Below are 115,343 nucleotides of genomic sequence, written 5' to 3' on the forward strand. Positions count from 1 at the left end.
TAATGAGGCTCTCAGTTTATTAAGCCATATTCGAAATTTCTGATTAACACTTCGTGCCTTATTTTAAGAAAAGACCACTTCTTTGTTCCGAATATCCACTACTCCTGACGGAGTGATCCTAATATAGGGCAGGCCGGTAAAAGCTAAAAAACCCAAGCCAAACAGAGGGTCATCGAACGGGCATCCCTTTTCCTGCAGGTAATTGTTAAGCTTCATCCAGCCTGCGGCTGTCTCGCGCACACTTGAATTGGAAAGAATGCCACCCGTGGTCATGGGTATTTCGCCAATCACCTGTCCAGCTTCCACAAGCACAATGCCGCCGCCGATTTTCAGCATCCGGTTAGCAGCCAGGGCCATATCCTCCTCCTTGCTGCCCACAACCATCGGCATGTGCGTTTCGTGAGCAATACTACTGGCATAGCCCCCCATACGAGCCCCAAAACCACTTAAGAACCCTGTAACCCAACTCTTGGCTTGCGGCGACCAAAGACTTATTTTCATAAGATCCGGAGGAAGGTCGATCAAACCGTTCGTAACTGACAAAGTGCGCATCAGAGTCTTGGTAATCGTTTTATTGGCCATGTGCATACATGGAACCTCTATACTTTCCACCATCTCTCTCTTAATCTGAAAATTTGCTGCTTGAACCGGGGACTGGGAACACGGCCCGTTCTCCAGGCAGCCAAATCGGTAGCCGGGAATCTGGGGATATCTATCAGTAGCTTTCCATCCTCGGCTACAGCCTTGCCTCCGACCCACACTCGCACTGGATCAGGCCGGGAAAGATCCTTCACGAGCATAAAATCTGCATGCCGACCTGGGGCAATTCCTCCAATTTCGCGGTCAAGCCCCAAATAAGTTGCGGGGTTGATCGTTACCATTTGGATTGCTTTCACCGCCGGAATCCCAAGTTCCACAGCATAGGAAACTAAGTAGTTGAGGTAGCCGTACTTTAAAACATCCATAGGGCTGAACCAATCCGGGCTCAGCATGATCCTGGAAGTATCCAATCCGGGATTCTCTGTGATTAAGCGGGAAAGGGGCTCAAGGTCAGCCCGAATAGAGCCGTGGCGCAAGATTACATACAACCCGAGACGCAGGCGGTTTAACGCTTCTTCGGCAGTTATACTCTCATGGCAGGAGGTAAAGCCGCAGGCAGTAAGCGCATTTAACTTCTCATATGAACACCCGGCCATATGCCCTTCAATGCGCACGCCTTGTTCGGCTGCTGAGACAATCTTCGCCAGGAAATCCCGTTCGGGCACTATCAGCCTTCCCCAAGCTGTCACTTCACCGACAGCTAAGACCCTAGGCTTTGTCAAACTCGTTTCTACTATTTCCTGGGTAAAAACCTCGTCTCCTTCAAATTCCGGCAGCGGTGGATTAGCAGCAGGAACTGACACATAATATCGAAATGGGATATTATCAGTGTACTTTAAAAATAACTCTAAGCCATTTGCTCCTAAAGCCATACAAATATCATGTGTTTCAGTAAGAATGGCAGTTGTCCCGGTCAACATGATTTCTCCAGCCAGTGCCAATGGGTTCGTAATAAAGTCTGCATGCCCGTGCACATCGATAAAGCCAGGCACTAAGTACATCCCTTGACCGTCAATAACCTTAGTGCCCTCCCCAGGGCGGCCTTCCGGGCCTACATAGGCAATGAGCCCCCGCCATACGGCAACCTCCTGCCCGTCCAAGATTTCACCGGAATAAACATTCACCAGACGGATATTGCGAATCACTGTATCAGGAGACTTTCGCCCTAAAGCTACCTCAATTAGACCAGCCCTTGTTTCGAGCATTTGAATTTACCCGCTTCCTTTTACCACGAATGTGCTTATTTATTTTCTACTCCAACTTCGCTCCGCAGACGCCGCAGAATTTGAAGTCATCCGGGATTCCTTTGGCACCGCAGCTGGGGCAGGTGTGGGTGTATGGCCCGTAGAGGAATTCACTGGAGCCGCCTGCGGCTGCTTTCTGTCTTAAGCCGATGTAGTCTTTGGGCCGCTTTTCGACGAAGGCTTTCATGCCTTCATAGGGTTCGACACTGGCGAAGTGCAAAGCCAGCCATTCGCGGGCATGCCCGACGGTGGAACTCCAGGCGAGGTCTTTCCAGAAGTTGGTTTGCTGTTTGGTGTAGCGCAAGCACTCCGGGAATTTGTTGATGAGTTTTTCAGCCATGGTGGCTACGGCTTGGTCAAGCTGGTCGCGCGGGACGACTTGGTTTACGAGTCCCCAGTCGAGCGCTTTTTCGGCAGAGATGGGTTCGCTTAAGAAGAGCATTTCTCTGGCCCTTCTGTCCCCGACGATGATGGGGAGCCACTGGGTGGCACCGCCGGCGGCAACGGAGCCGACCATGGTGCCTACTTGCTGGATGCTGGCCCCTTCGACCATGATGGCGAGGTCGCAGCCCATGTTAAATTCGTTGCCCCCTCCGGCGACGATGCCGTTGATGCGGGCGATGGTGGGTTTGCCAATGTTTCTAAGGATGTCATGGCATTCGGTGAATACCCCCATCCACTTCCAGTAGTCGCGCGGCCGTTTGGTGTAATCGTCGGCATATTCTTTGACATCGCCGCCGGTGCAGAAGGCTTTTTCCCCGGCCCCGGTGAGTACGACGACGGCGACGGAGTCATCCCAGGATGCGTCCCGGAAGGCAACGGTCAGTTCCTGCAGGGTTAAGGTGCTGTATGAGTTGTGGACCCGAGGGCGGTTGATGGTGACAGTGGCGACCCAGTCTTTCTTTTCGTACATGATTTCTTTGAAGTCGAATTCCTCGGTTGGTTTCCCGGTAAAACGTGGACTCATATGCTTAAACCCCTCCCTTATTTCATCGTTATTTTCTTCATGCACTCCCCATGGAGTTGTAATTGCCAGCCTATTGGGGAAATACATAGGTAATAGCGCCTTAATAAATCCCTTCAATAATCGTAGCCATGCCCTGGCCCCCGCCGATACAGAGAGTGACCATGCCATAGCGGGCCTTGCGCCTGCGCAGTTCATACAGCAGAGTGGTCATCAGACGGGCTCCGGTAGCGCCGATCGGATGCCCCAAAGCGATGGCCCCGCCATTGACGTTAACTTTCTCAATATCCAGGCCCAGTTCCCGAATCACCGCGAGCGATTGGGAAGCAAAAGCCTCGTTCAATTCCACCAGTTCAATGTCCGCCACGGTTAAATTTGCTTGTTTAAGCGCCTTGCGTACCGCCGGGACCGGCCCAATTCCCATAATTTGGGGTGGAACTCCGACTGCTGCATCTGTCACAATGCGGGCAAGCGGCTTTAGACCGAGCTCCCTGGCTTTGTCTGCTGCCATTAAAACCACAGCCGCTGCCGCGTCATTGCGCCCGCAGGAGTTGCCGGCCGTGACTGAGCCGCCCTTGCGGAAAGCCGGCTTGAGTGCACCCAGCTTCTCAAACGTGGTCTCGCGTGGGTGCTCATCCGTGTCAAAAATAATCGACCCTTTACGCGTGGTAACTTCAACGGGGATAATTTCATCCTTAAACAAGCCTGCCGCCAAGGCCTTCTTATAACGCTGCTGACTCTGCAGCGCAAAAGCATCCTGATCTTCCCTGGACACCTTAAACTGCTCCGCCACATTTTCAGCCGTGTCACCCATGGACACCGAACCGTATATGGAAACAGGCTGGCCTCCGGGACCCGCTTCAACGAGAGAGTCTACCAGGACACCATCCCCTGCGCCGTAGCCGTAACGGGCGTTTTTCAAATAATAGGGAGCGCGGCTCAGGCTTTCAGTACCCCCAGCCACCACCACTTCAGCCCTTCCGGTTTGAATTTCCTGAGTTCCATTGCTAATCGCCTGCAGCCCGGAGGCACACTGGCGGTGAACGGTAAAGGCGGCTGCTCCTTCCGGTATCCCTGAAAGCAGGGAGCAAACACGGGCAATGTTCGATGCTTCCGTGGTTTGACGCGACCAGCCCATGATCACTTCTTCCACCAGTTCGGCACTGATACCGGCTCTGGCAATAGCCTCCTTAATCGCAATTGCGCCCAGTTCCTGAGGGGGTATGTCTTTAAGCGTTCCGCCGATCGTTCCGATGGGAGTTCGGACGGCACTGACTATGACGACTTCTTTCATTAAGTTAAGACCTCCCTTATTGCTTGTTTTTTGCTTTAGCGCATGATCATTCCGCCATCAATGCAGAGAATTTGCCCGGTGATGTACCCTGCCTCCGGGGAAGCTAGGAAGACAAAGCCCGGTGCCATTTCCTCCGGTTGGCCAAAGCGGCCCATGGGCACCCGCTCCAGATATTTGTCTCTTAGCTTGGGGTCAGTGGCGATTTTTTTCGTCATTTTCGTTTCCGCAAAGGGAGAAATAGCATTGACAGTGATGCCGTATTTAGCCAGTTCCCGCGCGGCGGATTTGGTAAAAGCGTTGATTCCGCCCTTGGCCGCCGTGTAGTTTACCTGCCCGATCGTTCCTTGCAGCCCGGCCGAAGAAGTGACGTTTATAATCCGGCCAAAACCCCGTTCTTTCATGTCCATTGCCACCGCCTGAGTACAGAGGAAGGTCCCTTTAAGATGGACATTAATCACTTCGTCCCATTGCTCCTCAGTCATCTTTAAGAGCATGGCCGGGATAGAAAGGCCCGCATTGTTGACGAGAATATCTACCGGTCCCAGCTCAGCTTTAATCTGCGCTACCATGGCCTGAACGGAATCCCGCTTAGAAACATCCGCTTGCAGGACACACGCCTTTCTCCCTCTCTTCTCTACTTCCTGCACCACATCATCCTCGCGGGTGATGGAGCGGCTGGCTAAGGCCACGTCCGCACCCTCATCGGCGAAAGCCAGAGCAATGGCCTTGCCGATCCCGTCTTTAGCACCCGTTACCAGAGCCACTTTTCCTTGAAGTTTCATCTTTTAACCCTCCTCAGCGGAACTTGCCGTCTCTTGAAGCACATCTTGTCCCTTATTCAGTTCCCTTAATTTATACCTCAGCATTTTACCGGAGGCTGTTTTCGGCAATTCCGGAGTGAATTCCACCCAGCGCGGGAATTTGTAAGGAGCGATTTTGCTTTTAACGAATTGCTGGATATTCGTGGCCAATTCCTCCGAAGGTTGAATCCCATCCTTCAGTACGATATAGGCTTTGGGTTTCTCCAGATTATCGCCGTCAACTACCCCGATCACCGCACATTCCAAGACTGCTGAATGTTCCATGATCGTGTTTTCAACTTCGATCGGGGAAACCCAGATCCCGCCCGGCTTGATCATGTCATCTGTGCGGCCGACATACCAAAAATAGCCGTCTTCATCTTGCAAGTATTTATCCCCGGTATTGATCCAGGCTCCGTGAAAAGTTTCTTTGTTTTTTTCATGCTTATTCCAATAAAATGCGGCTATGCTGTCCCCCTTGACCATAAGCGTGCCAATTTCTCCTGCAGGCACGGGGTAGCCATCAGTGTCCACTATTTTTGCTTCATATCCTTCCACCGGCTTGCCGGTAGCCCCTGGCCGGACATCCCCCACCCGATTGGTGATGAAAATATGAGCACACTCCGTCGAGCCGATTCCATCCAGAATTACCAGGTTGAATTTCTTATGCCAGGCGTCATACACTGCTTTCGGCAGGGCTTCACCCGCTGAAGTGCAGAGCCGGACTGAACTCATGTCAACACCCGGCATGCTTTCAGCGGCCTGGAGCAGAGAAGCATAAGAGGTAGGTACTCCATAAAAAAGAGTCGGCCGATACTTGCGCACAGTCTCAAAAACCGTATCGGGTTTAGGCTGATCAGGTACCAAGACCGTGGAACCCCCCACACGGAAGGGGAAATAAAGAGCGTTACCCAAACCATAGGCAAAAAAGAGTTTAGCCACTGAGTAACAGATGTCATTTTCATTAATGTTCAAAATTTGTTTCGCGTACAAATCAGCACTAATAATCATGTCATGGTGAAGGTGAACCGCCCCCTTGGGAAAACCGGTGCTTCCCGAACTGTAAAGCCAGAAAGCAGGCTCATCTTTATGCGTGTCGGCCGCAGGCAATTCATCCGAAGCTGAACTAACCAGTTCCATATAGGACAACTGTCCCGGACCGGCTGTGCCCACCACTACCAAATGCTTAAGGAAACGCAATTCTTCCCGGATTTCTTCGATCAACCCCACCAGAGCCTCACTGACCACAGCCACCTTGGCCCGGCTGTCATTGAGCAAGTAAAGGTAGTCTTTCGACTTTAAGATGGTGTTCGTAGGAATAGGGACTGCGCCCATTTTAATGGCCCCGAAAAAGCTGGCCACAAACTCAGGAGAATCGAGCAACAGCAAAAGGATTCTGTTTTCGCGCTCTACTCCTAGGCTCTTAAAAGCATTTCCGGCCTTATTCACAGCTTTATAAATATCTTCATACGTAAATTTCTGATCTTTGTAATAAACAGCTATCTTATTTCCTCTGCCCTCTTCCAGGTTCTTGTCGACTAATTCCACTGCCACGTTGAACTGATCAGGAATATTTAGACAAGCCCCACTCATGTAGACCCCTCCCTTATCTTTTTTAGGTTCACTAATAGAGGATTGTGCAGTGCATCTTTTAGAGTAAGTTACGCGCTACTCCGGTGGGATCAATTTGGCGCAGAACTCTTAGTTCGGTTGCTGTGGGTTCAGTGGTAGTGGGAACGTGCTCAGGAATAATAAGCTTAAACCCGGTGTTCTCTACAACCTGTTCGACTGTTACCCCGGGATGAACTGATTTCAGGCGCATGACTTTGCTGTTTTCATCAAAATCCAGGGCACAGAGCGGAGTGACGACCAGAGCCGGGCCGTTCCCAGGCAACTCTTTGCTCGCCCAGGATTCCGGACCATCTAGGAAGCCGGGTCCGCTGTTAAAATCCACTTTCTCTACGAGTGTGCGGACATTGTGGGATGTTGTGTAAATTACCACTCTTCCCGCCCGCGGCAAAAACGGAAGTCCAACAGTCCCTGGTCCGCGCAAGGCCGGTTTATCCCAATTTCCGATGCAGACTAAGTTGCAATTACCGTACTTATCTATTTGCAGACCCCCGCCGAAAAAGATATCAAAGCGTTTGCCATGTCCTTCTAAGAGGATGACATCAGGCAGGGCCAAAGCCGCATCAGCACGGAGGTTTTCCTCATCACAGGAGGAAAAAACCAAAGGCTCTAAGTGAGGATTGACGGCCCCGCTGCCGCCCGCAATGTAGTACAGATTGGGAGCATGAGTTTCTTGGGCCATGCGGCAGGCAGCCATCGGAATCATGCTTACCGCGCCCATCACCGCAACTTCTCCGTCTTGCATATGCCGGGACATCACACATGCCATAAGCTCCCCTGTGGTATATGCCGTTGCGCTCACTTGGACTCCCCTCCTTTGCTCAGGCTGTGCAAGCGTTCAGTTCCAATCTTACCCGCATACTCCTCCTCAGAAATACCGGTGACGTATTGTAGAAGGTAAACAGCAAAAGAGTCCGGGTCCTTACAAGCCTTCATATATTCTTTTAGGTGGGTTTCATCAAAAGTGTAGTAGGTGTGTGAAGATGTTGGATGACAGCCATAATGAGCTTCGACCACCGCTGAGACCAAAAAGCCCGGCACATTAACCTTGGTCGAGCCGTATTTCTGCGCGAGATTGGGGACAATTTCCTCTGCTTGAATAATCACAGTATCAGCAGCAAAGATCATTTGCCTGTCCGTAAATTCGCTCCCCTTGAATATTGCGTTCCCGTACGGGTCAGCCTCCTGGCAGTGGACAAAAGCCACCGAAGGCTTAATGGGGGCGGCTGTCATCACTTGTTCCCCCGAATATGGGTTAGTCGTGAAGCGGTACATTTCCGGATTGATTTTGTGAAGGTCGTTTAACTCCAAACCCTTCGGATACGGAATAAAGGGCAAGCCTCCCGCCCCAGCTTGCAGGCCGTAAACCAGGAAGGGTTCATCACATTCCAAAAGCTTTATGGTTTTCTTTTCGACCGCCCGCCGAAAATTAGGAGCAAGCCCTAAATGTTCAAAACCAACATAGGCGGTGAGAATCTCCTCAACTAAACCGCAACCGATGAGCAAATCAGCATTAATATCAGCCGATGGGCTAGTAATAAGGCGTTTTATTTTCTTACCCTGGCGGATTACTTCCCGGACCAGGGCCATCGGGTTATTATGCATGTGCATTCCGCCCACTGCCAGAGACTCGCACTCGTCCGCAACAAAGCGGCTAATCGCTTCGCGGATAGGTATTACTTTACTGGTGCGCCCCATCCTTTCACTCCTTTCGTAGTTTTTGTTAAATTAACTAAAACAGATCGTCCAGTTCGTCATTCCCCTCCGGCAACTTGCCGGCCTTGGGCAATCGCCTCGATCACGGAAGCGGGACCGAGGACAACATCTCCACCGGCGAAAACGATAACAGCTACGCGGCGGTCGAGCTCATAATCTTCACGCAGAGCAACCCCTCTTAAGTAGGTTACCCCTTCCAAAACTCCCGGATCCATGGTTGGCTATCATGCTTTCACCCGCTTTCGCCTAAGATATAGGAAACTCCCTCTGATTAATTCAGAGGGAAATCTCCATTCTATATCATATCTACCCCTTACCCCTTTACTCCCCGGCCATTTTACCCTTCCCGCTTTTTTTCGCCAACGCTTTGGCAAAGAGGGCTCCTCCTAAAGCTCCGGCAATCTGAGTGTCATACTTGGGCTTTAAGGCTTCGATCCCTAAGAGCTTTTCAATCCATTTGACCACGCCGGGGTTTTTGGTGATGCCGCCGGTGATGGCGAAGTCTTTTTCCATGCCGTTACGCTCAAGCAGGCTTACGACCCGGCTGGCCATGGCGGAGCAGTAGGCTGCGAGTACTTTCTCCTTGGACCAGCCTGCCCGCAGCAACCCGGTCGCTTCAGTCTTAGCAAAGACCACGCAGGTGCTGGATACCGGCTCTGGCTCTGTTTCGATCTTAAAGGACATTTCCCCAACTTCTTCGATCGGGACGGCCAGCAGGTTGGCGAACACTTCCATGCCGCGGCCGGTTCCGGCGGCGCATTTGTCGTTCATGAGAAAGGAGGTTACTTTTCCTTTTTCATCGCAGTGGATGGCTTTGCAGTCCTGGCCGCCCATGTCGAGCAAGGTCCGGACGCTGAGGCCATACATGAAGTTCGCTCCCCTGTGAACATGCTCTTTCTCCTCTCATTAAGCTCATTTATTTGCTCTTACTCCAACTTCGCTCCGCAGACGCCGCAGAATTTGAAGTCATCCGGGATTCCTTTGGCACCGCAACTGGGGCAGGTGTGGGTGTATGGCCCGTAGAGGAATTCACTGGAGCCGCCTGCGGCTGCTTTCTGTCTTAAGCCGATGTAGTCTTTGGGCCGCTTTTCGACGAAGGCTTTCATGCCTTCATAGGGTTCGACACTGGCGAAGTGCAAAGCCAGCCATTCGCGGGCATGCCCGACGGTGGAACTCCAGGCGAGGTCTTTCCAGAAGTTGGTTTGCTGTTTGGTGTAGCGCAAGCACTCCGGGAATTTGTTGATGAGTTTTTCAGCCATGGTGGCTACGGCTTGGTCAAGCTGGTCGCGCGGGACGACTTGGTTTACGAGTCCCCAGTCGAGCGCTTTTTCGGCAGAGATGGGTTCGCTTAAGAAGAGCATTTCTCTGGCCCTTCTGTCCCCGACCATGATGGGGAGCCACTGGGTGGCACCGCCGGCGGCAACGGAGCCGACCATGGTGCCTACTTGCTGGATGCTGGCCCCTTCGACCATGATGGCGAGGTCGCAGCCCATGTTAAATTCGTTGCCCCCTCCGGCGACGATGCCGTTGATGCGGGCGATGGTGGGTTTGCCAATGTTTCTAAGGATGTCATGGCATTCGGTGAATACCCCCATCCACTTCCAGTAGTCGCGCGGCCGTTTGGTGTAATCGTCGGCATATTCTTTGACATCGCCGCCGGTGCAGAAGGCTTTTTCCCCGGCCCCGGTGAGTACGACGACGGCGACGGAGTCATCCCAGGATGCGTCCCGGAAGGCAACGGTCAGTTCCTGCAGGGTTAAGGTGCTGTATGAGTTGTGGACCCGAGGGCGGTTGATGGTGACAGTGGCCACCCAGTCTTTCTTTTCGTACATGATTTCTTTGAAGTCGAATTCCTCGGTTGGTTTCCCGGTAAAACGTGGACTCATATCTCAAATTCCCTCCTTAATTATTTTCTCTAAAATTTTTCATGCTTTTGTCCTCTGTTCTAATGCAAGCCACGTGCCACCAATTTGAATATTCTCAAATTTCAGTCCGATCGGTTGAAAATAGTAAGCCAACTGCAGAAAATTAAGCCCAAACGGAAGAATCCTTCGCGAGTACAGGTTACGCCACATGCCTACGAAGAAAAAGACCACTGCAGTTTTGCAGTGGTCTTTTGTTTTTATCCGGCAAGCTCTTTCTAAATCAAAGGCTAGGGACTAAGTCATTTCTGCATTACTGTCTGCAAAATTGACTTAACGAGATTTATCATTTTAATGATATCACGAAAATAATCGGATCATAATGTTCGCAAGTGTCTAATACATCCCAAAATATTGCATCAGATCCGGATTCTTAGTGAAAAACTACAGAATCCTCGTTGAATCTCTTCTTGTGCTTTGATGAGATCATCGTCACTGGCATTACCTAAGTCGAAGGTATTTCCTGCTTCAAGCTTGGGCAGAGAGACGGCTTTCCCTAACTCATCCGTGCATCAGCTCGTCATTCGTGATTATTCTCTTCGGAAGCTGATTAAGCCCGAATCTCTCTTGAATCTTATCCCTGCCTTTATACTATCTAAAGTTATTGTCCACCATAAGAAGATTCACTCGTGCTTGCGAAAACGCGCCATCCGCCGCACGACCGTAGACTGGTTTACCCCCAAGGCCTCTGCCGCTTTGTAAGTGCTGCCGTACTTTTTCAGGGCTTTCCTCAATCAGTTGCCTCTCCACTTCCATGACAGCCTCTTTCAGCGGCATCAAGGAGTGAAACAGATACTCCCCCAGGCCATTTTTCTCTTTTTCATTATCCATTTTGCCCGTATTACTTACCGCTAACAACCTTTTCAAATACTGGTTATGAGCAAATAAGCGCCGGTAAAAACCAAAACAGCATATGTGAGTGCTGTGAATAACCGTTGGTTTAATTTTTGAAACAGAAGCTGTCCCAAAAATGTCCCCACAGCCAGAACGGGCAGGGATGATAAACTTGCCAACCAAACTGTCTTATTAGTCCCGTAAAGTACGAGTTGCAGGACGAAACTCACGGAATAAACGACAATGGCGAAGGCCAGAATTGTACTCCGCACTCTCTCCTTGGGCATTCCTATGCCGGAAAAATATATAAGCAGAGGAGGACCCGGCATACCAAGACTTGCGCTTAAGAACCCGGAAATTCCTCCTGTTAGCAGGTCTTTCCTTTTACTTTGCCGTATTTTCAGTCTCAGCATCAACAAGAAGGTTAGCAAAAGAATGAGCGTGCTGACCAGAATCTTCAAAAACCGAACATCGAGCATAAGAAAAAAGACCATGCCTATAGGTATCCCGGCGACACTTCCTTTAATAAGTTGCAGTAGAAGAGCCTTATCTGCATCGTGACGAATTTTGAAAACCATGACCAAGGAGATGACAACTGCAAGAATGACATTGATTTGAATGGCATCATGACCCTCATACAACAGGAGTAGAAACGGTGTCGCCATGATGGAAAAGCCAAATCCTGTGCCAACCTGAAGTGTAGTCGCCACCAAAACAATCACAACTAGTAGGAAATAATCCATTTTCTGCTTAGAACCTCCTTGTTCACGCAAATCTGGTGCCTTATTACTTATAGAACTTTTGCACTTGACTCCTAGGCGAGTTTCCAGAAAAAGCAGGAGCTGTCCCAAGCAGATTTTGCAGTTGAGACAACCCCTAGGTCTATGGTAATATCTTCAGCCTAAAACTTAAAGGCACCAACAGTCTCTTTCAACTCCTGAGCTAAGTGTGACAAGGACTCGGCATTCTGGGCCACTCTCTCCATGGCACTGTCCTGTTCCTGAACCGCAGATGCCGTCTCTTCAATCCCGGCTGAAGTCTCCTCCGCTATGGAAGCAACTCCCTGAATCGCACTGCTGATAGCCTTGCTACTCGCAGCAATCTCTTGCAGGTTGTCTGACAGGCTTTGAATCCGGCCCACCATTTGAGCCACCTCAGAATTGATGTCTTGTAAAGCCTGTCCGGTAATCTGGATTTGGTTCATACCCTCTTCAACTTGGGAATAACCCTTCTCCAATGATTCACTCACATTTTTACTTTCGTACTGTACCCCTTCCACAATACCAGTTATTTCTGTGGCAGAATTCCTGGTCTGCTCAGCTAATTTTCTCACTTCCTCGGCAACCACCGCAAATCCTCGGCCTGCTTCTCCCGCCCTGGCCGCCTCAATTGCCGCATTCAAAGCCAGAAGGTTGGTCTGATCGGCAATATCATTAATAACTTGCACAAGTTTAGATATTTTCTGGGCCTTTTGGTCTAGCCCCTGCACTTTTCCAACCGAATCTCTCATAATCTCGTTGATCACTTCCATTTGGGACACGGAGTTTTCCATTTGCACATTGCCATTATTAGCTGTCTCTAACACCAGATTCGAGGAGTTTTTCAGCTCTTCTCCATTCTGGCTCGCTAGGACGAAAAGATGATTGAGGTTTTCCGTTGAATTGGCGATTTCAGCCGACGTTCCGGCCTGTTCCTCAGCTCCTGCCGCCATCTCTTGTACTGTTGCCGCAATTTGCTCCGTACCTTGCTTCACACCATTGGCGATCTCGGCTAACTGTTGACTCTGACCATTAACACTCTCGGAAGCGCCAAATATCCGCCTAGTCATGGTGACAACCGACTCTTGCATGGCGGCCATAGCCTTTGCCAGCGTACCAACCTCGTCTTTTCTCCGTCTGATCTTCTCCGGAACCTGCACTGTAAAATCTCCCTGGGCCAATCTATCCAAATGCCCAGCCACCTCAGTTATGGGCCTGGCCAACGACGCGGCAAACCATAAAGACAAAATAAGGCTCAGCACCAAAATAACCCCCAGGCTGAGAACGGTCGTTCTAAGTACAGAGTCGGCATCTTTGAGCATCTCCGCCGTAGGAATTGTAACTCCCAGGCTCCAGTTAGGCGAACCAGGAATAGGAGTAAAAATCATATACATTTCCATGCCGTCGGGAGTAGTAATTCTCCCCATACCTTGCTGACCTGCAGTCATTTGCTTCCCTAGTTCATCCACACCCTTAAATCCGGCCTCGGATGCTTTTAAAAGATTAAGCTTCATGTTAATTTTTTCATCGGGGTGGGCAATGACCAGCCCTGTGCCGTCCACAATCCACCCGAAGCCGGTTTGCCCGATCTTAATCTGGTTGGCAATCTGGGTAACAGTTCCCAAGTCAATCACTCCGGCAAAAACCCCGGTCAACTCCCCGCTTTTATCTTTGATGGCATGGGGAATCACTACTACAGGTTTACCGGTAACTGCAGACGGCATCGGATTGCTGATAAACACGTCCTTGCCTTGATCTCTGATGGCTGTGTAGTCATATCTGTTCCGAATATTCCCTGTCTTCCCCTTTGTGGTATAGAAATCACCGTCTAAGTCAGCGTACCAACCAAATTCAAACTCTTTGTCGAGCTTCCCGTTGAGGGAGTCAGCATAAGCTTTAGCCTTCGCCCAGTCCCCTATTTCCAGGTTCTCTGCCGAGGACAGGACGGCCACTTCACCCTCTTTGGCCGCCAGCCATCGTCCGACTTCTGCCCCTCGGGCTTTAACAATTTCCTGGGTCGTTGTTTCTGTTGCTGTAACCATCGTCGATTTGGTCTGAAAATAAATAATGACTCCCAGGGATAAAAGAGCGATGGTTACAATTACAACGGACAACAGCATGATTTTGATCCGGATGGATTTCATTAGTCTGATCCCCTCCTAAAATAATCTCTCAACCTATTATGTCAAATCGCCCGGAAGCACGAATTCGCCATACCTCGACAACGGGCATGGCGAATTGATCACACTGTCGGCAGCCTGGCGATCATCACTTGGCGGTGGAAGACCCATAGCTTTGCGTCCTCTGCTTTCGCAGAGTTTGCCTTTTATCCCAGCTATTTGCAGTTACTTCGGCCTCATTCCTTACCATCTTGCCAAATGGCTTGTAATAACATCTTAATACTATATCAAAGTTCAACATTCTCCAAACCAAATTAAGGTAATTTTCGACATATTTTTTTGAGCCTTAAGCATAGCATTTGTAGTTCAAATATTTCTTTTTTTGCTTTATTCTTCTTTAACCAAGTAGAGGCGATTGTCCTCAACACGATAATAAAGGGGAGCAATGAGAGTTTTTTGGTATCTCATCCTAAGCCGTTTCGCTTCGCTTAGAACAAAATCCAATTCGTTGCCGATTTCAAACATAGGCGCGAAATGCATAAAATGTTGTTCAGCCCACTCCCTGTTCCAACCCGCTTGGTCCACCAGCCCTTGAATATACCTTTCTTTTTTCTCGAACAAGTTGACCATCCCACAGTTGTTGTGCGCTATTAAAGCAATAGCCTTAACCCCGCCGATGGCAATGGCATAGGAAACCTTAAATTCACTGTAGCGTAAATTTCCTCCCCCTGAGCGGAGGATATAGGCAAAATTATCCGGAATGTGCAGGTGTTTGCGGTTGTCCATGCACATGCCGATCAAAAGCTCGGCTTTGGCATAGCTTTCAAAAGGCTGCTTCAGATTATGGTACTCTAATAGGCGACCGATAGGAGTATCTTGGTACTCGGGAAAAATATCCTCTCGGGATGAAACAGGGCTGAGACGGTTCATGTCTTTTAACTCCCCCCTAAAATCACACTCAAACCAGTACCCAAATTGCGTCCTTGGCTTTTTCTGTTATTTACCGAAATTAGTTTGTCACTTCTATTCCGGCGGTTTGTGCTAAAGCCAGTCCGGCGGCAACTTCCACGGTTTTAAGTATGCCGGAAAGCCCGGGACAGCTAGGATGTGGGCTGTACTTAGCAAAAGCCTGGTAGACTTGCCCCAGATGCAAAGGTTGAAAGAGTTCCTTAAACGCATCCACTTCCTGCAGTTCTGCGGCGATTTTTTGATAGTTTGGACAGTCACTGCTTATTTTCAGTTTTACGTTTTGTCCATCCTGACAGTCTGCTTCTACCTCAATTTTGTGGCCGCAAATCCCGCCGTTAATCATTCCCCTGGCCATAAAAAACATCCTCCTCAGCTTCAGATTCTAATGTCCGGTACAATTTCCGGGCTGGCTTTGGCATCAGCTCCGTTCCCACCTTTTAGCTAAATCCTTTCTCAATTAGTAGTTAAGGATATTCAGCCAAATTTTCAGAGACGAAAAAGCAATGATTCCTGTCATAATCCAGTGCAGCACCCGGAGCGGAGCCCGGTGCGAGATTCTGGATCCCAGCTGGGCCGCTGGCACCGACCCCAAAACGAGAGCAGCCCCTAAGGCCCAATACATCTGCCCGCTTAAAATCTTTCCCAGCATGCTGGAAAAAGAAGTGAGTAAAACAATACCTAAAGTAGAACCGATGGTAATCCGAAGTGGAATATTTAGGATATAAACGCTAACCGGCACAAAAATAAAAGCTCCCGGTGCCCCGATCATCCCCCCAATGAAGCCTATTATCGCAGCCAAAAAAGCGGCCAAGAAGCGGTTAAACTGAATTTGATCAGCACTTTCTGACCCTGAGGGACTCTCTACTTTCTTTTTATCTTTTTTGGGTAAGAACATTAGTAAAGTAGCAAGCGTAGATATTCCGGCAAAAATGGTTAACAAGAAACGGGCATTGACATACTGGGAAAAGAACGCTCCCACGAAACCGGCCAGAGCGGCAGGGATCCCCATGACAAGCAAGACAGGTATACTAAAAGCTCCCCTTTTACGATGAGCCATAGCACCGGAAGCAGCACTGGCGAAGACTTGTAAAGTACTTATTGCTGCCACGGTTTTCATATCCAGGGTGGGTAGGTGCAATAACGGCGGGACGTAGAGAAGTAAAGGTACCATCAGAATTGCACCGCCTAACCCCAGCAAGCCGGAGAAAAAGCCCCCGGTCATACCTAACACCAGAAGTACCAACAAGAAGTAAGTTGTCACCCTAATTACCCCCAATTGTCTCTTAAAATTTATTTGCTCTCCATGAATTACGGGAACGGCCTCTGCCTTAGCGACAGAAGCTCGTTCCCATGTGATCCATACATTTACTGTAATTTAAGCGAATTATAGTTTTAATTTTGAAGTCTTACGTGCTCGTACCGGCAATGCTAACCTTACCTTCTACACCCTCCCCATTTTCCACTAAGCTTACAAAGTTAATTAAGACTACCCAAGCGGACAATAGTACTAAAAAGAGAAACATACCCAGCAAGCCCTTGGCAAAGAGCCATTGGAAATTTAACCCGATCATTAGAAGAATAACGACTGCTACGACCGCCGACATAAACCCTGCCTTGCGCTTGCCGTCGGAAACATCGGTGCTGAACTTGATTTGCCCGACTCGGCCCAACAAACTTATTACAACAAGACCCAGAATATTAAAGATCATACCTACCCAAACCGGATGCACATTGAGATAGAACTTATCCGCCGACCAGTTGCCCAGTGCGTTCCATACCAATCCGCCGCCAAAGCCAAGGATCATGGCTGAAACCACCCCGAACCGGGTAGCCACCGGCCACAGCAGCGCTGCCAGCACCGGGGCAAAGGTGGCACCATTACGGGCAGTCCAGGCAAAGACGTTCCACCAGGCCGCATTTTCCGAGCGGAGGAAACCGTAAACCACCATAAGTCCTGTTAGGATAACCAGAGAAATTTTTGTCCACTTCACCTGAGTCTCAGGGCTAATTTGCGGGAACAAAGCCTTGCCCACGTCCCTGCCCAAACTGGTTGCGCCTGAGAACTGGCAAGGAGCGCCCCAGCCAAGAGCAGCGGCCCAGATGCCCAAAGTAAAGATGCCAACCAGGGGTGGGGGCAAAGTTTGCATCAGGTAAGTCGGAACTGCCATCAGACCGCGGCTGATGCCGGGCGTTACGGCAGCGGTAGCTAAGCCAACCAACACTGCCATGACAATAAAGATTACATTAAATCCAGCAGCAATATACAGACCTTTACGACCCTCCTCGGGAGTCTTACAAGACAAAGCCATTTGGAAGGCAGCTTGTGCTACCAGGACATTAACCCAAAAAGTGCCGAACCATGCCATAATCACTTGCAAACCCACATTACCGGGGTCAAACATGGCCGGTTTGGTTGCGGCCAAACGGACAATCCCATCTAGTCCAGGATTAATGAAAATGGCAATCGCCGCCACGATGAACATGGCAAAGAAAGCAACCAAATTAGCGGTTTGGGTAAAGGCAATAGACCACATTCCTCCTGCTTGCAAGTAAACCAAAAGGAGTAACGCTGTCATAATAACCGAGGTCATCAGGGAAAGCCCTGTCAGAACATGGAGAGCTGAAGCAAAGGCCAGCGCTGTGGCCACCGACCACATCGGGAAAGTCACCGCTGTAATGAAACCGGCAATTCCCAAAGCAGCGCGGCCGAATTTATCTCCAATTAAGCCGGAGATTGTAACTAGCAGTTTCTCGCGAAAAGAACCGATAAGAACCAAAGCAATAATTAAAATATGAGAAAGTTCAGCGACCCCGTACCAGGCAGCAGAGATCCCCTTGATATAGGTGAGTTCCAAAATGGAAATATAAGTTGAGCCTGCAAATAAACCGGTGATCATAAACGACACTGTCCAGCGGTTAAACTGCCGCCCACCAACAAAATACCCGTCACTTTGTTTGGCTCTCTTTTTGGCAACAACCCCGGCACCAATTAAAATCATGGTGTAAAGGAAGGCTATGCCTAACATCCAATAACCATAGGCATTCATTCAAATTAATCCTCCTTTTTCATTCCTGACTTTCCGGATTAAAGAACATTGCCTCCGTGAATTCTTCCGTAAAATCCATCCGGTCAGAGAGTTCTATATATTTGATTTTTCCGACTATTTCCCGCGCCAAATGCTCCGTGTCAAAACGCAACAGATTAAGTTGGGCTCCTACATGAGCGGAATTCCCGGCATACTGAACTTTTTCCACAGGCACAACAGGGGGAATCAATCCTACCACCCGGGCATTAACCTTATTAAGAACATTGCCAAAGGAGCCTGCCAGATAAATCCTTTGAATATCTTCCATCCCGATACCCATTTCCTTGGTCAGAATCCGGATTCCTGCTAAAATTGCGGCCTTCGCTAGCTGTACCTGCCGAATATCTCCCTGAGTAAGACTTACTTTCGGCTCACCTCCCTCTTCAGCCACGACAAAATGATTCCCATCTGCTTCTTCCCGTAACCGGCTGGCCAAAGCGGACCCCGCAACCTCTTCAGCTTCTTCCCGGATTAACAACCGGCCTGTGCTGTCAATAAGTCCTACCTTTAATAACTCGGCCATAACGTCTATGAGTCCGGAACCGCACAGGCCTGTGGCAACAGTATGCCCGATGACACTGTAATGAATTTCTCCTTCATCGAGCCAGACCCGGTCGATGGCTCCAGTGCCCGCCCGCATGCCGTAGCTGATGTTTGCTCCTTCAAAAGCCGGCCCTGCCGCAGCGGAGCAAGCATATAATGAACCTTGGGCCGCTAACACTATTTCCGCGTTCGTGCCAACGTCAATCAGGAGACTGGGACCCTCCTCCCGGTACAAACAGGTAGCTAAGACCCCAGCCACGATATCCGCGCCCACGTAACCGGCGACGTGGGGAAGCAGAGTTACTTTACCATTAGGATTAATCCTTACGCCTACATCGGCGACAGGAAAAGTCAGCCCGGCGTAAAGAACTCCCACAAACGGTGGCACAGCAATGTGTCTAGGGCTAAGCCCAAGGAACAGGTGCTGCATGGTGGTATTCCCCACCACACTCAGTACATAAATCTTTTCCCGGTCAATATCAGCTTGCACACTGACTTCTTCGATTAAAGAATTGATCTGTTCCACTATAAGGGATTGCAGGTTCTCTAAATTGGCGTCCACGAGTGAAAAGTCAATGCGTGCCAAAACATCCGCTCCGTATGCCCTCTGAGGGTTAAATGCCGTGGCTATCGCCAGCTGACGCCCTGTCCGTAAATCGTGGAGACTGCACACCACGGTCGTGGTGCCGATATCAACCGCACACCCAAAAGCGTACTCTGTCGTATCCCCTGGTTCCAAAGCCATGAGTTCGCCTTGGAAGGTTACGGCAGTAAGATCAGGAGTTTGACGTAGCAGTCCGGGCAGCTGTTTCAGCAAGGACAAATCAACCTTTGTTTGGAAAACGGGCAGCCGATCTTGCACCCGTTCCCAGTCCGCACGTTGGTCAACAAGGGAAGGCTTATCTATTGATAAATGTTCTTTAATCAGCGTCGGTTCTGTTTTCCAGTCAATTTTGGTCCCCGCAAGCATGCCTTTAATGAGGCGGCCCCCAGCCTGATCCGGCACTTCCACCACCATATCCTGATTGATTATGGTCCGGCAGGCTAACCTCCACCCTTCGGCCAGGAGTTCAGGCTTGATTTTTTCTTTTTCAGCCGCCGTTGGCTCTGCGTTCAGACCGTAACAGCGTACCAAGCACTTGCCACACGTCCCGTGTCCCCCACAAGGAGCTTCCATGGTAATCCCTACTGATTCTCCTGCCTGCATGACCGTCGTGCCTGCAAGCACCGTCACTTCCTTATTTTGTGGAATAAATTTTACTGTATACTCCTTCATCTTCTAATCCTCCACCCCTTGTTTCGGCTGCTTCAGGCAACTCTCGATCTCTTGCAGCAGAATTTCCAACGGTGAACATTTTTACTTCCAGCGGCGTACCCGGTTCAACCATGACATTATAAGCGGTTTCCCCGTGGAACAGGCTCTCCAGCCAATCCAAAGAACCCTTTACTTCCCCGTATTCCATGCTGAAAAACTCGCTGATCCGCCGGGTATAAGCTTGATCCTCAGCATGACTGGGCATTCCGGTATCAATCAAGGTGAATTTCCGGTAGTGTTTAATCATCTCTTTGACACACCAATAAGAGGTTTCCTCATCAAAGATATCGAGGCAGCGCCGGTATTCTTTCCAGCCGTCGCTGCCATAAGCAATCCAGCCGGCACTCAGATAATAACTCATCGTCCGGTCGACTGTCTGCCGACCCCCAGCACAACTGAGACCATGCAAAACCGGTATACAGTCCTCACTGTCCGGAATGGCCAATTTGCTCATACGGGAGCACACACCGGCAACACCATTGCCGCACAAGCCATAACCGAGATAAATGCAATCTACTCCGCCTTGCTCATCCAGAAAGTCGATTTGCTTTTGCAGCTCTATCTTTAACAAATCGGGGGTACGGTGGAGACCTTGCGCCAGGAAAATACATTTTTTCGGGGGAAGATGAAGACCGTTCAGAATCTCCTTCTCAAATACTTCACAGGCTATCACTCTATAATCTGCCATCTCACCGCCCCCTTCTCCTGGTCAATCAGTTATTCCCGTAGCAGGAGTGAAAGTTCGCGCTCGCTGTGGCTTCGAATCTAATCTTACGGCCTCATTTATCTGGTATGAAAATAATTATTCCATAACTCTTAGGCCTGCTCCGAATACTGACGGTACTCCGCGAGATAGTTCATTGCCCATTCATCCCGCCCTAGAAGCAAGTCTGCGCTCTTCATTGTCCGGCGCATTCCCTCAGCTGTAGGATCCATGATCACACAGGTCAAACCTGCTCTTAAAGCCATGGCAAGCATGGTCTTGGTAATGCTGTGCCGGTCTGGCAGTCCAAACGAGACGTTGCTGATGCCGAGAATAATGTTTGTGCCCAGTTCTTCCACAACCCGCTCAATCGTCTTCAAGGTAAGCACCGCTGCATTGTGGTCTGAACTCACAGTCATGGTCAGGCAATCAATCACAATGTCCGAGCGTTCAATTCCCGCTTTCTCAGCCCGTTCCACAATCTTGCTGGCGATAGCCAGTCTTTTTTCCGGATCATTGGAAATCCCCTCGTCATCCATCAAGAGACCTACTACTGCCGCTCCATATTCTTTAACGACAGGCAAAACGCTGTCAATTGACTTTTCCTCCCCGGTGACCGAGTTAACCAGGGCTTTGCCCTCATAAACCTTTAAGGCAGCAGCCAGAGCCTGAGGATTGGCTGAGTCAATACAAAGCGGAACATCTACGGTTGCGGCCACGATTTTCACAACTTCGGGCAAGAGGGCAACTTCGTCAACACCCGCAACCCCTACGTTAACGTCCAAAACGTCCGCTCCTTGTTCCACTTGAGCAACAGCTTCCCGCCTTACTGCCTCAAAATCCCGGGCCAACAGAGCCTGCCCGAATTTTTTCTTGCCTGTGGGGTTAATACGCTCCCCTATGATGACCGCCGGCAGGTCGCGGCCGATAGTGACCACCTTACTCTTGCTGCTTATTTCAGTATGATACAATGTTTTCCCCTCCTCCGAACTTGCCTGTACGTCTTTCTTTTCTGCCCTGGTTCAAAAAATCTAGGCAACGCCCAGAAGTTTTCTCGCCTCTTCCACTGCTGTGGTAGCGTCTTTGCCGTAGCCGTCCGCCCCAATCTGCATAGCCCACTCTTCCGTCACAGGAGCCCCGCCCACCATAATTTTTACTTGATCACGCAGTCCTGCAGATTCTATGGCTTTAATCGTATCTTCCACCCAATGGAGAGTAGAGGTGATTAAGCTGGACATTCCAACGATATTAGGCTTATGCTCCTGAATCGCCGCGATGAATTTATCCGGATCAACATTTACACCTAGGTTGACAACTTCAAATCCGGCACCTTCCAGCATCATGGCAACTAAATTTTTCCCAATGTCATGAAGGTCGTCTTTGACCGTACCAACAATTATTTTCCCAATCGCCTCTGTTTTCCGTTCGCTTAGAATTGGTTTTAAAACGTCCAATCCGGCATGCGTTGCTTTCGCGGCGATCAAGACTTCCGGCACATAGATTTCATTTTTCTTAAACCTGGCTCCCACCACACTCATTCCAGCGATTAGGCCTTCACTTAAAATAACCCCCGGATCAATACCCTCAGCCAAAGCCTGTTGGCAATACTCCTTAGCCTTAGCCGGCTTGTACGTGATAATCGAATTCTTTAGCTCCTCAAGAACTGACATCTTTATTCCCCCTATCTTAATAGTTACAAAGACAATTACTATCAAGGCATTCAGAATTCAGTAGTCAGAATTCAGGATACCCCGAGAAGTTTTCACCGGTTCTCTCATTCTGACTCCTGACTCCTGAGTAGTTACCAAAGATACCAACAACGAAACCTTCTTAAAACCCTGCCTTAATCTTTTCCGCACTGTAACTCTTAGCAGTATTAAGCATTACTCGGACGTTTTCATCCGGAGTGCCATAGTCTACGCCCACCGCGTCGATGGAGAGCTTGTCAAGAGGCCCGCCGTTATCAATCAGATACTTGACATCCTGCTCAATTTCCGCCGGGGTGCATTTAAGCATACGCACAGGGTCTATCCTGGCATTGATGAAAACATCCGGCATTAACTCGCGCACGCGGCGCAAATCCGATTTTGGTCCCACTTCAATAAACTGCATATTCTTTACTTTGCTGTACCCGACCACCACATTGTCCACAGAACCACAGTGATGAATACCGAAAGATTGCATGGCTTCAGCCAGTTTCAGTTCGTAGGGCAGGACGAATTCCTCGTAAGCATCATTAGAAATCTGCGCGACCGTACAGTTAGGCAGAATATACATCTCCGGCGGCGCCATGGGAGTAACCGAGGAAGCCAGCGTACCGGTGCGTTTTCTCACATAGTTCGCCAGTTTGATAATGCTCTCCAGACAGATGTTCATCAGTTTATGCGCAAGCTCCGGATTCTCGAAAAAATCCATATAAAGCTGGTCGCCACGAATCTTCAAGGCCAAATTAAGAATACCTGTCGTGTTAATGTTGCCGGTAACCCGCCCGTATTTTTGCTCCAAATAATCCATCTGCCGGATGATTTCTGTCATTGGATGTCTGTTTTCAATATCCGGTACAGTCAATTTCTCAACTTCTTCTTCGGAGATGTTAGCCGGATTGGCCCAGGGCAAGGCATCGTCAAAAAAAGTGATCTCACAGCCGAACATTTCTGGTAGCAATGCCATCCCGTAGTCAATGAAAGGATTGGGTTGCGGGTCTGGATTTCCCATTCCCACATCACCGAAACGCTCATGAAGAATTTTTTGCTGTTTCATTTGGGCCTCGATGCGATAGTCCGGATCATAATAATACTGTTTGTTATAAGATATCCCGTAATTTTTCCACCACCAGTTCGCATACATACCGACACTAACCGGGACGTGCTGCAAATCCTTGGTCATACTCATTCTCCCTTCCTTCGTTAAAATCCGTATTAAATTCGACAAGATTTTCAGGCCTGTGTCATACTAATAAGCAAACTGGATGCCAACTGATGCAAACCGCCTAAAAGTGGGTGTTACAAGGTTGGTTTCTACTTTGTACAACAAAAAAGTGGAACTCAACAGTTCCACTTAGTGTCTTATATTTTCTAACAAGTCATAAAATTCGTTTAGTACCTATTTTAAGGTGGTGGAACACCATAATTCCACCCGGAACGTCCAAGTTCCAGATCGCTATGAGCCTAAGAGAGAATACTGCTTCCCTTTGCGCAAGACTGTCGTATGGGTAATTCCTAACACGTCGGCCGTTTTACGGATACTTTTCCCCTGTTCCAGCGCTTTGCGCAGCAATTCCCTTTCCATCAGTTCCAAGGCCTTATTCCAGGGAATCACTTCCCTGATCTTAATCTCCACCTCTCCTTTAGCACTGCCGATTTGACCAAAATGATCAGGCAAGTGAGAGACGTCGATCAGCTCCCCTTCACTAAGAATTACTGCCCTCTCAATCACATTTTCCAGCTCCCGTACATTGCCGGGCCAGCCATAGCGCTCAAAAATCCTGTATACTTCAGGACGAATGGTCTTAGCCTTGTTGTATTTGGAGCTGTATTTTTGCAAAAAATGCTCTGCCAAAGGAAAAATATCCTCTTGGCGCCAACGCAGAGGAGGTATCTCAATTTGCACCACGTTCAAACGGTAGAAGAGATCTTCCCGGAACGTTTGCTTCTCCACCATTTCTTTGAGATTGCGGTTAGTGGCAGCGATAATCCGGATATCAAGCTCAATCGGCTTGATTCCACCTACCCGGTAGATTATCTTGTCCTGAATAGCTCTTAAGAGTTTAACTTGCAGGTTCAACGGGAGTTCACCAATTTCATCGAGAAAAATCGCCCCCCCGTTGGCAGTTTCCATCAAACCTATTTTTCCCTCTTTGTTGGCTCCCGTAAAAGCCCCTTTTTCATAGCCGAAGAGTTCTGACTCCAGCAAGGCTTCAGGAATAGCCCCGCAGTTCACCGTAATAAAAGGGCTGCTCTCCCTGGTGCTTAAGCTGTGAATTGTCTTGGCTGCAACCTCCTTGCCCACGCCCGATTCGCCGGTAATAAGCACAGTAGATTCCACTTTAGCTACCCGAAACATCAATTCCAGGACAGGTTCCATGGCAGGGCTTTTAGCCACTAGTTTTTCCGTTAGCAGCTTTGATCTTAATTCCTTCAACTCTTCCGAATAGCGGAGCTTTTCTTCCTTAGCCTGAGTAATCTGAAATTTGAGCCGTTGGAGATCAGTCATATCGCGCAGGTTGAAAATCACTTGCACCAATTGCCCATCGAAATCGAAACGGGGATTACCCGTAATCATGATCTCTTGCCCGCCTGCTTTGGAGTAAAGCTTGGTTAAAGGCTCTCCGCTCTCGCTTATTTCAGTAACCATTTCGTTCAGACGGAGAGCAATATCCGATTTCAGCTGGCTCAAGCTGCCATGTTCCCGGAATTCACTGACATTGAAAAAGCGTAAAGCGCTCTTATTAACCCTGAGCACTTCTTTGGCTGTGTTAACAACCAGTATCCCATCGTATGAAGATTCAATAATGTTGTCCAACTCGTCTTTTAGCTCCCGGACCCTGGACAACTCCATGATCAAGTTCTCCATTTCCGACAAGTCCTGGAGTACCACGACAGCCCCGGTAACTTCCCTCCCTGAAATGATAGGAGTAGCATTGGCAACGATGCGCTTTTCATTAACCTCCATTTTGAATCCGATATGGGATTGCCCGTTCAAAACATCAAGCCATTCCCCCGCCGGTAAAATCTGCTCTACGGGCTGCCCGACAGCGGCGGAACTGGTAAGCCCCAGCAACACTTCTGCTCCTTTGTTGAGAAGGTAAACCAGTCCGGCAGAATCAAAAGCTACGATGGCATGGCTCACCGATTGGAGCACCACGTTCAGTTCGTTTCTGGTCTCCTCCCAGGACCTGTAGACCTTTTTAATAAGTTCAACCCTGGATAGTATTCCCGTCAGACGATTGTTATGGTCCAGCACCAGCATGCGCTCCATCATGGGAGTATGGGCAATCTGCTCAAAATCCGTGTTCTCGGTCACTACTCCCGGCGGGTCGTCCATGAATTCCCCTACGTTCGCCTCGGGTGTGGCCCCTGCCAGCAGGCGTTCCAACACTTTGGCCATTGTAATAATACCGACAGTCTCGCCATTGTCCCCCACCACAGGTGCACAATTAACATCAAAATCAAGAAAGATTTTACTGACATCTGCCAGAGTAGAAATGGGACTAACGGTAAATGGATCGCAAAGCATCACTTGCTTGACCTTCATTTTCATCCTCCTTTGCCATCCGTTTATAAGATTTTTAATGCAATTTATATTCCAAAAAAGAGAGTCCTCCTTGCTATTTTTTCGACAATTATGATTATTTTCCTTTTTTCATGTTATTTCGACATTGTAATGCAGACAGAGGTTCTGCCTGCTGGTTCATAATTTTAGCTGCGGAGAACCTCGCTTTTCCTTACTCGCCCTTCCCTTTGCGAAAACGCGCCATCCGCCGCACCACTGTAGATTGGTTTACCCCTAAAGCCTCGGCCGCTTTATACGTGCTCCCGTACTTTTTCAGAGCCTTCTCGATCAGCTGCCGCTCCACTTCCATGACAGCCTCTTTCAGCGGCATCAAAGAGTGGACAGATACTCCCCCTTCTTTGCTCGCATGGCGATGAAAAACCGGCGGGAGTTGGGGCAGAGTTATGAGCTCATTCGGGGCCATTACCATCAGGCGTTCGACCATATTCTCAAGCTCCCTGACGTTACCCGGCCACTCATACTGGACAAAAGCCTCCACCACATCCGGGGAAAACTCGCGGTGCAGCCCGTACTTTTTACTGAACTTTTCCCGAAAATGGTGCAAGAGCGGGACTATGTCACTGCGTCGTTCCCTGAGAGGGGGAATCCAGATCGGGACAACATTTAAACGGAAAAAAAGGTCTTCCCGGAACTCTCCCGCGCGCACCATTCCTTCCAAATCTTTATGGGTCGCAGCCAGAATGCGTACGTTCACCTCACGCGGTTTGGCTCCGCCAACCGGCACAATTTCCCGTTCTTGCAGCACCCGCAGAAGCTTGGCCTGCAAATTAAACGGTAAGTCCCCAATCTCATCGAGCAAAAGCGTCCCGTTATTGGCAAGTTCAAACATCCCGCTTTTCCCTTCACGGCGAGCTCCGGTAAATGCTCCCCCTTCATACCCGAAAAGCTCGGACTCGAGCAATTGCTCCGGAATCGCCCCGCAATTCACCTTAATAAAAGGACCCTCGCTGCGCAGACTCTTCGTGTGCAGGAGTTTAGCCATACCTTCTTTGCCGACCCCGGATTCCCCAAGCAGAAGCACAGTCGAATCCACCTTAGCCACGCGCATGATAAGCTCCAACACTCGTTCCATTTCCGGCCCGGAGGCGATCATGCCCCCAGTGTCCTGGCGTTCGCGGAGTTCTGCCAGTTCTGAATGATACTTTTCACTTAAACGCTTGGATTCAATTAACTCCTGGCGCAGTTGGTTAAGCATGGTCATGTCGCGCAGGTTGATCACAACCCGCAGCAAGCGCCCTTCCTCATCAAAAACAGGACTCCCCGTGACCATGAAGCTGTGATCCTGCTTGCTTTCCATCACGGTCACCGGATGTCGGCGCTGCAGCACAACATCCACCAGGGAATGTGCGTAAATCCCCTCTTCCCCAAGTTCCTGGATTCTGCGCCCATAAAGATCCTGAGACGTGCTTTGGCTTAATTTTTCATAAGCCGAATTTACTCTTAAAATCTGCCCGCTTGCATCCGTTACCACGAAGCCGTCTGAGGACGACTGAATCACCGAATCCAGCTCGCGATTCAGCTCTTTCACCGAGGCCAATTCCTGGGACACGGACTCGATCTCGGAAATATCCTGAAACACCCCAACTGCCCCCGTGATCTTCCCGTCCTGAACCATCGGGTCTCTGTTCATAATATAAGTGCGGCGGCCAACCCGGAATTTCTGGGAGTATTCCGATTGCCCGCTTTGCAAAGTCTCCATTAATCCGAGGGGAACCAACACATCCAGAACATGGCGACCGATCGCTTTATCCCTGGGCAGGCGCGTAAACTTCTCCGCCGCTCTGTTAAATGAAGTAATCAAGCCTTCGCTGTTAATCACTACGATGCCGTTGTGAGCAGAGTTTAACACTGCCTCTAATTCTTTAACCTGGAACTCAGCCATTTGGTATAATGCTACCGCTAAATACGCCCGGCTTAAGACCCCGATAATTTCCCCGTCTTCCCGGCTGACCGCAGCCACATCAAAGCGCTGGCTCCAGGCCGCATCAAGGGGCAGTGTCGCTTTTAAAATTATCGGGTCGGGATCAATGGCTTTCATGCAAGAAAGGGTATCGTTTCCACAAGCATCCCCGCTCAAATATCCTACCAAAGAGTCCATGGTCACGATTCCGGCCAATTCCCCATCTGCGTCCAGAACCGGCCATCCCGGCGCATGATGGCGGCTAATCAAGCCTAAAGCCTCTTCGCAACTATGAGATTCAGTTAACGGAAAAGGGATTGGCGTCATGACATCTTTAACCCAAATCATGATATATCCTCCTAGTGTGATGAACTTTTGGCTGAGTGAAAATATAAAAATATATTTTGCTTACGTTAAAAAATCTAAGCAGAATTTTAAGCTTGTATCAGATCTTCCTCTAATAGTTCCAGGATACCCTCTTGGTAACCGGCCCGGCCTGTATGCTCGATCTCCTGTGCGAGCCTTTGAAATTCCCCACACTTAATTTTTCTTAATTGCTTTAAGCGGGGGTCTGATATCCTCTTATGCGAGAGCGCCAAACGATACGCTTCTACTGTATAGCGCCACAGGCGCACTTTGCCGGGATAACGCAGGAACAAGCGTTCAGCGATAAGCAGCCCCTCCGGGTCAAAGTCCCCGGAATACCATAAGGTAACGCCTTCCGCTACGAGCTTATCAAGCAGCAATAAGGTTGCCAGTTTAGCCTGGCCGTGCATACACACAAACGCGGGATATGGTTCAGCACCGCGCGTCTCATCCCAATAATCAAGGAGTGCGGAAAATACACCGGAATTTTCTACGACATATATCACTTGGTCTGCGCACCTCTCCCCGACAGCAAACCGTTCGACTTTAACGACTTCTCGCAGCGGCAGATTTAGCACAGCCTTCTGTAGGTAAGCTTCCTGCCACAAGCGCACGGGAACCCCCTTGGCGTCAAGGCCAATGATCCCGGCGCACGTGCTAAAGTTAAGAATATCATCGCGCAGTAAACCAAAATGAAGAAATATCTCAGTCAGAACCTCGCTTGAATGCAGACTAACTTCCGCGGTCTGATCAAGACTATCTTCCGCGCTTTGCTGGAGATTAGCTTCCGCGTCTTTCATCGGAGAACTCTGCTCTTGCAGCCACAGTAAAGTCAAGGCATTAATGAGCAGACGTCCTTGTTCAGTGCCTTGGTCAAAGCCATGCGGGTCTTGCGTGACGGAGCGCGCCAAGACCGGCAGACGCTGGAACTTCGTCGAGGCATGGAGGGTTGATAAAGCGTTTAATGCATTCTCCATCCAGTGCGCAAATAAGGACGGATTTTGTTCATAGTAAGCCCAAAGCCAGCGGGTTGACGGATGTTTATCCGCAATTAACCCTAGCCATCTTTGACACCAAGGATCGTTAAAACGCTGCTGCAGGCGTATGATGACTTCCCGGCGCTCGCGCTCCCGCATTAAGGATGATTCAGACCGGGTAAGCAGAGATCCCCCCTTAAACTCTTCTAAAAGTTTAAGCGGAGAAATCGGCGCAAACTTGGTCTGACCTAGAGCCTCATTAAATCTGTCCACGCTAATGCTGACCGAATCCTGCCGCATTAAATCCCGGCGTAAAAATCCCCCTAAAGCTTCCTTCTCCGATGGTTTTAAGTTCGTTAATACAACCGTTCCGCCCAGACGGCCCAAGCTTTGGTATTTCTTGATGATTTTCTCGATGAGGCGTTGAAACCCGGGCTCGGCGCGAAAAAACGCCACCGCTTCACGCACGAGATACTCATCCATCTTGCGTCACTCCAGAAACTGCAAAACTCATCCACACTAAGTTGATCATCTCCCGGCCACAGCCTCCAGTTGATCACCGGGTTCCTCACTCATGACCCGGTCCTCCAGCAGTCTGCGCACTTTGCCGTCCCACAGATAACGGATGACCGTGACCCAGGATGCGTTTTTGGGCCGTACCAGTTCACAGATAGCCAGGTTAGCCACCGTGTCATAATCTCCCCATAAAGCCTGGGAATTAATAATATAGTTAAAGCCCAGCCTTTCCATAAGGTCAAACATATCCCGAATATTGTTTTCATCCACGCCCGCGAACGCTTCATCCAGAGAAATCAGGCGCGGAGCATCCGGCCTGGCATCAGAATAGCGGGAATAGGCAGCTGAGAACAGGGGAATATACATGGCCATAGCCTTTTCCCCGCCGCTAAACGTATAGAAAACATGGTTGGTCAGCTCTTTGCGCCGCTCCCCGCTCTTTTGATAATACAGGGTAAAGGCAAACCATTTACGGTAATCAAGCATCTCTTTAATGATCTGGTGAAAACTTTCCCCATATCCTTTTTCCGCCAGCACGCTCTTGGCCCGCTCGATCTTGGACCGAAAATGACCCACAATGCGCGCCATATCAGACTCTTTGAGCAAGCGGGGATCAGACTTCAACAGCTGCACTAAATCCTCAGTATCCATCTCCTCTTCGTATTCCGCTGTCCGCGGTCGCCAGCGCACAGAGAAATTCAAGCCACTGGAAGTGTCCCTTTGCGCCATCAGGTGATTCATTTCCTCCACCCAATGTTCTGCCCGCTGAATCCGCCCCCGGATAATGCGGCCTACACTGTGCATAATAATTTCTTCATATAGCTCCCGATCTTTCTCATTGAGCAGCTGTTCCTGCAACGCGATGTTCTTTTCCATCTGTGAACTGGCATAGTACGGATTAACCTTTTTCCCATCATACTCTAACACTAAATAAGTGCGTCTGGCTTTGCTCCGCAGTTCCTGCCACCGGCCCCGGTACAGATCATACAGGTCTGCGTGCGCTCCTTCTACTGCTTGCAACGCTTCTGTTTCTTGCTCTATTTCTATTTCTGGAGCAACAAATTCTTCCTCCGACTCGAACAGAGTCTGCAAAGCCGGGCGGTACTCGACCAGGTTCCCTTGCTCCCGGAAAAAAGCATCACTCACGCGCTCCTGCAAACTCTCCCGTTCTCCTGCCCCTCCTTTCCCGCTTGCTGCCAACACGTTCTGAGCTTCTTTGAGATAGAATGCCAATCGTTCGTTGGAGTAAGCCTCCTTGTGGACGTCCTGTCCACCCCATCCTTCCTCACTCACTTCAGACGTTAACCCAAACCCCTGCTGCAGCTTCAGTTCCTCGGCGAAAACCTCCAGCCACTTGCCCTCCAGTTCTTGGCTTAAGCCCTGCTCCTGGTGCATGTGCCCAAGTTCCCTGACGCGCTGTTCTTGATCCTTGCGTCGCGCTTCAGCCTCTTTAACCTTGCCTTCGATTTCTCCGGGCAAGCGGGTCAAACACTCGACCACTTGGCGTACGCGAATGCGGATCTCGTCTGCCCCTAGCTCATTCAGTCTTTCTTCTACTTTCCCAAGCCTGGCTTTAAGGGTGGCTTCCTTGTCAACTAAAACCTCCAGCTCTCCTTTTAAATCGTCAACCTCCTGAGCCAGGTCTTGCAGCCTTGAACGCTGAAGTTCAAGGCGGGAACGAGCTGATTGTATCTTCTGCCACAGAACTTCCAATTGACTAAAGTGCTCACGGTAAGCCTTAAAACGTAAAGTCCCCGTGGCATAAGCTTCCTCTGTGAACGCCAAGGTGCTGGTACGGGTCAGTTCACGCAAGCGCAGCTTAATACCCTGCCACTTCTCGAGTTCACCTTTGAGCTTTACATTTTTCTTCTCTACATCTTGCTCCAACACCTTGATCTGGCGCTTGCTCAAATCCAGCTCTTGGTAAGCTGCTTTGAGTTCGCGCTCGCTCGGATAGCGGCTGGCCTCCTCAGCAATTAACTCCAGTTTCTCTTCGAGTAGTTCATACTGCTGCACAAAATCCCCGCGCTCACCCCTAAGCTCAGCCAACTCCGCTTCCAGACGCGCGATTTCTTTCAAGCGGTACTGTCGCCTGGCCTCTTTCCCAATGTAAATCGATTCCTGTTCCCGCGGTGCCTGGCCTTGAATCAGACCAATCCGATACCCGCCGTCCTCCGCAATCACGGTTTCATTCGCACCGGCGTCAGCACTATCCCCCACCAGCACCGTGCGCAACACATTATCGATGTCTTCGGCAGAAATACTGACCCCTGCCACCGGTGTCGGGTAGAAGTATTCGGCCAGGGTGTGGGTCATAAACTGTGGATTAGGCTTTAAGATACGGTCAGACTCAATCCTGGTTCCGGACCCTCCAATAAGCAGGGCATCCAGGATTCCGGTCTCTTTAAGAGCGGACTCCAAGCACGCCCGTTGCTCCCTGGGAACATGCTCATGAAACTCAACCGCCGCATAAAACGGGAGAAACGGAACTCCAGCGGCAGCTAAAGACCGCCTGGCTTCCTCGGTTTGCGCATGCCTGGGCGGCTCAGGATCTTTCTGGCCGTGCCACTCTTGAAGCTGGGCTTTTGTTTCTTCAATTTTTTGTTCCTGCTTGGTGATTAAATGTTTGAGATCCGCCATCCTGATTAAAACCTGCTGCCGCAGTTTATCCTGAGCAGCGCTTACTGGCTCCCTTAACACGTCCCAACCATAACGATCCGGGCACAAACGCACCCGTTGCGCGAGCATTTGCAAATCCCCCTGCTCAAGCTTTAACTCCTTATTCTCTTGCTGCCAGGCAAAAACTTCTGTGACCCACTTTGACCTCTCTTCATCCAGCACATCTGCCCATTTCTTGCTTTCGAATTGGGCCTGATCCAGAGCCTTGGCTGCCTCTCCCAGATCAAGCTCCGCCAGGCGGTAGCGCTCTTGCGCTTGTCCCTCTTCCCTGAACATGCTCAAAACCTTGTCCAGGTACTCTTCGTGATCTTTAGCCTCTTTCCGCCACAAGTTAAAGGAGAAGTTCTGTTCAAACTCACGCCGAAACTCATCGACCGCCACCTCGTGACTCTGAAAACCGGCTTCCTCAGCCAGAAAATCCATCTCATCCAGACGTTCCTCAACGTCTTTGCGTCCCTGGCGCTCTTTCTCTTCTTCTTGTCCGATATTCGTGCGAATGTCCCGTTCCTGGGTTTGTTTCCCGCCTAAAGCCCGCTCTCTTTTCTCACGCTCGGCCACCAGCACTTCTCGGTCCTGCAGTAGGGCAGACCGCTCCCGTTCCGCCCGGAAGACATCATGGTTCTGCAGTTCATCCTTTTCCTTGTTTAATACCTCTTGCTCCCGTTTTAGCTCCTGCAGTTCCCGCTCACTGGCGCGTTTCTTCTCTTCCCCTGCTGCCAAGGTCTCTTCGGCTTCGGCCACCCGGCGCAGCCCTTGCTGGCACCGCTTATGGGCCTGCACCAAGCCCTCCCCTTTCTCCCAGAGCACGCGCTGATTATAAAGGTCATACACTTTAAGTAGTCTGTGCAAGGCTTGTTCCTCGCGCACGGCCTGATCAAGCTGGCTCTTAATCTGATCCATGTTCTCAATCGTATCGGAAAGAGGCCGCAGCTCTTCGTCCGTAAGCGCGGGCAGGGACTCAGTCAGAATCTCATACACCACCGTCGGACGGAAATCCTTCGACAACTTCGGACTACGCAGTTGAATCAGAAGTTTCATCAGGTCTTCAAAGGTTTCCAGATCCCGAAACCCAAAAACGTATTTGTTCACAAGTCCCATATACTCCTGCTGCGTCCGGACGACTTGCCCGCCCTCCCCTAAACGGTTCTCCAGTTCGCGCCGACTGAGGGGTATCTTTACCGGTTCCCCTTCAGAATCCCGCTCTGTCTTATATAAGAGAAAATCCTGACCAATCCGGCGGTTGTCCAGAAGCACGAATCCCCAAAATTCCAGACTACTCTGGCGTTTAGCCCTCAGACCGATCCCCGTCGTCAGGTACTGCCCCCTGCCCGGCCGCGTGTACTCCAAATAGAGGTAGCCGGTCCGCTCATCCTGCTCAACGACTTCCTTTTCCCCCAGCAAATAATCCTCCATCCGCCGGGCTCTTGAACCAAAGGGATCGAGGCGGTCGGGGCTTTTCTTCCCATCCAGCAACACGGTAATCAGGCTTTGCATGGTTACGGATTTTCCGGAGCCGTTTGATCCACGCAACAAAAGCTTGCCCTCGGCACACGGAAGTTCTTCGTCATCAAAATACCAAAAGTTAAATAACCCGGCCCGATTCAACTGCCAACGCTCTTGCTCCATCATTAAGCCCCCTCTGCCACATCAGGCTCTTTGGCGGTTCCCAGTTCCAGTTCGAAAACGTCCAGCTCCGCTTCGCTTGGCGCGTGCTCCCCCTCCGGCTGCCATCCTTGCCTGCTCTCGGCAAAATCAGGGGGATACTCTCCTCTTAAGCGCGCTAACGCTGGACGCAGGATAATCCGTCCAGTTTCCTCTTCCACTGCGGCCATTTTCCAATCCAGTAGCAACTCCAATAGTTCCCGGCGCACCTGGCGGATTAAACTTTCCCGATACTGTTTGCTCCAACCCCCGCCCAACTCCTGCCTAAGCTTCTCCACCGCCCGGGTGAATTCCACCGGAGTCAAGCGAATTGACCCATCCCCCTCCAGCCTCCATTCCAGGCGCTCCTGTCGTTCCCGCGCTAAGCCTGCAAACTGGAGAGCAATATCACAGATGGCCCGCTGATCCGGAAACAGGGTTAAACTGGCTTTGCGCTCCTGCGCCGTTAAGATGGCTGTCTGCTTATACAGTTCAAGACAGTAACCGGTGTGAAGTTCCAAATCTTCCTGCAGGCGGTTGCGGTAATTGCGCAAATAGAGAAAATCCAGCTCCCCCATTTCCTCCTGATAGCAGACGGGGGTAAGCACCAACTGGCGGTAAACCCGGTAACGCCGGGCGGCCCCAGTCTCCTCTTCCGTTAAGTCCGCAGTCAGAAGTTCCTCCTTGCTCGCAAATTGAGCCAAATCTTTGGGATAGGAACGCATAAAATAGCGTGCCATCACCGTGGCCTCATACAACACCTCGGAGGATTCATTAAAATTAAAGGACGAAGTGTCCCCGTCCACCACGCGCAGCATTTTCATCTCCGTCATAAATTGCAAAACGCGCACCAAAGACTTGCGGTGTTCGTAGCTGCGCCAGTCCAATGGAAGCTCACCCGGGTAAAGAGCCTGGACCTCACTGCAAAGATGGGACAGCAGAAACTGCTCATCCACCGCTTTCTCCTCCAGGAAAGCCAAAAGACAACAGAGAATCGCATAATCACGTTGGTTTTGAAATTGCTCAATCCCCATCCAGGGCTCCGTGCGCGCCGGGATTTTTTCTAATTTTACAAAATGCCTATGCACAATCAGGTGGTAGCCAAACTTGTCCAAGACATAATCGCGCAAGACAGCTTCCCGTTCGCGCACGGTTTGGTATCCTTCCGGATCTTCTTCCCGCACAAGCCAAAAGTTCTCCAACAGAAGCTGCAAACCCTCGCGCGCAGCATCATCAAACCCCCGCTTTTCCGCCATCGAACCCATCCCTTCAGTCCCTTAATCGAACTCGAGGACATAATCAGGCATCTCTAATGTCCCATCCTGCGCAACTAACTTTACCCGTTCCGAGCTGGCTAAACGCAACCGAAAAGTGCGCCCTGTCTCAGTCTTGCCTTTGTGGTCGCGCGTCCCCATACACTTGGCAATCCAGCTGAGCAAGGTTTTGCGAATATAAGAGTTAACCGTTGGCAGCTCTTTAATCACGATCCTGTCCTGCGCAATCAAACTCTCCAACAGTTCCTGTTCCTCCGCCTTTTGCCGCAAGTAACTTTCCCGGGTCTCACTTTTCTCCCGAATCTTACTCACAACCGCATTCGGCCGCACCTTTTCCTTATAGGCACGGATCTTAGGTCGAATAATCAGGGAAGCTGCAGGTTCCTGCCAAATCTCAGCCTCGATTGACTCGGTCTGCTTGGGGACCTCGGCCCACAAATGGCGGGTATGAAAAACGCCGAACACAGAGGACGAGAGTTCATGAGCCTCAGCCAGAGATTCAGCCCGTACAAACCAGTCAGCCAAGTGCAAATAATCATGACGCCGACTGCGCAAATGATGGCGCGCTTCCCCCAACCTCTGGGCAAAACGCGTGAGGCGGCGAATCGTCTCGTTCGTGGCATTTTGCAGATAGATTAAATCACTCTCACGCCCTTCAGTTCCTAAAAACCAATGTCTTAAGACCTGCCATTTTCCCTCATAAGCCTTGATTAACTGCTCGCGCTGGGGGCGTTCATCCAAACGGGGGATGCTCAGCTCATAATCTGCCAGCCTCTCCGCCAGCTTGCACACGAAAGAAGCTGGAATCTCAGCCAGAATTCCCTCCAAGCGAAAGGAAGTGCGTTGTAAACTGGTCATAAAGCTGCGCAGGTATTGCGTAAGGGCTTCCTTATACACAAGAAACGCTTCCGTTAGCATCTTCTCTTCCACTTTCTCGCTCTGCAAATGGGCGAGATAATCAGTGGCGTTCTCCGTAAGCTTACGAAAATCTTCATATAGGTCTTGCCACATTTCAAATACCTTGTCATTAGACAATGAGAATATCGAATACTCTTTAATGTTATCCTGTTCTGTCAAGCGCAAGAGCCCCTGCAGCAACCGATCAAACAGGGTATGTTCGAGCGAACCGCCAAATCCCTCTCCCAGATTCTCCAGCCCAATGACCATGCGCTCAATTTCGATCGTATAGGGAGTAAGCTGATAGCGGAACTTCCTCTTCTTAAACTCCTCGATCGAACTAACCCGGCCGGTATCCTGACGGGGAACGAGGTTTTTCCAGTTAACCAATTGGTTCAAATCCTGCTCCAACATGTCCTCGGAATAATCCTGAAAATGAGGATTATTCCGCAAATAATCAAAGATCTCCTCCAGCACCAGGTAATGCCTGAGCCTCTCATGCTGCTGATAAAAGTAACACAGAATCGTGCGGTAGCGCCAGGCATTGCCTACCGTTAAATATGTAGCTTCACTCACCGGCTTCAAAAGCCGGTCATCCGCAAATTCTTCGACCAACTGTTCTCACGCCTATCCTAATTTCGAGTTAATTCTTCCCATTTCTTTACATTATAGCATATCTCCGCACCCTGGTGCCAGGACAACTTCCCCCAAGACTCTAACCAATGTTTACCACGGTAAAGAAAGAGCAAGTAGCTTTCGTAGCACGAAGGCTGCTTGCTCTTGGGTATTCTGAATTATTCTATCTATGCTACTACTGCATCTCCCGCCGCTCATTATCAGGTTCCCAGACCAGAAGTCCGGCTTTATTCATCGTGTCATAAATCCGACTTATGACCTCACGTTCGAACTTCTCACCTTTTACCTCAAAAACCCTTTTTACTACCAATTCCTTATCTGGACTTTTTCCGTAAAATCTTTTTAGAGCCACGTGGAAGTAATGAATAGTTGCCAAAATCTCCATTTGATTGGGCCGTAGGTCGGAAAACATATTAATGACATCTGCTATTTCCTGTTGATACCTTCTAATATCTTTTTCGTATAAATGAATAACCTCTTCTATCTCCGGCCCCGGAACATAACTTGACCGGGAGGAACTGGCACTTCTGTCAATGATAACGCTGTCAACTAATAAATCATCCATGCGATAATAAAGCTCCTGCGAATAAGGACCATAATGATAAATGTCAAAATCGTAATCCATTGGTACTCCTTTAGCTTTTAAGAAATATGCAATTTTTTGTACTATTGTCCGTCCAATTTCCGTATGGGAGCGCAATAACCACTCTTTTATGGCATAGGCAATTAGGGCGTCCTCCCAGCGTTTACTCAACATAACAGCCACCGGATTCACTCCTTAATATCTTTACTAAGTTCACGCGCTTGAAAACGAATTTCGGCTAATCCCTTGCCTTTGATTGGCACTAGCAAAATTTGTTGTGTCTAAAACCACAGAGTGATTTTTCCTTTCATAAATGCGCCGGGCCCAATGTGTAATATCTCGTTTGTCTTTTTCAGGAGACACGGAATATTTTCGTATGTCCCCCATAATGGTATAGTCATCATATTTCAGAACATCCAAAAAATTCTTAAACCGTTTCCCCCAACTCTGAATGTAATTAGCAAGATAGATATCATAAATTCGCCTGGTTCTATGGCAATACACTTGAGCAAACATATAAAAACGCGCCAAGATCAGCGCCTCAAGAGTCTGAACTCCTCCTCGACTAATTGCTAAATCCAACCCTCCATTTTGGCCCGGCACCGCGATCAATGTTTCCAGAAGCCTGTTAACATCAAATCTGCCGTAATCCACGCCGCAGTGGTGGGAATCCCGCAACAGGTAGTCCATTCGGTCAGCATCTATTTGACCGGATAAAATCTTTTTTAGAATCGTTAGCTCAGGTATGACCTCTTTCGTATCTGATCAAAAGCCCTTGAAGCCAGTTCCATAACACCAAAAGAATGTTCAAATCTAGTATGCATCGCCCCAGGATAGACATAATTGATAAAAGCGAGTTGTTTAATCCTACGCAACCGTTGAAACTCCGGGGTATCGATAAGTTTTCGCTCCCGTTCCGAAAAATGAATGAATCCATGAATTGAGTCCCTCACTCTGTGCTGATACATCTTCCACGTCATCACTCCCTTCAAACACAAGGATTACTTCAAACTATCTCCAAATGCGTTATTATACTATAAAGTAGAACTTTGGGTTATTTTTTCCAATTATACCATGCTCCTGGCTCCAAGGGAACACCTGTTCTCTTTAATTTATCCGCGAATTTCTAGCAATATATTAAAAATATGTATAGAATTATCGGACGTCTCATCATAACGAATCACAACAAATAGCGCCATTCATGCTATATTGATTGATTACTCAAACTGAAAATGTATAATATTGTTAACTATTAATCAGCGGCAAGAAGGTACTGAACCCGTTCCTCTACGCGCTAACGGTACAGTTACTGCCTTACCTTCTATTAGAGTAGATTCGAAAACTAATTTCCATGGGTAATTATGGGAGGTGGATCCGGTCACGAGAGCTGAGTTAGGTGGTTTTTCAATGTGGTCGGTAGCAGTTTGAGATATCACACCCGCAAATAGGCATAGCAAAGCTGACCTACCCTCAGATAGGCCGCTAACAGGATTATACAGTTGCCGATTTTTTTAAGCCACGAGCGGTAGGTGTTGCTCAAGTTTCTCAAGGAAGTTAAATCCGGAAACTTTGAGCCTGGCATCGAGATGAATGTTTATGGAATGGAACGGGCAGGTCCGTCTTTAGGTTAGAATTGTAGACGGACAAGAAATACCCGGTATTATAACCGTAAAACCAAGTCTCGTGGTAACTATCCCAACCCCAGCGCGCCTTAGGATCCGAATAGCGGCGCGGACATTCACAATTGTAAATACCCTTCGAAGCACACGAGCAGGTTTTGACGCCATAAGGACTGGCCCCGGTGTTGATACAGGTGCCATCGCCAGCAAGGGCCAAAGCGCGGGTGTCACCCAGTAGACCTGCCTCCGCGGATGGCTTCACACCAATTTCGGCAAAAATCTGTTGAAGTAGTCATAGAGTTTGGAAAGGACGTCGGCATACTGGGAAACTCTCTTTTTATCCGACAAGTAAATCGGGAGAAGGTTTTCGACCAAAGACTTTTGATACTCCAAATGTGAACGCCATAGAGCTAACAAAACAATCACCCCAAAACCAAGTAGTATGGTAACAAATACCATCCAGATCGATTTTGGAGGTGTTTTCCAAAAGTCAAGGATTATTACAACCATATATGGTAACTAGAGGTAAATAATTTGGAAATATTTTAGGGATTTTTGGTCAATTTTTGGAGGAAACGAAAAACCCCCGATTTTTTAAGTTATGCCAGCGACATATGTTTCACCTTCCCGCTATGCTGATTTTCCGAAAATCTGCTTGCACTTATAATATACCATAAATTCACATCTTAAACCGCTTGTTAGAATTTTTCTCGTATTTCTCTACATACGCATAGCCATAGGGAGAACAAAGAGATAAATATTAACTGCCCCAAGTATTAAACTTAATACTGCAAACGGGATAAAGCTGGAGATCGTTTTCCCTTCAGCTGCAAAATTGTTTTTGGCAATCTTATAAGCTGCAAAGATTGAACCGAAAGTACCGAGAGCAATTAAGGCAAACTGCAGTACTTGAATGGTTGAATTACTGACGATCGCTGCAGATTGTCCATGAGTGTCCATTCCGAATAGCGCCATAAAGGTAAAGATTACGGACTTACCCTCAGCCAAGAGATGGAATAAATTATGGGCGATGTGCCCTGCTAAGTCCAAAGGTATCAGGGCGTAACCAAAACGGGCGAAGTTTTCGATAGTACTTCTCTTGTTTGCCAGCTTTGACGCATAGCTGCTTGCAAATAAAGCCAGGACAGGAATAGCCATTGCGATGAGAAACGTAACGGTAAAGGTTACAAAGTAATTATTCGTTCCAACAAAGTTCTCGAGCGCAGTAAGCACCTTTTCCCATACTTCCAACATCGTAATGTTCTGCACGAACACGATACCCATGATGACAATTGCCAGGAAGGATTCCTCAAATTTAGGCTTTCTGATAAACCACAATCCCTTAGATGGAACACGTGTGCTCAGTTGGATTGAATCATTGGGGCAGGTCTTGATACAATTGGCGCAAAGATTGCATCGAGCCATGCTATCCATCGCGCGGGGAAATTCAAACATTGGACACCCGGCAACTTTGCCGTCCCCTTTATAGCAAGACTGGGTCCTACATTTTGCGCACTTTTCCGGAGTCGTGCGAAGTTCAAGGCTTCCGGATCTAGCATAGTTGCCGGATAGGCCGCCTAGGAAGCATAAATAACGGCACCAGGTACGGCGCTCAAAAAATGCTCCGCTCGCTATCACTCCAGTAGTAATGAGCAGTAAAAGTACTCCTGAACCCCTGGGATTCTCGACAATACCAAAAGTGTGATCTGCCCAGGTAATTAGAATAAAAAAGATATCAATTAACCAAATTCCATATTTCTTTAAGAACTTAGGAACGGGGCGATTGTTACCAACGAATTTTTGGATCCAGTCACTTACTGTCGCAAAGGGGCAAACTGCACACCAGAAACGGCCAAGAAGTACAAAAATTATCGGGATGAGAGGCCACCACAGTACCCACGTACCCGCAGTACCAAAGTTATCATGGGCCGAACTTGGCCCGGCGATTAATTCAAAAACGATTAGTGAGAAAACCAGCAAAACCGGTACTTGTAAGATTCCTGGAAACCACCGGCTTTTCAGGATTGCTTTGATAGTATTATTATTGAGCAAGTTGTTTTTTGGCGGTTCCGGCTTTGGTTGAGGAACAGGATCTATTTTCTTAGCCTTAGCCATTGTAGACTTTCACTCCTTTACACAATTCGGGCCTTATTCTATTGAGTAAGTTTGAGAATACCTGCTACAGCAATAACTATCAGGTTAATTCCTAGAAAACCCCCAACCACCGGCCAGTTGACACCTTCAGATTCTATCGAACTCTCATCGTGTCCGTCACTAGCAGCGCCGTGTCCATCACTAGTAGCGCCGTGTTCTTCAACTTGATTCTCCGCATTTTCCATCCCAGGCATGTTGGGATCCATGCCCGGCATTGCTTCATGTTGATTGTTAGAGCCGGAACTAGAAATGCCACTATCTATTTCCGTATTTGTTCCCGGCATAGATGTTTCCGTCTTAACTGTTATCGGCATATCCATGCTGCCATGGCCACCGGTTTGGCCGGAAGGCTGGGATTGGGAATCTGCAAAAGCCGCACTGGTTAAGGCCAACATTAGAGTAAGACTTATGACCCCCATAGAAAAAAAATTTCTGAGCTGCAAATTTACTCCTCCCACTATAATTTTTCGGACAAAGACAAACATAACCCATTTTAATACCCCTATATGAATTTCTTATAAACAACCTGTGAATTTTTTGTGAATGTCCAATTGGACAAAAAAAACCATGATATTCACAAGATTGCTCTTGCAAACTCATACGCTTTCTACGTTGGTTTTATCATTGCGAGGGCGGGATAATAGATCTATTTGTATCAGATCTTCTCCTAATAGTTCCAGGATACCCTCTTGGTAACCGACACGGCCTGTATGCTCGATCTCCTGTGAAGCTCAGATACGGCTTGTTCTGACAAAAGCAAGGCCCACCTATCTCTCGTGACAAGTGGACTTAATTTTAATATGGCAATTTCTTAAAGGCTCGTTAAAACAAGGAGCCATTAAAATATAATCATATGGTTATTCATCATTTTTAACAGTTTCTTCATTATTTCTTTTGCCGAGTGAGCACGTTTTGTCAGACCCACGTCTTTCTCAACCTGTGCCTCACGTTCACCCTTCTGCCATTCCTCCGTCCAGAACCACTGCTGGTCAGCTGGGATTATCTTTTTAGGTTCCAATACAATCTTCTCGTCTTCGCCTGGGACCATATATTTTACCTTTCTACTCATACTGATTTTTCGAAAATTCATTTTAGAACATAGTGTAATCAACTTTTACCAGAAGAATAATTTTTTAGTCAGAAATATTCATCCCGGTACTTGAGTACCGGACAAATTCAAACTATTATAATAATTAATGCTATTACAACTCTCGGTTGGAATATTTTAGATTCTGGGAGGAATTTGATGGCTAACAAGGAGCAAGACGGAGGATCACTTGCATCCACAGTTGATTCCTTTGTATTGTCGTTGGTGAGCGGAACAAACAGCCAGGATATTGCCGAAAAGTTAGGCATAGCCATTAAAAGGCCAATACTCATCGAAGATAAGTTTTTTCGTATAATTGGCAAGTTTTTATTAACTCCTGATATCTTGTCCTTTCCAAAACCGCAATTGACAGACCCTTATCTGAAAGATTTCGTATCCACAGTGCAAACTCGAAAAATTCCATTGGTTATGCCCCCTTTACCCCAGTACGGCGTCAGTCAAGCCAGAATTGTCTATCCGATAGTAACCGGAGACGTCATACATGGCTATCTTCATATCTTTGATAAAAGAAATCCGCCAGTTATTTCCGATGAAGACCATGAGATCATAATTAAGGTGTTACTGGCCTTGTCCATAAAAACTTTAATCGAGGACGCAGAGATCCAAACCAAAGAGGAATCTTTTGGTAATCTGTATCGAAAACTCATTTTCCTGGAATACCAGAGTGAAAAAGTGATTCAAGAAACCGCCGTAATATTATCTTTGGACTTATCGATCCCTTCATGGTTAATTATCGCACACATCGAAGGAGCAATTTCCAACGTCGAAAAACGCAAAGCACTCAGAAGCTTTCTCGTAGACAGAGATGTGGAAGCCACTGTCATTTGCATTCAAGAAGAGCAGTTTTTGATTTTTATACCAGAACGTGAAAAATCTTTTAAGAAAACCGCAATTACCGCCCTAGCCCATTACCTCATCGAGCTCCTTAACAAGTGTTACCCATTTACAGAATCTTATCTGACTTTTGGGCGCAAATGTTTAATGCCAGGCGATTATCATAAATCATATCACGAAGCGTTAAAAGCTCTTGATTATTTGAAAAAATTAAGTCCAAAGGGTCAAGTTTTGTCTTTTGACTCTTTAGGAATTATCGGTTGGATCACCTTACCGGAAGATGTCGAGCAGATGTTATCCTTTTCCCACTTGACACTACGGTCCCTCCTAGAACATGATAAACAAAACGCTTCCATGAAATTAGTTGAAACCCTTGAATGCTACTTAAAAAATGATTGCTATTTGAAAAAGACCGCTGGTGATCTATATCTTCATGTTAACACATTGCGTTACCGTTTAGAAAAAATCCAAGAAATCGGGCAATTTAATCTGAACGATGCTGAAACGAAGTTCCAGCTATATTTAGCCTTTAAAATAATAAACCTGAGTAAAACATTAGCTGCAAAAGATGAGTAAACTTCATACTCGTTCGATTACATAAAACTAAGACCAGGGATTGCCCCTGGTCTTAGTACTATTGCTTTAATTGTTCCTTAACTTGTCTACGCAAAATCTTTCCAGATGCCGTTTTGGGTAAAGTATCCGTAATCACTATTCTCTTGGGCATTTTATATCCGGCTATCCTTTCCCGGCAATACTTAAAAAGTTCTTCTTCATTAACTAGCATACCTTGCCACAAGGCTACAACCGCAATCACCGCTTCTCCCCATTTTTCATCTGGCAATCCCACCGCTGCAACTTCTTTGACCGCCGGGTGAGCAGCAAGTATAGACTCCACTTCATTCGGGTAAACGTTTTCTCCCCCACTGATAATCATGTCATCCTTGCGATCAATAATATAAAGGTACCCAGCCGCGTCGAGCGTGCCCATATCTCCTGTTAATAGCCATCCGTCTTTAATTTTCCTGCTTGTTAACTCAGGCTGCTTCCAATACCCAGTGGTAGTACTCTCGCTCCTTACTGCAATCTCTCCGACTGTCCCCAACGCCAGGTTTTCCCCTTCTTGACCCACTATATGCACTTCTACATTAAAATGGGGAATTCCCACAGACTCCAATCGTTTCCTTTCAAGGTTCCCGGCATTTTCTTCAGATCCTTTAATATGATCCTCTCTAGACAGGCAACTAACAGACGGACCATTTTCCGTCAATCCATACATCTGGATAAATCGATCATGACCAAATATCGTCATGGCCTTTCTAAGCAGGGAAAGTGATATGGGTGATGCAGCATAAAAAAATCGTTTTTAAGGAACTTAAATCATACTCATCAATATGCGGAACTTCTAAAAGAGCAGCAAGCATCGTCGGAACCAAATGAATAACTGTTACCTTTTCTGTGCTAATGGTTTGTAGAACTTTCTCGGCTTCAAATTTATCCATCATGATATTTGTACCGGCAACATATGAAATGGCCGAAGCCATGGTGTGCCCGCCGGAATGAAAGAGAGGCATTACATTTAAGGAAATATCACTTTTCTTAAGCCCCAACTCTGAAATAAAAGTCTTGGCTGCCTCAAGTTGCATGCGGTGGTTAAACATCACACCTTTGGGCAGCCCCGTGGTGCCGCTTGAATAAATAATATATGCCAGATCGTCATCTAAAATCTCAGGCGGGGAATTGTCAGGTGTAACTGCCTCCAGTGAACTTTCATATCGTTCGACCCACTCAGGTAGTGGCTGTGTCTCATTAGAACCAAACGCCAGTACATATTGAATATTGGAGAGCTTTTCTTTAATAGGCAAAACAACTTTCAACAGTGAACTCTGAATTATTGCCACTTTACTTTCGCTATGATTAAGGATAAAGGCAATGCTGTCAGGGTCCAGCCTCCAATTTAATGGTACGCATACAAAACCGGCCCGCTCACATGCATGCATACACTCAAGATACTCTTGGCAATTGTAAGCCAGTACGGCTATCCTGTCTCCCTTTTCCATACCTCGGCTCCTAAAAACGCTGATTAATCGGTGCACACGCTGATCCAGCTCCTTAAGAGTCAATCTCCGCTCACCGTCTACCACTGCCGGACTATCGGGATAAAAACTTGCGTTTTTAGTTAATATACGCGATGCATGCACCCTTGACTCACTCCTTTAAGCACTCATAGCCCTAAATATTTATGGCACTCTCAGACACTAAAAACCACTTAAGTTTTCCTCAGAGGAAGGAGTACACTTAAGCGTACTCCCTGCCCAGCAAATTTCTGGCAATGATAAGTTTTTGGATCTGACTGGTCCCTTCGACCAAGGTTGCATGCTTGGCATCACGCGCCATGCGCTCCACTTGGTAGTCCCGTATATATCCGTAACCGCCCAAAGCTTGAACAGCCTTATCCGTGATCTTGACACTGGCCTCGCTGGCGAACAACTTGGCGATGGCCGCATACTGGGCAATGGGCTCTATCCCCTGGTCCCAGCGGTTTGCTGCATCGTACACGAGATGGCGCGAGGCTTCCAGGAGTGTCTGCATTTCAGCAAGCAGAAACTGAACCCCCTGAAATTTGCTAATCGGCTGCCCGAACTGAACCCTGGATCTGGCGAACTTAACCGCTTCGTCCAGTGCTCCCTGGGCTATGCCTATGCACTGTGCTCCAACCATAATGTGAGAACGATCCATGACACGCATAACCATTTTGAAACCTTCACCTTCATTGCCGATGAGGTTATCCGCCGGAATCCTGACATCCTCAAAAATCAATTCCGACGTGGGCGACCCATGCAAACCCATTTTCTTCTCAAGAGTACCGTACGAAAAGCCGGGGGTACCCTTTTCTACAATAAATAAGGACAGTGCTTTCTTGCCGGTGCGGGCATCAGTGGTTTTCGCGCCAACCGTGACGATATCCGCAATGTTTCCTTGAGTAATAAAACATTTACGGCCGTTAATGATGTATTCATTGCCATCACGCACGGCGGTAGTCTGGATGCCGTTGATATCAGAACCGGCATTGGGCTCAGTCATGGCAAAGGCCGGTATTAATTCCCCAGTGGCCAGTCTCGGAATATACTTGGCTTTTTGCTCATCACTCCCGAAAAAGCATAAGGCTCCAGTACCCAAAGCCGTGTCCCCATACGTCATCGAGACAGCCGCACTGACCCGGGCAATTTCTTCAATGGTAACGCAGAAACTGAGCCAGCGCCCATCCTGTCCCCCGTATTCTTCCGGAAATGGCAGGGCAAACAATCCTTGTTTGGCCAGTACTTCCCTTATATCCCAGGGATATTCGTCTTTTTCATCAATCTCCTGAGCCCGGGGAGCCAGCTTATCGTTCACTAAGCGGCGTACAGTATCCTTTAGAAACTGAACATCTTCCGGAATTTCCAGATACATAACTATGCCTCCTTGATTGGAGTTTTACTCACTGACTACAGGCGCGCCTACAACGGGCTGAATAATAATTTTTCCGAATGTGCGCCCTTCTCGGGTGAACAAGACGAAATTCAGCACTGTACCTAGCAACGCAGCGATAATCAAGAATAGGAATCCGGCGGTAAAAGACCCTGTTAGAGCGATGATCCAACCCATAATGTAAGGAACAAATCCAGCCGAAATCTGGGCAATTCCTTGCCATAAACCGGTTGCCCTGGCAGTAACACTGGTTGCAACAATCTTTTGCAGAACAACAAATGATGCTCCAAATGCCCAGCATATTCCTCCCATCGCTAAAGACATCCAGAGAGCACTGGCAAGGTTGCTTTTTGATAGTACCGCCATGCTCATACTAATGGCATAGGCGAGACATCCGGTCCACATAAATATGGTACTGCGTCGAATTCTGAACATTAAATACCCGCTTAAGAGGAGCAGCACTGTACCAACTAGGTAAGGCAAGGATGATAAACTTCCCATCTGTGTCCAAGTAAAACCCCGTGCAGTTTTAAGATACGAAGGCAGCCAGGTGAGCAAACCCCAAAACATCCAAGTAATTAACATCCACGATATCGCCGAGAGCCAATAATCGGTATTTGTAAGAACTTTTCTCCATTCAGTTTTTACGTTGACATCGTCTGATCCTTGTAGTTTCGCAGACTGTGAAATTTTTTCTGCCTCAAGCTCTTTTTCGATATAACTCAATTCGGCTTTTGTGATCCAGCGCGACTCTTGAGGGCGGTTGTAGACAAAAAGGAGAACCAATGGAATCACGATCACGATTGGAACTACCCCTAAGATAAAAAAAGATACCCGCCAACCCATTGAGTTAACAATCCAAGCAACCAGGGGCATCGTTATCCCCGACCCTACAAAAAGACCTGTACCCCAAATGGAATTCGCCATTCCCCGTTCCCTGGGAGGTGCCCAGGTTTTCACAACCATTGAGTTAACCGGCAACTGAAGACCCTCGCCTACACCGAGAATTATTCTTGACATGATTAAAGCCACAAAAGACCCAGCTATGCCACCTAAAAACATAGAAGCAGACCAAATCAAAGCCACTATCACCAGACCTCTGCGCGCACCAATCTTATCCAGAACAAAGGAAAGCAGGAGTGCTGCCCCGCCATAAGCCCACAAAAATACCGACATCACCAACCCACGCAAGTCAGGCCTATTGGCAATACCCATATCTTTTAAGAAACCACTGTCTGCAATTAAAACCGAGGCATTGACCCGATCAAGATAAGCAACCAAGAGTGCGATAAACAGAACAAAGACGACTAAATAGCCGGAGCGCCATGAGCCCTTTTGAGGCATATACTTATCCCCCTCTTCTTAAAATTATCCTCAGCACCAAAAGAATCTTATTTCTTCTATGTCAATAACACTCCATCCTATACTTTAGCCACCAACCAAAATAAAAAGTTTGTCGCACCTCCTTTTAACCCATGACAATCTAAATTTTGTTATTCACCATGCTATTGGCTTCATCTAATGCCCGCCGCGTGAGTACTTTAACTAGTTTCTTCTTGTAGTAGGGTGAACCTCCCATCCTGTGTACAGGGCGTGCACTTTGATATGCTAATTCGGACGCTTCCCCCAAAGCTTCATCTACCTTCCGGCCAACCAATACTTGTTCTGCTTCCTCAACCCTGCATGGGGCAGTCCCTATGGCGTTAAGAACAATTCTGGCACGAACGCAAATTCCGTTAGTTTGATCAAAAGTGATCGATACCGCTACTCCTACTACAGGAAAATCCACTGCTTCTCTGAGCCGGTATTTCTCATAGGCATAGCCCGTATATGGTGGACTTTTCGGAATAATCACGGATGTAATGATACTGTCCTTGTCAAGGTTAATCGGCGTCTTACCATTGCCGGTATAAAGAGACTCCAGCGGCTCTTCGCGCGTGCCGTCAGGCCCAACCATCCGCACCCGGGCATCCAGCGCAATTAAGGCCGGAGCTGTATCACCCGAATACACCGCATGGCAGACAGGACTTTTGGCAGCTGCATAACAGCGGCCTCCACCTGTTTTATAGCAAGGCGGGCGCGATTGCCGCCAGCGTGAAGACTGGTTAAAATAATAGCAGCGCGTATCAAGGCAGATATTGCCGCCGAGCGTCCCCATACTTCGGTGCTGCGGCCCGCCGACAAATGAAGCTGCCTTGGCCAGCAAGGGAACTGCATTCAAAACCTCCGGTGCCGATTCAATCGTACTCAGTTTCGTTAAGGCTCCTATTTCAATCTCATCTGCCCGGGAATTGATGCCATAGAGATCCGGGAGCCCTTTTAAATCGACCAGGTAGCGGAAGTTAACAAGCCGCTGTTTAAGCTTGACCACCAGGTCGCTGCCGCCGGCAATTACCCCTGCTTCTGCTCCATACTCAGCAAGCATTGCCACGGCCTCCGCGACAGTCCCGGGCTTCAGATATTCAAATTCAGGCAGGCGCACCTTAGGCACCACCTTTCTCTTGTTTGTTCAGCTTCGGTATTTTCTCTTGCTTCTCTTTTTGCTCTAAAGCTCGCAGGACTTTTTCCGGGGTAATCGGCAGATCGGTGAACATGATCCCGGTCGCATCATAAATCGCGTTTACAATAGCGGGCACCGTGGATACCTGAGTACCTTCCGCAGATTCTTTCGCTCCGAACGGACCCAGCGGATCATTGGTTTCGATGTTAATGGATTCCATTACCCTAGGCATATCCAGAGCCGTTGGCATCTTGTAATCCAAGATCGATGGATTGAGAGTAAACCCGTCTTCATTGAGGCATTCCTCGTACAGAGCCTGACCCATACCACCGTAAATGGAGCCATCATGCTGACCCTCCACAATTAAAGGATTAAACATTTTGCCCAGGTCGTGGGCCACAATCATTTTCTTTAATTTCACCTGACCTGTTTCCTGATCCACCTCTACTTCGGCGACCTGGGTGCCGAATGTATAGGCGTTGGCCACATCCCCTTCACCGGTATCCCAATTGGGTAAAGCCACATCTTGGCCAAAATACCCTTCTCCGATGATGACTTGCCCGGAGCCGTGCTGGTAAGCCAGGCGGCAAAGCTTCCCGAAAGATATTTGCTTAGTCGGGGAGCCAATAACACAGGCCTTACGATCTTTGAATTCAATTTCATCAACCCGCGCTTCTAATAGCTTGGCTGCCACTTCGGCGAGCTGGGCGCGGCATTTTCCGACAGCCATGAGCAGCGCGGGCCCGGCAGTAGATGTAACCCGGCTGCCGTAGCTCCCTGGATCAACCGGGGTCAAGAAAGAATCCACTCTCGAGACATGCACATCTTCCACAGCAATCCCCAATGCCTCCGCAGCCATTGTCGCTAGTACTGTTTCTGCGCCTTGGCCCGAGTCTGTGGCCCCTGGCAAAACTGAAACAGTACCGTCTTCATGAACTTTGACTACAACAGCACAAGCCGTATGCCCGTGCAGCCTGGCTCCGGACATAAAGCCATTACAAGCCAAACCAATTCCCCTTAAATAGCGGCCGCCCTTATCCCTCTCTTGAGCCATTTCTTGTTTAAGTTCCTGCCAATTAACTAATTCAATTGAGCGGGTGATCGTTTCTTTTAAACCGCAGCTGGAAATGTGAATCTGATTTGCTGTCACATGTCCTGGCTCGATGGCATTTTTTAATCTTATTTCAACCGGATCCATTGCCAAGTCCTTGGCAATCAGATCCAACTGGCAGTCCGCCGCGAAGCGGGTCTGAGGAACCCCATGCCCCCGCTGGGCCACAGATACAGGCTTGTTAGTATAAACCCTGATCGCATCGTATTTTAAATTAGGCAATTTATACGGAAGAGTTAGAAATGCCCCGGCAAGGTAAATGGTCATCGGCCCCACTGCCGTATAGGCACCTCCGTCCGCAATCACCCGGCACTCGGTGGCTAACAAGGTTCCGTCCTTTTTGACTCCCGTCTTCATATAAATGATCATCGGGTGCCGGCGCCTGCCGGCCATCAGCACATCCTCCATATCATAGACAAATTTCACCGGATGGCCGGTTTTTTTTGAAAGCATGACCGCGGCATAGTCTAAGGCAAAGGTATCATTTTTCCCGCCGAAACCGCCGCCGACAACCGGCTGGATTACCCGAACATTGCTCAGAGGCACCTTGAAAGCACTGGCCAGATTCCTGTAGGGGAAGTAAGGACTCTGTTTGGAACCCCAAAACGTAATTTTCCCCGGTTCTTCATAACTCGCAATACAGGCATGGGGTTCCAAAAAACCGTGGAGTACGGATTGACTATAAAAGCGGTCCTCCCGGATATGGTCAGCCTGGGCAAACGCTGCTTCCACCTCTCCAAAATTGAAATGCATTTCAGCACTGATATTATGCTGCACATGGTCATGAATGGCCGGAGCACTTTCCAGCATCGCCTCTTCAGGATCAAAAACCGCAGGTAGGGGCTCATATTCCACGCGAATTAATTCAATGGCTTCGTGGACAATATCCGGATCGATCGCCGCCACCGCAGCCACTTCATCCCCGATGAAACGAACTTTGTCCGGGGCCAAGGGGGACTCATCCCGCGTATGAGCCATAAAACCATGACGAAATCCATTGAAGTCCTTGCCGGTTATTACCCCCCGCACCCCCGGCAGCCTTTCAGCGCGGCTGGTATCAATAAACAAGATCCTAGCATGGGGATACGGACTTCTGAGGACTTCGCCATAGAGCATTCCAGCTACGCTAAGATCAGCCGCGTATTGCGCCTTGCCGGTTACCTTGGGAATCCCGTCAACCCGGGGAGTGGGCTTACCTAAAATAGCAAACTCGCTCATCACCTTTTCCTCCGTTCGTCACTGAATGTCTGCCTCGGCAGCAGCGAGAATTGCTTTTACTGGTTTGTCATAACCCGTACAGCGACAGCTATTGCCGGAGATAGCCCGACGCACCTCTTGTTCTGTTGGTTTCGGATTTTTGTCCAAGAGAACCTTGCCTGACATAATCATCCCCGGGGTACAAAACCCGCATTGGACTGCACCATGTTCATGAAAAGCTTTTTGGAGAGGGTGCAATTCTCCCCCTTGAGCCAAGCCTTCGATGGTTGTAATTGCCTTTCCACCCATCTCCACAGCCAAGGTGATGCAGGACAAAGTGGGCTCCCCGTCTACAATCACGGTACACGTACCGCACTCGCCGACATCGCAGCCCTTTTTCGCGCCAGTTAAGCCTAAGCGTTCTCGCAATAGTTCCAATAATGTTTCATTGTCTTTCACATCTAATTGATGCTGGGTACCATTTACAACAAAATTAACGTTAGGCAATCTGCATCTCTTCCTTCGCTAAAGTTTTTTCTAAAGAGTTAGTCGTTACAATTAACTAGAATGTACTATGTCAACCCGAATTTTTCATCATGCGAAAGCTATAATGGTCTAACTATTCTGAATATTTTTTTGTATTTTTACACCAGCCTCGCAACCATCACCTGTAATCGAACTGCTTTTTGTATGTTAAGTACAATCAAACATGAAACTGGCAGTAAAATATCAGCTATAAAACCCAAAAACAAATGTCAAGCGCCAACCCCTTGCTGGAATTGGCGCTATTCTTAAGAAACCAAGCTTTTCATTCTTTGTACGAGCCCGGGAAGCTTTCCGACACTTATATTGTGAGGGATCTCCCGGTCAGTGGTAACCATAACTAAGTTCCGTCGAGCCTCTCCGCTAAGGGCGTCCTTTACGAGAACCTCCTGGCCTAGCTGCCTATCCGGGAAATCTAAGTCAAGAGCGAGAACCCACGGCCTCTGAGCCAGTATACCTTGCGCCTGCATCGCCGGGACACTCTCCTGATGGAAAGCGGGCACAAATCCTGGGCATTCATTTATAGCTTGAGAAATCTCGGTCAGGTGCCCGTTGTTGGCCATCACAATGGGAAGAACTTGGTAGTAACTAATAATATTGCCCAAGCTCTCCATAACATCCTGCCACTGGGGCCAAAATTCGGGTAACCCTGTCGGTAGTTCTTCCTCCCGCACAATAACAAAATCAGGGTCACGCTCACAATAGGTTCTGAGAACATGACTCAAACGGTCTGCCCCGGCATCTAAGACATCGTTCCAACTGGCATTATTCCAGTCACTTGCCCCTTTCCCGCCACCCGCTGTGAAAGGCCCAGGTAACACCATACCAATAATTTGGCTGTCACGAAATCTTGTGCGCAGGCGGTTCAGTGTTTCCAGGCTAACTCTAAACGTAGTGTCAGATAAATCGTTGGAAATAGCCGAAAACATACAGCCTAACTTTAAATGAGCTTGCAGTTTTTCCAGGGCCAGCGGAATTTTCGTTTCATTACCAATGAACTTTTCTAAAGGCAAGTTCTCTATTTGGGCAGCCTGACTGAATACTTGCGGAGCAACGAGCGTTTCCCCCGGTACAATCCCGTCACTGGCCATCTTTTTCATCATTGCCCGGTTAACCTGGGCACACATCACCAACACCTCCTTTAAGCGCGCATGATCATCTGCACGGGTTTCCCCTCGGGCCAGGTGCCGAAGGAGTGTAAAATCTCCTGCGGGGGCATTTTTTGCGACCACTGCGCCTGGAAGTCCTGGTATTTAAGACCTCGCTCCAAACGCTGGTTATATTCTTCTTGCCTTAATTTACCGGTAAACATCGGGTCTATTTTACGACCGGAATAATCCAAGGCAACTTTATAAATATTTTCTGCGCTCCAAAGAGAAATAATATTGTTTTGCAGGTCTTGCAGCACCAGTTCCGGCTCACGTTCGAGCGGATCGCCATAACCGGCTCCACCTGTGGCAAAGGCGATGGTGATTACATCACCATGGGCAAACGGCCGCGCTGAGCGGGCAAAGAATTCAACAATCCATTGGCCCTCAATGGATTGTTCATCTAAGATCTCCGTTAAATCAAGACGTCCGTTAAATTCCCCTGCGAGCATACGTTTTAGTAAGTCAGCCTTACGGATGCTGATTCCCGGCACAGTACAGGGAGCATAACCGCCAAAAATGGGCTGTGGAGTTTGCAGCCTAGTGTTATCTGCGGTGCAGAGGAACCAAACATCCCGCTCATGATAAGCTACCCATAGCTGGGCGGAGCCCACCCCACCCCGGTATTTGCCGTGGCCGCAGGAATCGGTCCAGTGTTGGGAGAAGGGCACGAGCATAGGAAACTCATTCTCCATCGTCTCGACATCAGGAGCCCTGCCAAAAACCGCCCATGGGAAACCAAAAGTATTGACCCCATCCCCGGTGGCTTTGCCCCCTTGTCCCTCTGTGTTTAACGAATATGCCAGCATGTCTGCATAGGGCATATTCCACTGGGACAAGCCGGCCACAACTAAGGCGTTGCCGGCATTGCCGGCCGAAGCCGTAACCTGCTGCCAATCCTGCGTGCAGAACATCATTTTGCCAAAACAATTGTGCACAGCACTCATGACTCCGGTAGCGATCATGACCGAACAACTGGTGGCTGCCCGGACATCCGGACTTAGGCATGTACCTTCTGGGAAGTAAAAATCAATGGGATCAAAAACGCTGTTCGCAACCGGCAGGTCATGAAAAACGTACTCATAAACAAAATTGGAAACGTGACCCACAACTGCTTGAGGGTGAGCGTTATAAGAGGAAAAGTTCTCGGGAGAGGTGCCGGAAAAGTCAAACAAAAGCCTGTCACCTTTTTTCTCAATCATGAGGGAAGTGCGGACAAGCCCTTCAGCCGGGCCAACCCCATCACTAAAATTAACCGACCGGTATTTCCCATCCGGCCATGAACTAATGCGCTCGCGGGCGCTTTGTTCGGCTACAATTAACATTTTGCGAAATAAACCCACAACATACTCTACGCCCTTTTTATCGGCCAATTCCAAAATTCTGGTTCTGGCTCGGTCAGCGGCCGTACTCCTAGCCTTAAGGTCGACTACAACCATTTGCGGAGCCCGAATACCAAAGGCAGCAGCCATCTCTATAAAATCATTATTTAGTATAAAATTTTGTCCAATCTTTAACGGTGGAACGTTAAAGCCTTCCTCGAAACGCGTTTTGGCACTAACAGACATCCCTCCTGGCTCAATAGCCCCTGTCTCCGTGGTATGGAGGGCAGCTCCGGTCCAGCCAATCATTTGTCCATGGTAAAAAGTCGGCATGACCACCACAACGTCAGGATTATGAACCCCTCCGTAGACAGCGTCATTGGTAAACCAAATATCGCCGTCATTTATCCCCGGATTTTCGGAGTAGTATTTCAGGATATATTTTATGACAATGGATTGAATCATCCCGTGTAAAAAAGTACCACTGGCCGCATTCACCAAATCCCCGTTCGCAGTGAACAGACTAACTATGGAATCCCCTGCCACACCCATCGAACTGCGTGAGGAACGCATGAAGACTTCCATAGCTTCATCCAATATATCATTCGTGCGCTGGACCCCGATTTCATAGCTGCCAAGCGAGAGCTTCTCCACACAGGCCAGTTCATACTCTGTAGGGGGCGCGGGTTTCATCCAAGCCAGTTTTTCTTCAAGGGTAGGTATTGGCATTGCTTTGCCCTCCTTTATTTTTTGCTTTCCAAAATCCCCAGACCATGCCGGTCTATGGTTAAAAGCATCGTCTGTGGAATCACAATCGTCGTGTATTCAGCCTCCGCTACCGCCGGTCCCGCAACAACATTGCCTGGTTTCAGAGCATCAAAATCATACACTTCTGAAGGTACAAAACCGAGCCCATCCCAATACATGTCGCGCTTTCCCTTTAGAGCATGAGCTGGATCTGTGCCCTCAAGGTTAAATACCGGCAAGTTTACCTTTTCCGTGGGAATGATTGCTCTGAGTACGAAGTTTTCCACAAACACCCCGCCTTCAGGGTTAACCACTAAGGGACTAAAGGACTCAGCAAATTCCTTTTCAAAATGTTCGTAGATTTTCTGCGCATCCTCTTCCGTTTCAATAAACAGCTTCGGGGATGTTGTGCGCTTGACATGAGCCTGGCCACCGTAAATCATGTCGAGTTCCAAGGAGAAAATCACCCGCTCCGCCTTGAACCCGTCCCCTTCCAACTCCTGCTTGGCTTTTTCCATGAGGCTGCGCACCGCTTCGTTAAAAGCCGTCGGCTCAATCACCACTTTCCGGGTCACCGGCTCCATAAAGACCATGCGCTTTGAGGTTTCGTAAATGTGGATCATATCCATGATCGATGAGCCATAGGCGCAGAACACGGGAGACATGGGGAAAACAACAACCTTGTCAATATCCCCTTTGTAGCCTGCGGCATGTGTCGGTCCACCCCCGCCAAAAGCAAACACAACAAAATCTTCAGGCTGGTACCCTCTTAAGTGAACTTCTTTGCGGATCGCCGAAGCCATACTTTCTTCCACTAACCTTTTAATGGCGAATGCCGCATCCGGGACGGAGATCCCCAAAGGATCAGCGATTTTATTCTTAATAGCGCGGAAAGCTTTGTCTTTATTAAGCTTCATGCGACCACCGTAATAAAAATCAGGATCAACATAGCCTAACACCAGATCCGCGTCCGTCACCGTCGGTTCTGTGCCCCCTTGGTTATAACAAACCGGACCTGGCATGGAACCTGCACTTTGCGGACCGACCTCAAGCCTATTCCCCAATTTTTTGTTAACCCAGGCGATGGAACCGCCTCCAGCCCCAATGGACAGAGTCTGCAGCATGGTAATCCCGACCATCCATCGGTCCACAATCGGCCGGAATTCATAACTGCGAACGCTATCCTCCACCACCAAACCGATGTCAAAGCTGGTTCCGCCAACATCACTGGCCACAACATTTTTATATCCCAATTGCTTGGCCAGATAGTGCGAACCGATCAGCCCGGCCACCGGCCCGCCGTTATAGGTGCGGCTGGCTGTGGTCTTAAATACCTCGGCACATCCGCCGGAATTATGAATAAGCAAGAACGTGCCTTTATACCCTTTAGCCCTGATCTTATCCCAAGTTGAGGATAGCTCGACCTGTAATGACCGCTGGAGATAGGCATCTAAGATTGCGGTCATCGTGCGCTGGTATTCCCCTAACTTCCCTAAGACATCACTGGCCAAAATAACCGGCAAATAGCCAACGTGGTATTCCTTATACTCTTCTCTGATAATCTCCCTGACCCTCTTTTCGTGTTCCGGGTTCACGAACGACCAAAGTAAGGAGACTACGAATCCCCGCACTCCTTTGTCCACCAAATAGTGGATCTTGATACGCAAATCTTCTTCGTCTAGAGGGCGGATCACTTTACCATTGGAATCCACCCGCTCTTTAACCCCGACGATTAAATCGCGGGCAATCAGCGGGTGGGGCTTCTCCTGACGGGCTAAGTTGCGCCGTTCCGCGACCCTGGTCCCATCGACCCACTGGGCACCTCGACCGATCAGCACCATATCTTCATGGCCCTCGGTCGTGATCAGACCCAGTTTCGGCCCGCTGCGCTGAATAAGGCGGTTCATGGCAACCGTGGTCGAATAGCGGATCACTTCAGTTTCAGCCAGCAGCTCATCCAGCGAAATCTTTAACCGTTTGGCTGCTTCTTCGATTACATTGATGAAACAAACGGACAAATCATAATGAGTAGTGGGAGCCTTGGCAATAATTGTCTCTTTACCGTTTCGTAAGACCAAATCGGTAAAGGTCCCTCCGACATCAATATCAATGCTTTTCATAGGCTTTTGTACAACCTCCCTTCTTTGATCGCCAGCTCTTTGCTCTGCACCCGGGCTTTTAAGGCTGCAACATCAATTTCAATATCACGAGTTAAGGGATGACCCGGCGGCAGATACTCTGTTTCCATTTGAGCACCGCAACTGGGACAATAAAATTCGACAATGCGAACCCAATTGGGATCCGGGGAGAAGTTGTACTCTGCTTCAACAATTGGCCGATGCACTTCGTTAGGATTTCTTTCGTGAATCAAGCATGCTTCTTTATAGTTTTTGGTTGCATCATTCAAAACTGCCCCGCACTTGTTGCAACCCCACTTTTCTTGATCTAAGTCTAAATCCAAATACTCTGTTACCCGTAGCTTCAAAGTTATCCCTCCTTCTGGTACAACAGGCCATTATGAAATTGATCGACCTTCAAAATCCATCCTGGCTGCACAAAATAAGTTGTAAGGCTGCCCTCAATGACGGCCGGCCCTTCGACCTCATCCCCATAGGTGAGCTTTTCCCAGTCATAGATACTGGCTGTAATTTCTCTTTGATTCCAGAAGAGCGGGCGCCGGTCCTTCACTGCTTCATGGTCGGCATCCTCTGCCTCCTCAGCCATTTGCGGCTCGTACTTCGCCATAACGTATTGCGTTGTCAGCCGCATAAACCTGATTACCCCCTCGGAGTCAGCCAAATTACTCTGCCACCAGTCTTTTAACTCCTCGAGCTGTTTTGAAGTATCCGTATTTTCCAACGCAACCTCAAAGTTGTATTTGCTGCCGGCTTGTTCAACCTCGACTTCTAACTGATAAGTGCCATCATTTGAGTCGAATCCTTCACCGCGCAAATCACGCTTCCCCTCTTCCAGCATACCCTTGACAGCGGATAACGCATTAGGCTCAAGGCCTTTTTGGATCGGGATAAAGAGGGCATGTTCGTAACGATGGGTTATATCTGAAACAGAAGAGCCTAAGGTACTGAAAACAGGACCTAGATTAAATAACCAAACATTTTTAAGCCCCAGCTTCGCTGCCACTGGATTTGCCAAGAGCGCTCCATTGCCGCCAAACGCAAACATGCCAACCTGCCTGATACCGTCAACACCGGCTTCCCCTAATGTCTCCGAGACTTTAGCTGCAATCTCCCGCGCAGCTACATCGACAATGGCCTCAGCAGCTTCCTTAACCGACACACCCAAGGGAGTGGCAATTTTATCAGCAATCACTTGGTTGGCTCTGTCGACATTAAGGTTTCTTTGCCCTTGCAGGAAGAACTCAGGGTTAACGAGACCTAAGACCACAAAAGCATCTGTGAGCGTAGCCTCCTCACCGCCCATGTCATAACAGGCGGGTCCGGGATATGCTCCCATGCTTTCCGGGCCTAAAGTTAGGCTTCGTCCCTTGCCTACCCGGGCTATACTCCCCCCGCCAATAGAGTTCGAGCGCAGCAAGATGGCAGGGGTCTTAACCGGAATACCAAAAATGTCAGTATTTTCAGTCAATAATGGTCGTCCGTTTCTGATAACTCCCACCTTGCTGGTGGTACCCCCAACATCAAGAGAAACAACATTTTCCAGACCATACTCCCGTGCATAATAAGCACTGGCATGAATTCCGAAAATCGGTCCCGATTCCAAGGTGTCAACTGCCCGGGTCTTGGAAATCCTAGCCACCCCACCCGCTACATTCCCGATTAACAGCGGGCGTTCATACCCGTATTGATCTTTAATCTCATCTTCAGCTTTGAATAAGGTTACAGCTAAAGGGCCATGGATATAGGCATTGATTAAGGCCATATGGGTGCGCGTCTGGTCATCAGGATGTTTTATCAGTTCTGACCCGGTCAGCACCGGGACAGCCCCGACATAATGGTCAAGATATTGATCTTGAATGATTTTCTTGATCCGTTTTTCTCTGGAATCATCAAACAAAGCTCCATTGAGGCTGATGCATATCCGCCGCACGCCATTCTCCAAGAGCTTTTTCACAACGCCCAGGAGTTCTTCGTCTGTAAAGTCATTTTCCAGTCCGGTTACATTTTCCGGATCAATGATTTCCCCTAGGGTGGCACTTGGCCCATGTCCATAAAAGTTCGCTTCCTGTCCTGTAGCCACAAGCAGACCAAGTTTAGGACCCTTCTTTTCCGCCAAAACATTGGTGGTAATGGTTGAGGACCAGCGCAAGACTTCAACCTCGGCCAGAAAATCAGACAGGTTTTCAAACCCTGCTTTTTCCGCGCCCTTGTGCAGGCAATCCATCAAACAGACCGTGAAGTCGTGTGGGGTTGTGTCAACCTTGACCGCCAAAGCATGACTGCCGTCATAGATTAAGCCATCCGTTAAAGTTCCTCCGATATCAATATCCACAGTGTACATCTGGCAAAAATCCCCCTTCCAAGTTTAGGCGTTTTCCAGCCACAGCTTCTTGATTAGCTGTGCTTTCATCTCATACCGTGGCAATGTACCCGGCGGGACAAGTTCTACGTTCGGACTGAAAATAAGTTTGTCCCGCAGCAACCCTTCAACTTGCTTTTTCAACTGTGGCAGTTCGACCTCATGATCTGAACCGTATTCCACCTTAATTCGCAGCGGTGGCTCTACTTTAGGACCAGGCTCAGGCAGCAAGACCTGGATTTCCCCTGTGGTCAGCGGCCGCAAACTACCGATAACGTCTTTGATCGCAGAGGGGAAGACGTTTACACCGAGCACAATCAACATGTCATCCGTACGCCCAATGCAGCGCATCCTAAACCCGGTTCGCCCGCAGGAACAACGGTCGTTCCAAACTTCTACATGATCGCGGGTGCGGAACCGGATTAAGGGCACACATTCCCGGTTGAGCGAGGTATACACTAATTCACCTCTCACCCCATCTTCAAGCGGCAAGACCTCGCCCGTGTCCGGATCGATAATTTCGCAATGCACGAATCCCTGCCCACAGAAATGCATACCCTCTGATTCTCCGCATTCGCCGAAAATGACCGGACCCATATCGGCATTCCCCAATCCCTCAGTTACGGTCGCACCCCAGTCCTCTTCAATGCGCCTGCGGATACTCGGGATCCCGCCTCCCGGCTCCGCCCCGCACATGACTTTCTTAATACCCAGGGTTGCCGGGTCAGTGTCGAATTTTTCTCTGATGTATTCCGCGAGATAAAGCGCATAAGATGGTGTACAAGTTAGAACATCTGCCTTAATATCACGGATTGAATTGTACAACCGGTCCGAAGCCCCGGTTCCGATCGGAATAAAAGTTGCACCAATAGACTCGATCGCATCCTTTAAGGGAAGACCACCGACAAAAAAGCCGAGTCCGAAACCGTGAATAACCTTGCTTTCCGGGCGCACACCCTCGGCGTAATACACCCTGGCTACTGTCCGGGTCCAGTTGCGGTGGTCATTGTTCGTAATACCCACATAGCTGGGCCGGCCGGTAGTTCCGGATGAAGAATGGATCCGGATTATCTTTTCCATGGGGGCTGCCGCGTGCAGACCCAACGGAGGCGCTTCCTCCTGGCTGCGGCGCAATTCTTCTTTGGTCGTAAAAGGAAGCTGGGCCAGATCTTCAATTCTTTTCACTTTTTCCGGGTTTACGCCGGCTTCGGCAAACTTACGTTGATAAAAGGGAGAATTTTGCATGACATAGGCTAATTGCTTCTTGATCAACTCGCTTTCCCATTCATTTAGCTTAGCCGGGGACATGGTTTCAATCTCAGGATCAAAATATTGGTGCATACGGAACATCCTTTCAGTTAATTTTGAATATATTGATTTTTATTATAATTCTAATTATTTGCGCCAGAAAAATCATTGTATCTTTATGCCAATCTACTTGATGTTTTTTTGTCCTTAGGAAACAAAAATCCGTTTAACTTACCCTGGAACAATCAGAGTAGGATGATAACAGCTCCTGAGAATAAATCCCCCAGGAGCTGTTGCGGTTGCTTAAGAGTAGCGGCGCAGTGCGCACTCGGTTCAGGGCGAAGCCACTTTTAGGATACCTCTAGCTTACGGCGTTCTTCACTGCGCAATTCTCGCCGCAAAATTTTACCCACCTTTGATTTAGGCAGCATGTCGCGGAACTCAATATAGGCCGGAACTTCGTACGAGGCCAGACGTTCTTTACACCAGCGAGTAAGTTCATAGGCGCTGACCCCTTTGACATCGTTTTTCAAAACGACAAAAGATTTTATTCTTTCCCCGACAGAGGAGTCAGGAATCCCTACCGTTGATGCCTCAACCACCGCAGGATGTTCCTGAAGCACGGCATCGACTTTGGAGGCGGCAACCCGGTAGCCTTTATGCTTAATGATATCCACCGAGCGATCCATAAAGAAAAGCCAGCCTTCGTCATTGATGCGCACAATGTCACCGGTGACATACCAAAGTTGTCCGTCTAATTCCACGAAGTGAGCCGCAGTTTCCTCCGGCTTGTTCCAATACCCACGTACCATATTAGGAGAGGAAACTAGTAATTCTCCGGGTTCCCCAGGGGCAACTTCTTTCATCGTATCAGGGTTGACCAATTTAACCCGTTGAAAAGATATGATTTTACCGGCAGTTCCCACGGGGATTTCATCATCCGGTCTGGTCAAAGCTACACCACCACAGGTTTCGGTGGCACCATATCCTTGATACAGCGGCATGCCAAAACGCTTCAGCCATCGATTAGCGATCTCTTGCGGCATGACATCCCCCGCACAGAATAGGTACTTAAGGCTCGAGAGATCATAGTGATCAATTCGGTCGTGTTCAAGCATCATGCGATAGACAGTTGGAGTCCCCAAAAATGATTTAACCTGATAGCGCTTAAAGTGATCAAATACCGCGTCCAGGCCCATTTTGGGCAGCAAGACCAAGGTCTCACCCGAAAAAAGGGCACCGAAACCAACGACCTGCCCGAGAATATGATTTAGAGGTGCGCCTTGAAGGACGATATCCTCTCCAATCGGAATTAGGTTGCTGCTGGTGTGGCGCTGCTCCAAACTGCTTTCCAATAACAAAGCGTTAGAAATTGGCACGCCCTTGGGATAGCCGGTGGTGCCGCCGGTATAAAGCATTTCCGCAAACTCCTGGGCGCTAAGGGATGGGGCAGGACAAGTATCTTTACCTTGCAGCAAACTGAGGAAGGTATGGATGTACTCCCGTTTTGTGTCGAATTTTCCGGTGGGTACCCGGTCGAGCACACGCCCGACAGCCTTTTTCCAGACCGGCAATAAATCAACCAAAGTAGTGACGATAATACGCTTTAATTTAGAAACTGCGGCAACTTTATCTACATACCCAAAATTAGTATCCATACAGAATATTGTTTCAGCACCACTGTCATTGGCGATATAGAGCAAATCCTTGGCCCCGTAAAAATGCGTAACCGGTATTGCTACTGCACCCAGGCGCTGAATGGCCAGCCAGGCTACAACCCACTGCGGGCAATGGGGAGCATAGATGATGATGCGTTCTCCCTGTCTCACGCCTAGAATATAAAGGGACCCCGCCACACGGTCTACTAACCTGTCAAGTTTGGCATAAGAATACTTTTCTCCCAGATAAATCAGTGCAGTGTGATCAGGTCGCTTGGCCACAGATTGGCGAAATGCCTGATCGATATACGTCGGTTTCTCGTGCATTCTCTATCCCCCCTCCTCATTAACTACCGAAGTAGGCTGATTTAACCTCGGGGTTTTCCATAAGCTCACGGCTTGTTCCGCCAATTACCATGGTCCCGTTTTCAATGATATAAGCCCGGTCTACCACAGGCATAATCGGTCTGGCGTATTGCTCAGAAATCAATATGGTTACCCCATGCTCACGAATACGCACGGCAGCTCTGACCACTTCTTGTTGCATATGAGGGCTTAAGCCAAGCAAAGGTTCGTCTAACAACAATAGTTTAGGTTTCGCAATCAAGGCCATGCCGATGGCGACCATTTCCTTTTCCCCGCCGCTCAGCATACCAGCCTTTCTTTGCTTCAGCCGCGTAAGCGGAGGGAAGATTTCATAGACAAGCTTCATCCCTTCTTCTATTTCACGTTCCTTCCGCAAATAGCCCCCAAGCTTCAAGTTTTCCTCGACCGTATTGTTGCGAAACACAGGATGCCTCTCGCGGCAGAGGACGATGCCTCTTTCTACCCGCTGACGCGGTTTCAACGAAGAAATATCCTCACCCAGAAACCGAATCTGTCCGTTTAGCGTAATCCTCATACCGCCCTTGCGCTGCTCGCGGGATCTTAAATGGTTGGTTAAGCCCGCGATCGTGTTGAAAATGCTGGTCTTGCCCGCACTGTTCGAGCCAAATACTCCCACAATTTCCCCAGGCTTTACTTCCAAGTCTAAATCATTGACCGCCAAGGCATTTTCATAAAAGAGCATTAAATTCTTTACCTCAAGCACTTGTAACAACCTCGCTTCCCAGGTAGGCTTTCGTAACCTCTTCCAGCTGCATCACCTCAGCGGGCTTGCCCTCAGCGATTTTACATCCAAAATTCAGAACAATTACCTTGTCAATAATCTTAAACAGCTCAGTGAGTCGATGCTCAATCATGATCAGGGTGCAGCCACTTTCCTTAATCTTTTCCAAGAGTGGAATTACGCTGGCGATCTCAGACATACTCATCCCGGAAAAAAGTTCGTCCAAAATAAGGACTTCCGGCTCTAGGGCCAGACACCGGGCTAATTCCAGCCGTTTAAGATATCCGTGGGGCAAGGCTCCTGCTTCTTTGTACGGCACCTGAGAATCTCGTTCGAAACCGACGTCCTCCAATAAGTGTATAGCCATCTCATCACGGTCACCGTACCTGCCGCCGCTGCTGCGGTTAGCACGCGGAGAGGAAAGGGGGATGATCAAATTTTTATATACCGGCAGATTATAAAAAGGCCTGGACATCTGAAAACTACGGGCAATCCCTAAATCAACTGCTTTATGTGGGGCGATTCCCGTAATATTTTTCCCCTTAAAAAATACTTCACCACTTGTTGGTTTAAGGAAGCCCGTAATCAAATTGATGAGGGTACTTTTTCCTGATCCGTTAGGGCCTATAACTCCCAGAGCCTGACCGGGAAGAAGTTCGAAGCTAATACTGTCTGCCGCCTTCTCGCCGCCAAAGCTTTTCGATAACCCAACTACGCGCAAGATAGGTTCAGTTGCCACGTTTGATCTCCTCCCCTGTGAATGAAGTAATCCGTTCAAACTGTTGATATTTGCGCCGCAAGTATGGAAAAATTCCCTCGGGCAAGCCGACTGCAAAAACAAGTAAAAGCAAGGAATAAATTACAACCCGTAAAGAAGCAAATTCCCGCAGGAATTCAGACAGTGGTATCATGAGAAATGCACCCAGCACACTTCCAATGAAACTCCCGGCCCCACCTACAATCGCGCTGGTCAAAGGCAAAATCGAATAATCAAGGGCAAATGATTGCATGCCAACGACCTGAAAATGATGCGTCAGAAACGCTCCCGCAAAAGTTGCCGGCAAAGCGGCTAAGAACACAGCCTGAGCTTTAAGGCGCTGCACGTCGATCCCCGCCGCAATCACAGCCCGGTCATTATCCCGTATAGCCTGTAAGACAAGGCCGTAATTAGACGTCATTAAACGATGGTAAGCGTAGATGGAGATTAAGAGCACCGCAATAAGTATATAGAGTTCCGTTGTCAGACCAGGCAAAGGAGAAATTCTGTTAAGACCTTCCGTCCCTCCTAGGATTTTTGTGACCTCAATGACCCGGGCAAATAGCAACGGTAAAGCAAAGGTGATCAGCCCAAAATAAATCCCTCGCAGGCGCAAAACAGGAAACAGAAAGATGGTTGCGATCAGAGCGCCTCCCAAGGTGGCTAGAGGAATGCTGACCAGCGGAGTTAATTCAAAAGTGCGGCTGAGCCAGCCGGTTAGATACGCTCCTATCCCAAAGAACAACGCCTGACCGAGGGAAACCAGCCCCACGGAAGATAAAAGATCCCAACTGAGGCTAAGCAAAGCAATAATAATCGTCGTCACAAGAACATTTTCCCAATAGGTACCAACCTGATCTTTTAAGAGGGGAAACACAACCAGCAAGACCACAGCGATCCCCTTGGGCAAGGTTGCATACATTAAATCCCGGAGGGAAGCGAGAATAAAAATGTCGTCAGAGCGAACTTTAATTCCCCGATCTATCCTCTCCTTGCGAAAGGCTATATAGCTCACACTCTCTCCTCCAGTTCTTTAGATTTCCCGAACAATCCCGATGGTTTAATTGCCAATACCAGGACGATGGCCGCCAGATAGACTACCTGCCCCCATTGAGGACCAAGGTACGAGCTGGTAAAAACCATGGCATAACCAACCAAGATGCTGCCCACGATCAAACCGATCGTACTTTCCAGCCCCCCTAGCACAGTGACTGAAAGGGCAAGCAATAAAACATCATAGCCCATGTTTATGGAGATGATACCCAAGGGTAAAATGACCATGGCTGCCACTGCAGCCAAGGCCGCACCTAAGCCAAGACTTAACATAGCTGCCCAGTCAGACTCAATACCCAGAGATAAAGCGGTATACTCGTCTTGGGACATCCCGCGTAAAGCCAAACCAATCTTCGTATGATGGGTAAAATACCAAAGGACAACTGCCAGTAATAAGCCGACTCCGACGATTACTAAACGCTGATAATCAATACTTACACCGGCTAAGTCCAAACCACCGTTAACAAGCGGGGGTAAATTAAAATCATACGTAACAAAACCTTTGTACCGGAAAAATTCAATGAACGCCACCCCGAGGGCCATCGTGGCAATGACTTCAGATAAAGGAATCCCCCGCACCGGCATAATAACCAAACGGTAAATCAGAACTCCAATCAAGCCGGTTATTCCAATCGTAAGCAGCATCGCCACAAGCGGGGGGAGTCCCACGTAATTGATTAACATCCAAGCAATGAAACCGGCAGTAAGGTATAACCCTCCGTGCGCAAAATTGGCCACTCCGCTTAGACCAAATGTCAAGCTGAAACCCAGTGCGGAAAGAATAAGCACGACACTATTTACTAGACCAAAGATAAGAAAGTTCATGGCCATGAAGCTGATCCACCTCCAAAATATAATGGGGGTGCTGCAACTGACCCGCAGGCACCCCTCGGCAATTACGTAACGGGAGCATAAACTATCCTGTATTAAACGGTAACCACCCTATGAACCACTATTTTGTTGGGAGTTCGATCTTCCCTTCCGCAATCCCTTCAGGGAATACCGGCACCCTTACTCCGTTCAGCCATTGGAAAACCGCACTGATTGCCGTGGCTTTAGGATCCGTGCCATAAATAACCTGATGGTTTTCATTAAACTTGATATGACCGATTACCCCATCCATATCCGTCTTTTCCAAAGCAGCGACAACTGCATCCGGTTCAACACTTCCAGCCCGTTTAATCGCCTCCGCAATCATATAGACCGAATCATACGCTGGTCCCGGACCGTGACCGGCCATTTTATTGCGAGCCTCTTGCCCGTATTTCTTGCCATAACCATCAAGAAAAGTGACCGTTTTCGGCAGTGCTTTGACAGACAATGGCCCGCTTTCAAATAATAAATTGACTAATCCGTTAACATCAGAGCCAAATGTTTTCCCCGCAGATTCAGGGGCAACCGGGCTAATGAATCCTGCCAGCAAAGCAGGCACTTTCATAGCCTTCGCCTGTTTTAGCAGGTTGCCCGATTCCGGCATATCAAACATGGGCACAATCACTTCAGTACCAGCATTCTTAGCTTTGGCTAGAGATGAAGAGAAATCCGCAGAACCTCCGGGATAGGCATCATGTCCCACCACGGTCCAGCCGTTGTCCTTGGCCATTTTCTCAACCCCGTTTGTCGTTGCATTAGCCCAAGCCACATCTTGAGTTATAAAATAGACTTTATTCATCTTAAACTGCTTACCGATATAATCAAGGCTTTTGTACAAATTGGACACTAAGCTGACTGAACTTGGATTGGCCCGGAACATGTACTTATAGCTGTCCTTTTTGCTCGCAACATTTTTTTCAAATTCTGGGGTTGAAGCAATGGCATCGATATAGGGTATCTTCGCCTTGGCGATTAAATCCATTTCAGCCATTAAAACTTCGGACCGAAACGCCCCGACCACGATAGCCGAGGGCTTTTTCTCGTCTATCAACTTTTGCAGGGCTGATAAGGCATCGTTCATCGGGACGTTAGGTTCAGCTTCGCGGGTGTCAATCGACTCCACTTTAAACATCCTTTTGACTCCTCCAACATTGATCCCTCCCTGGGCATTAATTTCCTCGACAGCCAGTTGTACCGCTTTCAGCGAGTCCGCACCTTCAATGGTCCCTAGAGCAGTGGGCACTCCTAAGACTATCGGCGGATTACTGGTGTCGCTCGTACTTGTGGCTGCCTGTTGACCACACCCTGCCACTGATAATAACAACAATGCAATAAGAGTAAACGCCAATACTTTTTTCTTCACCCTGAATTCCTCCTCATCATTTGGTTACAGATCTAATTCTGTACAAAAGATCCTGAATACTAACCCACATATGCTAGTTGATGTTGAATCAACTCACTTTCCTATTCTTTCAGCTTAACCGGAGACATTGTTTCAATTTCAGGATCAAAATATTGACGCATATCGAAACCTCCTTTCAGTTAATTCAGAAAATACTGATTTTATAGATTATTCTACTTTGTCTTAAAAAGAAAATCATTGTACGTTGATACCAAATCTCTTATCCTCTTTTTGTATTTTGAAAACAACAACTCCTGAGAATGAATCCCTAGAAGTTGTTACTTTTCAAAAGATGAAATGCCGCTTATCCCTTCTTTTACCTATGTTATTAAATTCATCAACCGTATTGCCAGATGCACGTTAGCTCGATCATTAAGGCTAACCAAGTTTAAACCTGTCAAGTGCTCTATCTGGCTAATTCTATAGCGCAAAGTATTAGGATGAATATGAAGGATGGCAGCACTGTTTTTTAAGTTGCATTCATTATCCAAATAAACCTCAATCGTTTTTAGAAGCTCGATTTTCTTGTCTTCTTCTACTGTTAATAAACCTCCCAGTAAATCCTTGATAAATTCTTGGGTAATGTCTAGATCAAGGTTAACCAGTAATTTGTAAATTCCCATATCGCGGTAAAACATTATTTGCCCTTGTTTGGCGGTCTTATTTAAGTAGTTGATACACATCTCCGCCTCCCGAAAAGCCTTGGCAAACTCCATAATATTTTGCGCTGGGGTACTTACGCCAACCGAAACTAGCAGCCGGTATTTTGTCTTTAGCAGTCCGGCTAAATCCGTGGCAAGTTTACGATCTATATATTCCTCGGACGGTTTGGCGCCGGTACCCGGGATAACTACGATCATTTGGCTACCCATATTGATAGCGGCAGTCCCCTGTCGATAGACATCCAGGTAATTCGTAATTTCCCTTAAAAGCCGTCTTTTGAAACGGAAGGTTCTCTGTTCATCATTAGGATGATCACGCTCAGCGCCTGATAAGAAATTGATATCAAAAATGACTATTATATACGGAACTGAAGGGTCTAACCCGAAAGACGCTGCCCTTTGTCCCACCTCGCTCGGGGAACTTATTTCCCCCTTTAGCAAAGAGCTAATGAATTCCACCTTGAGATTTTGTTCCACTTCAAAAGAAATATTGGATTTCATAAGTTCTAAAGCATAGTAGGTTACCGCTTTTTCGACTGCCAGCCAATCCAGTTTGTCTAAAATCCGGCCTTTTTCTAAGATCCCCAGAAAACCCAGAATTTCGCGACCAGACTTGATCGGAGCCAGAATTGCCGGAAGGGATATGCCACCGATCTGTGCGGTTACCCGCACCGGCCCTTTTTGGTTCACGGCCTGCTTATTAGATTTTAAATACTTTTGTACTTCGCCGAGCAAGTCAAACTGATTGGCATAGGAATCATCAAAGGGTACAACAACCCGTTGGTGGCCGGTTTTGGTGCCGAAAATTACCGGCAATCCAAGATATCCGGCTAACTGCTGGGTAATCCCTTCGATGCCTGTTTCATCTGTCAGCACTTTGCTCAAACGCTCGTGCAAAGAAAAAATCCTTTTTAATTCTTTGGCTGTGGCCTTTTCCTTCTCAAATAAACTTCGGTTGTGTAAAGCCATAGCTAAGTGCCCGGCAACCAGGCTTAAAAAGCGGAGCTGGCGAGGATCCAAATTTACCTCCTGCTTGCGCCAAACCCAAATCATACCCCAAAGTTTATCTTCAGATCTAATAGGAATGCTCATACTATATAAATACCCATGACGCCGAGCCCATTGTTCTACGGCAATTAGATTAGCTTTGGGGGAAAGTTCTACTAATTTGGGATGAGTGGCATAACCAGCGCTCACCAGTTTTGACCAAAATTCCGGGTCCTTAATGATTGGCTCGGTTATTTCAGGTTGAGTCTTCCCTATAACTAACCGGGCTCTTCCTTCAACCCCGATAGCAACAGCATCGGCTTCCTTTACCACCTTACACATTTGGATAAGCGCATTATTCAGCAATTCGGCAACGTCACCCAATGTCCAGTTTCTAAGCTGTAGGAGAGCTCTCGACTCCAACTCCTGATTTTTTATCTCATTTAACTGCCAGGCATTGCGCAAAGTTGCCGCAATTTGAGAAACCAGGAGCTTAATCAAACTTACGTCTTCTTCCGTAAACCCTGTAGGCTTATTAATTACATGAAAAACTCCATAGCACTCGTGAACCGTTGAAACCGGAACGGTCACAATATTGCGCAGCTTAAAAGCTTTGGCCAGCCTTTGGATGATAATAGGATCCTCCTGCACATCGTTTGACCAGTATGGGGTTTTTGTTTTAAAAACGTTAACGGCGTTACCCCCATCGTCCATCGATACTTGATACAAACTAATCAGATTCCGGTCTGACACTCCAAAAGCCGGTTCCTGCAACACCAGACTCTTCTTCTCCTGGTCATACAGGACAAGTCCCGCCCCCGTTGCTCCTACCATATTCTTCATCACATCAATTACATACTCAAGGACTGTCTCGAACGAACCCTCCATGTTTATTATGTTACTGATTTCAAGCAGTGTACCAACCGCGACCTGAGTATAATTGACGGTTAAACGTGGATTAATTTCATTCATTATAACCGTAACCCTCCTCGAATCCAGATCACTTTTACATTTGAACTTTTGGTGGCCGAGGTTAATACTGCTTGAGCGAAATTCATTAATATTGATAAAACCCTTCACCGTTCTTGCGTCCGAGCTTATTAGCCCTCACCATTTGTTTAATGATCTGCGGTGCCGCATATTGATTATCCCGGAATTCATCGGCAAAGTATTCCATCACAAAGTAACCAATATCGATGCCCGTGAAATCCATTAATTCAAACGGACCCATTGGATAGTTTAGTCCAAGTTTCACCGCTGTATCAATATCTTCGACACTGGCGACACCTTCCTGTAAGAGACGGGCTGCCTTCTTCAGATCCATTTTCTCAAGTACTACTTCAATCACAAAGTTGGTTGCTGCCATGTCTTCTAAGGTTGTGGTCTTCTTGATCCTGGCTAAAGTGGCCTGGCGTGCCTCTTCCGTCATTATGCCTTTTTCCACGGAACGGGCCATGAATTTGTCCATACTGGCTACAGCGCGCTCAACATAGGACATTTCGATATCACGCAAAATTACGTTATATCCGGACATAGCAGCCATATGGGCAATCCCAGTACCCATGGTTCCTGCACCGACAACTCCGACTGTACCAACACTCATAACTTATTCCACCGTTCTTAGCACGTATATTTTTCACGCAGACATCATTATTGTCTAAACTATTCCTAATTATAACGTCAATTCATATAATTGTGAACCTTTGTTCGCAAAACTTACTCCAGCTTTCACGGAATGCACTATTCAAGTATTCCGTACAACAACTTCTTGCTTCAAATCTAATTTCATTGTTTTTTCCCCTTACACATGAACATTAGGGGCAACGGTTTTGTATTTCCGTTGCCGTTGCTGCTACTACGAATGTAATACTTTTTTATTTTTTCCCTTTATCTTTTAGGGCCTTAAGCACCATTTCCGGAGTAATGGGCAAGTTATAAAATCTTACACCGATGGCATCATAGATAGCGTTAGTGATCGCCGGGAAAGTCGGCTGCACCGCTCCTTCCCCTGTTTCTTTAACACCAAACGGAGCTGTCGGGTCATAACTTTCCACGATGTTGGTATCCATTTCCGGCATTTCCATAGTAGTCGGCGTTTTGTAGTCGTGGAAGTTTGGATTTAAATGTTTACCGTTTTCGTCTAACTTCTGATCTTCGTAAAGGCATGCTCCCAGGTTAAACATGATGGAACCTTCCACCTGACCATCTACACTCATGGGGTTGACGGGTGTACCGCAGTCACCGGCTTCGGTGACCTTCTTCACGTAGATCCGGCCGGTTTCCACATCCACTTCTACTTCGTGGACTTGACAGCTAAAACCATAGGTAGGCGAATGACCGATATTCGCACCTTGAACCCGGTTCCCACTGATAATATCGATCCCTTTGCGCCGCGGCGGCGAGAAGTTGCCCATCCCGACCAAGGACCCATTAATACTGGTATAGGCTTCAACGACTTTTTCCCACGGAATCCGTTTTTTGCTCTCATACATGGAATAGATCTCACGATTCTTAATGACTAATTGATCGGCCCGCACTCCCAGCATCCCGGCAGCCGTTTCTTTCAGCCTTTGATTGATTTCGACGCACGCCATTTTAATGGCGGCCCCGGATGCATAGGTCAGACGGCTGGCGAAACTGCCCAGATCAAAGGCCCCTATTTCCGTATCACCAGACTGGACATGCACATCCTCAAAATGGACTCCCAGTTCCTCGGCTACCATTTGGGCCATGACGGTATTGCTGCCCTGTCCAATATCGGCAGCTGCGCAGAGAAGAGTAACCCCGGCCTCGGTATCTACCCTGATCATCACGCTAGTATGCGGCTTGTAATTCTGATAGAGCGTATAGGCTGTGCCGGAAATATAATAACCGCCGGCCATCCCTATCCCTTTGCCGAAAGGCAGCTTGCCGTGCTTTTCCAGATAACCCGATTTTTCCACGGCGGTCTGCAGGCATTTCTTGTACTCACTATGCGGTACGAACATATTGTTGATGCAGGTATGACCAGATTCGACCGCGTTTTTCATTTTGAGTTCATACGCGCTGATGCCCATCATTTCGGCCAGCTCATCCATCAGGCACTCCATGGCCCATCTGGGCTGAACCCCGCCAAGACCGCGCATCGCCCCGGTGCTGGGTTTGTTGGTATAAACACTTCTACCACGGAACCGGGCATTCGGTACCTTATAAGGCAGGTGCATCATCGACGCGGTGTAGAACAGCACCACAATGCCCCAGCCCGAATATGCGCCCTTATCCATCGTATTGTCAAAATCGATGGCTTGAATATAACCGTCTTTGTCCAGACCCATTTTAACTTTCATGTGGGCCGGGTGACGGCCTTTGTTCGTAAAAAACACTTCATTACGCTCATAAGTCACTCTGACCGGTCGGCCAATTTTTCTGGACAGCAAGCAGGCCACGAACTCTGATGGTGCTGCTTCCCCTTTGCCGCCAAAACCACCGCCAATCGCCGGTAGTGTCACCCGGATTTTGTTCATGGGGATCTCTAACACGATCGACATCTGGCGATGCAGGTAATGGGGAACCTGGGTGCTGGCCCACAAATGCAATTGACCGCTTTGGGGATCATAACTGGCCAGGGCGGTATGGGGCTCTAGAAAACCATGTTGCGGATAGTTGGTATGGAATTCTCTTTCCAACACGTACGTGCACTCGGCAAAAGCCTTGTCCACGTCGCCATAGACCTGTTCCCCTTGATGCATGATATTTCCCGGACTATCTTCATGGATAAGCACTTCGTTGGCGCGTGCCATGGATTCGAACGGATCCAGCAGCACCGACAGGGGCTCATATTCCACTTCGATCAGATCAAGAGCTTCTTCGGCGGTTTCTTCATCAATTGCGGCCACGGCAGCCACGCCTTCACCATAAAAACGCACTTTACCTACGGCCAAGGCAGTTTCGTTGGCTGCCTGAGGAACAATGCCCCATTTGTTGGGAGCCTCATCCCCGGTGATTACTGCCAGAACACCCGGCACCGCCAGAGCTTTACTGCAATCAATCTTTTTAATGAGGGCGTGGGCGTACGTGCTGCGCTTTATTTTCCCATAAACCATTCCAGGCAAGGTCATATCGCCTGTATAAATCGCTTCCCCTCTAACCTTTACCGGGCCATCAACCCGGGGGACGCTCCTGCCCACCTGGGTAAATCTTTTCTCATCCTGGTAGGCGGGTACCCCTTCGAGATTCCAGCCATCGGGTGTCAGATTCCATTTCGACTTGATTTCTTTCTGGTCCATCATTTCACCCCCTCTTTAGACCAGACCTCGGCAGCGGCTTCCACTGCTTCGATGATTTTTTTATAGCCGGTGCAACGACAGATGTTGCCACTTAATTCATGCTTGATTTCATTCTGGGTTGGATGCGGATTCCGATCCAGTAAGGCTTTAGAGGACATAATCATGCCCGGGGTGCAGAAACCACACTGGACTGCGCCATGATCAACAAACGCCTGCTGAATCGGATGGAGCGCGCCGCCTTCCTGGACCAGACCTTCAATGGTGGTGATCTTTTTTCCCTGGCAGGCAATCGCCAGCTTAATACAGGATAACTCCGGTTTGCCGTCGATTAACACGGTGCAGGCTCCGCAGTCACCCTCTCCGCAGCCTTTCTTGGTGCCGGTAAGGCCTACTTTTTTCCTGACGACGTCAATCAGTAAATCCCTGGCGTCTACGGCTACTTCATATACCCGATTATTTATATTTAACTCGATCAATGTTTTCACCGACTACACCCCCCTCGCAGCGGCATTGGTCTCTTTAAGCAACCTGCGGGCCAGAACTTTGACAATTTCCCGCCGATATTCAGCCGAGGCCCGAATATCATCAATCGGCTTAGCTTCGCCTTGCGCTGCTGCGGCGGACTTTTCAATCAGTTCATCGGTCAGCTTGTTTCCGATTAAGAGAGCCGGAACTTCCTTTGATACCAACGGCCTCGGATAAACGGATCCCATCACAAGTTTGACATTTTTAACCGTCTCGCCATCATTATCCAACTCGATCTTGACGGCCATATTCACACAATCGATTTCCATGGCATCCCGGCGCCCCATGTACGCATAGCGGCAGGCAGACTTCTCTGCCGGTTCCGGCAGGATGAATTTGGTCAGCATTTCCCCTTCGGCCAAGTCGAGTTTACGAACGCCTAGAATGAATTCCTCCAGGGGCAGTTCTCTGTCCCCGGACAGGCTGCCAAGCACAACTTTTGCCCCCATCGCCACCAGTGGAGTCGGGGTCTCCGCCGCCGGGGAGGCATTGCAGGAATTACCGCCGAGACTAGCCATGTGCCTTACCTGCGATGAACCCACCTCACCGGCTGCATAAGCCAAAGCCGGATATTTGGCCTTAATGGCCTCAGAAAACTGAATCTCGGCCAACTTCGTGTTTGTTCCGATCACGGCACCTTTTCCCGGCTCGCTAACAATACCTTTAAACTCCTCGACCCCATTAATGTCGATCAAATATTCCGGACTAATTGCTTTGGCTTTCATCACAACCATCAAATCGGTGCCACCGGCGAGTATTTTAGCCTTGCTGCCCAGGCGACCAACCAATTCCAGTGTTTCGGCAGGCGTTGTGGGAGCAAAATATTCAAAATGATTCAAAAACATCTAGCCACCTCCTCTTCAATTATTCTTTAGAAAACAATCATATCTTTGATTAATTGACCCCTAAAGTTAAACATGGTCGCTTGCCCATGCTTTAAGTAAAAGATCTCAAACTCGGGGTTTTCAGGAACTTTATAAATGGAATTTAGTTGGCTGTTTCTTTCAAGCATTTTTCGCTTTATGTTTAGGTCTATCCCAAAAATCACTTCACCACTTACCCTTACAGAGACATTTTCTTTTGAAGTTGAACAGAATTCAATTGCCGGATTGCATTGTAATTGACCAAAAACATCCTTTGTATTTGCTGTACAAAACCACAGTTTGCCATCCTGTTCAAACATAAACTCCCAGGGTCTTACATGGGGTCTGCCATCTTCATCGACTGTTGACAAGCACCCAATCGGGTTTGCGTATAAAAAATCAATGACTTCTTTCATCCTATACCCCCATAGCTATGACATACACTCTATACTATTATTAACTATAATATCACGATAAAGAGGAAAAATTCAATTTATTTTTTTGCAAGACCCAGCCAAAATTGGTTTCAATGTAACGCAGTAGCAGTAGTATCCTAAAGAATTAAGAAACGCGCATCTGTTTGACCCCAGCCCGGATGATCGGGCACGGCCACCGCCATAGCTGCGGTAAATCGCTGTCGTTAGCAATCCCAATCCTCACCCACAACCTCATATTGCGAGCTTCTATTTGCTTCTCAATTTCGTAGGCATAAGAGGGTTTTTCATTAATTAAACTTATTGGCTGCAGAAAAAAGAACAACCCTCAATTGGATTGTTCTTCAACAATTGTCAGCGCCAATCCCTTATTGGGATTGGCGCTATTCTCAAGAAACCAAACTTTTCACCCTTTACGATTCGTGTGATTTATTTAATATTGATAAAATCCCTCACCATTCTTGCGTCCGAGCTTATTGGCCCTGACCATCTGTTTAATGATCTGCGGAGCTGCATATTGATTATCCCGGAATTCGTCAGCAAAGTATTCCATCACGAAATAATGAATATCGATTCCCGTAAAATCCATCAGTTCGAAAGGACCCATCGGATAATTTAAGCCCAATTTGACGGCGGTATCGATATCTTGAATGGAAGCAACACCCTCTTGCAGTAAACGAGCTGCCTCGACCATTTGCGGAATCATGAGCCGGTTAACAATAAATCCCGGAGAGTCCTTTTTCACTTCGACAGTGGTCTTGCCAAAAGCGCGGGCCAGATCAGTCGCCACCGCAACGGTAGCGTCAGAGGTCTGCATTCCCCGGATAATTTCCACGAGGCGCATAACCTGAGCCGGATTGAAGAAGTGCATTCCACAGACTTGGTCCGGACGGCCGGAAGCTGCTGCAATTTCCGTGATTGACATCGAGGAAGTATTCGTGCCAAAGATCACCTCAGGCCTACATACCTTGTTGAGAGTCTGGAAAACCTCTTTCTTGAGCTCCATCTTCTCGATTACGGCCTCAATAATGAAATCAGCTACCCTCATGTCCTCAAGCACGGTGGTCTTGTTAATTCTGGCTAAAGTCGCCTGCCGGGCTTCTTCGGTCATCTTGCCTTTTTCTACGGACTTGGCCATTAATTTGTCCATATTGGCTACGGAACGGTCAACAAAAGCCATGTCAATATCCCGCAGGATGACCTCATAGCCTGCCGTCGCCGCCACATGGGCGATACCGGTACCCATAGCCCCCGCACCTACAACTCCAATTGTTTTAATACTCAACACAAATTCCCCCTTTCCTACTTACCGACATTCTCAATAATCAGCGCTGCGCCCTGACCGCCGCCGATGCAGAGGCTGGCAACGATTAAAACTTAATACCCTAACAGGAAACCTTGAGAACCATGGCTGCACCGGTATCGCCGGCTGCGCATCCTGTGAACAAACCATAACCGCCGCCAAGAATAACCAACTCTTCAATCATTTCAATAATTTCCCGGCCGGCGGTAGGTCCTTGCGGGTGCCCATAAATAAGTGAACAGCCGTAATTATTCATTTTCATGACATCAATACCCATTTCGTTAGCCAAGTAAAGATCATTTGCAGTAAAAGGATTGTGTGTTTTAATAGCTTTTATATCCTTGATATCGATTCCTGCTTTCTCCAGTGCCATTCTTGCTGAAGGCACCACAGCCATGGCCATATGAGCCTTTTCGGCTCGGGCATAACCATAGGATAGTATCTGAATTTCAATATCTTTATCTGTACTTAGTTCGCGAGCCTTATCTCTTGTAGTTACAATAATCCCGCAGTTGCCATCAGCCGGAAAGGTTTGAGCACCATATGAGTGAACCCCACCGGGAATAACCGGTTTTAATTTAGTCAAACCTTCGAGAGTTGTCGGACTTACTCCTTCATCTGTTTCAAGGAATGCTGTTTTCTTTTTGTTCAGTTTATATTCTACAGGGAACATATAACGTTTTTGAAACTCCCGATCATTAGCCAAAGCATCCTGGTACTGCTCGTAACGTCTAACTGTAACCCTATCAACGTCTTCCTTGGTAATCCCACCAGCCTTTGTGACGACATTTTCTGCAGTTTGAATCATGGCAACACCGCCCCAAGGATCATTGGCAAAGTTATCCATCAGCCAACTTTCTGAAATCATTTCTCCACCGGGACCCAGTGGATTAGGCCAGACGGTGAATGGTCCATTGGAACAACGGTCTGTGAGCAAGCAAAATGCAGTTTCATAAAGACCGGTCTCGAGGCCTGTAGCCGCTTGGTTAATACTAGTAGTGGAAGTAGAGCATGCCTGAGGAATATGCACACCAGGAATATCTGGAGCTCCCATGAGAGCCGCTGCCCATGGAGCATCATAGAAAGTATGCAGTTGTCCTATCGTTTTACCGAAAATAAGGTATTCAAATATCTTTGCATCAATTTCCTTTGTTGCCAGCCATCTCTTGGCAGTTGCTGCTGCTAACTCAACGGAATGCTCATTCTGGAGACTTCCCTGCCAGCGGGCAAAGGGGGAGCTGTAATAACCACCGTATGGAATATAAGCTTTTGAATACATCTGAAACAACCTCCTTGTCAGATTTTTTTATGTCATAATTTGAAGCTCACGGCTTGAGTCTGCCCGTGTCTTAAATATTGTCATTTTCACCCCCTGAATTTAAGATACTCAATAATATTACATGATATAATACTTCAACGAATCCACGACTAATTCCTCTTAATTCTTCTAATATTTCTAATTTTCTTTTAAATACTTTTATGCGGTCGGTTTGATTTCCGCCTCCAGCTCTCGCAGAGAGCGTTTCAGGATTTTACCGCTCGCATTTTTAGGGAATTCATTCAAGAACTCCACCACACGCGGTACTTTATAGGCTGCCATGCGCTCCTTGCAGTAAAGAATAATGTCCTCCGCGTTCATTTGCTCCGCTTGTGGCTTCAAAGTGATAAATGCCTTAGGAATCTCGCCTTTGGCCGCATCAGGAATGCCAACGACTGCGGCTTCCAACACAGACGGATGTGTATACAAAACCTCTTCAATTTCCCGCGGATAAATGTTATACCCGCCGCAAATCAGCATATCCTTTTTGCGGTCAACAATGTACAAGTAGCCGTCCTCATCCTCACGTCCCAAATCACCTGTATGAAACCATTCTCCGCTAAACGCAGCTGCCGTAGCTTCGGGCATATCCCAGTATCCTTTGAATACCCCAGGTCCCTTGACTGTGATTTCTCCGATTTCACCGATGGGCGCTTCATTGTTGTCCTCATCCACGATCTTGATCTCCCACATTTCAGCCGGCAGGCCGATTGAACCGGGTTTGCTGTGCCCTAAACGCCCATAGGTGCAAGTAGAACTGGTCTCCGTTGAACCATAACACTCACAATAACCAACATTGAAAGCCTTCTCGATTTGCTTGATATATTCCGCAGGCATGGCGGCACCAGCCGCTTGAGCGAAACGCCAGGAACTAAGGTCATATTTGTTTGGGTCCGCTATATAAGTTTGCAGCATGTAAATGTACATGGTCGGGACTCCGGCAAAATGCGTCACTTGGTATTTCGAAATTAATTCCAGCGCTTTGTCCGGAAAGAAACGCGACATGGTAACGATCGCCGCCCCTTTGAACATCGGTCCGAGGACTGATAAGACGAAGAAAATATGGCAAAACGGCGTCCCTGTAAGAAAACTGTCCTGGTCATTAATGTGCAGAGTATAGCTCCCATTCAATTCCGCATTCCGATAAAAATTTGCATGCGTGAGCATAGCCCCTTTCGGTTGCCCAGTGGTGCCCGAGGTGTAAAGAATGGTCACCACATCGTCTTCAGCACACTCGAACGCATAGAGTTCATCCCCGCCGGCTGCCAAAAGTTGATCATAACCAAGCATGTCTGCAGCTTGATGCTCTCCAACCACAATTAAATGTTCTAATGTGGACAGTTGATCCCAAATCGGCTGCACATGCAACGCCGCCTCATTGGCAGCCGCAACTAAAATCTTGGCTCGGGAATTATTAATGATATAGGTGATTTCACTGCTCTTAAACATAATGTTAAAAGGAACCGCCGTAGCACCCAGTTTAGCGATGGCAAAATAGACGACAAGATATTCCGGTGAATTCGCCAGATAGATGGCAACCCGATCGTCTTTCCCAACTCCTAGCTTTGCTAAGGCATTGGCAAACTTATTAACTTTGAGGTTAAACTCCTGCCACGACCACTTAACATCTTCGGAAATAACCGCAGGACTTTTTGGAATACGTTTAGCATTATTTTCAATAATCCGGCCTAAATTCAATGTTTGCTCCCTCCCCTTCTTTGATTCAGTACCTGGCATAGATAATGATTGCAAAAATCATGCCATTCAGTTTTTTCTTTATTTATCTAAGTTTCTTATTTTTCAGATAAAACCGTTAGTCAAATTTGACCTGTTTAAGCTTCTATCCGTCCCTTGCAGTTTTTATTGCAACGGGCATTTCCGGCATTATTTTGGAGTGTCATCATTGAGCGTCAATTTTGACCCTCTAAGCCGCCTAATCCTCCTTGTCAGGCTTGAGAGGCTGATACCGAGCAGGATTGCCGCTTCTTCCCTGCTTCGGCACTGCTCTATGGTCCGGGCAATAAACCCGTCTTCAAATTCCTCCACGGCCACCTTGAGTGTCTTCGGCTGATAATCATATTCTAAAGGAGTTCGTACATGATATTTCTGAGGAAGGTGCTCGGTTGTGATCACTGCTTCTTGAACAACCACCATCAAGCGTTCAACCAAATTGGCTAATTCCCTGACATTTCCCGGCCACAGATACTTTGTCAGGGTTTCAATTGCATCCTGGCTAAACTTCACGTTCAGGTTATATTTCTTATTAAAAAAGCCGGAGTAGAAATGAATCATAAAAGGGATGTCTTCTGTCCGCTCGCGCAAGGGGGGAATCATGACCGGTACAACATTTAAGCGATAATATAAATCTTCCCGGAACAACCCTCGCCTTACCATTTCCTCCATGTTTTTATTGGTGGCGGCCAGGATGCGCACATCGATTTCTTTAGACTTAACCCCTCCAACCCTGGTTATTTTCTGATCCTGAAGGACATTTAAGAGCTTGACCTGGAGGTTAATGGGCAAGTCCCCGATTTCATCCAGAAATAGAGTTCCTTTATGAGCCAGTTCAAAATACCCAGCTTTTCCTTCCTTACTGGCACCGGTAAAGGCCCCGGTTTCATACCCGAACAACTCGGATTCCAGTAGATTCTCCGGGATGGCCCCACAATTTATTTTCAAAAACGGACCTGATTCGTTACGTGGACTTGCTTTATGAATCATGTGCGCAATCAAATCTTTGCCAACCCCGGATTCTCCTAAGATCAGAACGGTGCTGTCAACTTGTGCGATCCGATAAGCCATATCAATTACTGCGCGCATTCCTTTGCTGTGGGCCACAAAGTCAAGGGAATTTGATTTTTTCAGTTGGTTCAGTTCAGCTAAATATTTCGAAGCAAGTACTTGCGTCTGTACGTATTTTTGCTTTAACATATTAAGATCTGTGATATCCCGGACATTGCAATACACCCGATAGACTTTCCCGTCGCGGTCATAGGCCGGTACCCCTGTGCTGAGCACCATCTTGCCGTTATTCGCATTAACAATCACCGTTTCTTCTTTGCCTGATTCGATGACCTTTAAGCTGGCGCTGGCGCTGGCGTCAGCCAGACCGTCTTCAACAAAATACTTAGTCGACTTTCCGATGGAGTCCGGATACTTAAGCCCCATGACCCGCTCAATCGAGGGATTGATATGTAAGATCGTGCTTTCCCCGTCTGCAATCAACATCCCGTCATAGGAATTTTGAATCATCCCCAAATAGTCACGGTTCAGGTCTTCCAATTCCTTAATCCGCTGCTGGAGCTGCTCAATGATTTCTTGGTTAGCAGCCGTTTGGCTAACAGCTTTTTCTTCAGGTGCCATCTCATCTGACCCCTTTTTTAATATTCTCAAGATTCTTTCAACTCTAGCATGCATCATTCCGGGAGATTTTGCAACCCATTTTTGGCTTTTGAGTCAGGTTTGATCGGCAAAATAAAAGCACCAACCCCTTTTGAAGTCGGTAATTGTCAAGATAGTTGTCGCATTTGACCAAAATTACTTTATTACACGATGTGTTAATTACGACGAAAACAAGCCCGGACGCTCGGGCGCTTGCCAGAAGGAACTTTTGTGATCTGCGGATCAAAAAGTCCATTCGGTCCTTTAGCGTATTTGTTCGCTAGTGTCACTGGGATGCTAGCGCGCATATCCTCAGCCTTCGGCCTCCGGTATCCCGCGTGCACCCTGACACTTAACTCTTTACTTCGATGAAACAGCCCCTATGATGCATCCGTTTTAGACTCAACTCGATCCTCGTCTTGAGACTTCTCTGGATTAAGCCACACTTCATTCGGCAAGGTCCAGTTCCTTGTTTGTCGTGTCCAGCGTTCTGGATGACGGGCTTTCGCAGCCTCATAGAGCTGGTGCCGTTTCTTAAGTATCTCTTCACCCTGGCCACTGTGACGTTGGTGTGGTGTAAGAAATTTGATCCCACTATGGTGATGGTTGTAGTTGTACCAATGGACGAATTCCTTGACCCATGCCCTGGCATCATTAATCGTAGCAAATCCTCCGATTGGATAGCTCGGGCGGTATTTACAGGTCCGGAAAATGGACTCTGAATAAGGATTGTCGTTGCTAACCCTTGGGCGACTTCGAGAAGGCGTAATACCCAATTGATAGAGTGTTTCCAGCATTGATGCTCCTTTCATGGGGCTACCATTATCGGAATGTAAGACCAAAGGTTCTTCTTGTCGGGTTATATTCTGGGCCATGACTGCTCGCCGAATGAGTTGACTGGCATGTTCTGCACTTTCTTCGAGCCAGACTTCCCAACCGACAATGTCTCGACTAAAGATGTCCAGGATAAGGTATAAGTAAAAGTAGAGCCCTTTAGCAGGTCCGGGGAGATACGTAATATCCCACGACCATACACGATTCGGTTCGGTAGCGCAATGCGTGGCTTTAGGCTTGCTGGAGGGGGCCTTACAACGACCACGATGATTCTGTTCACCGGCTTGGCGCATGATTCGATAGAAGGTTGATTCGGAGGCGATATAGGTACCTTGATCCGCAAGAATCGGGACAATCTCACTGGGCGGCAAACTTTTAAATTCAGGTTGATTGACGATTTCTAGAATCTCCTTGCGTTCTGCTTCCGTAAGTTTATTCGCCGGTTCAGGACGCTTGGCCAAGGGTCTCTGATCGGATCCATGTTCCCCGGCTTTACACCAACGTTGAAAGGTTCGTACGGATATACCAACTTCTTCACAAGCAAGCTGTTGGTTTGCTCCGCTTGCTACTGCTTCTTCTACCAGCTTAATAATGATGTCGCGATTTGCAGTGCTGGTCAGACCTCCTCGTCCTTTGGTCCCCAAATCGCATTGGCTTTTTTTCTTAGCACAAGCAGGGCTGCCGTTTCAGCTAGCGCTGACTCTTTTCGCTGAAGTTCTTTCTTAACCTGTTTTAGCTCTTTCTCTATTTCTTTTTCTCGCCGTTGTGCGAGGGCTAGTTCCTGAGCCACACCGCCGTTGGCCTGCATGCAGTTGTCCTGCCAGGACTTGACCTGTTCAACATACAAACCCTTCTTACGACAGTATTCCGCGAATTCAATTTCACTAAGGGTGGATGTCTCAACCACGATGAGGAACTTGTCGCGTGTGCTCCACTGCTCACTTTGCTGTTCACCAGCAGGGGCAGCAAAGCCCTTTTCACGTATTTCCTTACGCCATAGCTTCAATGTCCCTTCGGGGACACCTGTCTCCTGCTGAATCTGACTGAGAGACTGATTGTTTGGCGGTAACATCTTTGTAATAATAGAGTTTTTCAACTCTTTGGGATATCTCATATCGTTTTCCCCTCCTGTGTTCCTTCAAGGATACTTTTCTTTAGTTCCTACGTCAACTATCCTAACACAGGGGGAAGTTGGTATTAGCCGGGTACCTCTTGCTGATCAATCTCAGTAACAAAAGCTGTCCCCCACCGACGAGTTAAGGAGTTATCAATCCCTAACAAATCTAGTATCCTGGATGTGTGATGGTTAATGATATCCTCCAGACTGGCCGGGTGGTTATAGAAAGCCGGCATGGGTGGCACCATCACGGCACCGGCGCGCGTGAGCTTCAACATATTCTCCAAGTGAATCTCGCTGAGGGGAGTCTCCCGGGGAGCCATGATTAAACGATGCCGCTCTTTGAGCATAACATCGGCAGCCCGTCCAATTAGGTTGTCGGCATAACCGTGGGCAATGCCCGAGAGAGTTTTCATGCTGCAGGGAGCAATGACCATCCCATCGGCACCGAAGGAACCGCTAGCTATGGGTGCCCCTTGGTTGCGGTAGTCGTGGCAGAATGTTGCCATTCGTTTCACCTGCTGTGGGCTATATTTAGTTTCCAAAACGATCGTTTTTTCTGCCCATGGGCTTATTACGAGATGAGTCTCGCAATCACCTGCGGCCCGCAGTGCTTCCAGAATTTGCACCCCATAGATGGCTCCCGTGGCACCGGTAATTCCCACGATAATGCGTTTCATATCCATCGTTCCCCTTTTAAGTTCTGTTGTACATTGTAAAGACAGCTCTCGAACTTGTCAGCCAGCACGTCTAATTTTTTAGCATCCGGTACGTCACATCAGCAAAAAGCTCGGCGATCTCAGCGGCTGAAACATTCCCGTCTGGCCTGTACCACTGGGTAATCCAGTTGCACATGCCCAAGACGGCAAAGGTAATTACTTTTACATTGGTCTGCCGGAATATTCCCTTATCTACTCCCTGTTGAATAATATCACGGAAAATCCATTCCACCTCATCGCGATCCTTGATGTACTTCTGATAATGCTCCGGCAGGAGGGAGTTCCTCTCTTGGAGAAAAACCGAAACATATTCCTGATAGGCTGCCAGCATGTTGGTATTGTTCTTTACCGCCTGCACCAACTTTTCTGCTGGTTCCAGGTCAGACTCCTTAATCTGCTTTAAAACTGGCAAAACGTTGCGGATACCCCTGGTCGTTATCTCAAAGAGGAGTTCCTCTTTGCTCTCGATATAATAGTACAAGCCTCCTTTGGGCAACCCCACCTCTTTGGCGATGTCCCCAATGGACGTGCCGTGAAAACCTTTACGGTGAAAGAGTTCGGCTGCCGCTTGAATTATATCCTCCCGCCGGTTCGAAAAACTATCACGTCTGTTGATATCTTTTGCCATGCTGTATCACTTCTCCACTGACTTTAGTAAATAACTTCATTAAGAATTCATTTTAAACCATTAAGCAATCGGCAGCAACTACCCACACCCCATAAGCAGCACGGGGAGCGGATTGAATCCGTAAGAACGCCTCCTTACATCTCACAAACAGCATTTGACTCGTTCCTCAGCACAGCTGACTACCCCGGAATCGCAGGGTATACCGGAGAACTGCAAAAGCTCCAGCGCGTATTATCAGATTACCTCTTGCCGGTCATTGTCAGCAATGAAAGCGTCCCCCCACCGGCAAGTGTGGGGACATAATGGCTCCCGCTCTGGTGAGCTTCAACATATTCTCCAAGTGAATCTCGCAGTCACCTTCGGCTTGAAGTACTACTAAGATTTGTACCCCGTAGATTGCCCCCATGGCTCCGGTAATTCCTATTATAATGCGTTGAGTCCGTACTCCGTAAGTGTATCGCCTTCAAACTGTCGAAAGAGTTCACGATATTGGTCTGGAATACGGCGTGGTCTGTACGTGTGTGAGTCAACCATAACATGGAGCGAGTTAGCAGTGACAAGGATATTTCCACTTTTTTGTTCTTGTAGAACATACTCAAAACAGAAACTGGAATTTCGAATCCAGCTAAGTTTTGTATTAATTAAAATGACTTCATCTAAATGTGCAGGTTTTTTATAATAACAATGGATTTCAACGTTTACAAAATCATATCCTTTTTCTATCATATTTTTCGACGTGATACCAATATTACGGAAATACTCCATTCTACCCCCCTCAAGAAAGTCGATATATCTTGCGTGATACACGATTCCTTGAACATCAACGTGTTGATACCTAACCCTTTGCTTAAATGCAAACTTATAGCCTTCAACATTCCGCGTTTCACCCATTATAGACCCCCCCGATAATGTCTCCTCCACTCGTATTATTTTACCGAGGACTATGTTCTTGTCCAATTTGCACAGTGTATTGGCCCAAATTGCAGTACGCAATTTGAATTGTATTTTATTCTTTAATTTTTTTTCCAATTTGCCGTGACCGTTCATATGAAGAGAGAATTTCGCTTTTTGCAATTTTACCTAAAGACGTCTTTGGAAGTTCGGTTAAAAATTCTACAATTCGTGGTTTCTTGAAGCCAATCGATTTTTTGCAATATGAGATTATTTCTTCCTTTGTTAAAATTACTCCTGCTTTTTTTACAATAAAAGCAGCGACCGCTTCACCCCAAGTCTCGTCTGGAACCCCTATTACTGCAACTTCAGAAACACAAGGATGTGAAGAAATTACTTCCTCAACCTCAGCAGCATATATATTCTCTCCACCACTTATAATGAGGTCTTTTTTTCTACCCACAATGTATAAATAATTTTCATCATCGTAATAGCCTAAGTCATTAGTATATACCCACCCGCCCTTTAAAGTTTCGTTGGTTGCTTTTGGATTCCTCCAATATCCTTTCATCAGGTGGTCACTTTTCACTATAATTTCTCCGACTTTATAAGTTGGTACATCTTTTCCCGTTTCATCAACTATACGGACATCCACAAAATTTGCCGGTAGTCCACAAGATTTTAATTTTTCTGGATTATTTAATAGTGCTTGGACGTGGTGCTCCTTTCGAAATACACTTACTGTTGGACCAGTTTCTGTTGCTCCATATACTTGCAACAAAATTGGGCCAAATATATTAATTGCTTCTTGTATCTTGTGGGAAGGCATTGGAGAACCTGAATAAAAAACGGTTTTTAAACTAGACAGATCATAATGCTTATTTTTTAAAACGTCTAACAGCGAGTAAATAATAGTAGGTACTGCATACAGAATATCTATTTTTTCATTTTCAATAATCTCAAGAGTTTTAACCGGATCAAAACGTCGCATTAAATAATTCGTACATCCACGTACAAACGATGCCGTTGTTAATTCTTTCCCCCCGATGTGATTTAAAGGCAAAACATTTAATGTTTTATAAATTGGCCTAAGTTCTAATTCCGTTATTACCGTTTTGGCATTTTCAATCTGCCCAAATTGATCCAACATAACTCCTTTAGGACGACCTGTTGTCCCACTGGTGTAAAATAGATAAACAAGATTAGAATCAGTAACATTTACAGCTAACTCTTCTCCAATACCAGTATTTCGAACCTGATCATAGAGTCTCCACAATTCCGCTTGTTTCTTACTGCCTATTGCGATAAAGTACCGAACCGTAGGCATATTTGGAATAAATTCAGTAACGAGATCTATTAATTCATTTTGAACGACTAGAACTTTTGCTCTACAATCATTAACGATGTAAGTGACTTCTTTTCCAGTAAGACGATTATTAATAGGGACTGCGATATATGCCCCTTTTTCCGCAGCAGAGATGCATTCGACCATTTCGGGACAATTTCCTGAAAAGATAGCAACTTTATCATGAGGCATCACACCAAGACTAGAAAATGCGGAAGCAATTTTATTGACGTTTATGTTAAACTCTTTAAAGGTAACTTCGTAACCATCTTCAAATACGAATGAACTTTTTTTGGGGTAAAGTAATGAATTACGTACGAAAAAATCCCTTAACATGGTCAATGCCTCTTCCCCCTCCCGTATAAACTTAATGGTGCCTTTCAGCAAGTATCATTTCACGAACTTTTACACGAACAACTTTACCTGTTGCATTTTTAGGCAACTTATCTACGAACAATATCTTTTTAGGAGCTTTATAACGAGCCAGCTTTGATTTACAGAATTCGATCAGTTCTTCTGAGGTGAGCATCATATTAGCTTTAAGTAAAACTGCGGCAGCCGGTACTTCTACCCAATCGTCGTCAGGAATACCGACTACTGCCACTTCTTCTATATTGGGATGTGTTTGTAGAATATCCTCTATCTCCTTAGGATATATATTTTCCCCTCCGGAAATAATCATATCGTGCTGTCGTCCAACGATGTAGATATAGTGATCTTCATCAAGATAAATCATATCACCAGTAAACAACCATCCTTTTAAGGTAGTTTCCTTGGTCTTAATAGAATTTTTGAAATACCCTTTCATAGATGTTTCAGTTTTTAGTAATAATTCCCCTATGTTACCTTCTTGGACCTCAATACCCTGTTCATTTACTACTCTAACTTCAACCCCTAAGCCCGGTATACCACATGAATTGAGCCTTGGTGATTCGATGTCGACATGATCTTCCTTATTTAAATAAGTCGCAGTTGGGCCAGATTCCGTTAAACCGTAGGGCTGGATAAAAATCGGTCCAAATCTTAATAATGCCCGTTTCAAAAGTGGCAAAGGCATCGATGAAGCAGAGTAACATATAGTGCGCAATGACGATAAATCAAAACCCTCACTTTGAGCAGATTCAGCTTCCATTAGCATGTTTAACATAGTAGGTACACAAATAAATGTAGTAATCTTTTCACTCAGTATAAGCTTTAAAGCTTTAATAGCATCAAACCTACTCATTATTACATTGGTACAGCCGCGAATGAAATGCATCATTGCGTAAGTTTTTCCGCCTGTATGGTAAAAGGGTTGAAAGCACAACATTTTGTCGTCAGGCCTTATCCCTAGCTCTAGAGTTTGATTTTTAACATTTTGTACTTGACCATAATGACTCAGCATAACTCCCTTTGGATGACCGGTTGTGCCACTAGTATAAAAGATGTATAGAATATCTTCTCCGTCAATTTCAACTTCTGGTTCAGAATCAGTTGAAGAGTTTAAAAGCGTGTCATAGTCTAACCACCTATTGTTTTTAGTTACTTGACGCAAATTAATAAAATATTTCACAGATTTTAACTTATAACTTATTCCAGCTATAAGATCTATAAATGGAGTGTCGACAAATAAAGCATCTATTTCACAATCATTAATTACATGGGCTAGATCGTCCTGAGTAAATCTGGTATTGATAGGTACTACGATCCTCCCTCCCTTCTCGCCAATCCCGCATACTTCCATGTACCGAACAGAGTTGTTGCCTAAAATGCCTATTATCTTACCTTTCGTAACCCCTATATTTTCCAGTCCATTGATAAGTCGGTTGACATGGGCGTTATACCCATGAAAAGTAATGCTCTCGGCATCGTCCACGAAAGCAACTTTATTCCTAAAAAATCTAGCATTGCGTGTAAACATGTCTGCGAAAAGCATATATGTCTCCTCCCTACAATCCTCGAAAGATTGGCTTACGTTTTTCCAGAAAAGACTTTTTTCCTTCTTTAAAATCCTGTGAAAAAAACAACCCTAGAATCTGGTCAAGGGCATAATCATATGGAACTGCGGCAAAATTACTAAGACTCTCTTTTAATAGATTTAACGCCAAAGGAGCTTTTTCGGCAATTCTAGTTGCCAGGTCAATACTGCTTTGAAGCAGCTTATCAGCCGGAACAACATCGAAAAGAAGTCCGTAATCAAATGCCTCTTTCGAAGATATGGTTTTTCCGGAAAACAACAGTTGCTTGGCCCTACTAAGGCCGATCGCCACGGGAAGTTTACTAAGTCCATAGGCGGAAATTAAGCCTATGTTAATTTCACCCAAGCCGAATCTGGCTTTTTCCGAAGCAATGATAAGATCAGAGGCCAAAACGAGCTCCATTCCACCGCCAATGGCAAATCCGTCTACTGCTACAATGACTGGTTTGGGGAACCTTTCAATTTGATAGTAAAGTTCTCTAGTTAAATTAATGACATCTTTTGCACTTGAGTAATCAAAATCAAATTCTGATATATCCCCACCTGCCGAGAAATTTTCACCCTCTCCTGTTAAGATAACACTCTTGAGGTCGTTCTCATTTTTTAGCAAAGAAAAAATATCGACAAGGCCCTGCAACATACTATAGTCACGGGCATTCAAAGCTTTAGGATTATACATTTTTACAATGGCTATCGTATCCTGACAGCGATACTCCAGTATAACCTTATCATTATTAAGCCTAATAACCATTTAAACCCCACTCTCTATTTCACAGATGAGACCATAAGACATCAAGGTTCGTGCTTTTTACATTACCGTCATAAACTGTTTTCCCGGTGTTAATTACATAAAGGTGATCTACAATGGCTAGAGCAGAATTTACGTTTTGTTCGACTAACATAATCGGAATCTTCACTTCATTTTTAATATGCTCAAGGGTTCTCATAATTTTTTCTACCATTATTGGGGCAAGACCTGTTGATGGTTCGTCCAATAAAATTGCCTTTGGATTTTTGAGCAGGGCCATAGATATCTTCAACATCTGTTGCTGCCCACCACTCAAACTTCCTGCCGGCAAAGAAAACTTCTCGCGCAAAATCGGGAATAAATCAAACACGAAATCAAAATTATTATCCTTTTTATTTGTCATTAAGGCCGCTATTTTTAGGTTCTCCTCGACAGTTAAAGATGGAAAAATACCAAGTTCTTGAGGTACAAACCCAAAGGATCTTTTGTCATTTGGAGCTAATTGGTGTCCATCCATTATTAATTGGCCATTAATATACGGCAGTTGACCGACAATCGCCTTCAAAATTGTACTTTTTCCTGCTCCATTATGACCAAAGATCCCTACGATATCGCCTCCGTTACATTTCAAATGAATATTGCTAATTATTGGTCTCTTCCCATAGCCCGCTTCCTTGATATCGACCTCCAATAACATATAATAACCCCCAAATCTAATTTCCGAGATAAACCGAACGCAACCCTTGATCAGACAAAACTTCTTCGGTGGCTCCCTCTTTAAGAATTTTACCATCACTCATAAAAATCACTCTATGCGCAATTGAACGAACAACATTTAAGTTATGTTCAATTAGACATATAGTTTTTCCTTTCTCATTGAGTGTGGTTATGATTTGCTGAATGCGATTTAACCAATTTTCGTCCAGTCCAGCCATTAGCTCGTCTAAAAGAAAAAGGTCTCCATCGGTAGCAATAGCTCTTGCCATTGCTACTAATTTTTGTTCTCCATAGGACAAGTCAGAAACTTGTTTGTTTACTACACTCCCAAGTCCAACGAAATCAATAATCTCCCGAGCCCTAGTTAAATTGCTATTTTGTTTAGGAATAGCTACCTTAGTATTTTCAATGACAGACATTTCTAGAAACAGCCTAAGATTTTGAAACGTCCGGACGATCCCGGCACGAGCCCTTTCATAGGGTAACTTATTAGTCACATTCTGACCTAGGAACATTAAACTTCCGTAATCGGGCCTAATGAAGCCACTTATTAAATTAAATAGCGTGGTCTTTCCTGCTCCATTGGTCCCGATTAGCGCAGTGATAGCGCCTTTATTTAACGAAAAAGTAACATCGGAAACAGCTTTATTACCGCCAAAGCTCTTTGTGACTTTGTTTACTTCTAATACTCTATCATTCAAGTCTAACTCTCCTCCGTTTTAAGAATGGGTTGCTTAGGCTTAAACAACCCCTGAGAACGGAAACGAAGAACCCCGATGAGCAAAAGGCTATACATTATTTGCCTAAGAGGTCCAGCCACAGATGACGGCATTCCCAAAAACCGGAAAATCTCAGGTATTGCCACCAAAACTATGGCAGCCACTAAAGGCCCCCGTAATGTTCCAGCCCCCCCGACCAAAACTATGGAAAGTATGAAAAACGATGCCTCAAAGGTGAAATTATCAGGACTGATATAACCCATGTAAAAGGCATACAGTCCTCCTGCCAAACCGGCTATCGCTCCTGCTATCATCAAAATTAAAGTTTTAAATAGCTTTACATTTTTACCGATTGCCGCCGTAGCAATTTCATCCTCTTTTATTGCTCTTAAAACTATTCCAAAAGGCGAATTGACTATTTTCTTGCAAATTACAAATATAGCTATAGCGAGGATAATTGTAAAGACAAAAAATATCCAAACATTATCAATTGGTTGACCAAATATCTCGGACCTAGGGATATTGGTTACTCCTGCAGGTCCTTTTGTTAAGGAGCTCCAGTTGAGCATAATACTATAAACAATCTCCTGAAAAGCAAGGGAAATCATGATCAGATAAAAGCCGCCAACACGCAGAGCGGGCAAGATGATCACTAAACTAATAATTGCTCCAAACAGAATACTGGCAATTAAGCCTTCGAAGAGCGAAAAGCCAAAATGAACTGCCAACAAAGCTGAAGTATAGGCTCCAATACCATAAAACGCTCCTTGGGCGATCGATAGAATGCCAGTATATCCAACCACTAAATCTAAGGATAATGAAAGGATCACGTAGAAGCAGATTATAACCCCAATATGAGCTAAGTAGTCCACTTTTAGACCTCCATTTTAAATATCTTTTTCCCAAAAAGTCCTCTGGGTCGAAACAAAAGAAATAAAGTCAAAACTAGAAATGCAATGGCATTTTGCCATTCAGAGGGTAGTTTCCAAATCCCTAGATTCTGCACTAATCCCAGAAATATACCTCCAACGAAACTCCCAAACAAACTGCCTATTCCCCCCACTTGGACTGCAATGGCAGCCATTAATACCTCCATCATGCCCATCCCTGGGTATAGACCCGTATAGCTAACCGTTATTGAACTGGCAAGAACTGCGAGAATTGAGCCAAAGAAATAGGCTATTACTCTAGTTTTGCTAACGGATATCCCTATAAAAGCTGCAGATATAGGTTCATCCTCAATAGCTTTTATTTTTAAGCCTACACTGGTACTTTTTAATATAATGGTCAATGTTATCAGAGCTACTAGACTCAAAACCACGGCCACAATTTGTGTACCTGTAATCGTAGCACCCCCAAGTTTCCAGACCGCGGTAAATACTGCAGAAGCTTGTACGAATTTTGCCTCAGAGTGGATAGCCAACTGTATTAAGTTTTGCATAAGCGAAAGTACGCCTAAACTTATGGCAATTAATACGAACTCAGATGCCCCTTTTTTAATCAAGGGTAGGTACAATAAAGAATAGCAAAGATATGCAAAAACAAACACTATCGGGATAGCCACCAATAGGGATATCCAAAACGAAAAATGAAATTCCATTGTAAAAAGATACATTGTATAGGCGCCAATTATGTATAAAGCTCCAAAGCCTATATCGAAAACTTTTGTGGTACTCCATATTAAATTGAAACCCATGGCAAGGAGGGCATATACCCCACCCGAGAACAATCCATTAATCACCAACTGCTGAAGCATAATTTTACCTCCACGAAACGAATAGGGGTATAGAGGCGATTCGCTCTACACCCCACGGAATAAAACTTAAGGATTGACTGTTTTTATAAGATTAAATACTCCTTTTTGCCCATCGCTGACTTTTTTAAGCGTAACAGTCGTCGATACCGTACCGTTATCATTAAATCTTATTGGTCCGGCTACCCCTTTAAATTCACGGATTTCCAAAAACGCAGTTCTTAGATTTTCGCCCGTTACCTCTTTCCCGCTACTTACCAGTTTGCTTATAGCCTGAAAGATAAATTGAGTAGCATCGTAATATGCTGCGTCCGTGAAAACCGGCTCTTTCCCGTACTTGGCTTTAAAATCTTTAATGAAATTCTGATCTAACTCGCCCTCACCACTTGAATATATTGCCCCATTTACTGCTTGGCCCGCCAATTGCATTAAATTGGGGGGCATTTCGATAGAATGATAGCCCAAAAACTGGCTTTGAATATTCATTTCTCTCGCTTGTTTCATCACTAACGCAGTATCCTGTCCAGCAGTTGCGAGATATATGGCATCAGGGTTAAACTGTTTAATCTTAGCTAATTGCGTTCTAAAATCAGTATCACCTACAGCATACATTTCGGAGTCAACGAGTTGGCCTTTCAACCTATCTTGAAATTCCTTTTTAATCGCTTGACTAAGGCCTAACCCTAAGTCGTTGTTTTGACCGATAACTGCGATAGTATGAATGTTTAGGTCTTTAAAGGCATAGTCCATTAAAACTTTAATCTCGTAGTCCTGAAGGGCAATCGTATTAAATAGATATTGACCAGCGCCGGCAAGATTTGGGCTAACTGCAGCGGCATTAACCAGCAAAGTTTTGTTTTTATCTGCTATTGGAGTTACTGCTAAGGTCGGACTGCTAAATCCGATTAGGACTGCAGGTACTTTATTAACCTGAACCAGTTTCTGCATTGCATTAACTGCTTTTTCAGGCAACGCTTGACTATCTTCATGGATTGCTGAAACTTTTATACCTGTTTCGTTGGAGCGGGAATTAATTTTTTCCACTGCATAGTCTACGCCCCGCCGCATATCTTCGCCATATTGCCCTGCATTACCCGTCAACGGTAAGATTGTCCCAATGGAATATTCCTTTACTTTTTGACTCTCGGTCGTTTGCGCTGTTCGATTACCACAGCCACTAATAACCAATAAAGCACTGACCAACAAAACCGTAACAAAATAAAATCTTTTCATTTCCATTCTCCTTATCTCTACAAATTGTTAGCCAGAAAGCACTTTAAACCGTGCGGATAACAGCTTAACCAATGTAAATGAAATAAAGTAAATATTAGTTTGACGAAAAAATTGTATGGTTTGTAACGAAATACACCGTTCCCGTCTTTCGCACCCATAATTTGTTATTTTACAAATATAGGCATTCCCCTACGCTGAACAATTGCCATCCTTTGTGATAGGCTATGCTTACATCTATTCAGCTTATCAGGGGGAATACTCATATGGAACTTGGAGCTATTATCGAACACATCCAGCGACTGCCAAAGCAAGCTCAAACCGCGTTATTAGGCGGATTAAAGCTGACACAAACCTGCCGGAGCCATCCTCGTGGCGATATATTTGCTCTCAGTACTTGGTGTTTTGCGCCGAATCAATCGGGTGCTGGGCGAAGAACATACATCACTTAAATATCTGAAACAAGAAATGGCTGCGAGCCGTAAACAAGTTCCAAGTAGCGGCATTTTGATCAGCTTGCTCTTTGCCGATTCACCTACCCGAAACGAATCGCCCGAGTCTACGAAGTGCAGCCATTAGCCAAAGCATGGCATACAGACAAACTTCTTAGTCTTGGCATTGATCCTGATCTTTTGAACGACGATCGCCTACTCCGAACCCTCTCCAAGCTGGGTGTGAACCCAGCTGATATGCGAGATATTTTACAGGGCATGACCGTGGAAGTCTCTGAACAGTTTAAGATTCGCCTCTCCCGTTTTTTTTGCGAACGGGTCTGTGTTACAACTTGACGGAGCTTTTGCTAAAGCAAGCAATGTCTGCTCTGGTCGAGGTCAAGCTTCACTCAGCCAACTTGTCACAAACTTGGTCGCGGCCTCTGGCACTAGGCTCGCTGTCTCGTTTGATGTGCTACCAAGAGGGACTAATGATAGTACAACCTTGCCTAAGGCTCTTGCCGCTATGGATCCGGGTAGCGCCGCCCGGCCCCATCGTGTGGATCGCCGATCGCATCTTCCCGACCACGAAAAATATTCTCTTTCTGTAAAACCAGAAGCAGCGGGAATATCGCTTCATTTCACCCCTGAAAACAGGCGTCTCCGAAACCCGATTCCGTGAACTTGTAGATCAGGCGTGGGATCAGGAGCAGTGGACAGACATCCACTATCGAAGTACCGAGGAAATGCGCAAAAAAGAGAACGCTCGTATCAGGCGGCTTACGAGCCACAATAGACATTGACTAACCTTGAAAAACCGGAACTGTCGCCGGGTCAAACCCGACGCCCCAAAGGATCAATCCTACGTCATGAAGTAACCGTACGTTGTGCGATCTATCGTCATGGGCATAAGGCTGAGCAAGAGTTACAAAACCGTGAGAAGCAGCGGGTTGCCTGCGAAGCGGTATTTGAGAAATTTTCAAGAAAACTGAACAAAGGCAACCTGCAAACCCTCCCAGAATGTGAACAGGCAGGCGTTCGCCTACTCAAGGATTTCCCGAAAATAAAACTGTTTGTGAACTTGGCGTTATCAGGAAATACACACAAGGCCATATTGTTGTAGTGGACTTGGGATGAGAACGTTTTTGCCCACCAAAAACGGTACGATGGCGTTTTCGCCATACTAACGAATCACTTGCAAGAGGACGTTTCCGCCAATGAAATACTCTGCCGCTATCGCGATCGCAACCAGTTCGAGATGAATTTCCGTGATCTAAAGGGTCTGCTCGATTTAAAGCGCATCTTTGTGCAAATTCCAGAGCGAATTGATGCCTACTTGTTTATCAAAGTGCTAGCGTATTTTGTGCTGACCTTTCTCCGATGGTATGCGGAAGAACAAGGATACGGTAAAATAAGCGAGTCGAAAATTCAGGATCAACTGAGTATGATGAGTATGAGTATGAGTCGGATTAGCATTGAGTCTTTGAGAATCAACATGTGGTCAGTGGTTAATGACAATCCTTATACGATATTTCTTCGTTCATCCCTTGGACTTTCTGATCCTCATGATGCGATAAAACTACTCAACGATTTAATGGATGTTGAACAACGGATCCCATTACGGCTCCGAGAATGGGAGCGAACACAGAGAACCGATAATTTCGTGCCTCAGCACGATTCAGGCTAAGATGTTTTTTTATCCATTGGATATTAATTCCACATACCCATTTTTAAAGTGCGAAAGACGGGACCGTTTAAACTGCAACTACCGTTATATGGTAATTCCATATTTCGCCCATTTTTCCCTAACCTTAGCCATAGTTTCCTCATCGGAATAGGCAAGCGGAGCAAACTTCTCACCCCACCATTTGTCAGTCCTGGGGTTTTCAATGTTCTTAGTGGCGTCAATGAGCATCCTTACCCCCTGATTAACAGCAGCGAATTTCCGCTCGTCGGGATGCACAATCGGGTCCAGCATACCTACCCAGCCTGGGTACTGGATGATGTCCCGTGGCGGATGCACCCGGTAGGCAATGGCCCAGAACACCTTGCGCAGGTCGTAGATGTCCACGTCAGGATCGCAGACGATGATGTTCTTGCCAATCATCAGGGAAAGGTGGGAACTCCAAACATTCGCCCCGACCTGGTGCACCTGCCCATAGTAACTGTTGTCAATCTGCACGATCAGGTTGGCCCAGGCCGTGCTGGGGTCACAGTTTACTCCGGTCACTCCAGTCATGCGTTCATCCAAAATATCCCACACCGCAGCGCTGTGGTTCACCGAGCTTAAAAAATGGTCCTCATTGATCGGCATCCCTTCCATGGTGCCCTGAAAAATGGGGTTGTTCCGGTAGGTGATGCACTTCACTTCAAATATCGGTCGCTTGAACGCCTCAGAGGTGTAATAGCCGGTATACTCCCCGAAAGGCCCTTCTTCCCGGAACTTGGCAAAGTCGATAGGAACCTCGCCTTCGATGACGATCTCCGCCGAAGCCGGTACATAAAGGTCATTAGTTTCACATTTAACCAGTTCCACCGGAGTCTGCCGCAGCGCCCCCATGATCTCATACTCGTCCACACCACGGCCTATCGGTGCGCAGGCCGTAGCCGGCAACACCGGATCCCAGCCAATGACCACCGCCACAGGCATGTTCTGCCCGCGTTTCTTCCACTTGCGCCAATGCTCCCAAATGTGCTGCCCCGTAGGTATGGCCAGCCCCGTGGTATAGCGGTCCTGCACCATCATCCGGTACATGCCCACGTTGGTCCAGCCGGTATCAGGATCCTTCGTCACCACCCCGTGGAAAGTGCCGATGTAGCGCCCTCCATCCAGCTTATGCCAGTAAGGAGCAGGAAACTGCAGTAAATCGACGTCTTTCCCCTTAACTATGTTTTCCTTTACCGGCCCGTCCTTAACAACCACCGGCTTTAGCGGCTTTCTGCTCCTCTCCCTCCAGATCTTGATCAGTTCCGGATAGGGGGTCTCTTTGGGTACTCCCAGCATCAGAGCAATCCTCCGGTAGCTGGACATAGAGGCCGTAAAGAGCCGTGTACAAGAGGTATCTTTATGGTCTTTAATATTTTCAAAAAGTAAGGCAGGGCCATTCCCCCGGTCAAACACCTCCTGTAATATGCCGCCGATTTCCAGGTTCCAGTCGACTTCGGTTTTTACCTTAGCTAATTCCCCCTCTTGTTCTAATGTGTCAAGCCATTGCCGCAAATCCCGATCAGCCATTCACTCATACTCCTTTCCTTTTCTTTAAGTTGCTAAGATTAGTGAGCGTCCGTTCTAAAAATAGTATACTTCAGTTGAACGGTCAACTCAACTATAATTTCAGATAATTTTGACTGTTTTGTATATATTACCTTAAATTCTCATGTTATTTGTTCCAATTGCTTAACTATACTGCTTTTTTTAGATTCTTTAGTGAACTCGTTTTGCTAAAGTAAAACATCATCGAAGCTTCAGGTGGAGACTCTACTCCACTCACGGGAGACAGGGAAGACACGGGGACGGTTCTCCTGTCGATGTTAAATTGGTCTTTCCCCCTGAATCCTCGATTAAATCTTGATGCGCTCAGCTAAAAGGGAGCCATGTTCAAAGCAGCTGTGGCGTAAATACACCAGGAATGAACACACCGGTGCGGGAGAATGCTCTCCCTGCACCGGTGTGTTGTTGTTAGTGGGCTTTTTTAGCACCTCAGGTTCACCATGCCAGAAGTTATGTTTTCGTTAAGACACAAGAACCGTCCCCGTGTCTTTACTCACTTAACGCACATAGAATCCTCTCCGGCGTCAAGGGCAAGGTTGTAAGGTTAGTACCCAAGGCATGGTTTACGGCATTGACAACAGCGGGGGCCGTCGGACAGGTGGCAATTTCTCCAATGCTTTTGGCACCAAAAGGTCCAAGATCCCCGCCTTTTTCAATGAGTAAGACGTTTACCGGCGGCATATCCGGGGCATTAATCAAGTGGTACCTGGCAAAGCTGTCCCCTTTGGCTTTCCCGCTCTTGGGGTCAATCCGGAGGTCTTCGCTTAACGCGAGGCCGATCCCCATTTGTACCCCGCCATAGATTTGTCCTTTGACAAAACCCGGATTAATCGCTTTCCCTACATCATGCACAGCTAATAAATCTATCACTCGCACCAGCCCCGTAAGGGTGTCCACTTCCACTTCCACAAAGTTGGCACCGTAAGAGCCGGGGTTGTCCCCAGCCTGGTAGGTCTCAGTAGCGATGATCTCTGTCCGGTTTTTCCGTTGAATGAGCTGTGCCATTTCTCCATAAGTCATTTTCTCCCCCGGCTTGTGCTTCAACCAGACTGTCTCAGAGCGCATCACCACATCCTCAGGCTCGCAGCCAAAAACCTTGGCCGCTTCCCTTTGGAAAATTTCTCTAATCTTTTGTGCCGCCTTTAGCGCCCCGGCTCCGCAGATATGCGTGACGCGGCTGGACTGGGAGCCGACGTCATAGGGGCTGGTTTCCGTATCCCCTTCCGGAGCCTCGATCCTGTCCGGGTTGATCTCAATAACCTCAGCGATAATCTGCTTCATGGTGGTGACCGTGCCGCAGCCTAATTCATGGATGCCGGAGTTGAGTATCATACTGCCATCTTCCAGCATGCGCAAAGTCATCGTGGTAAAATCCTGAAACGCTCCAAAATACCCGTTACTGTGGGTGGCGCACGCCATCCCCACTCCACGCCGGAAACGTCCACTCCCGCGGGCTTGGCTGCGGCGTTCAGTCCAACGGAAAAGCTTAGCCCCTTCCTCAACACAGTCAATGATGCGAGCGTTACCCAAAGACGGGCCGCCGCTCAAATCCCGGTCATAAGGCTGTACGAGATTCCTAAGCCTGAATTCCACCGGGTCAAGGCCCAAACGATTAGCAACATGGTCCAGGTTTATTTCCGTGATCGCATGAATCTGTGGGGAGCCATACCCGCGGGCGGCCCCAGCCACCGGGGTATTGGTATGCACCGCCTGCACCCGGAAAACCTGGTTCTCAATCCGGTAAAGGCGGAAAATCTTTTTCCCCATGGCCATACTTACGATTGAGCCGTTGGAGGTGTAGGCACCGGTATCAACAATCGCCTTAACCTCGCGCGCCAGGATTTTCCCGTTTTTATCCACCGCCGTACGCACATAACCGATCGTCCTGGTGCGCGTGCGGGTCGAGATAATGCTTTCTTGACGGTTAAACTCTATCTTAACCGGCTTCCCGGTTACCTGAGCAATAAATGCAGCCAGAGGCTCAATTGTCACTTCCTGCTTGCCGCCAAACGAACCTCCCATGGGAGTTTTAAGAATACGGACTTTGTTATATGGCAGCCCTAAAACTTTGGCGACCACCAGGCGCACAGAATAAAGGATTTGGCAGGGGGTATAGACCGTAATTTTCCCACTGTAATCCGGGACCGCAATGCAAACATGTGTCTCCATCGCGGCGTGATGAATCTTGGGCGTCTCTACTCGATCTTCAACGATTAGCTCCGCTTTCTGAAAAGATTCATTTACATTACCACACCCAAATTCTTTCTCGAAAAACGGAGAACCTCCCGGATGGATTTCGATCGCATTTTCTGTCAGAGCTTCCTCCGGATCAAAAAGTGCAGGCAACTCTTCATACTCCACTTTGATCAGATTCACGGCCTTGGCAGCAGTCTTTTTATCGATGGCAAGCACAGCCGCTACTCGGTCTCCCACGAACCTGACTTTATCATGAAAAAGCCTTTCATCTTCGCGCGCTTCCTGCCCGGCAAACCAAATTTGACTGTTATAGCAGGTTTTGGGGGTGTTTTCATGCGTAAAAACCGCCACCACTCCCGGCAGGGCTAAGGCCGCGGAAGCATCAATCTTCTTAATGTAGGCATGCGCCAGGGGACTAAAAAGGATTTTGGCATGAAGCATTCCCGGGAATTCCATATCCCCGGTATACTGTATTTTGCCCGTGGCCTTAGCTACGGCGTCATGCAGAGGTACGTTGTGCCCCACATATTTTAGCTCATTAGGCTCAGCCAGATCATCAGCATGCCCGTGCATCCCTTTATCTTCTGTCATTGCTGCCACCCCCTTGGCTCAAAGCCTTGCTCCGGAAAAAGTTCGGCAAAAATATCATAAGCCAGAGCTTGCACCGCCTGCCGTTTATACACTTGCGAAGGTCTGCCCGGAATCGCTTTATCTACTGTCTCAGTCAAGCTCCGAGCGAGTTCGGTTGCCATCTCCGCCGTAACGGGTTTCCCTTCCCATTCCCTTTCAAATTCGAACAAACGCAGCGGGGCTTTCCCGATCGCTCCCACAGCCAGACGCAGCTTGCGCATGATTCCGTTTTCCAGTTCCACCACAGCAGCCAGGTTAAGACGGGCGATACTCACTTGGCTGCGGCGCCCGATTTTGACAAAAGCGCTTCTACTTTCACCCTTAGATTCAGGAAGTGGAATCACAATTTCCGTAACCAACTCACGAGCCTTAAGCGCTTTTTCCGTGTCAGCCAGCAACTCGGCCACAGCGAGTGTGCGCGCTCCCCCGGGACCCTCAATCCTCACCTCAGCCTCTAATGCCACCAGAGCCGGGAGGCTGTCACCTGCAGGAGAAGCCGAAGCGATGTTGCCCCCCAGGGTTGCCCGGTTGCGAATCTGGGTTGAGCCCAACTGCTTGCCTGCCTGGGCAAGACATGTCGCATTGTCCCAGACAAGCGGATTTGAACTTAGCTGAGTAAAAGTTACCCCGCTCCCAATCTTAAGCAGGCTTTCTTCCTTTATAGATTGCAGCTCCGGAACCCGGGACAGATCAATCAGCCAGTCTGCCCGCTTCTTCCCGGATCTAAGCTCCAAGATAAGGTCCGTACCCCCGCTTAAAAACAAAACCTCCCCTTCCAGCCGAGAGGCCTCTGCCAAAACTTGGGCCAGACTTTGCGGACAGGAGACTTGAAATTCAGGCATCATACAGACCCCTCCGTTTCCTCGATAGAAGCATTCGCATCGGCCACATCTTTCACCGCATTTACGATATTAACATACCCGGTACAGCGGCATAAGTTCCCGGAGAGCGCAGTGCGGATTTCTTCTTCCGTAGGGTTGGGTTCCCGAAGGAGGAGAGCTTTCGCGGACATCAGCATGCCGGGAGTACAGTAGCCGCACTGAATAGCCCCATTGTCGATAAAAGCCTGCTGCATCCTGTCTAATTCTCCGTTTTCGGCCAGTCCCTCGACGGTTAAAATCTTTTTCCCCCGAGCCTGAACTGCCAGGACCAGGCAGGAATTAACCGCAAGGTCGTCCAGGATGACCGTACAAGCACCGCACTCCCCTTCCCCACATCCTTCCTTAGCCCCGGTTAACCCTAATTCTTCCCGCAAAACATCCAACAGCCTGGACTCCGGGTCTACTTCCAGGCTATACGTTTTGCCATTCACCTTAAGCTCCAGTTCCACCACTTCACCCCCCAAAAATCGATATTCGAAGTTCGATGTTCGTGGTTCGAATAAACAATGAATCCGGAACTTCAAACCTTAATTCCGGACTTTCGAACCTCAAAACCGGAGGTTCGTATAAAAACACGACCAATTTCCTAGACTCCCGACTCCCCACTGCTGACTCCTGACTCCTGCTAATATGGCTCCCGCCCGAATCTGTCGCGGTAATACTTAAGCAGGCCTTCCTCGACTTCGGGTTTTAACACCGGTCGTTCAAAGGTGGCTATCCTGTTCTGCCAGGCCGCAGTGGCCTTTTCCACCATATAACTTTTATAGTCGCGATTAGCCTGGAACACTTGCCGGTCACTAAGCTGCGGCCGCCAAAATTCCTGCTTAAAATGCTTCATCGTATGGTTAGTGTCCAGGAAGTGGCTGCCTGGACCTTTTTCTTTAATCATTTCCAGAGCCAGACTTTCTTCATTAACCTTAATTCCCCGCAGGAAACGCGCGGCCATGCCGTTTACATCTTCATCCATAATAAGCTTTTCGTATGAGAGGGTAAGGAAAGAATCCAAAATCCCCCCGGCATGCATGACAATACTAGCCTGACTGGCCAGAGAAGTAAACATGGAGAGCATAGACTCCATTCCCGCCTGGATATCAGGCGTCTTGGCATCTGTAAGAGCCCCGCCTGTACGTGAAGGGACTTTATAGAAGCGGGCCAGTTGGGCCGTGGCCGCGACAAGCAGGGAGAGTTCCGGCGCGCCCAAAGCAATGGCCATGGTCTGCATATCTGAAATCGTGGAGGTATTGCCGTAGACGACAGGAGTTCCGGGGTTGATGAGCTGCGCAAGGACTATTCCGGCCAGGACTTCGGCATTATTTACCACCAGCGTGCCGGCCAAAGTCACCGGGCTGGTGGCCATCGCCATACTGCATGGAGCAATAATCACCGGTTGTCCGGCACGCGCAAACGCAAACAGCCCCTCGATCATTTTTTCGGAAAAGATTAACGGGGAGTCAGGGTTGACCGTGCCGATCGTATGGCAGCCAGGCCGTCCTTCAAAGACAATATCCGCTATTTCCAGGACTGTGCGGGAGATCTCCTCCCCTAAGGCAAAGCCCATCTGCGGCTTATCCGAATACCAATGCCCTGCAAACACCATCCAGGCATATTTCTCAACGTCAGAAAAGGAGGGAGCCTCAGGAATTACGAGGCCGCCTCCATTCGTTCCAAAAACAGAACTCTGGTGGATGATCCGCACTAAATTAAGGTAATCCTCTAAGTTAGCTAGTCTCCTGCCTTCCTTGGCATCCTGAATATATACCACTCCGGCCGGCGGAGCGCACACGGTATCCTCCCCAATCCAGACCGAACGGGCAGGGTCACGCGCCTCGAGCAAAAAGCGGGCAGGGGCCATAGCCACAGTTTCTTCGACCAGCCTGGGGCTGAGATATACTTTGTTCCCTTCCACTCTGGCACCCTTGGACCTAAACCGTTCCAGGGCCCTATCCCCATGAAACTCAACCCCGGTCGTATCTAAGACTTCCAAACTGGCCCTGTGAATTTCCTGTACTTCCTGCTCAGAAAGCATTTCCACCAAAGGCTTCATTATTTACACCTCTTCAATTAAGGCATCCGTTTCTGCAAGCTCGATAGCTAGCCGCATCTGCTTGTTCATATAACGGTCATCACCCGTAGCCGGAATATCCTGCCTGATCCTATCATACACCCTCTGCGTCACGGGAGACAACTTCAAGCCCAGCAACTGCCCCTCAACACAGGCAATCCCTTGGGCAGCGCAGAGAACTTCAATACCCAGAATTTTGAACAGATTCTTAAGCACCATTTCTGCTTTGCGCGCAGCCCAGGTGGACATGCTCACATGGTCTTCCTGGTTGCTCTTAGTGGGGATAGAATCAGCGCTGGCCGGGAAGCAGAGGGTTTTGTTCTCGCTTACTATAGCTGCTGCCGCACACTGGGCCAGGGTAAAGCCTGTATTAAGTCCAACGGTAGACCCTACTAAGTTACGCGGTAAGCCGTAGCTCATCGTCGGATCTAAGAGACGGGCACTGCGGCGCTCGGAAATATTCCCGATTTCGTGAATCGCCACCGTGAGGAAGTCCATGGCAAAAGCCAGGTACTCCCCGTGGAAATTGCCCCCGCTAATCCCCGTATACTCTCCGTTTTCTTCCATAAACATGAGCGGGTTGTCGGTAGCGGCATTGGCTTCCCGCACTAAAACCTGGTCCACAAAATCCAGCACATCCAAAACAGCCCCGTGCACCTGCGGCACGCAGCGCAGAGAATAGGCATCCTGAACACGCGGCTGCCATTCCCCTTCGCGGATTTCATCTTTGAGCTTAATTTTGCGGGCTCCATCCGTAGTCAACTGGCTGCCCCTCAAGAGGGTACGGATATTTTCCGCTGCCTGGATTTGTCCGGGATGGTTGCGCGCTTCCTGAATCCGGGGATCAAAAGCACCCATCTCGCCGCGCATCGCTTCCATGCTCAGAGCACAGGCCACATCAGCAAGCTTTACCACTCTCCTGGCGTCATGGGTAGCTAGGACTGCCATACCCAAAGTAAAAGTGCAGCCATTGATCATACCTAACGTGTCTTTGGCTTTCATTTCGAAAGTCGGTTCAAGTCCTGCCAGCTGCAAAGCCTCCTGGGCCGGAAGACGCTCCCCTTGGAAGAAGGCTTCTGCCTCCGGATGTCCGACCAAAACCGAGACTAAATGCGCCATCGGCGCCAAGTCCCCGCTCGCTCCGACGGAGCCGAGAAGTGGCATTACCGGATGCACGCCGCAATTCAACATCTCGAGCAGGCGCTCCACTACTTGCACGCGCACGCCGGAAACCCCTTTGGCCAGAGCGTTGGCGCGCATGAGCATGGTAGCCCGCACTACTTCTTCCCTGGCTGCATCCCCGATACCGGAACAATGGGATTCAATAATCATTTTTTGAAAGAGATCATTTTCCTCAGGGGCAATATGAGTATCTTTGAGCTTGCCCACTCCGGAATTGAACCCATAAATTGTGGGCGCGTCAGGCTTAAGCCAATTCTGCTCGATATATCTCCTTACCTTTATTAAATGCTCCCGGGCCTCAGGCGCAAGCCGGACCTCAGGATAGGTTTTCTCGTTTTGCCCCACGCCCCGAGCGACTCTAACTACATCTGCCAGCGTCAGGTCACGACCGGTTAAGATCAGTACTTCAGAGTTGTGCTGCATTGAGTTCATTATCCGTGCTTCCTCTCTCTGGTTACAATTTCATGGATTTTTCCTGCGACATCTTGCGGCAGTTGGGGCACTTCGTGCTCAGCCAGCAGCTTTTTTACTCGTTCATTGGCGCGCTCCGCAAAGGTTTTGGCTCCTGATGCTTCCCAAGTATCTAAATTCAAGCGATTTACGACCTTGGTTTCAAGGCGGTTCTGACGGAAATTCTTCACCGTGTGCACTTCGCCCAGGAAGTTGCCGCCGGGTCCAACTGCTTTGATCACATCCAGAGCCAGCGTTTCGGCGTTCACTTCGACACCCTTGAGATAATATTTGACATTCGCGACCGTTTCATCGCACAGTACCAGCATCTCCATGGAAGAAATGAGCCCGATGCCGATATAGCCGGAATCGTGAATGAGATTGCCCCCGGCGAGACCTTCGATCAGAAGATTGAATCCTGCTTCCGCACCGGCTTGTTGGTCGAAAACATGGGCATCACTGCAACCGGCAGTGGTGAAGGTCGGGAGGTTGTAGAACTGACCGATTTTCACCAGAGAGGTACAACCCAGATCGCGCTCAGCGGATCCGTAAGAGCAAATCGAAGTCTTAAGATCCATCGGCGGAGTGCCACCGCCATAGATAAACGGTGCTCCTTTGCGCTTCAGCTGGTGGATGACTAAGCCGGACAGTTGCTCGGCATTGGCCACAACCAGGGAACCGGCAGGAGTGACAGGTCCGGTAGCACCACGCATGGTAGCCGGAACATAAATGAGCGGAATCTCCTTATCGGCACAAACCAGTAACTTTTCCAAAGCTTCCTGGGTGTGCAGGAGAGGAGAAGTAGGTTCAGCGTACAGAGCCAGGAACGGCTTCATTGCAAGTTCTCTGTCCCCACCGGCCACCACCGAAGAGATCTCATGAATGGCAAGCAAGCCCTCTTTATCATGGGCCGTGAACACAATCGGTTTCGTGGTGTTCGTCACCATGGCCTGATATTGATACACATCAGATGCTTCTTTGGGCACATCTGAAGACAGTCCCAACGACATGACGAAATCAATGTGATCCAGGGCATCCGCCAGTTTGGCTGCGTTTTCCACATCCTTATTCGTGGCAATCCGGCGCTCCCCGGTTTCGATATCCATCGTGTAAGGAGTGTCAGACCCCGTGCCGTAGTGGATTCTGCCCTTTTCCAGGATGCAGGCCGGTTCGCCCGCACGGTTGTAAAGAGTTACGGATTTCGGCGCGGAAGCCAACGCTTCCTGTACCAATCTCACCGGAATGCGCACGCGGGTACCGTCCACATAAGCGCCTGCAGCTTGCAAAAGCTGGAGAGCTTCTTGTTCGTACACTTCCACCCCAACCGTGTTTAAGACTTGCAGGGTCGCGGAATGAATTTCTTCAAGCTGATCGTGCGCGAGTAAGTTAAGCCCAACGCTGGCTTGGGCAGTCATGTTTACTTTCAAAATTATTTCCTCCTTGTCGCTCATTCTCATCTCGTAATGCCATGATTAGCACGATTGATTCGCACTTGGTCACAGTCCCCCTTTGTGTTCTCAGATCTCGCTCCAATCTTGTTGCTACACCTTTGCTTCCTGTTCCATATCACAAGCTCTTGCTCCTGCCTTCCCTTCCTTCCACAAAACGGACTTCAAGAGCACACCTTAAAATTAAGCAAAAATTATGCCAACAAGTCTTACTGCCTTTTTTGTAAATTCCATCCTCAAAATATTTCTTGCATCTGCCGCCTCCGGGTGCTAATTCTGCATAACCACGCGCATTTGGGGAAATTATCCGTTGATTCTCAACTTAATATAACGGGCGATGCAAAACATGTGCAAAAAGCTAAAGGTGCAAAAAATACTGCAGCGCAGAATTTTTTGCACCTCTCACATGCAAAGACAGTTTAGCGGTTGCCTCGTCTAGGACGTGAGGCTAGTTAATTCTTCCTAGTACCACTTATTTCTCCCCTAATGGAGCGGATGTTTTAGGAGCGCTCAGTCCTCTGACAATTCCCGTACGCGAGACCGTATACAAAGCCAGGGATATCCAAATTAAACTAAAGCTTATGAGATCGAGCTGGGTAAACGGTTCTCCGAACACAAGGACACCCATTATGAGCTGCAAGCTGGGAGAGAGATACTGGATGAAGCCCATGGTCGATAAAGGTATCCGTTTAGCTCCGTTGGCAAACCAGAACAGAGGCAGGGCGGTTATTGCACCCGAAGCCAAAAGCAGGACAGTTGTGCCCCAGGGAAGATGCCCGAAGACCCCGCTGCCGTTTAGCTGTCTCGTCAGTAAAAATGCTAAAGCGACAGGAGTAACCATTACGGTTTCTAAGGCCAGCCCCGTAAGCGAATCCAGATTCATGAGCTTTTTGACCAACCCATACAAGGCAAAACTCAGAGCCAGTGCCAAGGACACCCACGGGACTTTCCCATATTCAAGCGTAATGATAGCTACTCCTGCCAGTGCTATGAGCAAGGAAATAATTTGCCAAAAATCCAAGCGTTCTCTCAACAGCGCCAATCCCAAAAGCACCATAAAAAAGGGAGTAATGTAATAGCCCAGGCTTGCCTCCACCACATGGTCGCTGTTCACAGCCCAGATATACGTAAACCAATTAATGCTCACGAACAGGGACGCCAGCAGCACTCCCCATCGGTTGCGCCTGATCGCTAAGACTTCCCTGAGCATATGCCAGCGCCCCAGAGCTAATAAAACCACTGCCACGAATACAAACGACCACACAATCCTGTGGGCCAAAAGCTCTCCTGAAGGCACGGCCTTAAGTGTTTTCCAATAGATGGGTAAAAGTCCCCATGACCCATAGGCCAGGATTCCGTACCACACCCCGGCCGCAAACTGTTTATTGACTTGCATCTTTGTGTCACGGCTCATAATTTCTAATTTCGCTCCATTTCTCTATTGACTGGTATGACTATTCTTTTTCTATAAAAAATAAGGTGACCGTAACGATTACGGCCACACCTAGTATAGCACTATCTTAGTTATTGTTCCAAGGAAGAAGGAGCGGCAGAAAAGTGTGAATAGTAGTGTATCCTGTTGCTTCTTTGCATGTTATAATATCGTTGTACAACCTTATAGGCTAGGGTGGGCGGCCGAATCCCTCGGAGGGGGGTGAGGCTTATGACTACTTATCAAGCTTTGATGTTCGCTGTCGCATTCGCAACGCTTGTTGTGCTTATACTCAACGAAATGCACAAGAGCAAGTAGCCTTCCCTAGCCCGGAACTACTTGCTCTTCTTTAGTGGCCGCTTCCGTAGCGGCAGGTTGTACAGCCGGGATGTTTCAGCATCCCGATTTTATTTTATGAAGCTTGTTTGATTACTATTATATAAGGTTCGGAAAGTTTTTTCAAGAAATTACTCTTCATGGGTGAGCATTTTTGTTCACTCTAAAAAATCCTTACCTCCTGTACCTCTCTACTTCGATCCCCAACTTTTTAATCCGATACTGCAGGCTTTGGCGCAAAATTCCCAGTTCTTTGGCCGCTTGGCTGACATTGCCGTTGTATTTTTTAAGCGCGTCAGCAATCAAAGTGCTCTCAGTATCCATTAAAGAGTGATTGAGCTGAAGGATACCTGCTTCATCTGTCTTCTTCTGACCAAGGGCCGACTCCAAATTCTGGCGCAGATACATCGGGAGCTGCTCGCGCGTCAGCCATTTATCATCTCCAGACATGCAGACCATGCTTTCCACTGCATTTTCCAGCTCCCGGATGTTCCCTGACCACCGGTATTCCTGAAATGCCTGAGTAAGCTCAGGATCGAGTTTCTTAGCGCCATAGTCTTCAGAATGCTTCCTCAGGAAAAATTCCGTTAACAGCGGAATATCTTGCTTACGTTCGCGCAAGGGCGGCAAGTAAAGGGAGATCACTGACAGACGGTAAAACAAATCCTCTCTCAACATGTGTTCCTGCAGGCAAGTGAGCGGATCGACATTAATCGAGCTGATAATCCGGCAGCGCAGGGCGATTTCCGTCACACTTCCAACCTTACGGAAGCTCCTTTCTTGCAGGGCGCGCAGGAGTTTAGCCTGCAGCCCAATGCTCATAGAGTTAATCTCATCCAGATAAAGTGTGCCCTCGCCCACATACTCAAATAAGCCGGTGGTTGGCACTGCGCCCGTATACGCACCCTTGACCGCGCCAAAGAGCATCGTTTCCAAGAGGTTTTCCGGAATCGCAGCACAGTTAAGCGCCACAAACGGCTGCGAGCCGCGCGGGCTGCCGTTGTGGATGCTCTGAACGAGCAATTCTTTGCCTGTGCCTGTTTCTCCGTAGATTAGGATGTTGGCCGAACTGGTCATGGCCCGCTGCGCACCCTCGATCACGGTCTGGATGGCTTTGCTTTTGCCGATGATATCCCCGAAAGTATAATAAGCCCCTTGACCGGGACGGATGTTTCCTGTTTTCTTCTTAGCTATAGCCTGTTCCTGAGCCGGCAAGTTGAGGTCTTTCTCCTCGTCCTTAGGATCCTGAAGCTCAAAGGTGCGCGTAAGAATTTCTTTAATGTGCGTGAAATCCCGGCATACGGAATATACGCCGAGCAATTCATCCCCTTCCAGAATAGGCACGGTTGTAGCTACGGAATGAACTTCTTGCCCTGTATTGGTAAAATACTTCTGGTACGTCTCCGCAAGAGGCTGTGCCGTCTGTGAAACCCGCAAGTGCTCGCTTGTCTCCGGAGATTCCCGGTAAAGCTGAGTAATGTGTTTGCCCAAGGCGTAGTCAGGATCGAGCCCTTCCAAGGTAGCTAGTTCCTGATTATAAAAAGTGACATATCCGGCAGGGTCTGTCAGCAATACTCCTTCGTGAATTGAGTTAAGAATGGTCTCATACATTTTGACTTTTTTGTGCAAAACCTCTTCTTCGCTAACCGGCTTGATGCCAACCCGATATCCACCCTGGTCTGCACGAAGTGGCCGGGCATGAAGAATTAAGAGTTGGCCTTTCCAGGCAATGATTTTCGAATCAGTGTAAGCCGGAATCGTCGAAACCGGAATGCCCAGGACTTTTGGCTGCGTGTGCATGTCTTCAAGATAGCGATTGGCCGCCCCTGAACAGGATTGCAGATGCAAAAAACGGTCAAATATCAGAACGGCCGGATACCCATTATCTTTCAGAGAAACGCTGCGTCTGAATTTCATTGCTTTCAATGTCCTTTCTATACCGAAAACGCCAGGTGCGGCTGCACTACGGTGAGACACCTATAATTAGTTCGCTTTTTGATGTGTATCTTCCTGCAGATTTTGAATAAAACGCAAATTTTTTTGCACTTATGTAATTTAATTGCGCAAAGAGATTTGGCAAATGTTAGAGGATGCAAAAAACGAACGGACTCTCTTTGAGAGGTCCGTTTTGCACTCATATTTTGGGGTTTGTACCGAATTAGGGTTTGCACTTGATATTAAGGTTTTATGAGTCTCGCAGGTTCTCCCACACCATTTTCCCTTTTTTGATCACGGTGTCCACAGGGTTGTTGCCGAAGTGGTAGGGGAGATAGTTCAAATTGGGCACATCGAGAATGAGCACATCTGCCTGTTTCCCCACTTCCAGGCTCCCCACCAGGCCAGCTCTCTGGAGGGCGTGGGCTGCATTAATCGTGGCTGCAGTAAGAGCTTCTGCCGGAGAAAGTTTCAAGTAAAGGCAGGCCAAGGTGAGCACCAAGGACATGGATTCAGTCGGGGATGAACCCGGGTTAGAATCTGTGGCCAAGGCCACCGGCACTCCGGCTGCCACCATATCCCTAGCCCTAGCATACGTGTTCTTGGCCAAGTTAAAGGATGTAGCCGGGAGCAAAACGGCTATCACTCCGGCCTGGGCCAAATCTTTAATCCCTCTGTCAGACGCCTGGAGCAAATGCTCAGCGCTCACTGCCTCTATTCTCGCTGCCAGCTCCGCTCCCCCCGCTGCTTCCAGCTCATCCGCATGGATTTTGGGCTTAAAGCCCAATTCTTTCGCCCTAGCTAAAATCCGTTCGCTCGACTCCAGGCTAAAAACACCAGGCTCACAGAATACATCGCAGAACTCAGCTATCCCTTGGTCAGCAACTTGCGGCAGCATTTCCTCAACGACGGTCTTAGTAAACTCTTCTTCACTGGAACCTGGCGGCACGGCGTGCGCCCCCATGAAAGTCGGCACGAGGTCAAGGACTTCCTCCTTATTCAACTCAGCGATCAGCCTTAAGGCCCGCAGTTCTTCTTTAAGGCTTAAACCATACCCGCTCTTTACTTCGGCAGTGGTAGTTCCTAAGCTCAGCATCGTACGCAGGCGTTTCTTAGTCTGTTCTTTAAGTTCCTCATCACCGGCAGAGGCTGTAGCGCGTACGGTAGAGAGAATGCCGCCGCCCTGCTTTAAGATTTCTAAATAAGGCACGCCCGCCAGCTTTAAGGGCAGCTCATTTTCGCGCGAACCACCATAAAGAACATGGGTATGGGGATCGACAAAACCAGGAGTTACAACTTTTCCGCTGGCATCCAGGCGTTCGGTGTCCGGACCGACCCATCCTTCCCGTTCCAGGTCGGCAGTTGTCCCCACCGCCGCAATTTTATCTCCGACAATCGCCACGGCCCCGTCTTCGATCAACCCGACCTCAGCCATTGCGCTTCCACGCGCCGGTTCTGCCGAATATCCCCTGACCGTAGCCAGATAGCTCGCAGAGTGAATAAACAAATCCGCCTGAGACATCTAAACGTCACCCCTTAAAACCCAAATACCCTCTTTTCCAAAATCTGCTCGTACGAAAAATCACCTAATTTCAAGTAGTACGAAGCCACATCGAGCATGCTGTCAAGCGGTACCAAGCCCACGATCTCGCTTCCGATCACAGGCACGCCGTAGTGAGCCGCTTCTGCCTTAATGTACTCCATCGCCCGGTACAGAGGAGTTGCCTGGGTATCTACCATGTTCATGGAGATCTGCACCATTCCCTGCGCGGCCAGCTCAACTCCCAGCGCTTTAATGTTTACAAATCCGCCGGAACTGCCGCGGATTCCTTTGGCAATAGCCTTGGCAATATCCAAGTTGGTTGTGCCTAAGTTTATGTTGAAAGCAACCAAAGGCGGGCGCGCACCGATCGCAATCGCCCCTGCTTTACCCATGACGCTCGGACCATAATCAGGTTTGCGTTCCGGAGTGTTAATGCTTTCTTTAATGCCCTCGTACTGTCCCCGCCGTACTTCGGCCAGGTTGCGCCTCTCCGGGCGGGTAGCCGCCTTCTCATACAAGTACACAGGGATGCTTAATTCTTGCCCCACCCGTTGTCCAAGCTTGCGGGCCAACTCTACGCATTCATCCATCGTAACTTCGCGTACCGGGACGAAAGGACATACATCCGTGGCACCCATGCGCGGGTGCTCTCCCTGATGCTGATCAAGGTCGATCTTGTCCGCAGCCTTCACGATTAGCCGCCACGCCGCTTCCAAAACTCCTTCCGGCTCCCCGATAAAGGTTATGACCGTCCGGTTATGATCGGCGTTGCTCGAATAATCAAGCAAGGTTACCCCAGGGACTTTCTTAACTTCCCCGACGATTTCTTCCACCACATCCAGTCGTCGGCCTTCACTGATATTTGGAATGCACTCTACTACTTTAGACATTAAAGTCACCGCCTATTTCCCCATCTTCTTAAACATGCCTTTGACCAAGTCCTCCACCAGCGCTTCCTGCGGGATATACGGCAGGGTAATGTGCCCTTGCCCCTGGTAGCGCTCGTTAAACTCGATGCTGGTTTCGATCGAATGCTGGTTGCGCGCCCAAGAACGGCGGGCGACTCCGCCCATCACGTCCCAGAGCAAGGCTGACTTAATAATATTATCCACGCGCTCACTGCCATCGAGCACCAGTCCAAAACCGCCGTTGATCGCTTTGCCGATCCCAACCCCGCCCCCGTTGTGCAAGGCCACCAAGCTCATGCCCCTGGCAGCATCTCCGGCGAAAGACTGTATTGCCATGTCAGCCATGACATTGCTGCCGTCTTTAATATTCGCAGTTTCACGGAAAGGAGAATCAGTGCCGCTCACATCATGATGATCTCGCCCCAGCATTACCGGCCCGATCTCTCCGGTACGCACCATGTCGTTAAACTTAAGCGCAATTCTGACCCTGCCTTCCGCATCCTGGTACAGAATACGCGCCTGGGTCCCTACCACCAGTCTGTTCTTGTCCGCATCCTGAATCCAGACATAATTATCCCGGTCCTGACCCCGGCGGTTCGGATCAATACACGCCATCGCCGCATGATCTGTCTTTAACAAATCTTCACTCTTGCCGCTTAAGCAGACCCAGCGGAACGGTCCATAGCCATAGTCGAACAGTTCCGGACCCATGATATCTTCCACGTAAGATGGGAAAATAAAGCCGTCTTTCTCGTCCACGCCGTTTTTAGATATCTCCTGAACTCCGGCATCAAAGATAGCTTTCATAAAGGCATTGCCATAGTCAAAGAAATAAGTGCCGCGTTCAGCCAGGATTTTAATAAGCTCAAAATGGCGTCTTAAGCTTTTATCCACAAGTTCGCGGAACTTCTTGCGATCTGTAGCCAGGAGACGGGTGCGTTCCTCAAAGCTTACCCCCTGCGGACAGTACCCGCCGTCATAAGCCACGTGGCAGGAGGTCTGGTCCGAAAGCAAATCCACATGGATCTTGTTTTTAACCGCATATTCCAAAAGATCGACCACATTCCCATGGTAGGCAATGGACATGGCCTCTTTCTTGTCCATGTATTCCCTGGCAATCCGGAAAACCTCGCTCAGGTCTGCCGAAGCCTCCTTGACCCACCCTTGATCGTGCCTGGTCTTAATGCGGGATGCATCAACTTCAGCCACAATCCCGACTCCGTTGGCGATTTCAATCGCTTTAGGCTGAGCTCCGCTCATTCCGCCTAAGCCGGAAGAAATAAAGAGGCGTCCTTTTAAGTCCCCGTCCTGCGGCATTCCAAGCTTGAGCCGGCCAGCATTAAGCAGGGTGTTAAAAGTCCCGTGCACAATCCCTTGCGGCCCAATATACATCCAGCCGCCGGCTGTCATCTGGCCATAGTTGGCCACACCCATTTGCTCCGCCGTTTCCCAATCCTCCTGGTTGTCAAACATCCCGACCATGATGGCATTCGTAATGATGACACGGGGAGCTTCCGGCTTCGACGGGAACAGTCCGAGCGGATGCCCTGATTCCAGCACCAGGGTTTGTTCATTGGTCATAATCTCCAGGTACTTTTTTATCAGGCGGTACTGGAGCCAGTTTTGGCAGACACTGCCCGTTTCCCCGTAAGTTACAAGTTCGTATGGGTAAAGGGCCACGTCCAAGTCCAGGTTGTTGTCAATCATCACCTGAAAAGCCCTGCCCTCAAGGCAGTTTCCCTTGTATTCCTCAATGGGCTTGCCGTAAATGCGCCCTTGCGGACGGAAGCGGTAAGCGTAAATCCGGCCCGTGGTCCGCAACTCTTCCAAAAATTCCGGAGCCAATACTTTATGAAGTTCTTCCGGCACATAGCGAAGGGCATTCTTCAAAGCAGTTTTAGTCTGCTCCGGCGTCAGCTTAAAACCGCGGTCCGGAGCGCGGCGAATTCCTTCTGCGAATTTAGGGTATTCTGGCAAGACCGGATCAAGCTTGACGGTCATAGCCTTAGCAATGTCGAGGTTGCTGATCATCTTTTATCCCCTCCTTAAAACCCTAGAGCGTCGATGAACTTGTCCTGGAAATCCATGCGGCCTCAGCCGCAGCCTTCATCACGGAAGTCCCGGCGGGTAATTTCAATCCGGTCCGGAAGAAATGTCACCTTATGTTTAGTCATTTATCTCACTCCCCAGATATAGTTACAGTAGCCCCGAAGGGCTACTGTAAGAATCACTCTTTAGCTTAGGAGTACAGCCCGTTGCGGTGGAATGTTAAATAGTTCATGCAATAGGAGTCTTTGCCCAAGAGAGCCTGCGAACCGTAAACAAAACCCATCATCGTCTTGTCAAGGGGATCGAGGATGTAGCTGTCCATGCCCATGGTCATGGTTTGCACCATGAACAGTTGATTTAACACTTTGCGGTTTGGCAATCCGTAGGAAATGTTGCTCAGGCCGCACACCTTGTGCACGTTCGGAAACTCCTTGGAGATAAGCGCAACAGTCTCTAATACTTCCAAACCGGCATTGTCCCCGGTACTGACCGGTTTGACCAAGGGGTCGAAGTAAATATCATCTTCAGCCACCCCGGCTGCGGTCAAGTTCTTATGCAGGGTGCTGACAACACGCATGCGATCAT

The 115,343-nt window shown here is 47.9% G+C and carries 89 protein-coding genes, 2 pseudogenes and 1 riboswitch (1 of these 92 cut by a window edge); of the genes and pseudogenes, 3 read left to right on the forward strand and 88 right to left on the reverse strand.

The window, feature by feature from the left end:
* Positions 1–63: 63 nt before the first annotated feature.
* From ACYQ2N_RS03400 to ACYQ2N_RS03565, 34 genes and pseudogenes are all read right to left on the reverse strand, one after another.
* Positions 64–588 (reverse strand): adenine deaminase C-terminal domain-containing protein, encoded by a 525-nt coding sequence (locus ACYQ2N_RS03400; protein ID WP_459997522.1) that lies wholly within the window; start codon positions 586–588, stop codon positions 64–66.
* Between the two features lie 11 nt (positions 589–599).
* On the reverse strand, positions 600–1,805 hold the full coding sequence (locus ACYQ2N_RS03405; RefSeq protein WP_459997523.1) for an amidohydrolase family protein: 1,206 nt from the start codon (positions 1,803–1,805) through the stop codon (positions 600–602).
* A gap of 46 nt (positions 1,806–1,851) precedes the next feature.
* The gene (locus ACYQ2N_RS03410) at positions 1,852–2,811 is read right to left on the reverse strand and encodes an enoyl-CoA hydratase-related protein (protein ID WP_459997524.1); all 960 of its coding nucleotides are present in this window, start codon (positions 2,809–2,811) and stop codon (positions 1,852–1,854) included.
* A gap of 100 nt (positions 2,812–2,911) precedes the next feature.
* A complete protein-coding gene (locus ACYQ2N_RS03415) occupies positions 2,912–4,102 on the reverse strand; it encodes a thiolase family protein (RefSeq protein ID WP_459997525.1) in 1,191 nt (396 codons plus the stop codon).
* Between the two features lie 35 nt (positions 4,103–4,137).
* Positions 4,138–4,884 carry an SDR family NAD(P)-dependent oxidoreductase gene (locus ACYQ2N_RS03420; RefSeq protein ID WP_459997526.1) on the reverse strand — a complete coding sequence of 249 codons (747 nt, stop codon included), beginning with the start codon at positions 4,882–4,884 and terminating at the stop codon, positions 4,138–4,140.
* A gap of 3 nt (positions 4,885–4,887) precedes the next feature.
* Positions 4,888–6,495 (reverse strand): benzoate-CoA ligase family protein, encoded by a 1,608-nt coding sequence (locus tag ACYQ2N_RS03425; protein ID WP_459997527.1) that lies wholly within the window; start codon positions 6,493–6,495, stop codon positions 4,888–4,890.
* 58 nt (positions 6,496–6,553) lie between these two features.
* Positions 6,554–7,333: a CoA-transferase subunit beta gene (locus tag ACYQ2N_RS03430; RefSeq protein WP_459997528.1), complete on the reverse strand. Its 780-nt coding sequence runs from the start codon at positions 7,331–7,333 to the stop codon at positions 6,554–6,556.
* Positions 7,330–8,229 (reverse strand): CoA transferase subunit A, encoded by a 900-nt coding sequence (locus ACYQ2N_RS03435; RefSeq protein ID WP_459997529.1) that lies wholly within the window; start codon positions 8,227–8,229, stop codon positions 7,330–7,332. Before ACYQ2N_RS03435 ends, ACYQ2N_RS03430 begins: the two co-directional genes overlap by 4 nt.
* Positions 8,230–8,285: 56 nt before the next feature.
* Positions 8,286–8,462 (reverse strand): hypothetical protein, encoded by a 177-nt coding sequence (locus tag ACYQ2N_RS03440; protein WP_459997530.1) that lies wholly within the window; start codon positions 8,460–8,462, stop codon positions 8,286–8,288.
* 106 nt (positions 8,463–8,568) lie between these two features.
* A pseudogene (locus ACYQ2N_RS03445) lies at positions 8,569–9,120 on the reverse strand (acyl-CoA dehydratase activase); the annotation flags it as partial.
* 53 nt (positions 9,121–9,173) lie between these two features.
* Positions 9,174–10,133, reverse strand: coding sequence for an enoyl-CoA hydratase-related protein (locus ACYQ2N_RS03450; RefSeq protein WP_459997531.1), 960 nt, complete (start codon positions 10,131–10,133; stop codon positions 9,174–9,176).
* 659 nt (positions 10,134–10,792) lie between these two features.
* The gene (locus ACYQ2N_RS03455; protein ID WP_459997532.1) at positions 10,793–10,903 is read right to left on the reverse strand and encodes a hypothetical protein; all 111 of its coding nucleotides are present in this window, start codon (positions 10,901–10,903) and stop codon (positions 10,793–10,795) included.
* Positions 10,904–11,032: 129 nt separating this feature from the next.
* Complete coding sequence (locus tag ACYQ2N_RS03460) at positions 11,033–11,746, reverse strand: sulfite exporter TauE/SafE family protein (RefSeq protein ID WP_459997533.1); 714 nt, start codon at positions 11,744–11,746, stop codon at positions 11,033–11,035.
* Between the two features lie 158 nt (positions 11,747–11,904).
* Positions 11,905–13,905 (reverse strand): methyl-accepting chemotaxis protein, encoded by a 2,001-nt coding sequence (locus ACYQ2N_RS03465; protein WP_459997534.1) that lies wholly within the window; start codon positions 13,903–13,905, stop codon positions 11,905–11,907.
* 105 nt (positions 13,906–14,010) lie between these two features.
* Positions 14,011–14,095, reverse strand: a riboswitch (cyclic di-GMP riboswitch).
* 173 nt (positions 14,096–14,268) lie between these two features.
* Positions 14,269–14,811, reverse strand: a complete 543-nt coding sequence (locus ACYQ2N_RS03470; protein ID WP_459997535.1) for a carbonic anhydrase — start codon at positions 14,809–14,811, stop codon at positions 14,269–14,271.
* A gap of 79 nt (positions 14,812–14,890) precedes the next feature.
* Positions 14,891–15,205 carry a DUF6951 family protein gene (locus ACYQ2N_RS03475; RefSeq protein ID WP_459997536.1) on the reverse strand — a complete coding sequence of 105 codons (315 nt, stop codon included), beginning with the start codon at positions 15,203–15,205 and terminating at the stop codon, positions 14,891–14,893.
* Positions 15,206–15,307: 102 nt separating this feature from the next.
* The gene (locus tag ACYQ2N_RS03480; protein ID WP_459997537.1) at positions 15,308–16,111 is read right to left on the reverse strand and encodes a sulfite exporter TauE/SafE family protein; all 804 of its coding nucleotides are present in this window, start codon (positions 16,109–16,111) and stop codon (positions 15,308–15,310) included.
* A 544-nt stretch (positions 16,112–16,655) separates the two neighbouring features.
* Positions 16,656–17,897, reverse strand: a pseudogene (locus ACYQ2N_RS03485) (sodium:solute symporter family protein); the annotation flags it as partial.
* 19 nt (positions 17,898–17,916) lie between these two features.
* Entirely contained in the window at positions 17,917–19,755 is a 1,839-nt protein-coding gene (locus ACYQ2N_RS03490) for an ASKHA domain-containing protein (RefSeq protein WP_459997538.1), read from the reverse strand.
* On the reverse strand, positions 19,718–20,482 hold the full coding sequence (locus tag ACYQ2N_RS03495; RefSeq protein WP_459997539.1) for a DUF1638 domain-containing protein: 765 nt from the start codon (positions 20,480–20,482) through the stop codon (positions 19,718–19,720). Before ACYQ2N_RS03495 ends, ACYQ2N_RS03490 begins: the two co-directional genes overlap by 38 nt.
* Positions 20,483–20,610: 128 nt before the next feature.
* On the reverse strand, positions 20,611–21,468 hold the full coding sequence (locus ACYQ2N_RS03500; RefSeq protein WP_459997540.1) for a dihydropteroate synthase: 858 nt from the start codon (positions 21,466–21,468) through the stop codon (positions 20,611–20,613).
* 60 nt (positions 21,469–21,528) lie between these two features.
* A complete protein-coding gene (locus ACYQ2N_RS03505) occupies positions 21,529–22,167 on the reverse strand; it encodes a cobalamin B12-binding domain-containing protein (protein WP_459997541.1) in 639 nt (212 codons plus the stop codon).
* A gap of 160 nt (positions 22,168–22,327) precedes the next feature.
* On the reverse strand, positions 22,328–23,383 hold the full coding sequence (locus ACYQ2N_RS03510; RefSeq protein WP_459997542.1) for a uroporphyrinogen decarboxylase family protein: 1,056 nt from the start codon (positions 23,381–23,383) through the stop codon (positions 22,328–22,330).
* 273 nt (positions 23,384–23,656) lie between these two features.
* Positions 23,657–25,750: a sigma 54-interacting transcriptional regulator gene (locus ACYQ2N_RS03515; RefSeq protein WP_459997543.1), complete on the reverse strand. Its 2,094-nt coding sequence runs from the start codon at positions 25,748–25,750 to the stop codon at positions 23,657–23,659.
* 190 nt (positions 25,751–25,940) lie between these two features.
* Positions 25,941–28,037, reverse strand: coding sequence for a sigma 54-interacting transcriptional regulator (locus tag ACYQ2N_RS03520; protein WP_459997544.1), 2,097 nt, complete (start codon positions 28,035–28,037; stop codon positions 25,941–25,943).
* An 86-nt stretch (positions 28,038–28,123) separates the two neighbouring features.
* Positions 28,124–29,515: a TIGR02679 family protein gene (locus ACYQ2N_RS03525; RefSeq protein ID WP_459997545.1), complete on the reverse strand. Its 1,392-nt coding sequence runs from the start codon at positions 29,513–29,515 to the stop codon at positions 28,124–28,126.
* A 45-nt stretch (positions 29,516–29,560) separates the two neighbouring features.
* Entirely contained in the window at positions 29,561–33,853 is a 4,293-nt protein-coding gene (locus ACYQ2N_RS03530) for a TIGR02680 family protein (protein ID WP_459997546.1), read from the reverse strand.
* A gap of 2 nt (positions 33,854–33,855) precedes the next feature.
* On the reverse strand, positions 33,856–35,124 hold the full coding sequence (locus ACYQ2N_RS03535; protein ID WP_459997547.1) for a TIGR02678 family protein: 1,269 nt from the start codon (positions 35,122–35,124) through the stop codon (positions 33,856–33,858).
* A 21-nt stretch (positions 35,125–35,145) separates the two neighbouring features.
* A complete protein-coding gene (locus ACYQ2N_RS03540) occupies positions 35,146–36,654 on the reverse strand; it encodes a TIGR02677 family protein (protein ID WP_459997548.1) in 1,509 nt (502 codons plus the stop codon).
* 196 nt (positions 36,655–36,850) lie between these two features.
* Complete coding sequence (locus tag ACYQ2N_RS03545) at positions 36,851–37,441, reverse strand: hypothetical protein (RefSeq protein WP_459997549.1); 591 nt, start codon at positions 37,439–37,441, stop codon at positions 36,851–36,853.
* 30 nt (positions 37,442–37,471) lie between these two features.
* A complete protein-coding gene (locus tag ACYQ2N_RS03550) occupies positions 37,472–37,948 on the reverse strand; it encodes an HD domain-containing protein (protein ID WP_459997550.1) in 477 nt (158 codons plus the stop codon).
* 1,649 nt (positions 37,949–39,597) lie between these two features.
* On the reverse strand, positions 39,598–40,992 hold the full coding sequence (locus ACYQ2N_RS03555) for a 4Fe-4S binding protein (protein ID WP_459997551.1): 1,395 nt from the start codon (positions 40,990–40,992) through the stop codon (positions 39,598–39,600).
* Positions 40,993–41,030: 38 nt separating this feature from the next.
* Positions 41,031–41,474 carry a hypothetical protein gene (locus tag ACYQ2N_RS03560; protein WP_459997552.1) on the reverse strand — a complete coding sequence of 148 codons (444 nt, stop codon included), beginning with the start codon at positions 41,472–41,474 and terminating at the stop codon, positions 41,031–41,033.
* Positions 41,475–41,869: 395 nt separating this feature from the next.
* Entirely contained in the window at positions 41,870–42,100 is a 231-nt protein-coding gene (locus tag ACYQ2N_RS03565) for a hypothetical protein (protein ID WP_459997553.1), read from the reverse strand.
* 177 nt (positions 42,101–42,277) lie between these two features.
* On the opposite strand from ACYQ2N_RS03565, the gene ACYQ2N_RS03570 reads away from it, so the two are divergent.
* Positions 42,278–43,549, forward strand: coding sequence for a PucR family transcriptional regulator (locus ACYQ2N_RS03570; protein WP_459997554.1), 1,272 nt, complete (start codon positions 42,278–42,280; stop codon positions 43,547–43,549).
* Between the two features lie 58 nt (positions 43,550–43,607).
* Here the strand turns inward: ACYQ2N_RS03570 and ACYQ2N_RS03575 are convergent, their stop codons facing one another.
* The 41 genes from ACYQ2N_RS03575 to ACYQ2N_RS03775 form a co-directional block, all read right to left on the reverse strand.
* Positions 43,608–44,285 carry a class I adenylate-forming enzyme family protein gene (locus ACYQ2N_RS03575; RefSeq protein ID WP_459997555.1) on the reverse strand — a complete coding sequence of 226 codons (678 nt, stop codon included), beginning with the start codon at positions 44,283–44,285 and terminating at the stop codon, positions 43,608–43,610.
* Between the two features lie 7 nt (positions 44,286–44,292).
* The gene (locus ACYQ2N_RS03580) at positions 44,293–45,174 is read right to left on the reverse strand and encodes an AMP-binding protein (RefSeq protein WP_459997556.1); all 882 of its coding nucleotides are present in this window, start codon (positions 45,172–45,174) and stop codon (positions 44,293–44,295) included.
* 97 nt (positions 45,175–45,271) lie between these two features.
* Complete coding sequence (locus ACYQ2N_RS03585; protein WP_459997557.1) at positions 45,272–46,426, reverse strand: acyl-CoA dehydrogenase family protein; 1,155 nt, start codon at positions 46,424–46,426, stop codon at positions 45,272–45,274.
* Positions 46,427–46,450: 24 nt separating this feature from the next.
* The gene (locus ACYQ2N_RS03590; RefSeq protein WP_459997558.1) at positions 46,451–47,788 is read right to left on the reverse strand and encodes an MFS transporter; all 1,338 of its coding nucleotides are present in this window, start codon (positions 47,786–47,788) and stop codon (positions 46,451–46,453) included.
* A 139-nt stretch (positions 47,789–47,927) separates the two neighbouring features.
* A complete protein-coding gene (locus tag ACYQ2N_RS03595) occupies positions 47,928–48,926 on the reverse strand; it encodes an FAD binding domain-containing protein (RefSeq protein WP_459997559.1) in 999 nt (332 codons plus the stop codon).
* A 1-nt stretch (position 48,927) separates the two neighbouring features.
* Positions 48,928–51,273, reverse strand: a complete 2,346-nt coding sequence (locus ACYQ2N_RS03600) for a xanthine dehydrogenase family protein molybdopterin-binding subunit (protein ID WP_459997560.1) — start codon at positions 51,271–51,273, stop codon at positions 48,928–48,930.
* 18 nt (positions 51,274–51,291) lie between these two features.
* Positions 51,292–51,759: a (2Fe-2S)-binding protein gene (locus tag ACYQ2N_RS03605; protein WP_459997561.1), complete on the reverse strand. Its 468-nt coding sequence runs from the start codon at positions 51,757–51,759 to the stop codon at positions 51,292–51,294.
* Positions 51,760–52,043: 284 nt separating this feature from the next.
* Positions 52,044–52,922 (reverse strand): hypothetical protein, encoded by an 879-nt coding sequence (locus tag ACYQ2N_RS03610; protein WP_459997562.1) that lies wholly within the window; start codon positions 52,920–52,922, stop codon positions 52,044–52,046.
* A gap of 14 nt (positions 52,923–52,936) precedes the next feature.
* Positions 52,937–54,994 carry a hydantoinase B/oxoprolinase family protein gene (locus ACYQ2N_RS03615; protein ID WP_459997563.1) on the reverse strand — a complete coding sequence of 686 codons (2,058 nt, stop codon included), beginning with the start codon at positions 54,992–54,994 and terminating at the stop codon, positions 52,937–52,939.
* A 14-nt stretch (positions 54,995–55,008) separates the two neighbouring features.
* Positions 55,009–57,132, reverse strand: a complete 2,124-nt coding sequence (locus tag ACYQ2N_RS03620) for a hydantoinase/oxoprolinase family protein (RefSeq protein ID WP_459997564.1) — start codon at positions 57,130–57,132, stop codon at positions 55,009–55,011.
* Positions 57,129–57,497 (reverse strand): acetone carboxylase subunit gamma, encoded by a 369-nt coding sequence (locus ACYQ2N_RS03625; protein ID WP_459997565.1) that lies wholly within the window; start codon positions 57,495–57,497, stop codon positions 57,129–57,131. Before ACYQ2N_RS03625 ends, ACYQ2N_RS03620 begins: the two co-directional genes overlap by 4 nt.
* Positions 57,498–57,499: 2 nt before the next feature.
* Positions 57,500–59,491: a hydantoinase/oxoprolinase family protein gene (locus ACYQ2N_RS03630; RefSeq protein WP_459997566.1), complete on the reverse strand. Its 1,992-nt coding sequence runs from the start codon at positions 59,489–59,491 to the stop codon at positions 57,500–57,502.
* A 24-nt stretch (positions 59,492–59,515) separates the two neighbouring features.
* A complete protein-coding gene (locus ACYQ2N_RS03635) occupies positions 59,516–60,850 on the reverse strand; it encodes a phenylacetate--CoA ligase family protein (RefSeq protein WP_459997567.1) in 1,335 nt (444 codons plus the stop codon).
* A 257-nt stretch (positions 60,851–61,107) separates the two neighbouring features.
* Positions 61,108–62,742 (reverse strand): class I adenylate-forming enzyme family protein, encoded by a 1,635-nt coding sequence (locus tag ACYQ2N_RS03640; RefSeq protein ID WP_459997568.1) that lies wholly within the window; start codon positions 62,740–62,742, stop codon positions 61,108–61,110.
* A 19-nt stretch (positions 62,743–62,761) separates the two neighbouring features.
* Positions 62,762–63,505: an ABC transporter ATP-binding protein gene (locus tag ACYQ2N_RS03645; protein WP_459997569.1), complete on the reverse strand. Its 744-nt coding sequence runs from the start codon at positions 63,503–63,505 to the stop codon at positions 62,762–62,764.
* Positions 63,498–64,262 carry an ABC transporter ATP-binding protein gene (locus tag ACYQ2N_RS03650; RefSeq protein ID WP_459997570.1) on the reverse strand — a complete coding sequence of 255 codons (765 nt, stop codon included), beginning with the start codon at positions 64,260–64,262 and terminating at the stop codon, positions 63,498–63,500. Before ACYQ2N_RS03650 ends, ACYQ2N_RS03645 begins: the two co-directional genes overlap by 8 nt.
* Entirely contained in the window at positions 64,252–65,295 is a 1,044-nt protein-coding gene (locus tag ACYQ2N_RS03655) for a branched-chain amino acid ABC transporter permease (RefSeq protein WP_459997571.1), read from the reverse strand. Before ACYQ2N_RS03655 ends, ACYQ2N_RS03650 begins: the two co-directional genes overlap by 11 nt.
* The gene (locus ACYQ2N_RS03660) at positions 65,292–66,164 is read right to left on the reverse strand and encodes a branched-chain amino acid ABC transporter permease (protein WP_459997572.1); all 873 of its coding nucleotides are present in this window, start codon (positions 66,162–66,164) and stop codon (positions 65,292–65,294) included. Before ACYQ2N_RS03660 ends, ACYQ2N_RS03655 begins: the two co-directional genes overlap by 4 nt.
* Before the next feature lie 121 nt (positions 66,165–66,285).
* The gene (locus ACYQ2N_RS03665) at positions 66,286–67,569 is read right to left on the reverse strand and encodes an ABC transporter substrate-binding protein (protein WP_459997573.1); all 1,284 of its coding nucleotides are present in this window, start codon (positions 67,567–67,569) and stop codon (positions 66,286–66,288) included.
* Positions 67,570–67,928: 359 nt separating this feature from the next.
* Complete coding sequence (locus ACYQ2N_RS03670) at positions 67,929–70,229, reverse strand: GAF domain-containing protein (protein ID WP_459997574.1); 2,301 nt, start codon at positions 70,227–70,229, stop codon at positions 67,929–67,931.
* A gap of 85 nt (positions 70,230–70,314) precedes the next feature.
* Positions 70,315–70,860 (reverse strand): 3-hydroxyacyl-CoA dehydrogenase family protein, encoded by a 546-nt coding sequence (locus ACYQ2N_RS03675; RefSeq protein WP_459997575.1) that lies wholly within the window; start codon positions 70,858–70,860, stop codon positions 70,315–70,317.
* A 271-nt stretch (positions 70,861–71,131) separates the two neighbouring features.
* Positions 71,132–73,522: a xanthine dehydrogenase family protein molybdopterin-binding subunit gene (locus tag ACYQ2N_RS03680; RefSeq protein ID WP_459997576.1), complete on the reverse strand. Its 2,391-nt coding sequence runs from the start codon at positions 73,520–73,522 to the stop codon at positions 71,132–71,134.
* Entirely contained in the window at positions 73,522–74,007 is a 486-nt protein-coding gene (locus tag ACYQ2N_RS03685) for a (2Fe-2S)-binding protein (RefSeq protein ID WP_459997577.1), read from the reverse strand. The genes ACYQ2N_RS03680 and ACYQ2N_RS03685 overlap by 1 nt, the downstream gene beginning before the upstream one ends.
* Positions 74,008–74,010: 3 nt before the next feature.
* Positions 74,011–74,892 (reverse strand): FAD binding domain-containing protein, encoded by an 882-nt coding sequence (locus tag ACYQ2N_RS03690; RefSeq protein ID WP_459997578.1) that lies wholly within the window; start codon positions 74,890–74,892, stop codon positions 74,011–74,013.
* A gap of 26 nt (positions 74,893–74,918) precedes the next feature.
* Entirely contained in the window at positions 74,919–75,326 is a 408-nt protein-coding gene (locus ACYQ2N_RS03695; RefSeq protein WP_459997579.1) for a pyridoxamine 5'-phosphate oxidase family protein, read from the reverse strand.
* 451 nt (positions 75,327–75,777) lie between these two features.
* Positions 75,778–76,629: a 3-hydroxyacyl-CoA dehydrogenase family protein gene (locus ACYQ2N_RS03700; protein WP_459997580.1), complete on the reverse strand. Its 852-nt coding sequence runs from the start codon at positions 76,627–76,629 to the stop codon at positions 75,778–75,780.
* A gap of 100 nt (positions 76,630–76,729) precedes the next feature.
* Positions 76,730–77,926 (reverse strand): thiolase family protein, encoded by a 1,197-nt coding sequence (locus ACYQ2N_RS03705; RefSeq protein WP_459997581.1) that lies wholly within the window; start codon positions 77,924–77,926, stop codon positions 76,730–76,732.
* 198 nt (positions 77,927–78,124) lie between these two features.
* Positions 78,125–79,663, reverse strand: a complete 1,539-nt coding sequence (locus ACYQ2N_RS03710) for a class I adenylate-forming enzyme family protein (protein WP_459997582.1) — start codon at positions 79,661–79,663, stop codon at positions 78,125–78,127.
* A 186-nt stretch (positions 79,664–79,849) separates the two neighbouring features.
* Entirely contained in the window at positions 79,850–81,328 is a 1,479-nt protein-coding gene (locus ACYQ2N_RS03715; protein ID WP_459997583.1) for a sigma-54 interaction domain-containing protein, read from the reverse strand.
* Between the two features lie 398 nt (positions 81,329–81,726).
* Positions 81,727–83,252 (reverse strand): IS3 family transposase gene (locus ACYQ2N_RS03720; RefSeq protein WP_459997760.1). Its coding sequence is split into 2 segments (ribosomal slippage): positions 81,727–82,809 and positions 82,812–83,252, totalling 1,524 coding nucleotides; the frame shifts between segments, so codons are not numbered across the junction.
* A gap of 125 nt (positions 83,253–83,377) precedes the next feature.
* On the reverse strand, positions 83,378–83,977 hold the full coding sequence (locus ACYQ2N_RS03725) for a UbiX family flavin prenyltransferase (RefSeq protein ID WP_459997584.1): 600 nt from the start codon (positions 83,975–83,977) through the stop codon (positions 83,378–83,380).
* 70 nt (positions 83,978–84,047) lie between these two features.
* Entirely contained in the window at positions 84,048–84,644 is a 597-nt protein-coding gene (locus ACYQ2N_RS03730) for a TetR/AcrR family transcriptional regulator (RefSeq protein WP_459997585.1), read from the reverse strand.
* 423 nt (positions 84,645–85,067) lie between these two features.
* Positions 85,068–85,535, reverse strand: coding sequence for an acyl-CoA thioesterase (locus tag ACYQ2N_RS03735; RefSeq protein WP_459997586.1), 468 nt, complete (start codon positions 85,533–85,535; stop codon positions 85,068–85,070).
* Positions 85,536–85,650: 115 nt separating this feature from the next.
* The gene (locus tag ACYQ2N_RS03740; RefSeq protein ID WP_459997761.1) at positions 85,651–87,216 is read right to left on the reverse strand and encodes a class I adenylate-forming enzyme family protein; all 1,566 of its coding nucleotides are present in this window, start codon (positions 87,214–87,216) and stop codon (positions 85,651–85,653) included.
* A 31-nt stretch (positions 87,217–87,247) separates the two neighbouring features.
* Positions 87,248–88,795 (reverse strand): long-chain-fatty-acid--CoA ligase, encoded by a 1,548-nt coding sequence (locus ACYQ2N_RS03745; RefSeq protein ID WP_459997587.1) that lies wholly within the window; start codon positions 88,793–88,795, stop codon positions 87,248–87,250.
* A 13-nt stretch (positions 88,796–88,808) separates the two neighbouring features.
* Positions 88,809–89,588 carry an enoyl-CoA hydratase/isomerase family protein gene (locus ACYQ2N_RS03750; RefSeq protein ID WP_459997588.1) on the reverse strand — a complete coding sequence of 260 codons (780 nt, stop codon included), beginning with the start codon at positions 89,586–89,588 and terminating at the stop codon, positions 88,809–88,811.
* A 19-nt stretch (positions 89,589–89,607) separates the two neighbouring features.
* The gene (locus ACYQ2N_RS03755; RefSeq protein WP_459997589.1) at positions 89,608–90,282 is read right to left on the reverse strand and encodes an ABC transporter ATP-binding protein; all 675 of its coding nucleotides are present in this window, start codon (positions 90,280–90,282) and stop codon (positions 89,608–89,610) included.
* Positions 90,283–90,298: 16 nt separating this feature from the next.
* Positions 90,299–91,003: an ABC transporter ATP-binding protein gene (locus tag ACYQ2N_RS03760; protein ID WP_459997590.1), complete on the reverse strand. Its 705-nt coding sequence runs from the start codon at positions 91,001–91,003 to the stop codon at positions 90,299–90,301.
* Between the two features lie 2 nt (positions 91,004–91,005).
* Positions 91,006–91,893 (reverse strand): branched-chain amino acid ABC transporter permease, encoded by an 888-nt coding sequence (locus ACYQ2N_RS03765; protein ID WP_459997591.1) that lies wholly within the window; start codon positions 91,891–91,893, stop codon positions 91,006–91,008.
* Between the two features lie 2 nt (positions 91,894–91,895).
* Positions 91,896–92,777 carry a branched-chain amino acid ABC transporter permease gene (locus ACYQ2N_RS03770; protein WP_459997592.1) on the reverse strand — a complete coding sequence of 294 codons (882 nt, stop codon included), beginning with the start codon at positions 92,775–92,777 and terminating at the stop codon, positions 91,896–91,898.
* Between the two features lie 66 nt (positions 92,778–92,843).
* Positions 92,844–94,007 (reverse strand): ABC transporter substrate-binding protein, encoded by a 1,164-nt coding sequence (locus ACYQ2N_RS03775; protein ID WP_459997593.1) that lies wholly within the window; start codon positions 94,005–94,007, stop codon positions 92,844–92,846.
* Between the two features lie 263 nt (positions 94,008–94,270).
* Between ACYQ2N_RS03775 and ACYQ2N_RS03780 the strand changes: the two genes are divergently transcribed.
* Positions 94,271–94,456 (forward strand): hypothetical protein, encoded by a 186-nt coding sequence (locus tag ACYQ2N_RS03780; protein ID WP_459997594.1) that lies wholly within the window; start codon positions 94,271–94,273, stop codon positions 94,454–94,456.
* A gap of 778 nt (positions 94,457–95,234) precedes the next feature.
* Positions 95,235–95,558: a hypothetical protein gene (locus ACYQ2N_RS03785; RefSeq protein WP_459997595.1), complete on the forward strand. Its 324-nt coding sequence runs from the start codon at positions 95,235–95,237 to the stop codon at positions 95,556–95,558.
* A 648-nt stretch (positions 95,559–96,206) separates the two neighbouring features.
* Here ACYQ2N_RS03785 and ACYQ2N_RS03790 read toward each other — a convergent pair.
* The 13 genes from ACYQ2N_RS03790 to ACYQ2N_RS03850 form a co-directional block, all read right to left on the reverse strand.
* A complete protein-coding gene (locus ACYQ2N_RS03790; protein WP_459997596.1) occupies positions 96,207–97,670 on the reverse strand; it encodes a UbiD family decarboxylase in 1,464 nt (487 codons plus the stop codon).
* Positions 97,671–98,195: 525 nt separating this feature from the next.
* Entirely contained in the window at positions 98,196–100,493 is a 2,298-nt protein-coding gene (locus ACYQ2N_RS03795) for a xanthine dehydrogenase family protein molybdopterin-binding subunit (protein ID WP_459997597.1), read from the reverse strand.
* Positions 100,490–101,374 carry an FAD binding domain-containing protein gene (locus ACYQ2N_RS03800; protein ID WP_459997598.1) on the reverse strand — a complete coding sequence of 295 codons (885 nt, stop codon included), beginning with the start codon at positions 101,372–101,374 and terminating at the stop codon, positions 100,490–100,492. Before ACYQ2N_RS03800 ends, ACYQ2N_RS03795 begins: the two co-directional genes overlap by 4 nt.
* Positions 101,374–101,862 (reverse strand): (2Fe-2S)-binding protein, encoded by a 489-nt coding sequence (locus ACYQ2N_RS03805; RefSeq protein WP_459997599.1) that lies wholly within the window; start codon positions 101,860–101,862, stop codon positions 101,374–101,376. The genes ACYQ2N_RS03800 and ACYQ2N_RS03805 overlap by 1 nt, the downstream gene beginning before the upstream one ends.
* A 176-nt stretch (positions 101,863–102,038) precedes the next feature.
* The gene (locus ACYQ2N_RS03810) at positions 102,039–103,457 is read right to left on the reverse strand and encodes a trimethylamine methyltransferase family protein (protein ID WP_459997600.1); all 1,419 of its coding nucleotides are present in this window, start codon (positions 103,455–103,457) and stop codon (positions 102,039–102,041) included.
* Between the two features lie 3 nt (positions 103,458–103,460).
* On the reverse strand, positions 103,461–105,089 hold the full coding sequence (hutH, locus tag ACYQ2N_RS03815) for a histidine ammonia-lyase (protein ID WP_459997601.1): 1,629 nt from the start codon (positions 105,087–105,089) through the stop codon (positions 103,461–103,463).
* Positions 105,089–106,534: a trimethylamine methyltransferase family protein gene (locus ACYQ2N_RS03820; protein WP_459997602.1), complete on the reverse strand. Its 1,446-nt coding sequence runs from the start codon at positions 106,532–106,534 to the stop codon at positions 105,089–105,091. Before ACYQ2N_RS03820 ends, hutH begins: the two co-directional genes overlap by 1 nt.
* A 493-nt stretch (positions 106,535–107,027) precedes the next feature.
* Complete coding sequence (gene rarD / locus ACYQ2N_RS03825; protein WP_459997603.1) at positions 107,028–107,969, reverse strand: EamA family transporter RarD; 942 nt, start codon at positions 107,967–107,969, stop codon at positions 107,028–107,030.
* Positions 107,970–108,497: 528 nt separating this feature from the next.
* Entirely contained in the window at positions 108,498–110,240 is a 1,743-nt protein-coding gene (locus ACYQ2N_RS03830; RefSeq protein ID WP_459997604.1) for a sigma-54 interaction domain-containing protein, read from the reverse strand.
* 268 nt (positions 110,241–110,508) lie between these two features.
* Positions 110,509–111,780: an imidazolonepropionase gene (gene hutI, locus ACYQ2N_RS03835; RefSeq protein WP_459997605.1), complete on the reverse strand. Its 1,272-nt coding sequence runs from the start codon at positions 111,778–111,780 to the stop codon at positions 110,509–110,511.
* A 14-nt stretch (positions 111,781–111,794) separates the two neighbouring features.
* Entirely contained in the window at positions 111,795–112,691 is an 897-nt protein-coding gene (gene ftcD / locus ACYQ2N_RS03840; RefSeq protein WP_459997606.1) for a glutamate formimidoyltransferase, read from the reverse strand.
* A 12-nt stretch (positions 112,692–112,703) separates the two neighbouring features.
* Positions 112,704–114,740 (reverse strand): urocanate hydratase, encoded by a 2,037-nt coding sequence (gene hutU / locus ACYQ2N_RS03845; RefSeq protein WP_459997607.1) that lies wholly within the window; start codon positions 114,738–114,740, stop codon positions 112,704–112,706.
* Between the two features lie 208 nt (positions 114,741–114,948).
* Positions 114,949–115,343 carry the end of a methyltetrahydrofolate cobalamin methyltransferase gene (locus ACYQ2N_RS03850; protein ID WP_459997608.1) on the reverse strand. 403 nt of this gene lie beyond the right edge of the window, so 395 of the gene's 798 nt are visible here — the last part of the coding sequence; the start codon falls outside the window, past its right edge; it ends in the stop codon at positions 114,949–114,951.

Source organism: Paradesulfitobacterium aromaticivorans (assembly GCF_054657415.1).

Bases quoted from the DNA above. Each gene is read 5' to 3' on its own strand.
- ACYQ2N_RS03495 (WP_459997539.1), bottom strand. From the start codon at position 20,482: ATGGCAGATTATAGAGTGATAGCCTGTGAAGTATTTGAGAAGGAGATT.
- ACYQ2N_RS03730 (WP_459997585.1), bottom strand. From the start codon at position 84,644: ATGGCAAAAGATATCAACAGACGTGATAGTTTTTCGAACCGGCGGGAG.
- ACYQ2N_RS03795 (WP_459997597.1), bottom strand. From the start codon at position 100,493: ATGACAGAAGATAAAGGGATGCACGGGCATGCTGATGATCTGGCTGAG.
- ACYQ2N_RS03510 (WP_459997542.1), bottom strand. From the start codon at position 23,383: ATGACCAAGGATTTGCAGCACGTCCCGGTTAGTGTCGGTATGTATGCG.
- ACYQ2N_RS03555 (WP_459997551.1), bottom strand. From the start codon at position 40,992: ATGGCTAAGGCTAAGAAAATAGATCCTGTTCCTCAACCAAAGCCGGAA.
- ACYQ2N_RS03800 (WP_459997598.1), bottom strand. From the start codon at position 101,374: ATGCCTGAATTTCAAGTCTCCTGTCCGCAAAGTCTGGCCCAAGTTTTG.
- ACYQ2N_RS03415 (WP_459997525.1), bottom strand. From the start codon at position 4,102: ATGAAAGAAGTCGTCATAGTCAGTGCCGTCCGAACTCCCATCGGAACG.
- ACYQ2N_RS03410 (WP_459997524.1), bottom strand. From the start codon at position 2,811: ATGAGTCCACGTTTTACCGGGAAACCAACCGAGGAATTCGACTTCAAA.
- ACYQ2N_RS03470 (WP_459997535.1), bottom strand. From the start codon at position 14,811: ATGAACCGTCTCAGCCCTGTTTCATCCCGAGAGGATATTTTTCCCGAG.
- ACYQ2N_RS03755 (WP_459997589.1), bottom strand. From the start codon at position 90,282: ATGTTATTGGAGGTCGATATCAAGGAAGCGGGCTATGGGAAGAGACCA.
- ACYQ2N_RS03425 (WP_459997527.1), bottom strand. From the start codon at position 6,495: ATGAGTGGGGCTTGTCTAAATATTCCTGATCAGTTCAACGTGGCAGTG.
- hutU (WP_459997607.1), bottom strand. From the start codon at position 114,740: ATGATCAGCAACCTCGACATTGCTAAGGCTATGACCGTCAAGCTTGAT.
- ACYQ2N_RS03450 (WP_459997531.1), bottom strand. From the start codon at position 10,133: ATGAGTCCACGTTTTACCGGGAAACCAACCGAGGAATTCGACTTCAAA.
- hutH (WP_459997601.1), bottom strand. From the start codon at position 105,089: ATGAACTCAATGCAGCACAACTCTGAAGTACTGATCTTAACCGGTCGT.
- ACYQ2N_RS03680 (WP_459997576.1), bottom strand. From the start codon at position 73,522: ATGGACCAGAAAGAAATCAAGTCGAAATGGAATCTGACACCCGATGGC.
- ACYQ2N_RS03435 (WP_459997529.1), bottom strand. From the start codon at position 8,229: ATGGGGCGCACCAGTAAAGTAATACCTATCCGCGAAGCGATTAGCCGC.
- ACYQ2N_RS03515 (WP_459997543.1), bottom strand. From the start codon at position 25,750: ATGAAGGTCAAGCAAGTGATGCTTTGCGATCCATTTACCGTTAGTCCC.
- ACYQ2N_RS03740 (WP_459997761.1), bottom strand. From the start codon at position 87,216: ATGTTAAGGGATTTTTTCGTACGTAATTCATTACTTTACCCCAAAAAA.
- ACYQ2N_RS03675 (WP_459997575.1), bottom strand. From the start codon at position 70,860: ATGAGTGTTGGTACAGTCGGAGTTGTCGGTGCAGGAACCATGGGTACT.
- ACYQ2N_RS03570 (WP_459997554.1), top strand. From the start codon at position 42,278: ATGGCTAACAAGGAGCAAGACGGAGGATCACTTGCATCCACAGTTGAT.
- ACYQ2N_RS03475 (WP_459997536.1), bottom strand. From the start codon at position 15,205: ATGGCCAGGGGAATGATTAACGGCGGGATTTGCGGCCACAAAATTGAG.
- ACYQ2N_RS03575 (WP_459997555.1), bottom strand. From the start codon at position 44,285: ATGACGATATTTGGTCATGATCGATTTATCCAGATGTATGGATTGACG.
- ACYQ2N_RS03725 (WP_459997584.1), bottom strand. From the start codon at position 83,977: ATGAAACGCATTATCGTGGGAATTACCGGTGCCACGGGAGCCATCTAT.
- ACYQ2N_RS03565 (WP_459997553.1), bottom strand. From the start codon at position 42,100: ATGAGTAGAAAGGTAAAATATATGGTCCCAGGCGAAGACGAGAAGATT.
- ACYQ2N_RS03660 (WP_459997572.1), bottom strand. From the start codon at position 66,164: ATGGCCATGAACTTTCTTATCTTTGGTCTAGTAAATAGTGTCGTGCTT.
- ACYQ2N_RS03490 (WP_459997538.1), bottom strand. From the start codon at position 19,755: ATGAAGGAGTATACAGTAAAATTTATTCCACAAAATAAGGAAGTGACG.
- ACYQ2N_RS03780 (WP_459997594.1), top strand. From the start codon at position 94,271: ATGGAACTTGGAGCTATTATCGAACACATCCAGCGACTGCCAAAGCAA.
- ACYQ2N_RS03735 (WP_459997586.1), bottom strand. From the start codon at position 85,535: ATGGGTGAAACGCGGAATGTTGAAGGCTATAAGTTTGCATTTAAGCAA.
- ACYQ2N_RS03790 (WP_459997596.1), bottom strand. From the start codon at position 97,670: ATGGCTGATCGGGATTTGCGGCAATGGCTTGACACATTAGAACAAGAG.
- ACYQ2N_RS03635 (WP_459997567.1), bottom strand. From the start codon at position 60,850: ATGCACCAATATTTTGATCCTGAGATTGAAACCATGTCCCCGGCTAAG.
- ACYQ2N_RS03525 (WP_459997545.1), bottom strand. From the start codon at position 29,515: ATGGATGAGTATCTCGTGCGTGAAGCGGTGGCGTTTTTTCGCGCCGAG.
- ACYQ2N_RS03585 (WP_459997557.1), bottom strand. From the start codon at position 46,426: ATGTATCTGGAAATTCCGGAAGATGTTCAGTTTCTAAAGGATACTGTA.
- ACYQ2N_RS03830 (WP_459997604.1), bottom strand. From the start codon at position 110,240: ATGAAATTCAGACGCAGCGTTTCTCTGAAAGATAATGGGTATCCGGCC.
- ftcD (WP_459997606.1), bottom strand. From the start codon at position 112,691: ATGTCTAAAGTAGTAGAGTGCATTCCAAATATCAGTGAAGGCCGACGA.
- ACYQ2N_RS03600 (WP_459997560.1), bottom strand. From the start codon at position 51,273: ATGAGCGAGTTTGCTATTTTAGGTAAGCCCACTCCCCGGGTTGACGGG.
- ACYQ2N_RS03775 (WP_459997593.1), bottom strand. From the start codon at position 94,007: ATGAAAAGATTTTATTTTGTTACGGTTTTGTTGGTCAGTGCTTTATTG.
- ACYQ2N_RS03620 (WP_459997564.1), bottom strand. From the start codon at position 57,132: ATGAAAAGCATTGATATTGATGTCGGAGGGACCTTTACCGATTTGGTC.
- ACYQ2N_RS03615 (WP_459997563.1), bottom strand. From the start codon at position 54,994: ATGCCAATACCTACCCTTGAAGAAAAACTGGCTTGGATGAAACCCGCG.
- ACYQ2N_RS03705 (WP_459997581.1), bottom strand. From the start codon at position 77,926: ATGTATTCAAAAGCTTATATTCCATACGGTGGTTATTACAGCTCCCCC.
- ACYQ2N_RS03550 (WP_459997550.1), bottom strand. From the start codon at position 37,948: ATGGACTACCTGTTGCGGGATTCCCACCACTGCGGCGTGGATTACGGC.
- ACYQ2N_RS03670 (WP_459997574.1), bottom strand. From the start codon at position 70,229: ATGAATGAAATTAATCCACGTTTAACCGTCAATTATACTCAGGTCGCG.
- ACYQ2N_RS03530 (WP_459997546.1), bottom strand. From the start codon at position 33,853: ATGGAGCAAGAGCGTTGGCAGTTGAATCGGGCCGGGTTATTTAACTTT.
- rarD (WP_459997603.1), bottom strand. From the start codon at position 107,969: ATGAGCCGTGACACAAAGATGCAAGTCAATAAACAGTTTGCGGCCGGG.
- ACYQ2N_RS03750 (WP_459997588.1), bottom strand. From the start codon at position 89,588: ATGGTTATTAGGCTTAATAATGATAAGGTTATACTGGAGTATCGCTGT.
- ACYQ2N_RS03610 (WP_459997562.1), bottom strand. From the start codon at position 52,922: ATGTGTGCCCAGGTTAACCGGGCAATGATGAAAAAGATGGCCAGTGAC.
- ACYQ2N_RS03590 (WP_459997558.1), bottom strand. From the start codon at position 47,788: ATGCCTCAAAAGGGCTCATGGCGCTCCGGCTATTTAGTCGTCTTTGTT.
- ACYQ2N_RS03640 (WP_459997568.1), bottom strand. From the start codon at position 62,742: ATGCACGAGAAACCGACGTATATCGATCAGGCATTTCGCCAATCTGTG.
- ACYQ2N_RS03535 (WP_459997547.1), bottom strand. From the start codon at position 35,124: ATGGCGGAAAAGCGGGGGTTTGATGATGCTGCGCGCGAGGGTTTGCAG.
- ACYQ2N_RS03695 (WP_459997579.1), bottom strand. From the start codon at position 75,326: ATGAAAGAAGTCATTGATTTTTTATACGCAAACCCGATTGGGTGCTTG.
- ACYQ2N_RS03745 (WP_459997587.1), bottom strand. From the start codon at position 88,795: ATGCTTTTCGCAGACATGTTTACACGCAATGCTAGATTTTTTAGGAAT.
- ACYQ2N_RS03465 (WP_459997534.1), bottom strand. From the start codon at position 13,905: ATGAAATCCATCCGGATCAAAATCATGCTGTTGTCCGTTGTAATTGTA.
- hutI (WP_459997605.1), bottom strand. From the start codon at position 111,780: ATGTCTCAGGCGGATTTGTTTATTCACTCTGCGAGCTATCTGGCTACG.
- ACYQ2N_RS03405 (WP_459997523.1), bottom strand. From the start codon at position 1,805: ATGCTCGAAACAAGGGCTGGTCTAATTGAGGTAGCTTTAGGGCGAAAG.
- ACYQ2N_RS03715 (WP_459997583.1), bottom strand. From the start codon at position 81,328: ATGGCACCTGAAGAAAAAGCTGTTAGCCAAACGGCTGCTAACCAAGAA.
- ACYQ2N_RS03690 (WP_459997578.1), bottom strand. From the start codon at position 74,892: ATGTTTTTGAATCATTTTGAATATTTTGCTCCCACAACGCCTGCCGAA.
- ACYQ2N_RS03810 (WP_459997600.1), bottom strand. From the start codon at position 103,457: ATGAAGCCTTTGGTGGAAATGCTTTCTGAGCAGGAAGTACAGGAAATT.
- ACYQ2N_RS03630 (WP_459997566.1), bottom strand. From the start codon at position 59,491: ATGTACACTGTGGATATTGATATCGGAGGAACTTTAACGGATGGCTTA.
- ACYQ2N_RS03400 (WP_459997522.1), bottom strand. From the start codon at position 588: ATGCACATGGCCAATAAAACGATTACCAAGACTCTGATGCGCACTTTG.
- ACYQ2N_RS03440 (WP_459997530.1), bottom strand. From the start codon at position 8,462: ATGGATCCGGGAGTTTTGGAAGGGGTAACCTACTTAAGAGGGGTTGCT.
- ACYQ2N_RS03460 (WP_459997533.1), bottom strand. From the start codon at position 11,746: ATGGATTATTTCCTACTAGTTGTGATTGTTTTGGTGGCGACTACACTT.
- ACYQ2N_RS03505 (WP_459997541.1), bottom strand. From the start codon at position 22,167: ATGTCAGTTCTTGAGGAGCTAAAGAATTCGATTATCACGTACAAGCCG.
- ACYQ2N_RS03520 (WP_459997544.1), bottom strand. From the start codon at position 28,037: ATGATTTGGGTTAAAGATGTCATGACGCCAATCCCTTTTCCGTTAACT.
- ACYQ2N_RS03770 (WP_459997592.1), bottom strand. From the start codon at position 92,777: ATGCTTCAGCAGTTGGTGATTAATGGATTGTTCTCGGGTGGGGTATAT.
- ACYQ2N_RS03420 (WP_459997526.1), bottom strand. From the start codon at position 4,884: ATGAAACTTCAAGGAAAAGTGGCTCTGGTAACGGGTGCTAAAGACGGG.